Annotated in this window: 83 protein-coding genes and 2 pseudogenes (1 of these 85 cut by a window edge); 67 read left to right on the top strand and 18 right to left on the bottom strand. The window is 43.4% G+C overall.

The genetic code is table 11. The annotated features are described in order from the left end of the window. The 4 genes from BMY78_RS13200 to BMY78_RS13185 all read left to right on the top strand — a co-directional run. Positions 1–255, top strand: the final stretch of a protein-coding gene (locus tag BMY78_RS13200) for a carbohydrate ABC transporter permease (protein WP_090899164.1). The gene continues 699 nt to the left of window position 1, outside the view; 255 of the gene's 954 nt are visible here — the last part of the coding sequence; the start codon falls outside the window, past its left edge; it ends in the stop codon at positions 253–255. Beyond that, positions 256–1,812: a glycoside hydrolase family 43 protein gene (locus tag BMY78_RS13195; RefSeq protein WP_090899161.1), complete on the top strand. Its 1,557-nt coding sequence runs from the start codon at positions 256–258 to the stop codon at positions 1,810–1,812. A 50-nt stretch (positions 1,813–1,862) separates the two neighbouring features. Then, positions 1,863–2,885 (top strand): endo-1,4-beta-xylanase, encoded by a 1,023-nt coding sequence (locus BMY78_RS13190; RefSeq protein ID WP_177185734.1) that lies wholly within the window; start codon positions 1,863–1,865, stop codon positions 2,883–2,885. An 83-nt stretch (positions 2,886–2,968) separates the two neighbouring features. After that, complete coding sequence (locus tag BMY78_RS13185; RefSeq protein ID WP_090899158.1) at positions 2,969–3,955, top strand: glycoside hydrolase family 43 protein; 987 nt, start codon at positions 2,969–2,971, stop codon at positions 3,953–3,955. 172 nt (positions 3,956–4,127) lie between these two features. On the opposite strand, the gene BMY78_RS13180 is transcribed toward BMY78_RS13185, so the two are convergent. Next, complete coding sequence (locus BMY78_RS13180) at positions 4,128–5,438, bottom strand: amidohydrolase family protein (RefSeq protein ID WP_090899155.1); 1,311 nt, start codon at positions 5,436–5,438, stop codon at positions 4,128–4,130. A 157-nt stretch (positions 5,439–5,595) separates the two neighbouring features. On the opposite strand from BMY78_RS13180, the gene BMY78_RS13175 reads away from it, so the two are divergent. Next, positions 5,596–6,024, top strand: a complete 429-nt coding sequence (locus BMY78_RS13175) for a MarR family winged helix-turn-helix transcriptional regulator (protein WP_090899152.1) — start codon at positions 5,596–5,598, stop codon at positions 6,022–6,024. A 243-nt stretch (positions 6,025–6,267) separates the two neighbouring features. On the opposite strand, the gene BMY78_RS13170 is transcribed toward BMY78_RS13175, so the two are convergent. Next, positions 6,268–6,921 carry a GntR family transcriptional regulator gene (locus BMY78_RS13170; RefSeq protein ID WP_090899149.1) on the bottom strand — a complete coding sequence of 218 codons (654 nt, stop codon included), beginning with the start codon at positions 6,919–6,921 and terminating at the stop codon, positions 6,268–6,270. A gap of 212 nt (positions 6,922–7,133) precedes the next feature. Between BMY78_RS13170 and BMY78_RS13165 the strand changes: the two genes are divergently transcribed. From BMY78_RS13165 to BMY78_RS13105, 13 genes are all read left to right on the top strand, one after another. Continuing rightward, entirely contained in the window at positions 7,134–8,057 is a 924-nt protein-coding gene (locus BMY78_RS13165) for a phosphate/phosphite/phosphonate ABC transporter substrate-binding protein (RefSeq protein ID WP_090899147.1), read from the top strand. Between the two features lie 33 nt (positions 8,058–8,090). After that, positions 8,091–8,858 carry a phosphonate ABC transporter ATP-binding protein gene (gene phnC, locus BMY78_RS13160; protein ID WP_090899144.1) on the top strand — a complete coding sequence of 256 codons (768 nt, stop codon included), beginning with the start codon at positions 8,091–8,093 and terminating at the stop codon, positions 8,856–8,858. Between the two features lies 1 nt (position 8,859). After that, positions 8,860–9,651, top strand: coding sequence for a phosphonate ABC transporter, permease protein PhnE (gene phnE, locus BMY78_RS13155; protein ID WP_090899141.1), 792 nt, complete (start codon positions 8,860–8,862; stop codon positions 9,649–9,651). Continuing rightward, positions 9,648–10,487, top strand: coding sequence for a phosphonate ABC transporter, permease protein PhnE (phnE, locus tag BMY78_RS13150; RefSeq protein ID WP_090899138.1), 840 nt, complete (start codon positions 9,648–9,650; stop codon positions 10,485–10,487). The genes phnE (BMY78_RS13155) and phnE (BMY78_RS13150) overlap by 4 nt, the downstream gene beginning before the upstream one ends. Before the next feature lie 44 nt (positions 10,488–10,531). Continuing rightward, a complete protein-coding gene (locus BMY78_RS13145) occupies positions 10,532–11,527 on the top strand; it encodes a tyrosine-protein phosphatase (RefSeq protein ID WP_090899135.1) in 996 nt (331 codons plus the stop codon). A gap of 120 nt (positions 11,528–11,647) precedes the next feature. Then, complete coding sequence (locus tag BMY78_RS13140; RefSeq protein WP_256222093.1) at positions 11,648–13,171, top strand: AcpB/EbpR/MafR family transcriptional regulator; 1,524 nt, start codon at positions 11,648–11,650, stop codon at positions 13,169–13,171. 156 nt (positions 13,172–13,327) lie between these two features. After that, positions 13,328–14,035, top strand: coding sequence for a purine-nucleoside phosphorylase (gene deoD, locus BMY78_RS13135; protein ID WP_090899132.1), 708 nt, complete (start codon positions 13,328–13,330; stop codon positions 14,033–14,035). A 45-nt stretch (positions 14,036–14,080) separates the two neighbouring features. Then, positions 14,081–15,397, top strand: a complete 1,317-nt coding sequence (locus tag BMY78_RS13130; RefSeq protein ID WP_090899130.1) for a purine/pyrimidine permease — start codon at positions 14,081–14,083, stop codon at positions 15,395–15,397. 2 nt (positions 15,398–15,399) lie between these two features. Continuing rightward, entirely contained in the window at positions 15,400–16,581 is a 1,182-nt protein-coding gene (locus BMY78_RS13125) for a NupC/NupG family nucleoside CNT transporter (RefSeq protein WP_090899127.1), read from the top strand. Positions 16,582–17,096: 515 nt separating this feature from the next. Next, entirely contained in the window at positions 17,097–18,134 is a 1,038-nt protein-coding gene (locus tag BMY78_RS13120) for a branched-chain amino acid aminotransferase (protein ID WP_090899125.1), read from the top strand. Between the two features lie 318 nt (positions 18,135–18,452). Next, positions 18,453–19,301, top strand: coding sequence for a BglG family transcription antiterminator LicT (gene licT / locus BMY78_RS13115; protein WP_090899122.1), 849 nt, complete (start codon positions 18,453–18,455; stop codon positions 19,299–19,301). Between the two features lie 136 nt (positions 19,302–19,437). Next, the gene (locus BMY78_RS13110) at positions 19,438–21,360 is read left to right on the top strand and encodes a beta-glucoside-specific PTS transporter subunit IIABC (protein WP_090899119.1); all 1,923 of its coding nucleotides are present in this window, start codon (positions 19,438–19,440) and stop codon (positions 21,358–21,360) included. A 76-nt stretch (positions 21,361–21,436) separates the two neighbouring features. After that, on the top strand, positions 21,437–22,906 hold the full coding sequence (locus BMY78_RS13105; protein ID WP_090899116.1) for a glycoside hydrolase family 1 protein: 1,470 nt from the start codon (positions 21,437–21,439) through the stop codon (positions 22,904–22,906). A 167-nt stretch (positions 22,907–23,073) separates the two neighbouring features. Here BMY78_RS13105 and BMY78_RS13100 read toward each other — a convergent pair whose 3' ends face one another. Next, positions 23,074–24,207: a LuxR C-terminal-related transcriptional regulator gene (locus tag BMY78_RS13100; protein WP_090899113.1), complete on the bottom strand. Its 1,134-nt coding sequence runs from the start codon at positions 24,205–24,207 to the stop codon at positions 23,074–23,076. A gap of 160 nt (positions 24,208–24,367) precedes the next feature. Here BMY78_RS13100 and BMY78_RS13095 point away from each other — a divergent pair, with 160 nt between their 5' ends. Next, a complete protein-coding gene (locus BMY78_RS13095; RefSeq protein ID WP_090902403.1) occupies positions 24,368–25,111 on the top strand; it encodes an SDR family NAD(P)-dependent oxidoreductase in 744 nt (247 codons plus the stop codon). 582 nt (positions 25,112–25,693) lie between these two features. Here BMY78_RS13095 and BMY78_RS13090 read toward each other — a convergent pair. After that, the gene (locus tag BMY78_RS13090) at positions 25,694–26,095 is read right to left on the bottom strand and encodes a VOC family protein (protein ID WP_090899110.1); all 402 of its coding nucleotides are present in this window, start codon (positions 26,093–26,095) and stop codon (positions 25,694–25,696) included. 330 nt (positions 26,096–26,425) lie between these two features. Here BMY78_RS13090 and BMY78_RS13080 point away from each other — a divergent pair, with 330 nt between their 5' ends. Both BMY78_RS13080 and BMY78_RS13075 read left to right on the top strand, forming a co-directional pair. Beyond that, on the top strand, positions 26,426–27,226 hold the full coding sequence (locus BMY78_RS13080; RefSeq protein WP_090899104.1) for a GNAT family N-acetyltransferase: 801 nt from the start codon (positions 26,426–26,428) through the stop codon (positions 27,224–27,226). A 353-nt stretch (positions 27,227–27,579) separates the two neighbouring features. Further along, positions 27,580–28,878 carry an NCS2 family permease gene (locus tag BMY78_RS13075; RefSeq protein ID WP_090899101.1) on the top strand — a complete coding sequence of 433 codons (1,299 nt, stop codon included), beginning with the start codon at positions 27,580–27,582 and terminating at the stop codon, positions 28,876–28,878. 73 nt (positions 28,879–28,951) lie between these two features. On the opposite strand, the gene BMY78_RS13070 is transcribed toward BMY78_RS13075, so the two are convergent. Both BMY78_RS13070 and BMY78_RS13065 read right to left on the bottom strand, forming a co-directional pair. Continuing rightward, on the bottom strand, positions 28,952–29,704 hold the full coding sequence (locus BMY78_RS13070; protein WP_090899098.1) for a MerR family transcriptional regulator: 753 nt from the start codon (positions 29,702–29,704) through the stop codon (positions 28,952–28,954). 22 nt (positions 29,705–29,726) lie between these two features. Next, positions 29,727–30,338, bottom strand: a complete 612-nt coding sequence (locus tag BMY78_RS13065) for a CPBP family intramembrane glutamic endopeptidase (protein ID WP_090899095.1) — start codon at positions 30,336–30,338, stop codon at positions 29,727–29,729. 225 nt (positions 30,339–30,563) lie between these two features. Here BMY78_RS13065 and BMY78_RS13060 point away from each other — a divergent pair, with 225 nt between their 5' ends. From BMY78_RS13060 to BMY78_RS13045, 4 genes are all read left to right on the top strand, one after another. Then, a complete protein-coding gene (locus tag BMY78_RS13060) occupies positions 30,564–31,103 on the top strand; it encodes a cysteine hydrolase family protein (RefSeq protein ID WP_090899092.1) in 540 nt (179 codons plus the stop codon). A gap of 352 nt (positions 31,104–31,455) precedes the next feature. Beyond that, positions 31,456–33,756 (top strand): stalk domain-containing protein, encoded by a 2,301-nt coding sequence (locus BMY78_RS13055; RefSeq protein ID WP_090899089.1) that lies wholly within the window; start codon positions 31,456–31,458, stop codon positions 33,754–33,756. A 184-nt stretch (positions 33,757–33,940) separates the two neighbouring features. After that, entirely contained in the window at positions 33,941–36,226 is a 2,286-nt protein-coding gene (locus BMY78_RS13050; protein WP_090899086.1) for a preprotein translocase subunit SecA, read from the top strand. A gap of 20 nt (positions 36,227–36,246) precedes the next feature. Next, a complete protein-coding gene (locus BMY78_RS13045; protein ID WP_090899083.1) occupies positions 36,247–37,002 on the top strand; it encodes a class I SAM-dependent methyltransferase in 756 nt (251 codons plus the stop codon). A gap of 279 nt (positions 37,003–37,281) precedes the next feature. Here BMY78_RS13045 and BMY78_RS13040 read toward each other — a convergent pair whose 3' ends face one another. Continuing rightward, on the bottom strand, positions 37,282–38,775 hold the full coding sequence (locus BMY78_RS13040; RefSeq protein ID WP_371129166.1) for an arabinosylfuranosidase ArfA: 1,494 nt from the start codon (positions 38,773–38,775) through the stop codon (positions 37,282–37,284). Between the two features lie 164 nt (positions 38,776–38,939). On the opposite strand from BMY78_RS13040, the gene BMY78_RS13035 reads away from it, so the two are divergent. The 3 genes from BMY78_RS13035 (at position 38,940) to BMY78_RS13025 (ending at position 42,864) form a co-directional block, all read left to right on the top strand. After that, positions 38,940–39,857, top strand: a complete 918-nt coding sequence (locus BMY78_RS13035) for an ArsR/SmtB family transcription factor (protein ID WP_090899080.1) — start codon at positions 38,940–38,942, stop codon at positions 39,855–39,857. A gap of 355 nt (positions 39,858–40,212) precedes the next feature. Then, positions 40,213–40,926 (top strand): beta-glucanase, encoded by a 714-nt coding sequence (locus BMY78_RS13030; protein ID WP_090899077.1) that lies wholly within the window; start codon positions 40,213–40,215, stop codon positions 40,924–40,926. A gap of 252 nt (positions 40,927–41,178) precedes the next feature. Beyond that, positions 41,179–42,864 (top strand): extracellular solute-binding protein, encoded by a 1,686-nt coding sequence (locus BMY78_RS13025; RefSeq protein WP_090899074.1) that lies wholly within the window; start codon positions 41,179–41,181, stop codon positions 42,862–42,864. A 157-nt stretch (positions 42,865–43,021) separates the two neighbouring features. On the opposite strand, the gene BMY78_RS13020 is transcribed toward BMY78_RS13025, so the two are convergent. Beyond that, entirely contained in the window at positions 43,022–44,662 is a 1,641-nt protein-coding gene (locus tag BMY78_RS13020) for a response regulator (protein ID WP_090899071.1), read from the bottom strand. 9 nt (positions 44,663–44,671) lie between these two features. Continuing rightward, a complete protein-coding gene (locus BMY78_RS13015; protein WP_090899068.1) occupies positions 44,672–46,381 on the bottom strand; it encodes a sensor histidine kinase in 1,710 nt (569 codons plus the stop codon). A gap of 211 nt (positions 46,382–46,592) precedes the next feature. On the opposite strand from BMY78_RS13015, the gene BMY78_RS13010 reads away from it, so the two are divergent. The 11 genes from BMY78_RS13010 to BMY78_RS12960 all read left to right on the top strand — a co-directional run bounded on the left by BMY78_RS13010 (position 46,593) and on the right by BMY78_RS12960 (position 69,093). Beyond that, positions 46,593–47,477 carry an ABC transporter permease gene (locus tag BMY78_RS13010; protein WP_177185802.1) on the top strand — a complete coding sequence of 295 codons (885 nt, stop codon included), beginning with the start codon at positions 46,593–46,595 and terminating at the stop codon, positions 47,475–47,477. A gap of 15 nt (positions 47,478–47,492) precedes the next feature. Then, positions 47,493–48,371, top strand: a complete 879-nt coding sequence (locus BMY78_RS13005; protein ID WP_090899062.1) for a carbohydrate ABC transporter permease — start codon at positions 47,493–47,495, stop codon at positions 48,369–48,371. A 41-nt stretch (positions 48,372–48,412) separates the two neighbouring features. Then, complete coding sequence (locus BMY78_RS13000; protein WP_090899060.1) at positions 48,413–52,873, top strand: carbohydrate binding domain-containing protein; 4,461 nt, start codon at positions 48,413–48,415, stop codon at positions 52,871–52,873. Positions 52,874–53,278: 405 nt separating this feature from the next. After that, on the top strand, positions 53,279–54,226 hold the full coding sequence (locus BMY78_RS12995; RefSeq protein ID WP_090899057.1) for an ABC transporter permease: 948 nt from the start codon (positions 53,279–53,281) through the stop codon (positions 54,224–54,226). 13 nt (positions 54,227–54,239) lie between these two features. After that, entirely contained in the window at positions 54,240–55,109 is an 870-nt protein-coding gene (locus tag BMY78_RS12990; protein WP_090899054.1) for a carbohydrate ABC transporter permease, read from the top strand. 65 nt (positions 55,110–55,174) lie between these two features. After that, positions 55,175–56,761 (top strand): extracellular solute-binding protein, encoded by a 1,587-nt coding sequence (locus BMY78_RS12985; RefSeq protein WP_090899052.1) that lies wholly within the window; start codon positions 55,175–55,177, stop codon positions 56,759–56,761. Positions 56,762–56,927: 166 nt separating this feature from the next. Further along, complete coding sequence (locus BMY78_RS12980) at positions 56,928–58,595, top strand: sensor histidine kinase (protein WP_256222092.1); 1,668 nt, start codon at positions 56,928–56,930, stop codon at positions 58,593–58,595. Beyond that, positions 58,595–60,217 carry a response regulator transcription factor gene (locus BMY78_RS12975; RefSeq protein ID WP_090899046.1) on the top strand — a complete coding sequence of 541 codons (1,623 nt, stop codon included), beginning with the start codon at positions 58,595–58,597 and terminating at the stop codon, positions 60,215–60,217. The genes BMY78_RS12980 and BMY78_RS12975 overlap by 1 nt, the downstream gene beginning before the upstream one ends. Before the next feature lie 84 nt (positions 60,218–60,301). Further along, on the top strand, positions 60,302–62,533 hold the full coding sequence (locus BMY78_RS12970) for an FAD-dependent oxidoreductase (protein ID WP_090899043.1): 2,232 nt from the start codon (positions 60,302–60,304) through the stop codon (positions 62,531–62,533). A 17-nt stretch (positions 62,534–62,550) separates the two neighbouring features. Beyond that, positions 62,551–63,759, top strand: coding sequence for an SGNH/GDSL hydrolase family protein (locus BMY78_RS12965; protein WP_090899041.1), 1,209 nt, complete (start codon positions 62,551–62,553; stop codon positions 63,757–63,759). Positions 63,760–64,029: 270 nt separating this feature from the next. Then, positions 64,030–69,093, top strand: coding sequence for a golvesin C-terminal-like domain-containing protein (locus BMY78_RS12960; protein WP_090899038.1), 5,064 nt, complete (start codon positions 64,030–64,032; stop codon positions 69,091–69,093). Positions 69,094–69,259: 166 nt separating this feature from the next. Here BMY78_RS12960 and BMY78_RS12955 read toward each other — a convergent pair whose 3' ends face one another. Further along, positions 69,260–69,814 carry a stalk domain-containing protein gene (locus BMY78_RS12955; protein ID WP_090899035.1) on the bottom strand — a complete coding sequence of 185 codons (555 nt, stop codon included), beginning with the start codon at positions 69,812–69,814 and terminating at the stop codon, positions 69,260–69,262. A 290-nt stretch (positions 69,815–70,104) separates the two neighbouring features. Here BMY78_RS12955 and BMY78_RS12950 point away from each other — a divergent pair, with 290 nt between their 5' ends. Beyond that, positions 70,105–71,457 (top strand): glucoamylase family protein, encoded by a 1,353-nt coding sequence (locus BMY78_RS12950; RefSeq protein WP_090899032.1) that lies wholly within the window; start codon positions 70,105–70,107, stop codon positions 71,455–71,457. Positions 71,458–71,699: 242 nt separating this feature from the next. Here BMY78_RS12950 and BMY78_RS12945 read toward each other — a convergent pair whose 3' ends face one another. Continuing rightward, the gene (locus BMY78_RS12945) at positions 71,700–72,338 is read right to left on the bottom strand and encodes a TetR/AcrR family transcriptional regulator (protein ID WP_090899029.1); all 639 of its coding nucleotides are present in this window, start codon (positions 72,336–72,338) and stop codon (positions 71,700–71,702) included. Positions 72,339–72,465: 127 nt separating this feature from the next. Here BMY78_RS12945 and BMY78_RS12940 point away from each other — a divergent pair, with 127 nt between their 5' ends. Continuing rightward, positions 72,466–74,028 (top strand): FAD-dependent monooxygenase, encoded by a 1,563-nt coding sequence (locus BMY78_RS12940; RefSeq protein WP_256222091.1) that lies wholly within the window; start codon positions 72,466–72,468, stop codon positions 74,026–74,028. Further along, a pseudogene (locus BMY78_RS33285) lies at positions 74,029–74,124 on the top strand (FAD-dependent oxidoreductase); the annotation flags it as partial. It abuts the gene before it with no gap. Positions 74,125–74,160: 36 nt separating this feature from the next. Here BMY78_RS33285 and BMY78_RS12935 read toward each other — a convergent pair. Beyond that, positions 74,161–75,027: a LysR family transcriptional regulator gene (locus tag BMY78_RS12935; RefSeq protein WP_090899027.1), complete on the bottom strand. Its 867-nt coding sequence runs from the start codon at positions 75,025–75,027 to the stop codon at positions 74,161–74,163. A gap of 141 nt (positions 75,028–75,168) precedes the next feature. Between BMY78_RS12935 and BMY78_RS12930 the strand changes: the two genes are divergently transcribed. From BMY78_RS12930 to BMY78_RS12865, 14 genes and pseudogenes are all read left to right on the top strand, one after another. Continuing rightward, positions 75,169–75,534, top strand: a complete 366-nt coding sequence (locus BMY78_RS12930; protein ID WP_090899025.1) for a cupin domain-containing protein — start codon at positions 75,169–75,171, stop codon at positions 75,532–75,534. Between the two features lie 844 nt (positions 75,535–76,378). Then, entirely contained in the window at positions 76,379–77,197 is an 819-nt protein-coding gene (locus BMY78_RS12920; RefSeq protein WP_090899019.1) for a MerR family transcriptional regulator, read from the top strand. Between the two features lie 24 nt (positions 77,198–77,221). Then, positions 77,222–78,400, top strand: coding sequence for an MFS transporter (locus tag BMY78_RS12915; RefSeq protein WP_090899016.1), 1,179 nt, complete (start codon positions 77,222–77,224; stop codon positions 78,398–78,400). A 181-nt stretch (positions 78,401–78,581) separates the two neighbouring features. Further along, positions 78,582–79,013, top strand: coding sequence for a hypothetical protein (locus BMY78_RS12910; protein ID WP_143067031.1), 432 nt, complete (start codon positions 78,582–78,584; stop codon positions 79,011–79,013). Between the two features lie 389 nt (positions 79,014–79,402). Continuing rightward, complete coding sequence (locus BMY78_RS12905) at positions 79,403–80,029, top strand: histidine phosphatase family protein (protein WP_256222090.1); 627 nt, start codon at positions 79,403–79,405, stop codon at positions 80,027–80,029. 398 nt (positions 80,030–80,427) lie between these two features. Continuing rightward, positions 80,428–80,640 (top strand): hypothetical protein, encoded by a 213-nt coding sequence (locus BMY78_RS12900; RefSeq protein ID WP_090899010.1) that lies wholly within the window; start codon positions 80,428–80,430, stop codon positions 80,638–80,640. A 754-nt stretch (positions 80,641–81,394) separates the two neighbouring features. Then, positions 81,395–83,353 (top strand): beta-glucoside-specific PTS transporter subunit IIABC, encoded by a 1,959-nt coding sequence (locus BMY78_RS12895; protein ID WP_090899007.1) that lies wholly within the window; start codon positions 81,395–81,397, stop codon positions 83,351–83,353. Between the two features lie 59 nt (positions 83,354–83,412). Continuing rightward, complete coding sequence (locus BMY78_RS12890) at positions 83,413–84,855, top strand: glycoside hydrolase family 1 protein (protein ID WP_090899004.1); 1,443 nt, start codon at positions 83,413–83,415, stop codon at positions 84,853–84,855. A 17-nt stretch (positions 84,856–84,872) separates the two neighbouring features. Continuing rightward, complete coding sequence (locus BMY78_RS12885; RefSeq protein ID WP_090902394.1) at positions 84,873–85,724, top strand: PRD domain-containing protein; 852 nt, start codon at positions 84,873–84,875, stop codon at positions 85,722–85,724. Positions 85,725–86,093: 369 nt separating this feature from the next. Next, positions 86,094–88,766: an endo-1,4-beta-xylanase gene (locus tag BMY78_RS12880; protein ID WP_090899000.1), complete on the top strand. Its 2,673-nt coding sequence runs from the start codon at positions 86,094–86,096 to the stop codon at positions 88,764–88,766. A 41-nt stretch (positions 88,767–88,807) separates the two neighbouring features. After that, positions 88,808–89,035 (top strand): annotated as a pseudogene (locus tag BMY78_RS12875) (ABC transporter permease subunit); the annotation flags it as partial. Between the two features lie 705 nt (positions 89,036–89,740). Continuing rightward, the gene (locus BMY78_RS32835) at positions 89,741–89,914 is read left to right on the top strand and encodes a hypothetical protein (protein ID WP_177185733.1); all 174 of its coding nucleotides are present in this window, start codon (positions 89,741–89,743) and stop codon (positions 89,912–89,914) included. A gap of 313 nt (positions 89,915–90,227) precedes the next feature. Then, positions 90,228–90,638 (top strand): SH3 domain-containing protein, encoded by a 411-nt coding sequence (locus BMY78_RS12870; protein ID WP_177185732.1) that lies wholly within the window; start codon positions 90,228–90,230, stop codon positions 90,636–90,638. Next, positions 90,622–91,512, top strand: coding sequence for a GNAT family N-acetyltransferase (locus BMY78_RS12865; RefSeq protein WP_177185731.1), 891 nt, complete (start codon positions 90,622–90,624; stop codon positions 91,510–91,512). The genes BMY78_RS12870 and BMY78_RS12865 overlap by 17 nt, the downstream gene beginning before the upstream one ends. A gap of 202 nt (positions 91,513–91,714) precedes the next feature. Here BMY78_RS12865 and BMY78_RS12860 read toward each other — a convergent pair whose 3' ends face one another. After that, positions 91,715–92,170, bottom strand: a complete 456-nt coding sequence (locus tag BMY78_RS12860) for a MarR family winged helix-turn-helix transcriptional regulator (protein ID WP_090898990.1) — start codon at positions 92,168–92,170, stop codon at positions 91,715–91,717. Positions 92,171–92,556: 386 nt separating this feature from the next. Here BMY78_RS12860 and BMY78_RS12850 point away from each other — a divergent pair, with 386 nt between their 5' ends. Continuing rightward, entirely contained in the window at positions 92,557–93,528 is a 972-nt protein-coding gene (locus tag BMY78_RS12850; RefSeq protein ID WP_090898987.1) for an aldo/keto reductase, read from the top strand. Between the two features lie 687 nt (positions 93,529–94,215). Here BMY78_RS12850 and BMY78_RS12845 read toward each other — a convergent pair. Further along, complete coding sequence (locus BMY78_RS12845; protein ID WP_090898984.1) at positions 94,216–94,491, bottom strand: hypothetical protein; 276 nt, start codon at positions 94,489–94,491, stop codon at positions 94,216–94,218. Positions 94,492–94,898: 407 nt separating this feature from the next. Between BMY78_RS12845 and BMY78_RS12840 the strand changes: the two genes are divergently transcribed. The 3 genes from BMY78_RS12840 to BMY78_RS12830 all read left to right on the top strand — a co-directional run bounded on the left by BMY78_RS12840 (position 94,899) and on the right by BMY78_RS12830 (position 101,088). Beyond that, positions 94,899–97,358, top strand: a complete 2,460-nt coding sequence (locus BMY78_RS12840; protein ID WP_090898981.1) for a GH39 family glycosyl hydrolase — start codon at positions 94,899–94,901, stop codon at positions 97,356–97,358. Between the two features lie 210 nt (positions 97,359–97,568). Then, on the top strand, positions 97,569–98,801 hold the full coding sequence (locus BMY78_RS12835) for a PTS sugar transporter subunit IIC (RefSeq protein WP_090898979.1): 1,233 nt from the start codon (positions 97,569–97,571) through the stop codon (positions 98,799–98,801). Between the two features lie 19 nt (positions 98,802–98,820). Next, the gene (locus tag BMY78_RS12830; protein WP_090898976.1) at positions 98,821–101,088 is read left to right on the top strand and encodes a beta-glucosidase family protein; all 2,268 of its coding nucleotides are present in this window, start codon (positions 98,821–98,823) and stop codon (positions 101,086–101,088) included. Positions 101,089–101,149: 61 nt separating this feature from the next. On the opposite strand, the gene BMY78_RS12825 is transcribed toward BMY78_RS12830, so the two are convergent. After that, positions 101,150–101,746: a class I SAM-dependent methyltransferase gene (locus BMY78_RS12825; RefSeq protein WP_090898973.1), complete on the bottom strand. Its 597-nt coding sequence runs from the start codon at positions 101,744–101,746 to the stop codon at positions 101,150–101,152. A 299-nt stretch (positions 101,747–102,045) separates the two neighbouring features. On the opposite strand from BMY78_RS12825, the gene BMY78_RS12820 reads away from it, so the two are divergent. After that, a complete protein-coding gene (locus BMY78_RS12820) occupies positions 102,046–102,519 on the top strand; it encodes an HIT family protein (protein WP_090898971.1) in 474 nt (157 codons plus the stop codon). A gap of 240 nt (positions 102,520–102,759) precedes the next feature. Here the strand turns inward: BMY78_RS12820 and BMY78_RS12815 are convergent, their stop codons facing one another. Together BMY78_RS12815 and BMY78_RS12805 are read right to left on the bottom strand one after the other, a co-directional pair. Next, on the bottom strand, positions 102,760–104,064 hold the full coding sequence (locus BMY78_RS12815; protein WP_090898970.1) for a hypothetical protein: 1,305 nt from the start codon (positions 104,062–104,064) through the stop codon (positions 102,760–102,762). A gap of 1,033 nt (positions 104,065–105,097) precedes the next feature. Further along, positions 105,098–106,861: a methyl-accepting chemotaxis protein gene (locus BMY78_RS12805; RefSeq protein ID WP_090898964.1), complete on the bottom strand. Its 1,764-nt coding sequence runs from the start codon at positions 106,859–106,861 to the stop codon at positions 105,098–105,100. A gap of 384 nt (positions 106,862–107,245) precedes the next feature. Between BMY78_RS12805 and BMY78_RS12800 the strand changes: the two genes are divergently transcribed. The 3 genes from BMY78_RS12800 to BMY78_RS12785 all read left to right on the top strand — a co-directional run bounded on the left by BMY78_RS12800 (position 107,246) and on the right by BMY78_RS12785 (position 110,052). Continuing rightward, positions 107,246–108,985: an ABC-F family ATP-binding cassette domain-containing protein gene (locus tag BMY78_RS12800; RefSeq protein ID WP_090898961.1), complete on the top strand. Its 1,740-nt coding sequence runs from the start codon at positions 107,246–107,248 to the stop codon at positions 108,983–108,985. Positions 108,986–109,130: 145 nt separating this feature from the next. Further along, complete coding sequence (locus BMY78_RS12790) at positions 109,131–109,475, top strand: VOC family protein (RefSeq protein WP_090898955.1); 345 nt, start codon at positions 109,131–109,133, stop codon at positions 109,473–109,475. 367 nt (positions 109,476–109,842) lie between these two features. Beyond that, entirely contained in the window at positions 109,843–110,052 is a 210-nt protein-coding gene (locus BMY78_RS12785) for a hypothetical protein (RefSeq protein WP_090898951.1), read from the top strand. Between the two features lie 608 nt (positions 110,053–110,660). Here BMY78_RS12785 and BMY78_RS12780 read toward each other — a convergent pair. Next, a complete protein-coding gene (locus BMY78_RS12780) occupies positions 110,661–112,523 on the bottom strand; it encodes an ABC transporter substrate-binding protein (RefSeq protein ID WP_177185730.1) in 1,863 nt (620 codons plus the stop codon). A 213-nt stretch (positions 112,524–112,736) separates the two neighbouring features. Here BMY78_RS12780 and BMY78_RS12775 point away from each other — a divergent pair, with 213 nt between their 5' ends. The 3 genes from BMY78_RS12775 to BMY78_RS12765 all read left to right on the top strand — a co-directional run bounded on the left by BMY78_RS12775 (position 112,737) and on the right by BMY78_RS12765 (position 115,258). After that, positions 112,737–113,702 carry a DMT family transporter gene (locus BMY78_RS12775; RefSeq protein WP_256222087.1) on the top strand — a complete coding sequence of 322 codons (966 nt, stop codon included), beginning with the start codon at positions 112,737–112,739 and terminating at the stop codon, positions 113,700–113,702. Positions 113,703–113,836: 134 nt separating this feature from the next. Next, positions 113,837–114,121: a zinc-binding dehydrogenase gene (locus tag BMY78_RS33745; protein WP_090898945.1), complete on the top strand. Its 285-nt coding sequence runs from the start codon at positions 113,837–113,839 to the stop codon at positions 114,119–114,121. A gap of 588 nt (positions 114,122–114,709) precedes the next feature. Then, entirely contained in the window at positions 114,710–115,258 is a 549-nt protein-coding gene (locus BMY78_RS12765) for a hypothetical protein (RefSeq protein WP_090898942.1), read from the top strand. Positions 115,259–115,343 lie beyond the last annotated feature (85 nt).

Below are 115,343 nucleotides of genomic sequence, written 5' to 3'. Positions count from 1 at the left end.
TTTCTGTACACGTCATCACGTCAAGAGCTCAGCACATTGCAATACGAACTGATGAAGCTGTTGTCTTCCAGTATGAACGCCAACAGTAATCCTTCCGTTGCCAACGGTGTGGGGGTGGAGCATTCAACACAGGTAACGCCAATTTCCATTCGTGCTGCTGTTACAATTGTCGCTTCTGTTCCGATCTTGCTGGTGTATCCGTTTATGCAAAAATACTTTGTCGTTGGACTAAATGTAGGGAGTGTGAAGGAATAGATGTCACAGATTCAATCACAACTGATCCGTTATGCCAATCCGATTCTTCCCGGATTCTATCCGGATCCCAGCATCGTGAAGGCGGAAGAATATTTTTACCTCATTTGCAGTTCATTTGAGTACTTTCCCGGAGTGCCGATCTTTCGGAGCCGGGATCTGATTCACTGGGAGCAGATTGGTAATGTATTGGACCGGGTCAGCCAGCTGGATTTGACCGGACAGAAAAGCTCGGACGGGATTTATGCTCCTGCACTGCGTTACCATAAAGGTACATTTTATATGATTACGACAGATGTGAGAGGCATCGGCAATTTCTACGTGACGGCAACCGACCCTGCAGGCCCCTGGTCCGATCCAATTCGCATTCCATTTGGTGGAATCGACCCTTCTCTGTTTTTTGACGACGACGGCAAAGTATACGTGACCGCTCAACAAGGCGCCGATTACGATTCTCATGCCATCCAGTACGAGATTGACATCACCACAGGTGAGGCGCTCTCTGAACCACAAGTTGTCTGGCATGGGGATGGAGGGCCATGGACCGAAGGACCGCATCTATACAAAATCAATGGGTTGTATTATATGATGTCTGCTTCAGGCGGGACGGCGAAGGAGCATCGTGAGATCATCGGTCGAAGCGATCGACCTTATGGTCCGTTCGAACGCTATCCTGAGCCCATCCTGACCCATCGCCATCTGGATCATCCCATTCAGTATTTGGGTCATGCCGATCTGGTGGAGGATCATCAAGGAGACTGGTGGGCCGTTTTCCTTGGCGTGCGTTTGACGGAGGACGGGTATAGCGTGCTTGGACGTGAAACCTTTCTCGCACCGGTCGTCTGGAACGATGGGTGGCCCCACATTGATAACAATGAAGGAATAGTGAGTCTGGATATGAAGGTCCAGCGTTTGCCAATGGCATCACCTTCTTTGTCCCAGAGTCATACAGCCATCGTTGTCGGAAGGGACGAATTCGACGGAGAACTTGGGCCGCAATGGATGTTTGTGCGCAACCCTTCAGAAGGGACATGCTCGCTTACGGAAAAACCAGGTTTCCTAACGCTGTATGGTCAGGCAGGAGGGCTTGGGGACGTAGGTCAGATTACGTTTGTTGGCCGCAGGCAGCAGCATATTCATGCCAGCTTTACGACCTGTCTGACATTCATGCCGGTTGCGGATGGAGAAGAAGCGGGACTGTGCGTTCGACGGGATGAGGATGCACACTATGAGCTTGGCATAAGCAGGTTGGATGGGCGAAACGTACTCTTTGCTCGCTTAACGGTGCGAGGAGAGTCGAACATGGTGCATGAGCGCGAGATTGGGACGGAGCAGTTATGGCTTCGAATTGAATCGACAGAGAAGGAATACAGATTGATATATTCTGAGGATGGACAGGACTGGACATTCTTGTGTGCAGGCTCGGCACGTGCCATATCTCCGGAGGATTTTGTACACAAAATGTGCTTTACCGGATCGGTGGTCGGACTATATGCTACCGGCAATGGTCAGGCAAGCAGCACACCTGCGTATTTTGATTGGTTCGAGTACTCAGTCTGATTCAGTCGCTAATAAACGATGCGAAAAAGGGAATTCAGAGGAGGGAAATCATGAGTTCGTTTCGAGAAGAGGCACCACTGAAGGAATTGTACAAGGATGCGTTCCACATTGGAGCAGCGGTGAATCCGAAGACGATTGAAAGCCAGCGTTCATTGCTTGCCTATCACTTCAACAGCCTGACGGCAGAAAATGAAATGAAATTCTCCAGTGTGCATCCACAGCAGGAACGGTATACGTTTGAGGATGCGGATATCATCGCTTCTTTTGCCAGAGAGCAGGGCATGGCGCTGCGCGGTCACACGCTGGTCTGGCACAACCAGACTCCGGATTGGCTGTTCGAGAATGAAACTGGGGGACAGGTGGAGCGAAGTGTATTGCTGGAGCGATTGAAGGCTCACATTCAAACCGTCGTTGGCAGATATAAGGACGTTATCTATGCTTGGGATGTTGTAAACGAGGTTATATCCGATGATGCGGATGACGAAAACGCATTCCTGCGCCCATCCAAATGGCTGGATATCGCCGGAGAGGATTTTATTGCCAAAGCGTTCGAATTCGCCCATGAAGCAGATCCGCAGGCGCTGTTATTCTATAACGATTATAACGAATCTGATCCGCATAAGCGGGAACGCATCTATCGGCTTGTTCGTTCATTACTCGATCAAGGCGTGCCGATTCATGGCGTTGGTCTGCAGGCACACTGGAATCTGTATGATCCGTCCCTGGAAGATATGCGCGCCGCGATTGAGCGGTATGCGCAGCTTGGCCTGCAGCTTCAACTCACCGAACTGGATGTGTCGGTATTTCGCTTTGAAGACAGGCGTACAGATCTCGTTCAGCCATCGCAAGAAATGCTGGAATTGCAAGCTGAGCGATACGAATCTATCTTCCGCCTTCTCCACGAATATAAGGAACATATTAGCGCTGTGACCTTCTGGGGGGCTGCCGATGATTACACCTGGCTCGATAATTTCCCTGTCCGAGGGCGTAAAAACTGGCCATTCCTGTTCGATGAGCTTCATCGTCCGAAGGAAGCCTATCAGCGCGTTGCGCGAATCGCTGTACCCAAGTGAGGTGAACGGATTAATATCGTTTAACCCCTAGCAGTCTCGAAGAACTGTCCGAGGCTGCATATCTTTTGGAAGGAGCTATTTGTATGAGCGAATTGCCTAAACCGCATCAACCTTTAGTTACGCATATATTCACTGCTGATCCTTCAGCGCATGTGTTCGAGGATCGCATTTATATTTATCCATCCCATGATCTGGATCACGACGGTCCGGTGAATGACAACGGAGATCAGTACAAGATGGAGGATTATCATGTGCTGTCTATGGCGGATATAGATTCACCCGTGACGGATCATGGCGAAGCACTGCATGTGAAGGATGTCCCTTGGGCGTCCAGTCAGATGTGGGCCCCGGATGCTGCGTATAGAAAAGGCACCTATTATTTGTTTTTCCCGGCTCGGGATCATGATGGCATTTTCCGCATTGGCGTGGCTACGTCTTCTTCTCCGGCAGGACCATTCAAGCCGGAAGAGCAATATATTCAGGGAAGTTTCAGCATTGATCCCGCTGTGTTCGTGGACGATGATGAGCAGGCTTATATGTTCTTTGGCGGGTTGTGGGGTGGACAGTTGGAGAAATATCAGACTGGAAGCTACATCGAACATGCGGAAGGACCTGCTCCAGATGCTCCGGCGATCGGACCAAGAGTTGCGAAGTTGAGTGAAGATATGCTCTCAATGGCGTCGGAGGCGTTGGAGATATCCATCGTGGATCAGGAAGGAAAGCCGCTGACGGCTGGGGACGAGGATCGCAGATATTTTGAAGGACCATGGATGCACAAGTATAACGGGAAATATTATCTGTCTTACTCCACAGGAACGACGCACAAGCTGGTGTACGCCATCGGTGACAATCCCATGGGGCCGTTTACGTTCCAAGGCACGATTTTGCCTCCGGTCATGGGCTGGACAACGCATCATTCGATTGTACAATTCCGGGAGAAGTGGTATTTGTTTTATCACGACTGCTCCCTTTCCGGCGGCATCGATTACAAGCGCTGCGTAAAATTTGCCGAGTTGACGTACAACCCGGATGGCACCATTCGCATGATTGAACCATACCCAGAGAAGTGAAATGGGACCCCGTGTCTTTCACTTAACCGTGGATCCGTGCTGAAACAGCAGTGATATTGTATCGTACCTTACAGTTGTAATCGGGAAAGATTCTATAAAGCAATTAAATTAACTAAAACTCCGTGCCAAAGCACGGAGTTTTAGTTTTATTATGCAAGTAGGTTGAATCAGATTAACCTGGTTGCTGCGAACCGTTAAACCACACGGATTTGATCGACAAGGTATCCGAGATATCAGTGGTTGGATCACCATCTACGAGAATAAGATCAGCACGCGCACCTTCGGTAATACGGCCGCGATCGTGAAGTCCAAAGCAACGGGCCGGTTTCGAAGTGGCCGACTGAAGAGCTTCGATCGGAGTGAACCCAGCCTTGACCAGCAGCTGCATTTCATGGTGGACACTTGCCCCATGAGCAAGGCCGCCAAGGTTTGGAACGGGAACTGGCGCGACATCCGTCCCTACCAGAATATCAACACCGGCTCGGTGAAGGTCCATCACATTCTGAAAGCTGTTCTCCATATTGCCCTGAGGGAACGTATTGAAGCTTGAGTTCAAAATATCGATCCAGTCTGGGCTTAATTTGGAATGAACACGGGGATCATTGGCCAAGTCGGATGCCGGATTTCCGATAATCGATGAATTCAACACCAAGCACGGTGTAACAAAAGCGCCTGAACCAGCTATGGATTTCACTAACTCGGAGGTGTACTCCGGTCTGTCGATAAACAAGTGGCCCAAACCGTCGACCCCAAAATCAATGGCTTGTTGCGATGAAAGGGCCGTCAAGACGTGGGCGATGACCAGCTTCTCGAACTTGTGGGCTTCGGTCACGGCTGTTTTTAGAATCTCATCGGTTAATACAGGCAGGCCAGGTGCACCCATGACTGTTCCTTCTTCAATCATGATCTTAATATAGTCGGCCCCATTCTCTACTTGGGTATGGACATGTTTAATCGCTTCTTCGACTGTTGTCACTTGCGGTATTTCATCGTGATCGTGAGCGTATGCAGCTAACATTGCTTCGCGATCTTCTTCCGATAACTTCTCTAGTTCCTTTAATACAAATTCAGGTATTTCATCTCCATCCGGAAGTAATTCATCCGGATGTCCGCCCGGAGCGGTGATCGCTGTGCCAGCAGAACGGACATCTGCGATGTCATTCACGTTTTTCAATTGAATTTCGCGCCCTCGTTTAGTAAAATCACCGTTCATTTCGAGTTCAGTGGTAACGCCGAATTTTAGAGCATCTCGTAAACCGCCGATGGAAGTGTGGACATGCGCATCAATCAGACCAGGCATTAAAGTCGCATTTTCTCCATCGATAATCGTTGCATCATCCGGAAGGTCTCCACCGACTGAAACGATAGACTCCCCTTTAATGACGACATGTCTGGGCGCAATGATTTGCTCTCCATCAAAGATACGTACATTTGTAATCGCCGTAACTTGTTCTAACGCAGCATTTTGAGTTACCTTCTCCATTTGAAATCCTCCCAAGTGTTTGTTTGTGAACAATTCGAATCATAACTGTTAGTTTTCTAACTGTCAACAAGCTAATGTTTTTTTGACAAGCCAATAGGATCGCTGTATAGTTTATTTACTTACAATTAGATTCCTAACAATCACTGGGGGGACGATTATGAAATCCCGAAAGGAAACACCTTATCTGGATTTATTTCAGATTATCGGTCTTAAGTTAAAGAAAAGAGCGGACGAGAGTATAAAAGAGCTGGGCTTAAACGCTCAACAAGGGAAAGTAATCGATTATATTTACGAAAACCAAAATAGTCATATTATTCAAATGGATCTCGCAGATCGGTTTCATCTAAGTCGGCCCAGCATTACAAGTATGCTTCAAGCTCTAGAGCAAAAAGGGTTAATCGAGCGTAAAATCCCTGCCAATAATGAACGACAAAAAAACATATACGTACTGCCAAAAGCGGTTGAACTGATTGAAGACTTCCAAGACTCTTTCCAAAAGGTGGAGGAAGAAATCGTTCAAGTCCTTACCGACGAAGAGAGGCAAGTATTAAAGAAATTATTGATCAAAATTAATGAGACGATATAAAGAAGGCGATATTTAATTCGCTTGTATTGCGCTCCAACAACCGTCTCTGGTTATCGTCAATGAAATGATTATCCGCCTATTGATCCCACGACCGGCAAAGTGACCCCAGATAGAACGGGTCGGACTAAACTCAGCCTTAGTGAAAGCTCGTTACTGCATGCAAAAAATGAAAAGGGGCCGAGATGACATTATGGTTTACCATAAAATGTCATCTCGGCCCCTTTTACACGTCTCCCACAGTTATTAAAAATGACCAGATGTGAGCATTCGTTCTCTGGAAAGACGTGTGAGCGATAGCACAACTTCCTGTGCGGAGTCATAATCCTGATTCGACAATGCCTTCAGCGTATCCCTATTAATCCCAATGGCACTATAATGTTTGATATGAGGAGTAAGCTTGAAACGTACGATGGCATACATACACAGCTTATCTTTAAAGGAATCAAATGTACTGAGCATTACGCCGTTTCCGAGTGATGCTAGAATTTCTCGCATAAATAAAAAATGATGCTCTATATAAGAGGCATAGTCATTATTTTGTTCTGCGACCCGTTGTAATTCCACATGGACAGAAAGTGATTCGAGATTGACATTAATGTCTCTTTTCTCATCTTTCATTGCCTGAAAACAGTAAAAGAGCATCGATTGAATTTGTTCATTGAGATCAAGAAATTCAATTACGCTCACTTCCTTGACGAGCACTCCACGATTTTTGAGCGCAACAATATATCCTTCCGATTCAAGACGGGCTATAGCATGACGGACGGGTGTTCGGCTCATTTGAAATTCTTCTGCCAGTTCATTCTCTGAAAGCAATGTTCCCGGCATTAGCTCGCCGCTAACCATTCGTTCACGAAGAAGCAGATAAGCTGTATCTGCCAGCGAGTTTGTTTTCATATATGTATTTCCCTTCTATCCTGACGTAGATTCACTTTACCAGTCTTCTTAAAACTAATCTGTGCTATTCCATAGTAACAGTACATGAAGAGGGGCTGCAACCTATCTGAACATTTTACAAATTTCCTGATATTGTGACACATTCTTCTTACATTCAACTTGTATCCTACTTGTGTACCGATAAGTCAAAACATCGATTTTAGGAGGCTCACATGTTGGAAACGAATAAACGCAAAGGTCATCTAGGTTTGATTTTTTCTCTTGTGCTCGTGCTTGTCATCCTGTCTGGTTGTGGAACCACCGCAAATTCAAGCGAAGGTGAGGCTGGAATGCCGGAAGTGATTCGAATCGGAATTATGCCAAGCGAAGAAGGCGAGATGAACCGTTCACAGGAACAACTTGCAAAAGATATTACCGAAGCAACCGGTATCCCTGCTGAAATATTTGTAGCTGAAGATTATAACATGGTTATTGAAGCCCTGCGTGCAGGCAAGATCGAAATCGGACTAATCGGACCATTCGGGTACATCATCGCTACGGAACGCGCCAATGCGAAACTGCTCGTTCGGTCTGAGAGTGATCAACAATCCAATACGGTAATCCTTGTCCGTAATGACTCCCCTTATCAAAGCGTAAAAGATCTTAAAGGAAAGGATTTCTTATTTGCAGATCCGGCATCAACCTCGGGAAATTTGTATCCACGTGCCACACTGATGAAAGAGCTTGGTTTATCGAATAAAGAATTGGATTCCTTTTTTGGCAGTGTAGCGTTCTCAGGTGGACATGACAAATCGCTGCTTGCATTGGCTAACGGCAGTACTGACGCGATCGGTACATCGAGTCTCATGCTGCCAATGATGGCAGAGTCGGGACTGGTAAAAGAGGAAGATTTCCGCGTCATTGCTGAATCCGACCCTATCGTTGGAGGAGCACCATTGCTATATCGTCAAGACTTGCCAGAGGAATTAGTTAAACAACTGCGTGAGCTTATGCTGGAATATCACACGAAAAATCCTGGTTTCTTGGAAAGTGTTGGGGCCGCCCGTTTTGTAGAAGGAAGTGATAGTGACTTTGATCCGATTCGACAGGTTGCCAAAGATCTCGATATGTCTCCTGAGGAGCTGCTGAGAAAGTAGATTTCAGAAATGAGAGATAAGGAGGATTTTATTATGACACTTTTACAAGTGGAAGGGTTATCTAAAGTATATCCCGACAGAACAAAAGCGCTCGATAACATAAACCTGCAGATCAACCAAGGTGAGTTCGTCGTTGTTATTGGACCAAGCGGTGCGGGGAAGAGTACACTGCTGCGCAGCCTGAACCGCATGATCGAACCAACCAACGGAAAGATCCAGTTTAAAGGCCGTGAAACCGTAGGAATCAAAGGCAAAAAGCTGCGTGAACTGCGTCGCCACATGGGCATGATTTTTCAGGGATACAATCTTGTTACTCGTGTGTCTGTTCTTAAAAACGTACTTCATGGCCGATTAGGATACATGAATGCATTTAAGGGAGCCCTGGGCTTATACTCCAAAGCAGATACGGAAGCCGCGAAGGGGATGCTGCAGCGTGTCGGCCTATTTGAGCAGATGTACAAGCGGGCAGATGAGCTTAGTGGTGGTCAGCAGCAGAGGGTGGGCATAGCCCGGGCTCTCTCCCAAAAACCGGATTTGATTCTGGCGGATGAACCCATAGCGAGTCTGGACCCTGCTTCCTCGGAGACGATTATGCATTATTTGTATACGATCTGCAAAGAGGAAGGGATTGCCTGCCTATGCAATTTGCATCAGGTGGATATCGCCAAGAAATACGCTACTCGTATTATTGGTATCCATAAGGGGACGAAGGTATTTGACGGAACACCCGAAGAGCTTACGGACGATATGATCCGGCTAATCTACAACCAGACCAGTCCTAAAGTGAAGGAGACAGCCTGACATGAATGCGGTACAGATACAATCCGCCCGAAAAATGAAACGTGCTCAGACGATATTGTTTTTTATTGTGTTACTGGGTCTCATTATTTGGTCATCAATAGGTGCAGAATTTTCGTTTGGTGCCCTGTTCTCGGGGATAGGTGAAAGCTTCCGTTTTATATTTTTCGATTTTCTTCCACCTGATTTTTCATCGCTTTCCCAGCTTATTGAACCTGCCTTGCAGACCCTTTATATGAGTGTGGTTGCGATGGTAATTGGATCGGTTATCGCGGGGATGTTGTCTTTTCTTGCAGCGGCAACAACAAGTCCTCATCCTTACCTGCAAATAGGTGTTCGAGCAGCTACCTCGCTGTTTCGGAATATTCCGGTACTCATCTGGACCATTTTGCTGGTGGCAGCATTCGGATTGGGTGCAGTTGTTGGCACGATGTCCCTGATTCTAATCTCGATCGGTATGCTGACTCGTTCCTTTGCCGAGGTGCTTGAAGAGATTGACATGGGGCAGGTGGAAGCCGTTCGGGCGGCTGGTGGGAGTTATTTTCAAGTGTTGTCTCAAGCTGTAGTTCCTCAATTCTTACCCGGATTTATCGGCTGGAGCCTGTACAACTTTGAAATCAACGTACGCGCCTCTACGATTGTCGGAATGGTTGGAGGCGGAGGTCTTGGATTTATTTTGCAATCGAAATTGAAATTGTTCCAGTACCAAGAAGCAAGCATGGCGGTTCTACTCGTGCTCGTTATCGTCCTCATCGTTGAAATGATCACCAATCGCGTAAGGGAGCGAATTATATGAGTATGCAAATGAATGATTTTAAACCATCCTTTACTGTGCTCACTTCAATGGCAGAACCGCCTAAGCCGAAAAAAAACAAGCTGGTTACGATGGGGCTGCCGCTTATCGCCGTTCTGTTTGTGTTCAGTCTTGTTCAGCTTCATTTCGACTATTCCAAAATCGCACAAGGCTTTACGAAGCTTGGCGGTTACATGGGTACCATGTTTCCTCCTGATGTCTCGGCTTGGCGCCATGTTTTGCTTGCTGCCATAGAATCGTTGCAAGTCGCCATTATCGGATCGGTGCTGGGGATTGTCGTCGCTTTCTTCCTGTCCTTTTTAGCTGCGAGCAATTTGACGCCACATCCAATGATCGCCTGGATCATCCTAAGCGCTGCATCTCTGCTTCGGGCGATTCCTACAATCGTGTGGGCTCTTATATTTATCGTGTCCGTCGGTCTTGGACCGCTTCCCGGTGTTCTTGCAATTGCCGTTTCTGCATCAGGCATGCTTGTTAAGGTGTTTGCCCAGTCCCTTGAAGAAATGGACAAAGGCGTGCTCGAAGCTATGCAGTCTACCGGTGCCAGCTGGCTGCAAATTGTCATGCAAGGCATTTTGCCAACCGTAAAAACAGCCTTCATTGCCTGGTGTGTGCTGCAACTGGAAGGAGGTATCGCTGAATCTACTATTCTCGGCGCAGTTGGTGCGGGCGGTATCGGATATGAAATGACTCATGCGATGAAATCATACAATTTCGCAGCCGCTTTGTTTGTGGGCTTGGTCGTTTTTGTTATGGTATTCAGTGTTGAATTCGTGGCAAACCGCTATAAAATGAAACTCAAAATACGACAGAACTAAGTTGAAATATCATCACAGAAGCGAAAGCTCTATGAGGAGGAAATATGATGTCAACATTTAAACCACTTTTACAAGGTCCACTAGTACAGGCAAAATACAGCGACAATAACGTAATTACCCTTGTTTGGAATGCTGCAGAGAATGTAGAAGCAGAGGCGATCTACCATTCCAATCAGCCGGAATTCGATGAACTCAGCAGTACACTGCTCGAGGTACATATCGAGCCTATTGGAGCAACTTTTACAAGAACACTGTCGCCTGGCCGCAGCTATTATCAAGTGAAGTTCAAGGACGGTTCTGTGTCTACGATACAAGATCGTATGATTTATACGGATGGCATTATTAATTTCCGTGATATGGGCGGATATCACACAGAAGATGGACGAACTACCCGATGGGGCATGCTGCTGCGTTCTGCTGATCTGTATGAGCTCAGTGACCAGGATCTTCAGACTACTGAAGCTCTCGGCATAGATTGGGTTTGTGATCTGCGTAGCGAATTCGAAGTGGCGAGTCGTCCAAGCCCTGTAATCGGAAGAGCAATGAACTCGAACATTCCTTTTATGGCAGAAGCAAACCCGGAAGAAATGCAGAAGATTGCGTTTGACTTAAACGTAGGCTATAAAGCTATGATTTTAAATACGGAAAAATGTTCGCTTATCCTTCAGGAGCTATTAAAAGAAGGTCGCAGCACCTCCTTGTTCCACTGCGCCGCAGGTAAAGATCGGACAGGTGTAGTATGTGCAGTTATCCTTCTTACCTTGGGCGTACCTCGGGAGGTAGTTATTGAAGACTACGAGCTAACGAATCTAGCGGTGGACGGGCTTATGCAGCGATTCCTGTCGGATACTAACAAAGTGTATATGGACCAGATGCCTGAATTAGAGGGCAATATTCCGGATATGATGAAAGCAGCCTTTATACAGGCTGCGCTTGAGGCCATTGATGAGAACTATGGTTCTTTCGAAAAATATCTTCACGAGGGACTTGGCATTACGGAGCAAGAAAGAAATTCGCTTCAAAATAGATATTTAGTTTGATAGTAGATTTAACGCTATGCATACCAGTAGATTGAACTAATGAGTGGGATAGTTTAAGCTTATTCACACTGGTTTATTATAGATCGTATTTAAACACATTAAAAAGCCGATTCTTTCCTTATGGAGGAATCGACTTTTCTTTATCAAAAAAACTCTTTATCAAAAAAACATGATGACAATCCAATTAAATTGAAACAGGGTGGGGAAATGGATAAGGGATTTACATTAGCCAGTCAACTATTAACGCTGCTTGATACAGAACAAAGATGGTTTACTTTGGCCGAAGTTGAAAAGAGTCTAGGTATCTCAGATAAAACCATACGTAAGATGGTTGAAGAAATCAGCAAGCAATTACCCCCTACGGTTACCATAGAAGTTTCTAGAGGAAAGGGAATCGTTCTTCGGCGTGATGGACGAAGTGAGACGATGAGTGAAGTCATTTCTACGATGTTCAGACAAACCATTTTTTATCGACTGATGAATGTATTGTTCACGAATATGGATCGACTGTCCGTGGAGGAGCTAGCCGGAGTTATGTTTATGAGTACCTCATCGTTGAAGAAACTGATTGTACAATTAAATAATAATGACCTAAAAGCGTATAAGTTACGCATTACGTATTCAACCCCGACAATTAAAGGGAATGAAATGAATATTCGATATTTCTATTGGAAGTTATATTGTGATGCGTATGAGTTCACAGGATGGCCTTTTGCGAATGTCGATTTTGCATATATCAATCAATTAATTACGAATACAGAGAATGAGAAAAATATTGTGTATTTTATCAATTCCAAACGGAGATTGTCTTTTTTGTTGGCCATTGTTGTGGAAAGAGTAGCTAAAGGGAAATGCTTAAAAATCGACGAAAGTGCTTACCCCTGGGAAAAGGGAATGTTTTATATGCCCGTGAAGACCCTTGCAAAGATTCTAGAAGAGAAGTTTTCCATTCATTTTCCCCATAGTGAAATCTGCTTTGTGCAATCCCAGGTTAGTCTCAGCCAATATCATTATTATGAAGGATCTGAAATTACGCCGATGAAAGAAGTCGAATTGCATAAAGACAAAGAAGAATATCAAATGGGGAATCTGCTTCTAAAGCTACTGGCCAACGTATACCCCAACTTGGAGATGGAAGAACGATTTCTATTGGAGATATACGCATTCTTTGACAAGTTATTAATCGATAATGCAATTCCTGAATGGATGATGATATCGAAAAGTAATTTAACGGCGTACGTTCAAAAGGAATGCCAGCAGCTTTATCAAGAACTGCAAACTTGTATGCAAACGTGGAGTAAAGCTTATCCAGCCGTTTTGTATAATCATTTTCATTTAACCAAGCTAACCTTAATTGTTCGTTCCAGTTTACGTTATAAAAGGAAAAGGGCCTTCTTGGTGATTGGAGAAGAATTTTCAATTCGTCATTACATAGCGGATTTGATCAAGAAGGAAATTGGGGATCAGCTGATCATCAATACTTCCATAATGAAAGGGCTCTCCGACGAAATGATGCAGAAACATCAGATTGATTTTGTCATTAGTAATATCCCGGTAACATTGCAGACCGTGCCTGTTGTTATTATTTCTACGATCCCGTCTAAAAGAGATCTGGACAATATTCGTAAAGAACTGCTTTTATAATTTGATCAATTATTTCCCGTATCCTCCGTAAGATTTTGGTCTAGTTTGTTATGCTGAAAAATCTTATGCTCAATGTACTTTCCGAACTGATTTTCTGAAGACAACGGAAGAGATTTCGGTAAGACGGGTTCAACATTGAAAGTAGGAGGCAGAAATATGAGTAGGCATTTAGGCGCAAAAAAAGGAGATATAGCGGACATCGTTTTGCTTCCGGGAGATCCTTTGCGTGCAAAATTTGTAGCAGAACACTTTCTAGATGAGGCCAATTGTTATAACGAAGTAAGAGGAATGTACGGGTACACCGGATTATACGAGGGGAAACGCGTATCGGTTCAAGGGACAGGGATGGGAAATCCATCGATGAGTATCTATGCAACAGAATTAATCGTCGATTATGAAGTGAAGAAATTGATTCGTATTGGTACATGTGGCGCGATGCAGAAAAACATTAATATCCGCGATATTATAATAGCCCAATCCGTGTCTTCGGATAGTAATATGACGGATAAGATCTTCCATGGCTGTAATTATGCACCTACAGCAGATTTCTCATTGTTAATGAAAGCGTATCAACAAGCACAAGCTAAACAAGTAAATGTCTTTGTCGGCAATATCTATAACTCCGATGAATTCTACCGTGAGAGCTTAGATCGACTTCACAAGTTTATGGATTTTGGTGTATTAGGAGTTGAAATGGAAAGCACAGCCTTATATACGTTAGCCGCTAAATATGGTGTGAGAGCGCTATCCATTTTGACAGTAGGCAGTCAACTGTTAACACAGGAGCACTTAACTCATCAAGAAAGTGAACAATCATTTTATGAAATGGTCGAAATCGCTCTTAACACAGCCATTGAGAGCTAATCTATCAATACGAGTACGGGTGCAAGAAAAGAGAGTGAGTAAGAAATGAAGGAAATACTATCTGGATTGCAGTGGATGATGTTTATGATCGCAGGTGCAATTGCTGCGCCAATTGCTATCGCAGATTTATATAACCTAACACCTTTGGAGGCTTCTGGACTCATCCAGAGCACACTGATTACTTTAGGAATAGCTGGATTTTTACAAGGCGTCATCGGCCATAAATTCCCTATTCATGAAGGTCCAGCAGGATTATGGTGGAGCATTTTCACCATTTACGCAAGTTTAGTGGGGGGATTGTATTCTTCGAGTATTGCTGCCCTGCAAGCTTTAAGTGCGGGAATGATCTGTAGTGGAGTTTTATTTATCCTAATCTCAGCATTTAAGCTAATGGATAAAATCGCTCGTCTATTTACGCCAACGGTCACTTTTATATATTTGCTCTTATTGATCTTTCAATTAAGCGGTTCTTTTATGAAAGGTATGATGGGGATCACGTCAAGCCACACCTTGTTAGATGTTAAAGTGTTCGTGCTGAGTGTGATTGTGATTTGCATTACCTTTGGGTTAGGGAACAGTCGCTTTGTTTTGCTGCGCCAATTTTCAGTAATAATCAGTATATCGATAGGCTGCTTATTGTTTATCATATGCGACAAGATGCCGGTGATTTCACCGGCGGATACGCTATTTAAACTGCCCCAAATATTTCCTTTTGGAAGTCCAAAATTTGATAGCGGGACAGCCACAACTGCCTTTCTATTAACACTATTATTAATAACCAATGCGCTTGCGTCTATTCGGTTGATGGAGACCGTTATGAAACAAAAGAAATTGGATTATAACCGTTATTTGCGTGCCGGATTTGCTTCTGGCATTACCCATTTTATTGGTGGCAGTTTCGGAGCGATTGGTTCAGTGCCTATTTCAGGAGCGGCGGGATATGTTGAACAAACAGGAATGAGGGAACAGAAATCGTTTTTAATTGGATGCATCTTAGTCATCTCTGTATCCTTGTTTCCGCCAATAATGAACGTAATATCCGGTATCCCAGCGCCTATAGGTTATGCCGTTACATTCGTCATCTTTGTGAAGATGGTTGGATTATCGCTGAAGGAATTGAAGAAGGTTCTGCATGAAGAACGAACATGTATTGTTAGCGGAGTTTCTCTTCTAGTTGGTGTGGGTTTAATGTTTATTCCTACATCCGCTACGAGCCATTTATCTCCGATTGTAATAGCCATTTTGAATAATGGGTTAATTTGCGGAAGTCTATTGGCGATTATTTTGGAACAAGCGTTAATGTGGAAAGATGCAAATCGATATGAGGATTGCAAAAAAAGTATCGATAATTTGGAGGGTTAATTATGCATTATCTAATTTCTGTTGTTGGTCTGGTTATTGTTCTATTATTGGCCTGGCTTGCGAGTAATAATAAGCGGAAAATCAAATATCGTCCAATCATCATAATGATTGTTATTCAGTTAGCTTTGGGATTAATTATACTAAAAACGAGTATAGGCGAATTCTTAATCAAAGGGTTTGCCGATAGTTTTTCGAAATTACTCGGATATGCCAACGAAGGAACGAACTTTGTTTTTGGTGGGATTGCCAATGAAGGAGCTCATACCTTTTTCCTGTTTGTGTTGATGCCAATTGTCTTCATGTCAGCATTAATAGGAATCCTGCAACATTACAAAATATTGCCGTTCATTATCAAGTATATTGGTTTGGTGCTAAGTAAAGTAAATGGCATGGGAAAATTGGAATCTTATAATGCGGTTGCAGCCGCAATTGTAGGACAAAATGAAGTATTTATTTCAGTAAAAAATCAACTTGGATTATTGCCAAAGCATCGCTTGTATACATTATGTGCATCTGCAATGTCGACGGTATCCATGTCCATTGTTGGTTCATATATGACCATGCTGGAACCTAAATATGTAGTAGCTGCATTAATTTTAAACCTATTTGGCGGCTTTATCATTGCATCCATTATTAATCCCTATGAAGTTACAGCTAAAGAAGATATTGTTGAAGTTCAGGAAGAGGGCAAACAAACGTTTTTTGAAATGCTAGGCGAATATATTATGGATGGCTTTAAAGTTGCCATTGTAGTGGGAGTAATGTTAGTTGGTTTTGTTGGAATCATTGCTTTAATTAACGGGGTCTTCAGCGGCATATTTGGTATCTCGTTTCAAGGAGTTCTAGGGTATGTCTTTGCACCAATTGCCTTTATGATCGGTGTGCCATGGCATGAAGCGGTTCATGCGGGGAGTATCATGGCAACGAAGCTGGTTGCGAATGAATTTGTTGCCATGTTAGACTTTGTTAAGATTCAAGACGGTTTAAGTGGCCGTACTACAGCTATTGTTTCCGTTTTTCTAATCTCATTTGCTAACTTTGGGTCCATTGGTACTATCGTGGGTGCAGTAAAAGGGCTGAATGAAAAACAGGGGAATATTGTTGCTCGTTTTGGATTGAAGCTGTTATATGGGGCCACACTTGTAAGCGTTTTATCTGCTATAATTATCGGAATTATATTTTAAGGTAAATCATTTTTCTTTTGAATACAAGTGAACTCGAAATAAGATTGTTCCAAAAGGACGGTTGATGTCGAGGGACACAAAAATTATCACATTACTTAAAAGCCGCGTAACTGCGGCTTTTTTATATATTGATGTTAAACCGTAGGACAAGAACATGAATCGTTAGCCGGGGGGATTATAGAATATGACTCTGGGTTTCGAGACAGGGCATGAAAGAAATGAAACGTGATATTCTCTTCATGGAGCATGATTTGCGAGAAGAGGCAATGGTTTAGAAATTTGATGGAGTAAGCTAAGTGTACAACATTTTACTCGTTGGAGTATAAATTAACAATTATGTAAAATAGCTAGAAAAACTGTTTTATCTATGAATGTTCGAATAAGGACATCTGGTGAGCAAACAGTAATTTTTATTTCGATTTTTATAAAACTGCTCTATACTTAATATTATTTTGAATTTATTATGAATGGAGAAGAGATTACATTATTCGATAAAATAAAGGTATGGTGACAAAATGGAAAAGCAAAACTTGGACTGGAGTAACCTCGGATTCAATTACAGAAAGACTGAGAAACGATATGTGTCAAATTTTATAGACGGAAAATGGGATGATGGAATTTTAACAGAGGATACCAATGTAGTCCTCAACGAATCGGCAGGCGTTCTTCAATATGCGCAGACATGTTTTGAAGGTTTAAAAGCCTACACCACCCAAGACGGACAAATTGCAATTTTTCGTCCCGATTTAAATGCACAGCGCATGGAGGATTCCGCCACAAGACTTCATATGCAGCCCTTTCCAAAGGATAGGTTTATAGATGCTATTGTCGAGACCGTAAAAGCAAATGCATCATATGTACCACCGTATGGCTCTGGTGCCACACTATATATACGGCCTTCTCTATTCGGAAGTGGCCCTGTAATTGGGATTAAACCTTCTGAAGAGTATCAGTTTAGAGTGTTTACTACACCAGTAGGTCCTTATTTTAAAGGAGGAGCTAAGCCCCTTACCCTCTGTGTTAGTGATTATGATCGTGCTGCGCCATATGGTACAGGACATATCAAAGCAGGATTGAATTATGCCATGAGTCTTCATGCGCTAAGAACAGCCCAACAAAATGGCTTTGATGAAAATATGTATTTGGATGCTGCAACCAGAACCAAGGTTGAAGAAACAGGTGGTGCCAATTTTATCTTTATAACCAAAGACAATAAAGTTGTTACACCTAAGTCGGAAAGTATTCTTCCGTCCATCACCAGACGTTCTTTGATGGTAGTTGCTGAGAAATATCTTGGCCTTGAAGTGGAGGAAAGGGAAGTTCTTTTCGAAGAGGTAAAAGATTTTGCAGAATGTGGTTTGTGTGGAACAGCAGCTGTTATTTCTCCTGTCGGTAAAATAGATGACCATGGTAAAGAAATTTATTTCCCAAGTGGGATGTCCGAAATGGGGCCTATTTCAAAGAAACTGCTTGAAACTCTTACTGGTATCCAGATGGGAGTTCTCCCGGCACCAGAAGGCTGGATTAAAAACATTACTATTGGCGGGGCTTGATGCCCTGCTTTTTTCCATTTAAAGGTAGGGGGCGTAGAAGAATTGCTAAGTGCTGCACATGACGTGAAAACTGTACATGTACACATTGAAGCAAAATCGTGTAAAAGGATGTAAACCAGTGGGATTGTCATGTATTCAATACTTATTTTGAGTTACACGTATTATTTATTTGACAACGATTACATGATTCGTTACAATACAGCTAAATAAGGAGTGTCACTGATTCGATCAGGCACCACCTCAGTCTCCATTTCACAAGTGTATACTTGTGTTTGAAGACGATGGTGGTGCTTTTCTCATATAGGGGGTGAAGGCAGCATGAAATTCAAAAAGTCACTGAACAACAATATCGCCCTTGCAGAAGATGACGAAGGTTGCGAAGTCATTGTAATAGGTACTGGCATTGGTTTCAAAAAAGCGAAAGGGCAACCCCTTGATCGCGACAAGATCCAAAAAATGTTCAGAATTGGAGCCAATGACAAATACCAGCGGATCGAGCAGTTTTTTAACGACATTCCTCTGCAAGTCATTGATATAACCGATCAGATTATAGAAATGGGTCAAGAGAAGATTGGGAAAAAGCTTAACGATTCATTGCTGTTGACCCTTGCGGATCATATACATTTTGCACTGGAACGCCATAAAAGCGGGATGGATGTTCAGAATCCCCTTCACTGGGACATTCGGCATCTGTATCCTGTGGAATATCTTGTAGGTGAACAAGCCGTTAACCGGATAAACGAAGCTTTTTGCGTGACGATGTCCCATAGCGAAGCAAGTTCCATTGCATTGCACTTCGTGAATTCGCAGATCGATTCAGGCGGCATGAACCAAACGATCAAGATTACTAAAATGATTAATGACAGCCTGGAGATTATGTCCCATCATTTCGGCATCGCGCTGGATCAGAAATCTGTGAACTATTCCAGATTCATCACTCATTTGCGCTACTTCATCGTCCGCCAAATGAATCGGGAGGTACTTTCGTTCAAAGATCAGCATTTCTTGTATGCCGTGCTATCGGAAAGGTACCCTTCAAGCTTCCAATGTGCGCAAAAAATAAAGGAGTTTATGGAACGGCAGCATGAGTTCACGATTACTCCTGATGAGATGGTTTACCTAATGATTCACATCGAGAGAGTGACGTCGCATTCCGATGCGGACTGAACATCACGTTTGAATAAATAGAATATGGAGTGTTACTGATTCGATCAGGCACCACCAAATGTTACCGACTCTGCACATGCAGAGGACAGGTTTAGCATTTGGTTTTTTTTTCGCCAAAAACAGAGGAGGAATCAGCATGAACCACAGGGAGTTGTCCGCGGAGATCATCCAGTTAACAGGAGGAGAAGAAAACATCATACAGGCCTGGCACTGCATCACCAGACTCCGCTTCAATGTTAAGGATGAGAAGAAGGTTCAACTGGAGCAGATTAAAAAACTGAATGGTGTCCTGGGTGCCCAGTTTCAGAACGATCAATTCCAGGTCGTCATCGGAAATAACGTCGCTGCGGTATATGCGGAATTGGAGGGTCAACTGAAGCAGGACACCTCTACCGAGAAGGACAAACAGGCTCCGCGCTCCAGAGGCATCAACGCCGTTCTGGATACCATCTCGGGCATATTCACACCGATTCTGCCGGCTATTGTAGGCACTGGTATGCTCAAAGGAATTCTGGCATTGCTGGTGACCTTGGGACTGTTGCACGAAACCAGTGGCGAATATCAGATCTTGTCCTCCATTGGCAATGCTGCTTTTTATTTCTTGCCTTTCCTGCTAGCGGTGTCATCCGCACGCAAATTCAAGGTGAACGAGTATATCGCTCTGACGCTTGCAGGGACGCTGTTATATCCGACCATTCTGGATGCTTTCAATGCCAATCATCTTGAACCGATTCGTTTCCTTTCGCTCCCGGTTTCGATCGTGAATTATACGCAGTCCGTCATACCGATTATTCTGGGTGTGTGGTTGCTTAGCTACGTGTATCGCTGGGTGGACAAGGTTATTCCAGGGCCGGTAAAAGTTATTTTTACATCGATGATTGTTCTGGTCATTACGGTGCCGGTTCTGTTGATTGCCATCGGCCCGTTAGGTACTTACATCGGTACTTATTTGGAAATGGGTACATCGTGGCTCTTCGCCCATTCCGGTCCTTTGACGGGAATTATCCTTGGCGGTTTGATGCCATTAATCGTCATGACAGGCATGCACTATGCATTTTTTCCGAGCACACTGCAAAATTTGAGCAAACTTGGTTATGACGTGCTTTTGTTGCCCATCAACCTCGTCACCAACATGAGTCAGGCTGGCGCGGTAATGGCGGTGTTTCTCAAAACGAAAAATCCAAACATGAAGTCGATTGCACTGTCGAGTGGCATTTCCGCTTTACTGGGCATTACGGAACCTGCGTTGTACGGAGTTACGCTAAAGTTGAAAAAACCGTTCTACGCATCACTCGTTGGTGGAGCCGCAGGCGGTGGGTTTATAACAGCAGTTGGCCTGAAATGTTTTGGATTTGCTGTTCCGGGATTGCTGTCACTGCCGTTATACATCGACCCGAAGGGTGGGATGTCCAACTTGTGGTATGCGTTAATTGGAGTCGCTATCAGTTTCGTCATTTCGTTTATCTTGACTCTGATGCTGAAATGGGATGATTCTGAGCCACAGCCTTCGGTATCGTTAGACCCCCCATCGATGGAAGTGAAACCTGAAACCTCGCCGAAGGAAAACAAATTGCCTGTCACGGTTCACTCCATTGAAGAGAAGAAAGGTGAGGTACAGAGTCCGCTGACCGGGGAACTTGTCCCACTTGCAGAGCTTCCAGACAAAACATTTGCAGATGAGTTGACAGGTAAAGGAATTGCGATCAGACCGACAGAAGGCAAAGTGACCGCACCTTTTGACGGAATAGTCACGATGGTAGCCAAAAGCAAACATGCGATTATGCTTCAATCCATGGATGGGATTGATATACTCATCCACGTTGGACTAAACACGGTCTCGCTCAAAGGCAAGTTCTTTGATGTCAAAGTAGAAGCTGGACAAGAAGTCCGCTTGGGCGATCCGCTTATTGAATTCGATCTGGAGAGCATCAAAGCAGCGGGACTGGACATTGTTTCACCAGTTATTGTGACGAATACGCCGGATTATCTGGATGTTGTGCCAGTGCATGTGAAGGGGGTGATTTCAATGAATGAATTGCTTCTAGTCACTGTTCGCTAAATGTTTTATCACATTTATCATATGAAGTCATCTTAATTTCAAACTCAAACTATTATATCAAAGGAGCACAACCATCATGACAAAACAAGAAACTAAACAAGCATTCCCAGCAGGCTTTTTGTGGGGAGGCGCTACAGCAGCCAATCAGTTGGAGGGAGCATTTGATGCTGATGGGAAAGGGCTGTCCACTTCGGACATGGCTCCATTCGTACCCAAGGAACTTCGCAATGGCAAGGATTTTACCTTTGATGTCAATTCTGTTGAGCTTGAAGAGTTCCTGGGAGGAAACACAGATGTGTATTTCCCGAAGCGCAACGGGGTAGATTTCTATCATCGTTATAAAGAAGACATTGCCATGTTCGCCGAGATGGGATTCAAGGTATTACGGATCTCTATGGCATGGACACGCATTTTCCCTACAGGGGAGGAAGAGGTTCCTAATGAAGCAGGTCTGGCGTTCTATGACAATGTGCTGGATGAACTCTTGAAGCATAATATCGAACCGCTCGTGACCATCTCCCATTACGAAATGCCTGTACATCTCACTCAGAAATACAATGGTTGGGAAGACCGCAGACTCATTGACCTGTATCTGAAATTCGCCAACACCCTGTTTGACCGTTATAAAGACAAAGTAAAATATTGGATTACGTTTAATGAAATGAACATGATCCTTACAAGCCTGTATACGGGTGGCGGTATCCTTGAGGATAAAATCAAAGGGAGCAAAGAGCAGGTTGCCTATCAAGCGACGCATCACCAGTTTGTAGCGAGCGCACTCGCTGTAAAAAGCGGTAAAGAGAAGATGCCAAACGCCCAAATCGGCTGCATGATTTGCCGTCTGGAAACGTACGCTGCATCAAGCAAACCGGAGGACGTTCTGCAAACGCTGAAGGAAGATCAGATGAATCTGTTCTATCCAGAGGTTCAGGCACGGGGCGAATACCCATCTTACATGAATCGATATTTTGAGGAGAACGGGATTAAGCTGGTGAAGGAACCTGAGGATGATGCGATTATTAAAGATAACACGGTCGATTTCATTGCATTCAGCTATTATATGACTTATATCGGAAAATACGATCCGAATGACAACAGCAATTCCGGCATGCTGGTTAGTCAAGTGAAAAACCCTCACCTGGAAGTGACTGAATGGGGTTGGCCAATCGATCCAATCGGTCTTCGTGTTGCACTGAACCGTTTGTACGACCGTTATCGGATGCCTTTATTTATCGTTGAGAATGGCCTTGGTGCTACCGACAAACTGGAGGAAGACGGCTCCATTCATGACACATACCGGATTGACTATCTGCGTCGCCACATCGAGCAAATGAGAGAAGCGGTAGCAGATGGTGTAGATTTGATGGGCTTCACAAGCTGGGGACCCATCGACATTATTAGCTGTTCCACATCTGAAATGGGTAAACGTTATGGCTTCATTTATGTAGATCAAGACAATGCCGGGAATGGTACGCTGCAAAGATACCGCAAAGACTCGTTTGACTGGTATAAACAAGTTATTGAAAGTAATGGACAAATCTTATAACAAGCATAAAACATCTGTGCAAGACAGCCGATCCATGGACCGGCTGTCTTTGGTTTAAGGGCTATTATTTTTTCTGAAACGAATGAATAATTAATATCATATGTGTAAGTTTAGTAAATTTCTTGATCAAATCGGTTGATTCGTTGACCGAGGCATGACCAAATGTACTAACTCAATAACCCCCAACGAAAAGCATAAGCAACGACCTGTGTCCGATTTTTTGCACGCAGCTTGGACATCAAGCTGCTTACATAATCTCTCACAGTATATTCGCTGAGGAACAACAAGGAAGCGATTTTTTTGTTGTCGTATCCTTCCGCCAGAAGTTCGAGAACGGTGGACTCCCTTTCTGTTAAGGCGATGGCCATCGTTTTGGCGGTGTTTTCCTTCTCTTTTCTGGATAAAAACAAACCAATTCTCTTTCCCACTTGTTCAAGCAAATCGAGTTCGCCCTTCGTACAATCAAATGAATCCCCCATTTGGTCAAAAGTGACCCAGCCATACAATTGCTGCTCGTGGGCAATCGGTATAAATATGATCGAAGACAACTGAAATAACTGGATATGCTCGTCCCTTAGATAAGGTTTTGGATTTTTCAAGTAGATCGGTCTCTTGGAGTTAAAGATTAGATTTTGCTCGGTCAATTGTCCTTTCATACTCTGAATTTTCGGAAGTTCTTCACCAATGACCCCATAGAACTGGTTGGACCAAGGTACATAGGCATAGAAGACACAACGTTTATAATTGAAATACTTCTCACATTTTTTCAGGATAAAGGCTAAATCTGAAGCTCCGGAAGAACTGACTAGGAGTTGGTTTAACTGATCCAGCAAGCGCAGGTTCCTTAATTCGTCATTTTCCTCCGTTCCTTGATTAACAGACTCCGTATCAGCCCACTTATGAAAGCTATGCATCAGATAAGAAAAGACAGATAACAGGAACATTAGAGGGTCCAACATCCGTTGATGTTTCAGTTGTATTAATAGTGTTAGTAAAGCTTTTTCCAATATAATTTGAAGCCATTGTAAGCTTGCCATATTTAAAATAGTTAGCTGGGATTGAACCCAGGTATCCAAATAAGAAGAATAATGATTATCCAAATGATCCAAGTCTGAATAAGTAAACATTTGAAAAAAGGATCTCATCAGTACTTCCGTTTCGTTCCGATGTATTTCAGGGATGTTAGCTTCCGAAATCAAGTAAATGTTTGTATTTTCTTCGAGCTGTTTGCTGTGCGTTTTGAAAAATAATACAAATTCCTGAAAAGTCATTTCACCATATGGATGAAAATGTTGGGTCATAATAAGCCGTTCCCTTCCAATGAAATACCCTACAAATGGAGGGTATACAATCCATTATTACACAGAACCTTATAGGATAGTATTTCAAAATTAAAGGAGTAAGATTGAAGAGTACTGATTATTGAATCTTACTAATGATGAAACGGAGCGGTTGAATCTTATGAAATTACATGCAAAAGTAGCTATTGTTACAGGCGGTGCCAGTGGAATTGGTGAGGCCACGGTTCGCCTTTTCGCAAAAGAAGGAGCAAAAGTGGTCATTGCTGACTATTCTGAACATGGTAAAGAGCTAGCTGCCGAACTTAATGGAGAAGGTCATGATACGTTATTTGTCAAAACAGATGTGACTAAAGAAGAAGATATTAAACACATGATTAAGGAAACTGTTGAGAAATATGGCAAGCTGGATATTATGTATGCAAATGCAGGGGTTGCCGATGACGAAATCGCTGATGTATTGTCTTATGATAAATGGAAACGCACAATCGATATTAACTTGTCGGGTGTATTTCTTTCCGATAAATATGCTATTGAGCAGTTCCTTAAGCAGGGAAATGGCGGAATTATTGTTAATGCTGGCTCGATCCACAGCTTTGTTGCATTGCCTAAAACGACAGCTTATGCTTCAGCAAAAGGAGGCGTTAAACTGTTAACTCAGAATTTATGTACTGCTTATGCAAGCGAGGGAATTCGTGTCAACGCGGTATGTCCTGGATACATTGAAACGCCTTTGTTGAAAAACGTAGATGCAAAGAGCAAAGAATATTTAACTTCACTTCATCCACAGGGCAGACTTGGAAGACCAGAAGAAGTAGCTAAAGCTGTGTTGTTCCTAGCCAGCGATGATGCTAGCTTCGTGAATGGTACGACCTTGCTTGTTGATGGCGGCTATACCGCGCATTAATTTAGTTGAGATGTAGGATGAATTTATCTGAAAACAGATGATCAAATCGAAATAAACCTCTAATCATTGAAAAATTCATTCATGATTAGAGGTTTTCTTTTACATACGGCGGAGGCTATAGAAGCTTCCTAAATTACCCTTTGACAGAGCATTAAGGTTTGCTGCATACTGACTTTATAAAGTTATTTTATAAAGAGGGTTACAAAACGCACTGGATACATTTAGAAAGGATCAATGGAGATACAGGAGGTGAGCGTTATGGTATATATAATTTTAGCAGCTATCATTTGGATTGGAGCATATGCGGCTTTGAAATTGTCGAGTCAGCCTATAGAAGTGAAGCCCATTCGATCCATTAATGATTTCTTTGAATAACTTGAGGAATTGCCATAGACACTTAATAAGTATACTTTATAAAGAAAAGTGAATGGACCCTGTGATGTGGCTAAGAGCAGGCAGAATCCCTAAAACAATACTTCATTTGGGGGATTTGTTCTTTTGAATTCTGGTTCGAACATGATTTCATTCAGAAGCACCCTATGAATAAACGCCGGCGACCTTAACAGGAAACCGGCGCTTCACTTATTTTTTCGGCATTTTACTCTCATCCATGTATAGCAGGTTCCAGCGGTGACCGTCCAGGTCGGCAAATCCTGCGCCGTACATCCAGCCGTCGCTTTCACTCGGTTTGCCAAAGATGCTTCCTCCGGCAAACTCCACTTTTTGAATAAAGGTATCTATTTCTTCTCTGCTTTCAGCGCCAATGGAGAATATTACTTCTGCGCTATGGGAAGTATCTGCTGTTTTTGAACCTGTAAATTTCTCAAACGCTGACTCCGGGAACAATAGAATCGCTGTTTGACCTATGGAAAGCTTGGCTCTTTCGTTCCCAACGCTCACCGCTTGGAATCCAATTTCATTGAAAAAGGCAGTTGACCTCTCAACATCTTTGACCGGCAGGTTAATCCAGATCTCTTGTGGCATGGTTATAGCCTCCTAAAATAAAATTAACTAAGCTTAATATACTCTACTTCTGGTAGCAGATGCGAATCTTATCAAAGAAATAAATGAATGTTATTATTATGAATATTGAACAAATGGAGGGATGGACATAGATAAGAAGAAGTACTTTATCCTGATGCCACCGATGTTAATCATTGGACTGTTTATAATTTACTTTCTTACAGCAAATCAGAGAGCTTATGTATTCTTAGTTCCTATTGTATTTTGGTTGACATACTATATCTGGGTATTTGTTGAAAGAAAACAAGATAAAAAAATAGAATAAGAAATTATAGGTTGAGAGGTGTTAAAATGTTTTCGCATCGCTTGCTTACTCACGATACAATTATTGAATTATTGCCCAACATTAATACAGAACAGAATCTGCTTTTTTATAGTTATTTAACGCAACGTAAGGATAAGGCTCAATATGTTGGTCAATTTATGAATAGCCAACTTACAGCTGTATTAGCTTATTTTAGCGAACTATCTTTTCCTGCATTTTCTTTCTTCCGAGTGGAAGATCAGGACATCTTTTTGCCAGAACTAATTGCTTTTACAAGAGAAACTATCCAACTTGACGAAAGTGCTGTATGTGGCACGATACTCTGTCAACGAGACCTTGAACTTTTTCAATCCTGCGGACTCATCAAAGGAATTCCTCAGCGTTTTTTAACTATGAAACATCAGGATGAATCGAAACTCCTTGAAGCTCACATTGCAAAAAAGATAAATGAAAATGAATATTCTAAGGTAATTGATTTTTTACATAGTGGGGAAATGAGGTTTTTTACAAGGAGTGAGTTAGAGAATTACCCTTTTCTTGGAATTAAGGAAGGGGAGGATTTCATCGCTGTGGGCGGCTACCATTTTTATGACTCTCAGCTAGTAGAGCTTGGGAACATTGTTACCAGGTTAGATTACAGAGGCAGAGGATTAGCTAAACTCCTAACAAGTGAATTGACACACCTCGGTAAAAAACGGTCACCAGATGTTTATCTGGGCGTTTTAGCAAATAACGTGCCTGCTGTTCGCTTATATAAAGGCTTGGGGTATCAAACAACAATGGAACTTTATATTGTCAATTTTACTTTATCCACAACAAAAATATAATTCGATGTATAGTCGCTACTTTAGCGGCTTTTTTTGTTTGATTGGTACAAGAACTAAATTCATTGTAACTTACTCTAAAAAACGAATGAATATTCCCTATCATCTCTATATAGTTCGTAAATAACTGTGAACAATACGTTAATTCATTGACAATGAGTGATATATTTATTAAAATTCGAAAGGGCATCAGGGTAAAGCAGATATGAGTATCCTTATCATTGGTTTAGAATCTTAGCTTTTTAATCCTAATGACGAATATAGGAGCGGTAATATTACAATCCTATGACGATGATTAGGATTTTTTTATTTTTAGCTTTGGTGAATAATTTGAAAGTTGGAGGCTGGCTTTAATCATGGACAATTGGTTCAAACTAAAAGAAAGAGGCACGACCGTTTCAACAGAGATCATCGCAGGGATTACAACATTTTTCACGATGGTATACATCGTAATCGTAAACCCAGGAATACTCAGCAGCACGGGCATGGACTTTAACGGAGTATTCATTGCTACAGTGTTGGCGAGTATTGTGGCGACGTTGATCATGGGAATCGGGTCCAATTATCCGATCGTTATAGCGCCCGGTATGGGTCTGAATGCATTCTTTGCTTATAGTGTAGTTGCTGGATATGGCGTGTCTTGGCAGGTTGCACTGGGAGCGGTATTTATAACAGGGCTTTTGTTTATTATTTTATCGCTTACTTCATTTCGTTACATGCTGCTTGATGCCATTCCTGCGAGCCTTAAGCACGCGATAACAGCAGGGATTGGATTGTTTATTACAACGGTAGGCCTGCAAAATTCCGGGATTATTGCTGATTCCGAATCCAATTTGATTACGATCGGGAACTTGGCAGAACCTATGACTTACTTGACCATAATCGGATTAATTATCACTGTTGTGCTTATGGCTTACAATGTAAAAGGTTATCTGTTCATCGGAATGGTGGTAACAGCGATTCTTGCCTGGATCATGGGGCTGTTTCAAATGCCGGAGTCGATTGTATCCTTGCCACAAGGCCTCACGTCAACGGCTTTCCAATTGGATTTGGCAGGCGTATTCTCTAATGGTTTGTATACCATCATATTTACGTTCCTGTTGATTACGCTGTTTGATACGACGGGGACGATGCTCGGCGTTGCTGAACAAGCAGGGCTGCTGAAGGAAGGTAAATTTCCGCGCTCACGCGGCGCCCTATTGGCAGATGCCGTTGGGACTACCACTGGCGCTTTGCTTGGAACGAGCCCAACATCGGCTTATATCGAGTCCAGCACAGGGGTGGCTGCAGGAGGAAGAACAGGACTGACGGCGGTAACGGTAAGTGTACTACTTGCTCTTACTTTGTTCTTTACACCAATCGTAAGTGTCATATCAGGTATCCCGGCGATCACTTCTCCGGCACTGATTATTGTTGGTTACTTTATGATTAGCGTAATCAGCAAAATCAATTGGAAGGATCTCGAAGAAACATTTCCTGCCTTTTTGATTATCATCCTTACTCCGTTGACGCACAGTATTGCGACAGGCATCGGTGTTGGCTTCATTTTCTATCCGGTACTCAAGCTGCTTCGCGGAAAGGGCAAGGATGTTCATCCGATATTCTACATTTTTGCGGTATTGTTCTTCATCCAGCTTGTATTCCTGGACCACTAAGAAACGGTTTAATCTCAAAAAGGAGAACTGCTTATATAAAGGCAGCTCTCCTTTTTTATATGAAACCCTCTTTTCAATCCTGTAGAGAAGAATTATTCTTCGTATTTAATACCTCAAATGCTTCCTTTAAAAAATCCATGGTATGCTTAGGCACCAACGCCTCATAGGGTTTTACGCTTTTATTCAGTTCTTCGTTATTTACCTCGTCATTGAACATGAGATTACGTAATGGAGTATCTGCACATATGCCATGCAACTGCTGCTGTATGATAGGATGATCTGGTGTAAGATCATTTACGATAGCCCGATGGACAAGCAATAACAAATTGTAAAATCGTCCATCCATATGGGTTTGCTTAGAGATATCCTCTGGAAACACCTGATCAATAATATCTATAGAGACATACTTTTGAAGCAGCTTTTTTTGAGCCTCCTCAACACGCATGGAATTCATAAGTAACATGAGTATTTCAGAGTTTGATTCATTGAGTTGATCTTGCTCGGTTAACAATTGGACTCGTTCAATGAGTGCTAAAGAACAATCAATGGCTTCCCTCCGCTGTCGAAGTAATTGTTCTTGAACTCTAATGATTTCATGGAAAGAATATTTCGGATTTTCCAAACAGACTTTAATCTCGTTTAAGGAAAGACCTAGACTTTGCAATAGTTGGATTTCATGAAGCCTTTTAAAGTCCGCATCCACATATATATAATGATCTTTTTCATTTTTCTGTGAGGGGACTAATATTCCAAGTTGTCGATAATGTCGTAAGGTACGAACCGTCGTATCTGCCAGCTTTGCAAATTTACTTGCCGTTAATCTCATCTAAAATTCCTCTTTTCCAAAATCATTTCTTGTATTTTTTCGCCAGAATCATTCCAATACAGGTATTATAAATCCCATGGGCAAGCATTGACGGGATTAACGAGCCGGTAAAATAAAAGAGTAGTGCAAAAATCAAACCATTTACAAATACACCTGTGAGGATACCAGTGGCTCCTTTATATTGGGGAACATGTATTACCCAAAATAGAAAAGTGCTTATTAGGATAACGAGCCAATCCACAATTATAGAGTATCCAATACATAATCCGATCAGGACACCTCTAAAAAAGAATTCTTCAAACACCCCACCACCTATTGCAGATAAAGCTATACCACTTGGTTGGATCATTATTTTTTTGATCAGATCTGATCCCTCGGTTTTGGGGAGTTCTGTTCTGGTTTTGATGAATGCAACTAGAACAATAGTTGTTATAACCAAACTAGAAATAAGACCAATGAGTACTGCGGATAAAATACTAATCTCGTTTGGTATAAATAGGTCAGCTATAAATGGTAACATATCTCCCCGTTTGAATATCCAAATAAAAACCAATCCGATAAAAAGAAATGATGTTAGCGTTAGTGATGCTCTCAACAGTATTTTGTACTGTTCCTTTGCCGTGGTGTCAGTCATAATTAAACTCCTTTTATCTGTTTTTTTTCATTATAGATTGTGACGTAGCGTCCCCCGCAACATTTGCTTTTTGTTTAAAAAAACAAAGTTCCTGTCCCAAATGGAGGGCAAAACTTGGGGTCATAACTGATTAGGTGTAAAAAATAATGAATATAATTATGCTTACGGGCAATTCTAACCTCTAGAAATGAATGAAGAAGTATCCAGGATGAGGAGGGGATAGTTATGACCTACACGCCAGCTTTATTGATCATAGATATACAGATCGGATCATTTATGGATCCTCTCTTTATACATAACAGTGAAAAATTATTAGATAATATCAAACAACTTATTACGTGGGCCCACATAAGTAAGATTCCAGTCATACTTACGCAGCATAATGGGAAATTAGGGACGCTTACCTCAAAAAATTCCTCAGGGTGGAGTCTTCATCCCGCCTTACCCTTGATCGCTCAAGATGTGAAAATTGAAAAGAACTTTCCAGATTCATTTCAAGATACCACCCTTGAATCCCATTTAACTCATCTAGGGGTTAATCAACTGGTTGTCGCGGGAATTCAGACTGAGATATGTGTTGATGCGACATGTCGTAGAGCATTTAGCTTGGGATATGACGTTATTTTAGCAAAAGATGCTCACAGTACCGCGGACTCTTCCGTTTTAATTGCAGATCAAATCATTACACATCATAATATTCTTCTACAAAACTGGTTTGTTTCTTTAAGCGATACCCAGGATATCATAATGTCGGTTTCAAGATAAACAAGGAATCAACCCGGTCTCTGGATGTCCAATTAAATAAAAGTGACTTGAAAAGAATTGAAGCCGAAATTCCGGAGAATGAAAAAGCAGGTGGGAGTTTTCCGTAGATAAATTTTAAAAATGGTGTTGTGGTCCGTCCATAAGTTAATAGATAATTCAAGACCTTGAGGGTGCTAAACTCTCAAGGTCTTTCTTATTTTCTCTCTCCCAGCATCGAATAAATAAAAACCACGCTGAAATCGATCCATAATTTACAAGTTTACTAGAAACTTTTTCCTGAATCTAGCGTCTATACTATGACTTTTTGAGAGTATAACAATTACTTGGGAGCAGAAGGAGATAAAGACAACGCATGAATATGAAAAAGAAATTATCCATTTTTACCGCTTTAGCCGTTTTACAAGCATTTGCAGTCGGTTCAGTGAATGCGCAGTCAGCACCGCAGGATGACACATCGTCAGTAAATACGGCCAAAGTAGAATCGGTTGAGGTATTAAAGCAGGAGCAGCCGATTGCTGAGCGTGAAGTAAAGACAGGGAGCAGTAATGCATCTGCCATTACACCGTCTTCTGAAGGGAAGAAAACTGAAAATCCAACAGACACTGAGGCAACACGTACAACAGATATCGAGAAACCCGCTATAGATGGGGGAGAGACGACTACAAACGAAACAAGCACGAAACCTGTAACTCAAGAGGGAACTCCTGAGGATGCTGAAACGCCAGCTACGCCTGCTCAAATAGAGCAGCCATCCATTGATGGAAATTCTGCTGTAGCAGCAGGCGGCAATCTGACGTTGTACATGAATAGTAACAAGATGGAGCAGGATGGGAAAACGTATCTGGCTGGCCAGCCAATGACTGTAAAAAACGGCGTATCCTATGTTGCGATCCGTGCACTGGTGGACCGTGTGGGATACGGGGTCAAATACGATAACAAGACCAAAGAAACGATCATCATTAGTGGTGATAATGAGCTCCGATTCAAAACCAACAGCACGGTCTATACCGTAAATGGAGAGTCCAGAACGATGAAAGGCCCTGCTTATCAGCAAAAAAATACGTTCATGGTGCCGTTAACTTCCATTACTCAAGCTCTGAACATCACCTATAAAGTGAATCAGTCGGCTAAAACGGTTGTGCTGAATCTCAATACTAAACCCGTTGCAAGCTTTGTGATTACACAAAAGGAAATTTTTGCTGGCGATAAGGTGGACTATGTGACTTCTTCCAGTTCTCCAAATGGCTTGGATATCCTAGACGAACGCTGGACAGGTCGTCAGGATTCGTTTGATCAAGCGGGTACATATACGATTTCATATCAAGTACAGGATTCAAACGGCCAATGGAGCGATCCCTATTCGATGACGATTCAAGTTTTGAGTCCTAATCTTCCTCCTGTAGCCATGTTCACCACAGACAAGGAACAGTATAAAATGGGTGAGAAAATAACATACATCGACCAAAGTACAGATGATGAAAACAGTATTGATAAAACGGTATGGGAGAATAATTCGCTGGCTTTCTTTGAACCCGGTCCAAAAACGGTGACACTCACCGTTACTGACAATCACGGCGCGACGAACACGTACTCCAAAGTTATAACTATAACCAATGAGACATTATATTCATTTTCCGATTTCAATTTACTCTTCACGCCGGTAGGACAGAAATTTACCTTTAACGGTGGCGAAGTAACTTCCATGGAAAAAGTGTCTTATACGTACACGGATGAGCCAAGTTTGTTGATCCGCAGCAACAGTCCGGAAACGGTTAATACGGAAGGAATCGTGTATAAAGAATCATCTTCAGGGCAGACCCGTTTCATGATTCACCACGTGAACAATACGGGAAAAAGAGTGAAGATGTATGTAATTGCAACAAATAACAACCTAAATCCGGCAGTATTCGAACAACAAAATATGGGCTTTGCTGGGCCTACACCGTATGCTACCGTAGCTGGGAAATTGTCGATTGATAAATGGTTCAAGTCAATTCAGACCCGGGCGGATCAAAAGAAAGAAGTTATTCAACCTGGAGAAAGCAAACTGATTTTGACCGAACTAAATAAAACTCCAATCAAAGAAGGACAAGTGATCTCACTCTATTCGGATGCTTATAGTGATTATACCCTTGACTATAACGTTATCCTGGTCGAAGAAAATAAAGATCCGTTCGAGACTTTACCAAAGCTGCCTGTGCTTGATCGTGACGGTGTGCACAACCGTGGAACGTATCCGAATGCGACTCGTATCATTACGTATGATCAGCTAGTGGGAGCCGAACCTGCTCGTCTGCCACTGGGTGATAACGCAAGCGATCCCAATCTGGTTGGAACAGATCCAATGGCTTACACAGACGCATCCAACGCGGGTAATTTTGGCGTATTGTACAAAATCACGCTGAATAATGTGGCTCCGCGTACGTTAATCTCATTTAACCCTCGTGGAGGGAAGTACTCAGGAGTGGCTCTAGTAAACAATCAGGTTGTATCCATTGCCGATGGTAACGTTGCTGTTAGCAATTCAAGTGAACAAAGCGTTCTTTACCGCACAGGGGCATATGGAGAGAGCGTAACGATTCTTTTCTCTGCCGCGCCAGGAAGCAACCTGCCGGTTAATCTACTCTTTACACCGCTCCCATCGGAGAAGTGATGAAGTTGTTTCACATAAGCTAGAGCGGGAACGAATGATTTGGCTGGTGTGTTAATGATCGAAAGAAGGGACTCCATATGGAGTCCCTTCTTATCACGGGGCAATAAGAGGACATACGGAATGGATACCGCTTAAAAAGTTACGATAGAACCGCTTATTTCTACTGAGGAGGAATCAAATTCCGATGAATGTAGTCGTCAAGTTGATACGTGAATTCAAAGAGCGCGATACCCGGCGTTTGTTGAAAGATTATCGAGACAAAGTGGAGCTTATCAGGAAACGGAGTTTGGAAGCTTGGGACAATCAGCGGCTGCAAGCGGAATCCCTTCGGCTGCAAAATGAGGCAAAATCAGGCACGTCTTTGGATGAGCTGCTTGTTGATGCTTATGCGCTAGTCTGCGAGGCTGCGAAGAGAACACTCAGATTACAGCCTTACGATGTCCAGATTATGGCTGCTATCGCTTTGCACGAGAGATTTTTGATCGAACAGCATACCGGTGAAGGAAAAACACTCTCTGCTGTTATGCCTGCTTATCTAAACGCATTGACCGGCAAAGGCGTTCATGTGCTCACATTTAACGACTACTTGGCAAATCGAGATGCAGAGTGGATGGGCCCAATCTACCGCTTCCTTGGGTTAACGGTAAGCTCGGTTCAAGCGGGCATGAGTTTGCTCGAAAAACGGGAAGCTTACGCCAAGGATATAACCTATGTTACGGCTAAAGAAGCAGGGTTTGATTATTTGCGCGACACAATCGCATTCAATGAAGCTGATACCGTACACCGTCCTTTCCACTACGTCATCGTCGACGAAGCGGATTCACTGCTTCTTGATGAAGCGCGGGTGCCGCTAGTCATTAGTGGCGATTCGAGTGCTTCCAAGAATGACGGCATTCTTTTCGCAGAAGTGGCCCGGCAGCTGCAGCCAGCAGAGCATTACGATTTTGACGAGTTCAAGCGGAACGTTTACTTGAATGATGCGGGTGCTGCAAAAGCGGAGTTGCTGCTGGGATGCGGTAATTTGTACGATAGCCATAATAGTCATTTGTTAACGTCATTGAATTGTGCGCTGCATGTGGAATCGTTATTAAAAAAAGACGTCGATTACATCGTCCGGCACGGTGAAATTGAGCTAATCGAAGAACATACCGGCCGTGTGGCCGAGAACAGGTATTTGCCGGACGGGCTTCAAGCTGCACTGGTGGCGAAAGAAGGGTTGCAGTGGAAGGCTGGTGGTAGAATCCTCGGTACGATCACCATTCAACACTTCATTAGCCTGTATTCGGGAATTTGCGGAATGACGGCTACGGCGCACGCTTCAGCAATGGAATTCGAGGATATCTATGCACTGCAGGTCGTGCAAATTCCGCCGAACCAGCCAAACATACGGATCGACCACAAACATCGGATTTACACCCATAAAGAAGCCAAATATAAGGCGCTTGTACAAGAAATATCTTCCGTCCATAGGGTGGGACGCCCCATTCTTATTGGTACGTCAAGCGTCGAGGAATCTGACATGCTGGCGGAGGCACTTGCGGTTGCCGGAGTACCTTGCCAGGTTCTGAATGCAAAAAACGATGCAAAAGAAGCCGAAATCATCGCTAAAGCGGGAGAAATCGGGGCCGTAACGGTATCTACGAATATGGCAGGGCGCGGCGTCGACATTCGTCTCGGCGGCGGTAATCCTGCTCAGGCAGAAGTGGTTGCCAAGCTGGGCGGATTATACGTAATAGGTACACATGTGAACGAAAGCATGCGGATTGATAACCAGCTGCGCGGGCGTTCCGGCCGCCAAGGCGACCCGGGAGCTTCCGTATTTTATATAAGCCTGGAAGACGAGTTGATGCTTCGCTTTGGCATTCATAGACTGTTTCGCGCTCCCAGGCAGGACGAGGTTCTTGATGATCCGGCGCTCCGCAGCAAAATCGAGCATATTCAGCGCGTTATTATAGGTCAAAACTTCGATATTCAGCGGGAATTGAACTGTTATTCGGATATGGTGGAGGATCAGAGGCGAATTCTATACGAGGAGCGGCTCGGAATTTTGAAAGGCGAGAGACCGATGAGCTCATCGGAGCAGCGGGTACGGCTTTTTTATATCGACGAGTTATGGGCTGACCATCTGGCATACGTTTCTTACATTCGCGAAAGCATCCATCTCCAGAGCATTACCAGTCGCAACCCGATCGACGAGTTTCATACGCAAATCACCCAAGCATTCGAGCAAATTCCGGCTAAAATAGATCATGAGTCGGCGAATATGCTTAGAAAACTTGGAGGTTCGAATGATCCGGCGAAATGGGAAGAGTTCGGTCTGAAGAGTCCTATTTCGACTCGAACCTATATGATCAACGATCAATACAGCCAAGATAAGCGCAGCTCATGGACCGGAACGACGGTATTTGCTTTTTGGGGCAGTAAGATTTTGAAGCTGTTACTGAGGCCAGTATATAGGATGTCAAAATAGTGATGGGAGTGTGACGATCGATGAACAATAGAGAACGGTTTACGAGCCGGGTCGATTCGTATTTAAAATACCGCCCGAGTTACCCAAAAGAGGCTATTGACCATTTGTATGAGGTCGTCGGTTTACGTGCGAGCAGTAATATAGCAGACATCGGTTCAGGTACTGGCATCATCTCAAAGTTGCTTCTGGAACGCGGAAGCTATGTAATCGCGGTCGAGCCAAATCAGGCAATGCGTGAGGCCGCCGAGCAAATGTTAGAAAGTAATCCGAAATTTCAGAGTACATCAGGTTCTGCAGAATCTACTGGATTACCTGATCAGTCGGTTGAGTTTATTGTCTGCGCACAGGCATTTCACTGGTTTGATCGTTCCGCAGCCCAAATCGAGTTCCGCAGAATTCTACAGCCAGGTGGGAGAGTAATACTCATCTGGAACTCACGTCTTACAGACGGTACTCCGTTTCGTGAAGAGTACAATCAACTGCTTCATACTTACGGAACCGACTACGAAAAAGTCAATCATAAAAATATTTCTCAGACGATGCTGCTCTCTTTTTTCAAGGAAGGTTCAATGCATGAAATGCGAGTCAGAATGAGTCAGCAGTTCGATTTTGAGGGCTTGAAAGGCCGATTGCTGTCCTCTTCCTACAGCCCTGCACCCGGGCATGCAAATTATGATCCCATGATGAAAGAACTGCGGAATCTATTCAATAGGAATAATCAAGATGGTATTGTTGAATTCGATTATGAGACTGAGATTTTTTGGGGAGAAGTATAGTTCTTCAAAATGATACCCAGCTATGCATAGCTATGCCTGAGCTGAGTAGTGATGAAATCGATTCATGTAAATGCCATTCAGCTTCTGATCTCGGGAATAGAGCATATGATTACCGGATCAGAAAAATGCCGCTTATCTTTGAATGGATAAGCGGCCTTTTCATTATTTATTCAAATCTTGAGGGCTTAAATAGACTTCTACAGCGTCCCGCTATCCAGATATTCGGCATATCAAGGCAGCTCCCCGGAACAAAAAAAAATCCCTTTAAACCTATTTCCATTATGCCTGCTTCGTTTTCAGACGAATTACGTTCCACGACGCTTTGTTCAGCACAGCTTGTACGTTACCCTGATCAACCTTGGTATGTCCTCCGTTGTGCGGAACAACGTTATGCGGGTTCGCTTTGGTATTGATGGCCTTTAGATCGTCGTTCTCCAGCACGATGTGCTCAATGAATGTAGTTTCCCCGAAAGAACGAAGATCCACTTGAAGCTCCATCTGTTCTTCCAGATGTCTGTTCACCGCAAAGATGGTGATCATGCCGTTTTCTTCATCATGCACGCTGATCGCTTCAAGGTAAGGTACGTCCGTAAAGTCTTTGGAATCATACTTCGGCGAAGATACGACAGACTGAAGCACAGTACCGCGACCGAAGTTGGATGCATGCATGAACGGGAAATAAGTCGTCTGGAACCAGATCGCTCCGTTGTTCTCTGTCATGATTGGCGCAATGACATTGATTAACTGTGCAAGGCAGGCCATCTTCACACGGTCTGCATGTTTGAGGAGTGTAATCAGGTAACAGCCTACCGCCAGGGCATCTTCATGTGTGTATACATCTTCGAATTCAGGCGGTGCAATCTGCCAGCGCTCTTCAGCTCGGCTTGTGCCAATGGACTTCCAGACATTCCATTCGTCAAGGGACAGCATCAATTTCTTTTTGCTGCGTTTCTTGGCTTGCACATAGTCGCAGATCGATGCCACACTGTCAATGAATTGGTCCAGATCCAGCGATGTAGCCAGGAAATTATATGTGTTGTCATTGTTATTGTTGTAGTAAGCATGCAAGGACAAGTAATCCACATTTTCATAGGACAGATCGAGAACAGTCGCTTCCCACTCTGCAAACGTGCTCATGCCCCGGCTGGAACTGCCGCACGCTACAAGTTCAATATTCGGATCAACCCATTTCATCGCCTTCGCCGTTTCATTCGCAATGCGGCCGTATTCATGTGCGGTCATTGCACCAATCTGCCAAGGTCCGTCCATTTCGTTACCAAGGCACCATGTTTTGAATTTGTGAGGCTCTTTATACCCGTGGGAAATTCGCAAATCACTCCAATAGGTGCCCGAAGGATGGTTGCAGTATTCCACCAGGTTTCTTGCGGCATCAATGCCTCGGGTACCGAGATTGACCGCCATCATGACCTCGGTTCCGACCAGCTTGGCCCAATCCGCGAATTCGTTGGTGCCAACCGCATTGGTTTCAATGGTCCACCAGGCCAGCTCAAGTCTGCGTTTCCGCTCTGCTACCGGTCCAACACCATCTTCCCAATTGTAACCGGATACGAAATTTCCACCTGGATAACGGATAATGGGCACATTCAGCGCTTTGATGGCTTCGATAGCGTCTTGGCGGAAACCTTGTTCATTCGCCGTGGGATGACCAGGGTCATAAATACCGCCATAGACAGCACGTCCCAAATGTTCAACGAAGGAGCCATACAGACGTGGATCGACTTCGGCTACCTGAAAATCTTTATCAATAAGCATTTTGGATGTAAGCAAAATGAAAACCTCCATAGGATTGAATTCGCCAAATAGCAAAATCAATTCATTGATTTGTTAGTTAATATGTATCATAATGCAACTATAGGAGCAAGTTTGTTTTGCAGAGTTCGCAAAATAGCGAATTCAATATAAGGAGAGTGAGATTGATGATGCTTGGCACAGATGCATCTTCGCTAGTCATTTATGAGGCGCTGGCAAGCGAAGCGCGGTTAAATATTGTTCGGTTATTGCTGTTGAACAGAGAAATGCACATTAATGCGCTCTCCAAGGAGCTTTATTTGAGTAAAGCCATCGTAAGTACCCATGTGAGCAAGCTGCAAAAGGCCGGAATTGTAGGCAGCCGAATGAAGCGGGAGAACGGTGGCACATATAAATATTGTTTTATTCAGCAAGAGTTCATGCTCATCAATCTGTCACCCGAACCGCTCGATGTCCCATACCATGAGGTATCCATTCCGGTTGGACAATATACGGATTACGAAGCGTGGCCGACATGCGGGATTGCAACGACGACCCAAATGATTGGACAATATGACACACCCGCATGCTTCATGGACCCGGACCGGGTGAATGCAGGCATACTCTGGTTGGCACGAGGTTTTCTCGAATATAAGATACCTAATTATCTGTACAAAGATCAGGTACTGCGTGAAATTGAAATTTCACTGGAGCTTGGATCGGAGGCTCCGCAAGTCAATGAGAACTGGCCTTCGGACATCCGTTTTGTCCTTAATGGCCATCACCTCGGAACGTGGACAAGCCCTGGTGATTTTGGCGACCGCAAGGGTAAACTGACACCGCAATGGTGGCATTCCGACGTGAACCAGTACGGCGTACTGAAAGTGCTTCGTATCAATGCAGAAGGTACCTTTATCGACGGTCAGCGCATCTCGGATGTCCGCATTCACGATCTGGATCTCCAAGCCGCAACGTATTGGACCATTCAATTAAGTCCTGAAGAAGGGGTACCCGGCAGGGGTGGACTTACGCTGTTTGGAAAGGGATTCGGGAACTACGACCAGGACATTTTGATTCGGTACTATTACGAGGGTGCTCTGTTATAAATCAGATCGAAAAATGTATAGCTGGAGGGTAGACCTTCTTCAATTGCTTTTGATACAAAGGTGTATAACTTTAATAATTCCTGTTTTGGCTGGTACATGTATGAGTATTTCCAAACCGTGCTCTCCGGAATACGGTTATGGACAATTTCAGTTGTTCTTTTGGTAAGAATAAAGGATTGGCATGATTGCTCAAGAAGGTGCTCAGCCTTATACGAATGAAACTAACATATCTTTAAAAATGAATATACATTCTTTAAAGTTTGCTATAGTTCACTTCAGGTGGAATATATAAAATGGAAACAACACCCATGTAAGCGTTTTATATTAGGTGGGTGAATTTGAATGGAGGTGTATGATGAAAAGGAAGACATGGTGGACGTTAACGATTTCGGGAGTGGTTTCATTATTTCTTTCGGTAAGCGCTTTCGCAGGGTATGTATTTTGGGAGCCGCTAACGTACCACAACCCGAGCACCTGGCAAAAGGCGGATGGTTATTCCAACGGTTCAATGTTTAATTGCACCTGGCGAGCGAACAATGCAAACTTTACGAGTGATGGTAAGCTGAGACTGAGCTTGACCAGCCCGTCCAACAACAAATTTGATTGTGGTGAATATCGATCAACCAATTCTCAAGGATATGGTCTGTATGAGGTAAGTATGAAACCTGCCAAAAACACAGGCATTGTCTCTTCATTTTCCACGTATACCGGACCTGCTCACGGAACGCAATGGGATGAGATTGATATTGAATTCTTGGGAAAAGACACTACCAAAGTACAGTTCAATTATTACACCAATGGTGTCGGCAATCATGAGAAGATCGTTAATTTGGGATTTGATGCATCTCAGGGCTTCCACACCTACGCGTTTGATTGGCAACCAGGCCATATCAAGTGGTACGTGGATGGCGTTCTGAAACATACGGCCACAACGAACATTCCAACGACGCCTGGTAAAATTATGATGAATCTGTGGAACGGAACGGGCGTGGACAGCTGGCTGGGGTCTTACAACGGAGCTAACCCGCTGTATGCTGAATATGACTGGGTGAAATATACAAGTAATTAGAGTGATCCATTTGCAAGAAGGCGATAAACGAAGAGGATAAGAGGAGAGGGGCGTATGTCGCTGTCCTCTTTTTTGCATGTTATTTTAGACATTTCATAAGGACCATTGCACTAATGCAACATCCATATCCATTTTCCAATATCCTAAATTAATGCAATAAATGTTGTAATATTAGTATGGGCATGCACCTGGATCATTCATTATGATGGATTCTGTAGACAACACCATTACATAGACAGGGGGAAACATAAGTTGGTAACAAGCAAAAAGAAAAAGATCGGTGGTTTGGCTTTGGCAGGAATGTTCGCGCTTTCAGCAGTGCTGAGCGGCTGTAACAGTGGAGCAAGTAAAGAGGCTGCACCGAGCACACCGAGTGCTACACTGGAATTGAAGGACGGTAAGTATGATCCACCCGTAAAACTTACTTATTTGCGTCCTTGGGGACCTGAAATCAAATTCAAATCTGGTGAAGATCAGGACAATAACGTGCACACGAAATGGGCGAAAGACAAGCTCGGCATTGAATTGAAAAATCAATGGGTCTCACCATCCACAAACAACGCGTTTGAAACGAAGCTTCGTCTGTCGCTGGCTTCCAATGCAGAAATGCCGGACATTATCTCGTATCGCGGCGACTTCAATCTGGCACGTGAGTTGATTGAAACGGGCAAGTTCGTTGATGCTGGTGAATTGTTTGATCAATATGCAAGTGATACCTGGAAAGCCGCAGTGAATGAAGATCCTTCCGTATGGTATCCGTACATGCAGGATGGTAAACGGATTGGTATTCCGATTCTGGATTACTCCTATAACAGTGATCCAGTGATGTGGATTCGCGAGGATTGGATGAAGAAGTTTAATTTGAAAGCACCTGAAACGCTGGCTGATCTTGAAGTAATTATGGAAACGTTTACGAATAAAGACCCGGATGGCAATGGTAAAAAAGACACATACGGTCTCACCATCGGATTCAAAAACTGGTTGAGCACATGGATGTCTGATGCTGGCTGGATCTTCGGAGCCTTCGGCACGATGCCAAATCAGTGGAATCTGAACGCAGAAGGAAAACTGGAGTACGGCTCTGTAAACCCTGGAGCAAAACAAGCTTTGGCAACACTGGCTGACTGGATGAGCAAAGGATACATTCCAGAAGAAGCAGGGGTATATGATGAAACCAAAGCAGCAGAAGAGTTTACAGCAGGTAAAGCGGGGATTGTTGTCGGGCCTCACTGGATGCCGTCATGGCCGCTCGAAGATGTGAAGAAAAACAATCCGGAAGCGGAGTACAAAGCTTACCCGATTCCATCTGGACCTGATGGCAAGGCAGGCAGACGCGGTACCGCGAACGACAACGGTGTAATTCTGATTAACAAAGATATGAAGAACCCAGAAGTCTTTTTCACATATCAAAACTATCTATTTGATCACTATGCCAATCCAAAAGCAGGTGATGAATTTGAAAATGGCTTTGCTGAAGGATATGACTGGGCAATGAAAGACGGCAAAGTAACAACGGATGCTAGTGTGACAGGCGGTTATGCACCTGAGAAATACACATTAACGTTTGATGGTGCACGTATCCCGAGTCTGAATATGGCTACGCTTGCGAAGTTTGCTAACGGTGAAGAAGCAACAACACCTTTCGACAAAAAACTCAAATCTGGCGTACCGGCACCAATGGTGGAAGCGGCCAAGATTGTTCAGGATCAAAAAGATATTGCATTAAAACAGATGTTCACAGGTGCGCCAACGATGTCGATGCAAATGAATAACGACATCTTAACCAAAATGGAAAAAGATACGTTCTCTCAGATCATTTATGGTAAAGCTCCAATCGACGCATTCGATACGTTCGTAGAGAAATGGAATTCTTCAGGTGGAGTTCAAAATACGAAGGAAGTTAATGAGTGGTATCAATCCGTAACTAGCGGCAAGTAAGCTGGAGAAAAACAGAGCAATAGAGAAAAGGCCTTGCTGGAGTAAGATCCGGCAAGGCCTTTTGATGTGTTAATCTAATCTTTTACGAGAATTGACGAAATTTATTCGTGATGCTTAAATCAGGCAGGCAGCTAAGTAGGGTTTCGAAAACATCATATCAAACAGGCAGGTTCTCTCTGTATTCCTGTGGAGTCAAATCGTAAAACTTCTTGAACACCCGAATGAAATAAGCGGTGTTGTTGTACCCGACAAGCTCGGCAATTTCAAATACTTTGGCGCTGGACGAGCGCAAATAATATGCTGCTTTTTCCATCCGCAATCGATATACATAAGCTGTTAACGCCTCGCCGGTCTCGGTTTTATACACTTTGGACAAATATACCGGGTGCAGGTGAACATGCTCGGCAATTGCCGGGAGTGAGACATCTGATGCGAGATGCTGATCCACAAAGCTTTTGACACTTCGAACGATGGTGCTGTGATTGTCCTTCAGCTCTTGTTCAGCATCCTCACTGATCGAATACAGTGTTCGTATGGACCAGTCCTTCAGCTGCTGTGCTGTGGCATATACAGGAGCTTGGAAGTACTTATAGGATTCAGCAGGCAGAACAGAAGAAATCTGTTTGCCATTCTTATGAATGATATAAGCAAAAGCTCCGGCCAACGCGTGATAGACCTCAATGGTTGTTTCGGCAATATCGTGATGCTGTCCTGACTCCAGTAATTCTTCAAAAATAACTTCAATTTTCTGCTCTACCGCATCAAACCGTCCCGCTTCCAGCAGACTGATCAATGTCGGTGGATTGTAAAGGGATCGAATGGCAGGCAGGGGATGTACATCCTTGTCATCAGATGCGGTGATAAACAGCCCCTGTGCCTGACCCATACGCTTCCGCATGGACCGAACCGCACTTTCATAGATTGCTCCGATCTCATAAGGGAACTTGCCCCAATGGGAGACGGAGATCGAGATGGCCCCTTTGAGGTACAACTGAACATTGGTCTGAATCTGCGCCGCATAATGCTCCAGCAATGTCTGGGGTTTCTCCTCTTTGTTCATGCTCTGCACTGCGCCCCTCTTCACACTGACCAGAACCACCAGATAATCATGCACGTCCCGTGTGTGCCAGATGTGAAAATGATGCTGCATCACTTCACTGATGATATTGCTAATGGCGTACTGCATCAGTGACAGATCGTGATCTCCCATCTCGGACAGATGCTCCTCCATGCGAATGACCAGCATGCCGAGCTCCTCGCCGATGGAGTAGGGCAGTTCAAGCAGTTCCAGCTTGTCCGCCAGCGCAGAAGGAGAGTAGGTTTTGCCTGTAAGTAATTCGTGAAGCATGGTGGACTGCAGCAGTGGCAGATTATCCTGAAACGCATGCAAAGCCCGTTGATAGGATGCGGCGGTTTCCCACTTTTGTTTGATCCGATCGACCAGTCGTTGCACGGTTTCAATCAGGTCCTCATCACTCACGGGTTTCAGCAAATAATCAAAGCTCTCCTGAGCCATCGCTTGCTTGGCATATTCAAAGTCGGCAAAACCCGACAGTAAAATTGTTTGCACATGAGGCCACTTCTCGTGAATGGTCGTAATCAAATCAATGCCGGATATCTCTGGCATACGAATGTCGGTGATCACAATATCGATATCATGGTTTTCCATAATTTCAAGTGCGACAGCACCGGATAATGCCTCGTGCACCGTACTGATTCCGCAGCTTTCCCAAGAGATCGTTTCAGCCAGTGTTTCTACGACGGATCGTTCATCGTCTACTAATAAAATTTGTAACATGTACTTCACCTACTCGTTGATATTGTTGTACCATGTGATGCTCACTTTGACTCCGCCGCGTGACCCATGTTCATAACTCAGACCCGCTCGTTCACCATACAAAAAAGACAAACGCTGATGAACATTCCAGGTCCCGCATCCTATGCTGCTGTCAAGCGGTTTGTGCAAATTATTTGTTAACTCTTGCATCTGATTTTCTGTCATACCCCGTCCGCTGTCCTCCACAGTTATCGTGCTCAATTCATCCGTATGATGGCCTGTAATCGTAATATGCCCATCTTCTGTACGAGGTTCGATGCCGTGAATGATAGCGTTCTCAACGATCGGCTGCAGGGTTAATCGGGGTAATGTTTTATGCAGCATATCATCTGGCACATCCATCGTAAAATGCATTCGTTCCAGCCTGAGCGCCTGTATTTCCAGGTAATTTTTCACCATCGTAAGCTCTTCCTTGATCGTTGCCTGATCATTCTCCGATCTGGTTATGTAACGGTAATACTCACCCAAATTAAGCGCCATGGCCACAACGGCCTTTTCATTTTTCATTCTTGCCATATTTTTAATATAGAAGAGACAGTTGTACAGAAAATGCGGATTAATCTGTGATTGCAACTGCTTCAGCGTAGCTTCACGTCTTCTAAGCTGCTCCTCATATACGTTCTCTATCAGCTCTTGAATCCGCTGGGCCATGATGTTAAATCGTGCAAACAACAAACTGAACTCATTACGAGAAGTATAGTGCAAACGAACGGAAAAATCTCCAGTCGATAATCGATTCGTTCCCTTAACAAGCTGAAGCAGTGGGAGCTGAACACTGCGATACAGTACATATAACACCACCACACTCATGGCAATCAGAACGGCGATGGAAGCATAAAAGAGATTACGGCTGTTTGTAATGGGCCCTAAAATCTGCTGCATCGGTACATAATCCACGTAGTACCATCCAAGACTGCCCGATTGAATATACGAGACATAGTACTCCGTGTGGTCAAGGGTCGCGGTAAATCCGCCTTTACCCGAAAGTTCCGTCGCTTTGAGCTTGGACTGAATCGCATTCAAGGTGTCATTTGCGCTGCTGTTGCTTATTAAGCCCAGGTCGGGATGGAACATAAAGGGGTCACCTTTGTTATTCAGCTTGTTCTGATCGAGCATAGCGATTAAATGATGTACCGGGAAACTGATCTTGGTGATAAGTCTGGATTTTCCCGGAGTATCCATAGCCGTTGTGGGGTCCGTTGTGTACCACTCAAACTGCTCATGTGTATAAGCCCAGGATTTTGAAAGCGGCTTGGAAAATTCATCCTTCCTGTATGGGATATAAGCATAATAATCCGTGGAAATGACTTTTTGCAACCTTGGAAAATACAGTGTAATCGTCGAATGCCATTTGCTGGCGGCGTTATACAAATTTATTTTTTCGAGAATAGCGCTTCCAACCTTGACACGTTCATATGGGATATCTTTATAGTCCGGACGCTGGTACTCCTGAATGCTGGAATCCTGTCCAATGGATATGCCATATAGAGATAGTTGGTAAATATTGGATTCTACAGAATCAGCAAAAGTGGATAGGTGGTTCATCGTATTATTCTGGATTTCGTGCTCAATCACACGCACACTTTCTCTGTTCGAGTAAGTGTAGAGGAATAACACCAGGATGAGCAACATGACAAACAGCAATGTGATTTTGGTAAAGACATTCAAACGGGCGAACAACGCTCAACCTCCTCAACTCATTAAAATATTGTTATCGTTGTTGCAATATTAGGATATAGATCGCAAATGGGCGTTGCTATAATTTTAATATACAAGTTCACGCGCACTTGTAAAATACAAAATTGATAACATGGGGGATGTTGGGGTGAAGGAACATACGTTAGAAACGCCGCGCAAACGGCGGGCCATCAAGGTAAAACAGCGCTGGAATATGCAACGAAACTGGTCCTTGCATTTGATGCTTGTTCCAGCGGTTTTGCTGGCAATCATTTTTCAGTACATACCAATGGGAGGCATTGTCATTGCTTTTCAGGATTTCAAACCTTATCTGGGATTTACCGAATCCAAATGGGTAGGTTGGGATAATTTCAAATATTTGTTCCTGTATCCAGATGTGGGGCAAGTGATCTGGAACACGCTGGTAATTGCATTTTTTAAAATTATTGCCGGGTTAATCGCTCCGTTCCTGTTCGCCGTTCTGTTAAACGAAGTTCGTCTGGTCGCTTTTAAAAGGGTCAGTCAAACACTCGTTTATCTGCCGCACTTTCTCTCATGGGTTATCCTCGGCGGGATTTTGCTGGATATCCTTTCTCCGCAAGGAGGCATGGTGAACAAGCTTGTTGTTGCCTTGGGTGGAGACCCGATATTTTTCCTGGGAGATGGAACGTGGTTTCGGATAACACTGATTGTCAGTGATGTGTGGAAGGAATTTGGTTTTGGCACAATTGTATTTTTGGCTTCTCTCTCGGGCATCAACCCGGCATTATACGAAGCTGCTGAGGTGGATGGAGCGAACCGGTTCAAGCAGACCCTGCATATTACGTTTCCTGCGTTGATGCCGATCACCATCGTACTGATGACCCTTTCCATCGGAAATATTCTGAATGCGGGATTCGATCAGGTGTTCAACCTGTACAATCCGCTTGTGTATGACAAAGGCGACATCATTGATACGTTCGTATATCGACTCGGTATCCTGAACGGCAAGATGAGCTTTGCCACAGCTGTAGGATTGTTCAAATCGGTGGTGGCGACAATTCTGATCGTTATTTCATATCGACTCGCTTACAAACTGGCTAACTATCGCGTGTTCTAGAGAGGAGAAAAGGGCTTGTATTACAAAACAAAAGGCTATCGATTATTCAGCATATTCAATTATATCTTTCTCGGCGTATTATCGTTGCTGTGCATATTGCCCATTATTCATATTTTGGCCGTCTCGTTCAGCAGCATGGCGCCAGCCTCATCCAATCTCGTCAGCTTCTGGCCGATTGGATTCACCACCGACGCTTATGTGAAGACATTTGGCAATTCCAATTTTATTAACTCCTTGCTGGTCTCGGTGAAACGAACGGTGATTGCGACCATCATTGGCATGGTTATTATGCTGCTTACGGCATTTCCGCTCTCGAAGGAAGATATCAGCTTCAAGGGTCGTTCGATCTACACATGGTTTTTCGTTTTTACCATTTTGTTCAGTGGGGGCCTGATCCCCAGTTACATTCTGATTCAGAAGCTGGGACTTATGGATACGATCTGGGCACTGATTCTGCCAGGAGCACTGTCCGTATGGAATGTTATTCTCATGATGAATTTCTTCCGCGGTCTGCCCAAGGAACTGGAGGAAGCAGCCTATCTAGATGGGGCGGGTCATATCAAGACTCTGGCGCTGGTCTACGTGCCGCTGTCTCTTCCGGCCATTGCTACGTTGTCCCTTTTCACTATGGTAGGTCAGTGGAATTCCTGGTTTGACGGTATGATCTATATGTCGGACGTGAAAAATTATCCACTGGCTTCCTTACTGCAGACGATTATCGTGCAGCAGGATCTTAGTAAAATCAACGTAGACCCGTCCATGCTGGAGAACGTCTCCCAGCGCACGGTCCGCGCAGCTCAAATCTTTATAGGGGCTCTGCCTATTTTGCTGGTGTATCCATTTTTACAACGCTTTTTCGTTAAAGGCATCGTTATCGGGGCAGTGAAAGAATAGCATGGCCCTGCAAGGAACAACACATAAGGGGAGGAATACGGGTGAAAAAAGGATTGGCTTGTCTCTTGGCAGGAAGCATGATGGTTTCACTACTATATCCGGCAATGGCCGGAGCAGACAGCGCAACAAAGCAAGCGAAGGGAATGGAGCAGGTGCAGGCGAACAGCCTGCATTCCACACCCTATAGGGACATGACGGCCCACTGGGCTGAACAAGCCGTGACACGGATGCAGGAGCTTGCTGTGATTCAAGGTTATACGGACGGCACGTTCAAACCGAATGAACGCATCAGCCGCGCCGAGTTTATTGTGATGCTGGACCGGATAATGGGCTTTGCTCGCGGGCAAGAATCAGCGTCTGTATCTTTTACCGACCTGAATGAAAACGATTGGTATTATGAAGCACTGGTTAGAGCAAATAGGGCAGGGATCATACTGGGTACTGTTGCTGGACAGCTGTCACCCAATCAACCCGTCACCAGACAGGATGCCGCAGTTATGGCTGATCGAGCGTTCCAACTATCAACAGGCCAGGAAGATGAGCACGTACTGACTCGTTTTACAGATGCGAAACAGGTAGCAGATTACGCCAAAAAAGCGTTCAGTTATTTCATTCAGGAGAAAATTGTAAACGGATACAATAACCAATTGGCTCCGAACGCCGATATTACCAGAGCAGAGGCAGCAACGCTGATATCCAACATGATTAAGGATGTGAAAAGCAGCCCGGGCACGTATGAGTCGAGCGTTGATGGCAACCTGGTCGTTCGATCAGCTGATGTCACCCTCCAAAACATGACCGTTGGCGGCAATCTATTGCTGGCCGAAGGGATTGGCGAAGGTACAGTGACGCTTGATGGGGTGACGGTTACGGGAAGTGTCATCATCAAAGGTGGAGGAAGCCATTCCATTAATATTCGTAATACCCAACTGAAACGAGTGGTAGTGGACAACGCTTCGGGACCGGTACATGTGAATATCACGGGTAACAGCCTGATTGAAGAAATGATTATTCTGCGCAAAGCGACGGTTGAATTGTCTGACGAGAGCGTCATTGCTGCATTAAGCGTGAACAGCAAAGCTCGGCATACCCGGATTGATGCAAAAGGAAAAATAAAACTACTCAATGTGGAAGCGGAAAACGTGCTTGTTAACGGGAAAGAGGTCACAACAGGCCAGCACAGTGTTAATATGACGCTGGGTAATGATCAGCCAGCAGCATCAAGACCTCCTACACCTGGAAACGGTAACGGTTCAAATGGTTCCACGCCTTCGAATCCGGGTGGACAGAGCCCTTCTGTTCCTGGTAATCCTGTGGGAGAGAAGCCCATTCCGGCAACGATGATCCCGAACGAGGATTGGGAAATGATCTGGAATGACGAATTTAGCAGTTCAGCTATCGATGCATCCAAGTGGACTGTTCAGGATACAGGACTTGTCTACAACAATGAATTGCAATATTACAGCCCTGACAATACACGCATCGTCAAGGACGGGGATCGCAATGTACTGCAAATTGAGGCCAAACGGGAGCAAAAAAGCGGCAAGTCGTTTACCTCAGGCAAACTGATGACGATGGGAAAAGGGGACTGGACCTACGGTAAAGTTGTCGTTCGGGCAAAGCTGCCGGTGCAGCAGGGCATGTGGCCAGCTATCTGGATGATGCCTACGGATGAAGCGCATTATGGCGGATGGCCAGCTTCAGGTGAGATCGATATTATGGAACTGATCGGTGGCAAAAATAAAGACCATGAAGTGTACAGCACCATCCACTATGATGCCGTCAAGTCTGACGGTTCGCATGGGCATGATCAAGGCAAGTTTACTCTTCCTGCTGGCGAGTCCTTTGCAGATGATTACCATGATTTTCAGGTGGAATGGCTGCCTGGCATGATTCGTTTCTATGTGGATGGCAAGCTTCATCATCAGGTGAATGATTGGCAGACGACTGCTGCAGGTCAGCCGGAGAGCTATACCTTCCCTGCACCCTTCGACAGACCGTTCTATTTGATCCTCAATCTCGCGGTGGGCGGAGACTGGCCGGGATCACCTGAGAACGAATTTGTCTCCGAGAAGATGAATGTTGACTTTGTTCGGGTGTACTCTTATAAAAAAATAAACGACTGGCCGGACGTGACTTCAAGTCCAATGGAGCCTGAACGGCAACGTGCTCCGCAAGCAGACGGCAACGAAATCTATAATGAACGCTTCACTGAAGGCTCCGATGCAACCGGGGTGCCCAACGAATGGAAGTTTATTACAAATGCAGGCGGAGCTGGTGCAGTTGAAATCGTTGACGATGAACAGAAGGGCAAGGCCGCGAAAGTGACCATCTCCCAGGCGGGCACCGAGAGTTATTCCGTACAATTGACGCAAATGCCGATGTATATGAAGAAAAATAAAAAGTATAGAGTAGAGTTTGATGCCAAAGCATCCGTTAACCGTGATATTCGCTCCAAAGTAACACAATTTGAGAAAAGCTGGACGAATTACTCCGGTGAAAAAACCTTCTCATTGACCACCGAATGGCAGCCGTTCGAATACACATTTAATATGCGGGATGGCGCAGACAATAACGCTCGATTCGAATTCAATCTGGGCCTGGATGAAGGGACAGTCCTGTTGTCCAATGTCAGACTGACGGAGATGGGAGAGGCAGATCCAGTCCCTGTGGAGCGGAAAGCACTGCCGGATGGCAATTATGTTTATAACGGTACGTTTGATCAAGGCAAGGAGCGACTGGGCTTCTGGTCCAAGCAGATTCAACCTGATGCTGAAGCTCAGATTTCCGTTAACAATTTCCTGAAGTTCCCGATCATGGAGCGGCAGCTCGTGGTTGATGTGAAACAAACGAATGGGGAGCCTGATCAAGTGGCTGTCGTTCAGCCTGATATGAAACTGGAAGGCGGCACAACCTACGGATTCTCTTTTGATGCCAAGGCCGATGTATCTCGTACGATGGATGTGGAGTTGTCTACCGCTGAGGGTCATGACGTACAGATACATCAAGGACAACTCATTCAGATTAGTCAAGAAATGAAGAATTATACGGGTGAGATTGTGATTGGAGAGGGCCCGGCTGCAGCAACGTCTGAACTGAAATTATTATTTGGCAGTTCTGCAGGAAAGGTCTACGTCGATAACGTTCGCCTGACGAAACGGGGAAAGCCTGTATCGATCCAGAAGTATGCACATATTCCTGCAACAGAAGCGTGGCTCATGCAAGGCTTGCAACTCGAAAACTCCGATGAAGGCGGCAAACATGTCAGCTACATGGACGAAGGTGATCTGCTGCAATTCAAAATAGACGGGGCGAACGATGGAGTGTACGTCTTCTCCACACGGATGGCAAGTGCCAAAGCTGATTCAAAAGTTCGATTCAGTGTCAAGGATGAACAAGGTACAACGGTGGCCACCTCACAGCTGGTGCTTGGAGATACAGGTGGTTGGCAGACCTATAAAACCATATATTTCCCAGCGGTTTCCCTGAAAGCCGGGGCAGTGTACTACGTTAATTTTGAAGGGAATGAATACAATACACGCTGGCTGGACGTCTCGCAGAACATACTTCAGAACGGGGAGCTGACTTCAGATCGAAGTGGTTGGGAATTGATCCCCCCTGATCTCGAGGTATCCCATGGAGAAGATGGAGGTATTAGCATCACTTTGCCGGGAACAAGTGAGAACTGGTGGGAAGTGTTATTGCAGCAGGGGAAACTTGTGCTGGAGGGAAGAAAAACGTATCGTTTAAGCTTTGAGGCATCAGCAACCGCTCCAAAATCCATGCAAGTGGTAGTGTCGCAGGGGAACGGCGAAGACACAAAGTATATGGATGAAACGGTAAACCTGACAGAAACCAAACAATCATATGTATATACCTTTGGGATGGGGGAACAAGGGGATTCAGCTGCCTTGTTGAACTTTGGTCTCGGCACCGCTTCGGCAGGAGAGCATAACGTATCCATTCAAAATGTAATGTTGTACGAAGTGAATCCTGGTGCGGATCAAGGGGGACAGCCGGTACATGTCAATCTGATTCCGAATGGCGACTTTGCAAAAGGCAGCGAAGGATGGTTTAAACATTCTGACGGGAATAGCGAAGAACTGGTATTCCAAGTTGCGAATCAGAAGCTGCAAGCTCAAATCGGTCAGGCGGGAACTAATCCGTGGGATCGACAGATTATTAATGAAGGTTTTGCAATGCAACAGGGATATAAATACAAACTGACGTTCAAAGCCAAAGCGGATAAACCGCGTAAAATGGGCCTAGGCATCGGTTGGGTTGACGTTCCCGCAGGATATGCATGGCACGGATTTTTTGGTGAACAAGTGGACTTGTCTACCACGGAGCGGGAGTATACCTTCATATTTGATACTACCGAGCCGAGCTATGCGAACAGCCGCATCGTGTTTGATATGGGCAACATTAGTGGTGTCGAAGACGGGAATACAGCGATTATGTTATCGGATGTGAGTCTCATCCTGATGGGGCCAACACAATAAAATGGCATAATTTTTAATAATGAGTTTGTTACACTAAAGAATGCATTGCAAGTCAAGGGAAAATAATATAGCCCTCCATCAAGTGCATGAAAGAGATCCATTTAACATTTTCACTATCATAACGATGAGATTTTTAGCAAACAAGCACGTTTATCCTTTGGGGATGAACAGTGCTTGTTTGTATTTTGGGAAGATAAGCTGAGTATAAAAGAATATGAAGATCCATTCATGATTTGTCGGTATAAGTTCCGGTACTCATCGCTTGTTCAGTTTAGTCTCATTGCTTGTTTATTAGGCTAGTACGGCCTACATACATAAAATCTTATAAGAAATTCTTGAAATTTCAGAAATTTATCCGTTAGGCGGGTGCTAATATACAAATACAAACAAAGACGAGGTGATGATATGCAAGTGAAATTGGCAGCGGACGCCATTCCTCTCTCCAAAAAGCGGAAGTCATGGATAAGGACGATCCAAAAATATAAAGTGATGTATGCTCTCTTATTACCAGCATTAATTTACTTTGCCGTATTCAAATACATCCCTATGGCGGGAATATTGATTGCTTTTAAAAACTACAACCTGGCTTTGGGAGTATGGGATAGCCCATGGGTGGGATTCAAAAATTTTACGGATTTTATGAACGGCGTTTATTTCTGGGACATCATGAAAAATACGATTGTTATATCGCTGTATAAGCTATTGTTCGGTTTCTCCGCTCCCATCGTACTTGCTTTATTGCTCAATGAAGTTCATACCCAATGGTTTAAGAAAATCGTACAAACCATTACTTATTTACCCCACTTTTTGTCTTGGGTCATTGTATATGGATTGATGGTAGCATTATTAGCCCCAGGCGATGGCCTTTTTAATATGATTTTGAAGGAAAGTGGTTTTCAGCCCATTTCATTTCTAACGGAGCCTGCTTGGGGAAGACTGCTGGTCATCACATCTGAAATATGGAAGGACATTGGATGGGGAGCGATACTGTACCTCGCCGCATTAGCAGGTATTGATCCAAGCTTATATGAAGCGGCTCGAATGGATGGTGCTTCCAAATGGAGACAGCTCTGGCATATCACTTTACCCGGCATTCGAGGAGTCATTATTCTGATGCTGATCCTTAAATTAAGCCATATTCTGGATGCTGGCTTTGACCAAATATTCATGTTTGCCAACACCTTTAACCAGGAGAAGATCGACATTATCGACACATGGGTATACCGTGAGGGGTTGGAGCGTCTTAAGATTGGCTTGGCTACTGCTGTAGGATTGTTTAAAGCTGTCATTGGATTTGCTTTAGTGTTGGCGGCCAATAAGCTCGCCAAAAAATTCGATGGGCAAATTTGGTGAGGTGGTTTTTAATATGATCAATTTGACAATCGGGGAAAAAGTCTGGCAATCCGTCGTTTATGTTATTCTTATTTTTCTATCCCTACTTTGCTTACTGCCCTTTCTATATGTAATTGCTGTCTCAGTGACGCCAGAATCGGAAGTATTAAGGAGAGGGATTGTGATTATACCAGAATCTTTTACCTTTCTGGCTTATAAAGAAGTCTTCATCTCTCATGGGATCTGGCAGGCGTATAAAATTACGTTGTTTCGAACAATTGTAGGCACTGCGTTAAATGTGTTTTTTACGGTCTTAGCAGCTTATCCGTTATCCAAAAAATATTTGCCGGGACGCAGTCCGTTTTTACTATTCATTGTGTTTACCATGATGTTTAGTGGGGGGTTAATTCCGACTTATCTACTAATTCGCTCTCTCGGGTTGCTAAACAGTCCGTGGGTATTGATTATTCCAAATCTCATTAGTGCATTTAATCTGGTGATCATTAAAGGCTTTTTTGAGCAATTGCCTGGTGAAATCGAGGAATCAGCGAGGGTTGACGGTGCAAGTGAACTTCAATCGTTATGGCGGATCATTTTACCTCTGTCTTTGCCCGTCATTTCCACCATTTCTTTATTTTACGCAGTGGGGCATTGGAACAGTTATTTTGATGCTATTGTTTATATCAATGATTCCAACCTCATGCCGCTTCAAGTCGTCTTGCGCAACATCCTGCTTAACGTTGCAACACAAAGCGCTGAGTCGCTCGCCAATTCCGGAGCTGTAAGTACGTTCGCTGTACAGATGGCTACCGTTGTTGTGACTACGATTCCGATTTTAATCGTTTACCCATTTTTACAAAAGCATTTTACCAAAGGTGTGCTCTTGGGATCCGTTAAAGGTTAAAAGGTGTTCCAACCTAACTTATTACGGTGAAACCGTGATAATATACAAGCAAAGGAGAGGTCAATATGCAGCGTAAGAAGATTTCATTTGCTATTCTGTCGGCAATCTTAGGATTGGGTACGCTACTGTCAGGATGTGGGGGAAATGAAGAAGTTACATCGACAGCTTCGGGTAATTCGCAAGGGCAATCTGGCCAGTTTGCAACCAAAATGAAAATCTCAATGTTTAACCAAGGCACTTTCAATGCTGCTGCTCCGGTACCTCCACGTGATGAAGATGTTCAACGTCAAATGTTGGAAAAAGAGATGAACATCGACTTGGATATGATGATTCCTCAAGCTGGGCAAGCAACAACCAAACTGAATACACTCATTGCAGGCGGAGATATTCCAGATTTGATCTTCTTGAAGAGTCGGGCTGATCTTGCGCAATATTACGACCAAGGCGTTCTTGCGGATTTGACACCGTATCTGGATCAATTCCCTGAATTAAAGAAACGGTTTGGCAACGACTCCTGGGAAGCAATGTCCTATCAAGGAAAAACGATTGGAGTTCCAGGCTATGATAATGTAAACGGTATCAGTCGAAGCTTCTTTATCCGCAATGATTGGCTGAAAAAGCTGAATATGGAGGTACCAACGACACCGGATGAGTTGTTCGAAGTTATGAAAGCCTTTACAGAGAAAGATCCGGACGGGAATGGTAAAAACGATACGTACGGATTCATCGGCGGTATGAATAAAGAAGGTAATCTGCAAACCTACGGCTTCGATAGCTTGATGTGGATGTTTGGTGTCAATCCTCCTTCGGCCGTTGAGATAAAAGATAATGAACCGATATTCCTGTTTATTGATCCAAAAATGAAAGAGGCGCTTGCTTACATTAACAAAATGATGGCAGCCAAAGTGGTAGACCCAGACTGGGTGACGATGAATTCGCCTGATCTGTTGGATCAAAAGATGTTTAAGGGTAAAGTTGGCTTCATGATCAGAGATGCCCGCAGGCTGGAGCCGGATTATCAGCAGAAAATGAAAGAAATTAGTGGCGAGGTGCCGGAATGGATTGTTATTCCTCCGATGAAAGGTCCTTACGGTGATCAAATTGTAGAGAGAAAATCGTTCCAAGGCAATTCATGGGCCATTTCCGCGAAAGCGGATAAGGACAAAATCATTCGGATCTTGTCCATGCTGAATTATCTCTTTACGGACGAAGAAGCTTATCCGAACTTTGCATACGGAATTAAAGGGATTCATTGGGACGTGGTGGACGGCAAGATCAAAAATAAAACCTCCGAGTTATCGAAGGAAATGAAAGAGAAGTACCTGTGGGTCGATCATTATAGAATGCCGCGCCGTGGTGATGATGCGGAGTACTTCAGCTTCCAGAATCCGAAGACGGCGGAAGCTTTCAAGGATAATCAGCAATATGTGGGGCCAACGCTGCCCGGAAATTTATTGACCCCTGACCCCAGCGATACCTTGGATGCTGACCGCACACGTTTCATTAATGAAAGTTTAGTTAAATTTATGACGGGCAAAGAGCCTCTTTCTAACTGGGACAATTTCCTCCAAACGTTGGATACCAAGTTTGACATGCAGAAATATAAGGAAACAGCAATCAAACAATTTAAAGAAGCCGGCCTTATCAAGTAAAATAAATAAACGAAGAGAGTGGCTATTCGTAGCCCCTCTCTTTATTAGCATATGCTATTCTTAGTTTAAAACGGAACTAAAAGGAAGATGATCGATGCGAAGAAGAATCAGCTTGCCTTTAAAATTATTTTTTATCGTGTTTGCCTTTGTATTAGGGTGCATCATCTTGATAAGCCAATTGTCTTATCGCTATGTCCAAAAGGAAATAAGAACCAATGACATTTTTTACACCAATCAAATCCTTGACAAGGTAGACCAGTACTTCACTGTTAATTTTTCCTCCTTCCAAACGATGCTCTTCTCAGTCGAAACATCAGTGAAAGCCAATATTGACAATACGGAAGTGATTAAAAAGCAATTAAGAGAACTGTATGAACTCAATAGTAATTACGTCAGTAATATTTATTTGATCAAAAGCGATTTATCCATTCTAGGCGGAAGTACAGCTACTCGAATATTCGATGAACCTTTAACTGAGAGAGAACCTTTGTTTGATGCGGCTGATAAGAACAGAAGGACTACCTTCATTAGTGAACCATACAAATCGAAGTATTCTGGCTGGACCGTTACGATGGTTCGATATCTGAACGGTGCTCCGTTTCCAATGGCCATTGCGGTTGACTTGGATCTAAATGCCATTGAGGAAACCTTGTTCAAGATTAATAAACAAGAACAAATGAATCTGGCTCTGATCACCGCGACAGGTAAAATCATTGCCGGATTTTCTGAAAATAAAGGACTACTGAATATTCAAGATCATACGTTTTCGATCGGAGAAACGTCAGCGGAACAAATTCTTGATACGACAGAAACAAGTCTTCAACTGCATACCAAGGATGGCATTCCGGTCTCCCTTCTGAAAAAACCGACGGAGAAATTCAACTGGACCATAATCTCGATCAATGATGAATCACGCTTGAAAGCAGCTTTGTCCAGATTGGAAACCTATTATATTGAGCTTCTAGCTGCAGGTCTTCTCTTAAGTTTGTTCATTTCTTTTTTGGTTGCCAAATATATAAGAAAACCACTTTATACGCTCAAAACAAAAATGAAGCAGGTGGAACAAGGCATCCTCACAACGACAATAACAATTAATCGAAACGATGAGTTTGGCGATCTTTCACGAGCATTCGATCGTATGCTGCAACAAATTGTGGAACTGATTCGGGGGGCTGAGCTTCATAATGAACTTGAGCGGAAGCTGGAAATCCAGGTGTTACAGTCTCAAATTAACCCTCATTTTCTGTATAACACACTTGGTTCGATCAGCAATGTCATACGTCTCGGACAAATAGAGAAAGTAGATGTGGTGATCGGGTCGCTCATTTCATTATTGGAATACGGGATAGACGATGCTTCAGAGAAGGTTTCCCTACGCCAGGAATTACGCAATGTAGCGGACTATATCGAGATCCAGAACATTCGGTATAACCGAAACTTCCACTTGATTGAAAATATCGAAGCAGGGTTAATGGATTTCCCTGTTTTTCGAATGCTGCTGCAGCCTCTTGTGGAGAATAGTATCTTCCATGGTTATAACGGAGGGGGAATTGAGGGGCCTATTACGATTCATGCGTACAGGGAGGACGGCATCGTCATCATCGAAGTTGTTGATCAAGGTGAGGGAATTCCAGCTGATAAAATAAAGCATATTTTAATCTCTGAACCGAGTGAAGAGGAAGTAAAAAGAAAACGAATCGGGCTGAACAATATTCATGGCCGAATAAGACTTCACTACGGCGATCAATTCGGACTGCAAATCATTAGCATACCTAAGGAAATAACCCGTGTACGCGCTGTATTCCCGGCAGAATTGCAAAAAGGAGATGCATAATGATGAGAGACTATACCTGCTTCATTGTTGACGATGAAGACCTGATCATTCAACGATTGGAATTGTTTTTTAATGAACTCTCTCATAGGGATAAGCGATTTGTTCTAGTGGGCAAAGCGAATAATGGGCTGAATGGGGTCGAGGAGATCATAAAACTGAAGCCGGACATCGTCATATCCGATATCGTTATGCCGCGAATGGACGGAATCTCCATGATTGAGCAGCTCAAGAGGGAGCTCCCCCATACGCAATACATACTTTTGACCGCCTATTCATCCTTTGAATACGCCCAGCGAGCGATTCAAGCCAACGTATTGGAGTACATTGTAAAGGTTCCCTTGCGGGAAGCGGATTTGAATCGAGCTTTGGATAAGGCAGCCGGAATTTTAAATGAGTTTAAGAAAAAAGAAGCGGAATTTCAATCGTTAAATGTATCCGTCCTTGAAAATAAATATAGAGTGCGCAAGCAATTTTTTAACGAACTGATCAGAGGCGAAATTCCTTCTCATCGGGCATCGGATTTTGCTAATCGCATGCAGTTTCATTTCTTTCAAGCCAACTATTGCTGCTTCATCGTTGAAATGAATACGTATGAAAGTTTTCGAAACGAATACGCTGCCTCAGATCAAAACATCTTGAAATATGCGATTACGAATATCATCGAAGAAACGGTGATGAATGGTGGCAGTGGGGTAGCTGCGGATCTGTCCGATAATCGTTTTATTGGCTTTCTATCCTGGGAAAATAACCGCAGTGATATGGAAACGGAATATGCTTGCCTATCCTTGGGAGGGCAGATCGTATCTCATTTGCATCAATATTTGAATCAAAGGGTATCTGTCGCTTTTGGTGGTCCACACCGAGGCTGGGAATCGATCAAACAGGCGTACACGGAAGCTAAAAATGTGAGTGAGGATTTCTATTATCATACCGAAAAAGTAGTCAAAACACCGATGCATCGGTTCCAATACCATAATGACAAAAAAGCAGACTTTCAGCAGAAACTGGCTGATTTTCTTATCCGGCTGAAACGAAAGATTTCCAAGGAAGAGCTGGACAATGCACTTGCCGAGCTGTTGCACTTTGTTTCGGACCATAAAATCCACAAGTCCATCATGGCGCCCATGATTAGAGACTTGTACAGAGAAATTACCGTAAAGTTTAAATTGGGGAACAAGCTGACTACGGAAGCAGCTGAATTCCCTATGGAATATATGGCATTTCAAGAACAACTCGCTTATATTGGCGACTTCACATTTGAATACGTGCACTCGGGCCAACGATTACATCGTGCAGAAATCATGAGTGCTATGCATTTTATAGAGAAAAACTTGAAACAACGCTTAACGTTGGAGGCAATTGCGGAGGAAGTGAATCTAGCGCCATCGTATTTTAGCAGCTTATTCAAAAAAACAATGAACGAAGGCGTGATCAGCTACATCAACCGTAAAAAAATCCATCTCGCTCTCGAGTTGTTAAACGTCCGGGATTATTCTTTATTGGAATTGTGCGAGGAAGTAGGTATCGTCAATGAAGGTTATTTCTGCAAACTGTTTAAAGAATATACGGGTGATACACCTAAGCAATATCGGATAAAAATGACACGGTACGAGTCCAAATAAGGATGCAAAAAATGTATGATTTTTTCGCGAAATCCTGTAAAAAAAAAGGCGCCAAAACCATTACCATGATAGGAGCATCTAATCATGGAGGTTATCAAAATGGAGCTTATGAAAGCAGATGTAACCGTCATAGGTGGAGGTATTGCAGGGATATGCGCTGCCATTGCAGCTGCACGCCAAGGTCTGCAGGTTTCACTTATTAATGATCGGCCGGTGCTTGGGGGAAATGCGAGCAGCGAGGTCAGAGTTCATATCAACGGGTCGGCATATCTCGGAAATAGTCCATCCTATTATGCCCGCGAGGGCGGGTTGGTAGAAGAACTCAAGCTGAAGATCTTTCATTATAATCCGTTATACAACAAGAAGCTTATGCTTTCGCTTTCGGATACGGTCTTGCTCGACATGGTTTATGATGAGCCTAACATTTCTCTGTTTCTGAATACATGTGTACATGAAACGGGCATCGAGAACGGCAGAATCAAGTGGGTGGAGGGCCTTCAATTAGCTTCCGAAAGAAAATTTCGTTTTGAAAGCCCAACCTATATCGATTGCTCTGGTGATGGAATTGTTGGATACCAAGCAGGTGCTGACTTCCGATGGGGAAGAGAGGCGAAGCATGAATACAAGGAGGAGCTTGCTCCAGAAGTGGCGGATCATTACACGATGGGTGATACGATTCTGTTTCAAGCCCGTGACGTAAACTATTCCGTTCCTTACAAAAGGCCTGGCTTTGCGTATGATATCACGAAGCTGGAGTTTTTCGAGAGTATCAAAAAAGGAATAAACCATCGGTCTTTTCCAAGGAAAATCAATGGACTTGGCGGATTGTGGTGGCTGGAATACGGCGGACATATGGATATTATCAAGAATAATGAAGACATCGCATTGGAACTGCGGAAATTGGTGTATGGAATCTGGGATTATATCAAAAATAGCGGTGAGTTTGATGATGTAGACAATCTCATCTTGGATTATGTATGCCCGATTCCGGGAAAGCGGGAGTCGAGACGTTTTATCGGGGAACACATGCTGTCTCAGAACGATCTTACAGAAAAGACTCATTTCGAAGATGCTGTATCCGTCGGAGGCTGGTATATGGATTTGCATGCGAATAAAGGCATCTACGATGAGGGGCCGGCTACAGCGTGGAATTTCGTGCCGGGATTGTATAATATCCCTTTCCGCAGCTTATTTTCACGCAATATTCCCAATCTCATGTTCGCTGGCCGCAATATAAGCGCTACCCATGTAGCTTTTGGGTCTACAAGGGTGATGGCGACCTGTGGTTGTATGGGGCAGGCGGTAGGAACAGCTGCTGCGTTATGCGTAAAATATGATACAGACCCCGCGGACATCGTCAAAGCGCATATGGGTGAGCTTCAGACGCAGCTGCTTCGAGACGGGCAAACGATTGTAGGGCTTCAAGAGCCGTTGGACCCTTATTTCGCTGACGGATTAACGATTCGTGCCTCGTCTCAGCGAAGCTATGAACATCTTCATCCTACCGAAGAGATCTCCTTGGACAAAGCGTTATGTTTGGTCTTGCCGATCCAGACATCCGTGGCTGAAAGTGTGCAGATCAAAATTAAAAATAGATCCGAGCATTCGGAAACGTTGCAAGTGAAGCTGTTTGGCGGGGAACGGAAGGAAAACTATATTCCAGCCAGCGAGCTGAAAGGCTACAACTTGATGATTTCAGCGGGGCACGATGACTGGATTACACTGGATTTGGGCTGTCAGAAGCCTGCTGACGATAAAATCTACATCGTATTGGAAGGTACAGCGAGCCTTGACGTATATGGTAATGAAGAAAAAATGACAGGAGCGGTGAGCTTCTATTATAGACCGGAAGAGCCATCCAGACTGAAGAAATTCAACAGAAGCATTTGCTTCAAGGATCTGATGCCATCCCAGGATATGTATAATCCCGCGAATGTCGTCAACGGCTTCTCCAGACCTTATGGTCTGCCGAACGGCTGGATTTCTGAACGTTCGGAAGGACAGGAGTGGTTGGAATTTGGTTTTGCAAGCCCCAAGAATCTGGATGAAATCCATCTTGTTTTCAATTCGCAGCTGAATTTGGAGCATTTCGACGATCCGATCGAGCCGTTGATTCAAGATTATGATGTGATCTTAACCTTAGAAGACGGAACCGAGAGTGAAATGAATATCCGTGGTAATTATCTTTCGTTGAATAAACATCAGGTGCATGCAAAAGGTGTAACCCGAGTCCGATTTGATTTCTGTGCAACGTATGGTTCGCCTTATTATGAAGTGTTTGCTGTCAAATTTTTTGCTCCTAAAAACGCTAAGTGAGGGCGGGTGAAGTCACGATGAAGGAATTTTTCCCTCGAAGAGGGCTGCCTAATGTCATTCAAAAGTTGGAAAATGGGGAGACAGTAACAATTGTCTATTTTGGCGGCAGTAATACGCGTTCTGAAGGATACAGGGTCATGACGGCGGATTGGCTGCGAGGGCAATATCCCCATGCAGATATCCGCTCTGTGAACGCAGGCATTGATGGGACAGGATCGGACCTCGGCTGCGCCCGTTTGGAGACAGATGTACTGCGTCATCAGCCTGATCTCGTGTTTGTTGAATTTGTTGGAAACGATGGGGGAGTTCCCGAATCCAAAGCACGGATCGAAGGTATTGTCCGACAGATTCGCAAGCACAGCCGTTTTACGGATGTCCTGTTTGTGTATACGGTTAAGGAACGGGATTTGACCTCATTTCAATCCGGCCAATACCAGAAGGGCGCTCGTATGCAAGAGGAAGTCGCCGACTATTACGGCATTCCTTCGATTCATCTGGGCGTAGCAGTCAGTCAATTGGTTTTGGATGGAAAGCTCATTTTCACCTTAAGAGCAGACGTATCTATTCCCGGAGCCGTTATTTTTACGCATGATTCGATCCATCCAACGATTCCCGAAGGACATCAGATTTACACAGATACAATCAACCGGTCGTTTGAGAAAATCAGAGAGCTTCGAGATCACGTAGGAAAAGTCGAACATCACTTGCCGGAGGAGCCTTTGGTCCCGGCCAACCCTTGGGAGTATGCAACCATGCTGCCACTGGATCGTCTTACTCATTTTTCCGCGGGGTGGTCTTACATGACCCCTGATGATTTTGCATTAGTGCGCGAGTATGATTGGTTGTTCCCCGGTCTATGGCGAGCAGTCGATCCCGGAGAGACGATCACAGTGGAGTTTGAGGGAACCCACATCGGATTATTCGATATTGGGGGGCCGGATTCCGGCAGATTGAAGGTGACGGTGGATGGAGGGGAACCCTTTCTTATCGATCGATTCACATCATATAACGATCATAATCGAAATCAATATGTTTTCTTACCGGAGCTACCAAATGGGAAACATAAAGTTCGCTTCGAAATTGATCACGAGAAGACTGACAAAGCGGCCGTATTTGAGGCTAGCGGCAATGAACGAAGTATGGAGCACGTGCGGCAGCATCCAGCTTGGTATGATCAAACGGTCATTCAGCTTGGTAAGTTACTATTGGTGCAGCCGCCATTATAATTGATTAGTCCTTTTGGAACACTTGGAAGACCTATATTCTATCTGACTGCAACTGAGCAATCAATTAGGATGTAGGTTTCTTTTTTTACTTAAAATCATATAAGAAATTCTTAAAATGAAAGAAATTTCACCGTGATGTAACATGCTAAGATAAAAACGACAGAGCGGGATTAGCCAGAAGACTAGGTTAATTGCTTTTTTACGATCATTCGAGCAAGAGGCAATGCATTTATGGAAGCGTTATCATTAATAGGAGAGGCTGTGAGTTGTATGGTCAAAAGGAAGCTTTTTTTCTTCATCGTTTTCATGTTGACGATAGTAGTTCCTTCCAGCCTGATCGGAATAAGGGCCGCTTATGCGGAGACCTTACCTTATCAGACCATTATCATCGATGACGGGAGCATTAAGATTAATGATGTTGTGACACCTGATGCGGGTAACGAGAACAATGGATATTCGGCTCCAAATTGGACCACAAGCACAGGGGTGAAGGGGTATGATCTTTCAAGCACCCAATATACGAGTACAGCAGGCAGAACGATCGCATGGAATCCACGCTTGGAAGCAGGAACCGCGAAAATATCTTTCTATAAGCTGGATTGGGCGGATAAGGCTGATAGCAATGTGAAAATCGAAATTGTTCATAATGGAACGACGGATGTAGTCTTTATGGATCTAAGACCCTCATCTGGCGCTCCAGCAGGTTGGGTTGATTTGGGAGAGTACTATTTTTCCGGAGTTGGTGAAGAATTCGTTAAATTGACTCGGTCTACCGGCACCACGAACACGATCCTTACGCGTGCGGATGCGGTCAAGTTCGAAGGGAATATAAGGCAGAAAGAACCACATAAGACGATCATCATTGATGATGGAAGCCTCACAATTGATAATGTCGTCACTGTTGATTCAGGCAATGTCAATAACGGGTTCTCCGCTCCTTATTGGACCACAAGCGCAGGAGTGAAGGGATACAATAATTCCAGTTCCAAATACACAGACGCTGTAGGTAGAACGATCACATGGAATCCGCGCTTGGAAGCAGGGACGGCGAGAATATCGTTCTATAAGCTGGATTGGGCGGATAAAGCAGACAGTAATGTGAAAATTGAGATTGTTCATAACGGGATAACGGATGTCAAGTTTATGGATCTAAGACCTTCGTCAGGTCCATCGGTTGGATGGGTGGATCTCGGGGAGTATGAGTTTAGTGGTAATGATAGCGAATTTGTCAGGCTGACTCGAACGCAACCTACGACGGGGACAATTATTACACGGGCCGATGCAGTCAAGTTCGAAGGAAATATCCGACAGCAAGCACCACCGTTGCCCCCGCTGCGGAGCCGCACATTAGCGAATCTCAGTTACACGGAAAAAGGCAGCATCGAAAATGCTAACTATAAGGCGACCTTCTATGAGGCAGCATGGGATGGGGGCAAATCCATCGTTCGTGACATGTTCTACAAGAACACGGACACGGGAAACTGGATGCCGATTAATAATATATCGGAAAGACTTGAGGAGCAATGGGTTTTATTGGATGGGAATGCGGGCAGCCGAACCAATTACTACGATACGATGAACAAACGCTGGATTACATTCGACGAGGTCCATTTTCCAGACAGCCACACGGCGGTATTAACCGATTCTACGCATGGCAGTGATTACGATTTTGAAGTGAACTGGTCCATGGCAGGGGATAAACCAGATGTTTCCTTTGCTTTTACACCTCGCCGCGACGGCAATTATGTTATAGGATATCAGTCCTTCACAACAGAGGCAGTCTCGGGCATCAATGAAGTGTTAAATGGATTCAGGTCCCATGCCAAAATGGTAGGTACGGTGGAATCAACAAGCTTGAGAGAGCTGAGCGCTCCGATGAGCCTGGTTGAGAAAAATGATGGTTCGGGAAATCCATTGACGTATGGTGTTTTTGTACCTTCGGCAGAGCTTCCGATTGAATTTGAACCGACGGGAGGCGTTACGAAACAACGGCTTGGCATGAGCCTAGTCAACAACGAAGGCAGCGTGCAGCCCATCCTGTATGCGCCTCAATTAGGGACTTATTCGCAAATGACCGCAGAAAGCACTTATCAATTTCATATGGGGCTAATCGCTCAAAAAAGCAATCTGTATGAGTCCTACGCGGATATTCTTCGCAATGAGTACGGTTATTCAGCATACCGGGAAAATGTGTCAGATCAATCGCTCACTGACGCGATGTTCAATATGATCGATTTGCTTAAGATTGAGCCGCAAGGGGACGACTCTGTCAATTATGTCCCGTCACCCAGCGGGTGGTGGAGCCGTGCCAAGGGCTTTATTGATATCGAAAACGAGGATAGCGTCCGAACAAGCTCGAATGCGGTTCTTTTGGGGGCTTACTATTTGACTGGGGATGACCAGCTATACGATACGAGAGCACTGCCGTCCGTCCAGTATGGCGTATCGCGAAACGGTATCGGTTGGTCGCCGACCCAGAAGAAAGTTTACGGTGTGCCTTCCTTATGGAAAATGGCTACTCTGCCGTTCGATGTTTCAAGCGTAGCCGCCGTCAATCAGATGATGGGCACTTCGGCAGGAATTGGGGCGCTGGCACAGGAAGAGTACCTCATGCGTGATCCTGACCAGAAAGACCGGGGGCCTGTCATTCAACCCCTGATGATGTATCGTATGACAGGAGAGGCCCAGTATTTGCAGGCTGCCAAGGATGCAGCCGATAGTTATATCTTGCAATATATCGATACGCCTGCAACCGTGGATGTGAGTAAAAATGAGTTCATTTATTATTATAGCAAGCTGTGGATGGAGATCTTGGAGCTATATGAGGAAACTCAAGATCCCAAATATTTGAATGCCGCTTATAAGGAAGCCAAACGGTATGCAACCATGTTCGTTGCTCGTCCAGTTCCTGAAGGAAACGTTACGATTCCGCAGCCAGAGACGTATAATTACGCGGAGTCGTTCCATTGGCCGGAAAGTGGTAAATTTCAATATCCTAGGCTCAAGCTTCCAGAAGATATAGCTGGAGGCGTTCAAGCTGCGAGTTGGCTGGTTTCACCGAGCGGATTGACGTTTGAAGCAGGAAGTACAACCGGCTATTATCGGATGAATGCTCAGGAAGCTCCATTCATGCTGAGATTGTCGCTTTATACAGGGGATAAACTGCTGCAGGATATTGCTCATAATGCGGTTATTGGCCGATATTCCAGTTATCCAGGTTATTACTATAAGGGTTTCGCCGTTAGTCAACTTGAATCAGACTTTCCGCTGGAAGGCCCCAGCGGGGCTACATCCATCTATTACCACCATATTCCGGGGCAGCTTGGGCAAACGATGGATTATTTGATCAGCGAACAATCATTAAAATCGAACGGGAGTATTACATTTCCTTCCGTATTTGAAACGAATTTTTTATGGTTCAAATATCACCTCTATGGGAATAAACCAGGTCAATTTTATGGCAATTCCGACGTTTGGCTTTGGATGCCCAAGGGGATTATTAAGACCAACCATCCTCAATTGAATTGGATAACGGGTGAGAGCGGTGATAAATTCTACATCGGGCTAAGCAATGCATCGTCAGAAGAAATTCAGACTCCGATTGAATTGAATGAACAAATCATTGGATTCAACCCAACACAGGATTATACCGTAACGATCATCCGCGACAATGGTACACCAGAGCAAGCAGTTATGAGTGGCGGAATCATTCAAGCCACGGTTTCAGGCAAGGGCATCACCGCTATCATTGTAGAAGGACTTAACATTGATGTGCCGCTGCATCAGGTTAGAACGGCTGAACCATCGGATGCAAGCTATTTCTTTGATACCCACAGTCCAATTGATGCGGTTAAAGGCATGCTGATGGTTAAACCCGACGAAACGGTCTATGATGCATATGTGCAGGCCAAAACGACGAAACCAGCGACAATCCATTATTCCTTGGATGGCGGGGCTACGTATACAACCGTCCCAGATACGATATACCCGATGGAATGGTCGATACGGGTGAATGATTTATCCCAAACCTTCACGTATTACGTGGAATCAGAGGGGAAACAGACCCGCAAGCGGACACTTTATCTGCCTGATCAGGTTACGGAAACTCCAGTCCAACCCGATGGGCAGGAGAGTTCATCTATCATAGTGGATAATACGGAGGCGGAGACAGAAGGCGTCTGGATAAGGGATACGACGGCTGACAACTATTACTATGATAACTATGTGTATGCCAAATCTACGGCTGGCACAGCGACAAGCAAAATGAGATGGCGGCCTGAGCTGCCGGAAAGTGTCACTTACAGTGTGTATTACAAGATTCCGCAAATCACCGCTGCGAGTGAAAATTGGACAACGAATGCCTCATTTACCGTGTATTACAGCGGAGGCTCCGAGACGGTTACTGTTGATGAGACAGCAGCGAATGGTACTTGGGTTCACCTAGGGGATTATCCTTTTGCTGCAGGCGATAGCGGGTACGTGGAACTAACCAACAAGGCCAACAAGTCTCGGGTCGTTGCCGATGCGATCATGTGGGTGGACGCGAACCAGATACCGCAATTGGAGTCTGCTGTGATCCTGTCTGATCGGAACGAGCTGCAGATGACTCAAACCGCACAGCTGAGCGTAACCGGCTATTTGGATAACGGTTTGATCGGTGATCTAACACAGGCCAATGTACAGTATTTCGTTGATCGTACGGATCTGGCCGAAGTGGATAGCAGTGGCTTGTTGACCCTTCTAAATCTCGATGGGGATACGAATCACATTGAGGTATGGGCCACAGTAACGATTGATGGTGTGACCTTAACCACACCACCTTTGAACATCACGATTAAGGACCTAACGGTTATCGTGGACAGTACAAATACAACTGGGTTGTACACGACAGAAGGGTCTTGGAGTCAAAGCAATTTAGCCGGATACAAAATTGGGGTTAAATCCCGTTACTCAACAGTTGAAGGATCATCCGCAACTTGGAAAGGCCAGTTTCCAGAGGGGAAATATACGGTCTCGATCTACAAGCTCGTCCATACGACGGGTAACGATAATCATGTCAAAGTGGAAGTGAAGCATAAGACGGGTACCGAGGTCACCTATATCGATGCAACGGTCGGCTCATCGGGTTGGGTTAATCTAGGAACGTTCGACTTTACGGGTGACGGCAGCGAGTATGTCCGGTTAACCAGGGTTACGCCTACAACGGTAGACCCGCCAACGCTTCCTGCAGATATGATCTATACGAGGGCTGATGCAGTTATGTTCGAACGGCATTCCGATGATTCGGAGCTGCTTGCAAATGAAGCTCAAGGTGAACCGACACTTTCTGAATAATGGCAGTGAATTGCGAATGGAAGTGGAACTAAGGTAAGTGATGTTAAACAAATGATTGTAAAATAACATAAGAGCCGAGTGGATGAGAACGATCCATTCGGCTTTTTTGTTGAGTAATGGCGTATATCAGTATCTTCAGAAAGGATTCAGTTACAAGAACTCTAGGTTAATCATTAAATTCAACAAATACATGCATATTTCGATCTACTCCTGCGATCCCGGTTGTTTGTTTAATATCCAAAAATTCAAGTCGTTCTTCCCATTCAACTCTTTCATGATCCGATTCATCTGCGTAATATTCAAAAATATACGTTAAGACAAATGCATTAATGGTGGAGACTCCGTTCTTCAATTGTACCCACTCTTGAGGGATAACAACTTGATTCTGCTCAGCTAAGACCGTATTCCCCGAGAAATTGAGAATTAGCTCTTGTCCTTGATTTTTAATTGTCGTTATTTTTTTCTTACCATCCCATGTAATTATTGCTGCGGTTGATTTAAATATATCCTTCACTGGAATATATATCGATTGATACGTCGTTGTAGTTAGCTTGTTGTCATGCGTTACATTTAAGATGGATTTTTTTAGTAAAGGGCTGTACATATTCGCCGCACGTTCATCAAAGGGTAGTTCCCTTGCAGATTGGTCCTTGGCAGATGCAATGGACGCTGAACTGACAACAAAAGTTAATATTAACAATAAAGAAATAGCTCGCTTCATTTCGATGCCCCCTAAAGTAATATGGTTTACATGACATTAACGCTACAAAGCGGATGAATGTTTCTTTTAAATCCAGTTTTTGCAGATTTTACGAGTTGTCTTCAGAGTCGGCTACTTTGCCTGACAGATGGGTTTATTGCACATATAATGAAACGTTTCGAATTTATATTTATAAATAAACCTTGTTAAAATCAACATTTGTAAGCGTTTTATTTTTTTATTTACCGAAATGGTAAATTTATGATAACATATACACGAAACGTTTCGAGTTCATTTGAAGGGAGAAAATCATGAAAAAAATAAAAGTTTTTAGTTTTATTTTAACTTGCTGTCTGTTGGCTAATTTAACTTTAACTTCTATGGTTTCAGCGAAAGACTCAAGCAATCTAAATGGATTTCGAGCAGAATTGAAAGCGATTGCAAATAAGACTTATACGTTTTTTGAGGACTATACAGATCAGAACACCGGCTTGACTTACGATGAAGTACGGCTCACTGAAAACGAGACAGAAGAAGCTAAACGGACTTCGCCCACAAATATCGCAATGTATATGATGAGTACCGTTTCAGCCCAACAATTGGGTATTATTTCAAAGAAAGAAGCTGTACATCGCCTGCAAACGACTTTAAATTCGCTTGAAAAGTTAGAAAAGTGGAACGGACTATTCTATAACTGGTATAACACGGATGACGGTTCAGTGAAGAAAGATTGGGGACAATTTATTTCCCAAGTCGATAATGGCTGGTTATCCGCAGGTTTAATGGTCGTTGGGCAAGCCTATGAAGAACTTCATGGGCAAACAAGCAAGTTGGTTGAAAATATGAATTATACACCGCTATATGATCCTGAAGTCGGTCAATTTCGCGGAGGTTATGATGTGGCTAAAGGCGCGCTGACAGAGCACCATTATGGGATGTTTTATACGGAACCACGCTTAGCCAGCTATATTGCGATTGGGAAAGGTGACGTTCCCCAAGATCATTGGTGGAAGATGTATCGCACCTTGCCTCAAGAATGGGATTGGCAAGCTCAGATTCCCCAAGGCAAATCCGTTAAGTACGATGGAGTGGATGTGTTTGAAGGAAGTTATGTATACAAGGATAAAAAGTTCGTGCCAAGCTGGGGAGGCAGTATGTTTGAGGCTCTTATGCCTGGTATGGTCATAAAGGAAAAAGAACTGGGTACTCAAGCTTTGGGCTTGAACAACCAACGTCATGTCGAATTGCAAATCGAATATGCCAAAGAAAAAGGGTATGCCGCATGGGGCTTTTCACCTTCTGCAACTCCGACAGGTTACAGTGAGTTTGCAGCAACGCCGTTAGGTACCTCAGGTTACAAAGATGGAGCAACGGTAACAGCACACGCAACATTCCTTGCCCTGGATTATGCTCCTGAAGCTGTTCGAAAGAACATCAAAGCTTTAAAGAACTTCAAAATGGTTGGCAAATACGGGTTCTATGACTCCGTTAATGTTGAAACTGGTGAAATTGCCAAGGCCTATTTGGCACTGGATCAAGGGATGATTATGGTGTCGATCGCTAACTATCTTCAAGATGGCGTTATACGCGATTATTTTCACAGTGATGTGATAGGGCAGACGCCAGAAGAATTATTGAAAAAAGAAGTTTTTTCCATTCAATAAAGGGTTGCTTTAGATTAGAGCAAGTTCACTCAACGGAATGGGACGAAGATAAAAGGATGGGCGGAACGAAGCAGGGTATCGGCATGCTTCGTTCCGTTTTTGCGTTTACCATTGATAATGAAGTCGTAGATCGATTGGATTATGAAATTTACGTTGCAGGTGCTGGCGAAGACAGGGTGATCCCCCGATCACCGATGAAAATATCGTATCCGGAAAAAGAAAAGGTATTCACAACGGCGATTTTAAGACTTACGTTGTGGTGCATAAGCGCAAAGAAAGACGCGTACGCCTTCAGTGATAATACGTTGAGTTTGTTCCTCCTCTAATATTCCGATTTTTCCCGGTTGATTGAATACCAATAAAAACGTTAATGCAGCGAAGTGCTTTGCAGCCATTTTAGGGTCAATCACATCGAGCAATCCGTTTTGTCCAAAAGCTGTAAACCTCCTGATAATCCCCTCTTCAGTTGCGTTATCCAGCCTTTCAAAAAACGAGTCTGGCAGGTTGGCAGCTTCCACCATAACCAGACGAATCAAAGCCTTGTAATCGGACGAACCATTCGCACAAGCTACGATTTGTTCACAAAATAAGATGAGCGCCTGCTCAAGATCCTCGAATTCCAGGAGGTGGTCTGAAATCCCTTGCTCAATCATATCCAGAACCGCCGAACTGGATTCTTCAACAACGGCAAGCAGTAGGTTCTGTTTGTCGCCATAATAATCATAAACTGTCCGTTTGGAAACTCCCGCTTTAGTTGCGACCGCATCGACGCTGGAACGATCAAACCCTTCTGAAAGAAACAGCTCTCGTGCCGCCGCAATTATTTTAGCTCGTTTTTCTGAAGAGCCTTTGCGGATTTTCTTATTTTCCGTATTATCCATTCTTACGTTTCCCCCTGTATAGGTATACTTTCAGAAATTGATTAGAGCCCTGCTTTACAAATTACACTGTACGGTGTAGTGTAACAAATGTAGCATATCAAATCAATGATCAAGGAGGTTTTTATCCATGAATACCATACCGTCTGTTGTTGATGTTCTCATTGTCGGGGCCGGACCCACAGGGCTTACACTTGCCTGCGAACTTGCCCGTCGAAACGTCAACCATCGTATTATTGATCGAAGCACCGTGTATAACGTTGCATCTCGCGCCAAAGGAATCCAGCCTCGCTCGCTTGAAGTCGTCGATGATTTGGAAGCCGTTCACTACATTGTTGATACAGGTGTTGTGGACTTACCTGTTCGTTATTATACCGCAGATGGCAGAAGTGTGGAGAAGCCGACTATTACCGTTGCAGCCAGCGCCGAACTTGAGACACCCTATCGTGATCCGGTCTGGATTGCTCAATTTGATGTGGAAAAAGCGTTGCGCGACCGATATGCAGTATTTGGCGGTCAAATTGAGTTGGGCATGGAAGCTGTAGGGCTTGTTCAGGATGTGGATGGTGTATCGGTAACCGTGAATACACCACAAGGAGAAGAGCAAATTCGTGCTCTTTATGTAGTCGGCGCTGACGGGGGCAAAAGCAATATCCGCAAATTTATTCACTTACCGTTGGTTGGGGAAACACATGATCATGAGCGATGGTATCTTGGCGATGTACGATTGGAAGGGTTAGATCGTGACCATATTCATATCTGGACTTCTTCGGAGGGGATGGTCGGGGTGACACCGCTGCCGAAATCCGATATTTGGCAGCTGCAGGCTACAATTCCGGCAGACATTGAAGAACCAGAACAGCCGTCGTTAGAGGTGTATCAGGCTATGTTTGACCGTCGCGCCGGGGCCGGACGTGTTCAGCTCACGGATGCTTCCTGGCTGTCCATCTACCGCGTCAACGTTCGTATGGTTGAATGTTACCGCAATGGCCGGGTCTTCCTTGCCGGTGATGCTGCTCATGTTCATTCTCCGGCCGGCGGTCAAGGCATGAATACGGGGATTCAGGACGCATACAACCTCGGCTGGAAGCTGGCGGCTGTCATACGCGGAGCGGACACCGCCTTGCTCGACACGTACGATGAAGAGCGCCGCCCAGTGGCTCAAGCCGTGCTCAAAGACAGCACAAAGAAGATGGGAGGCGTCATAGGAACGGCGACAGAAGGCGGAGGGTTGTCCCAATCCTTGAGCACCATATCCGACGATCTGACGAGCGGGCTTCTCATTTCCTATCGGTCTAGTTCGCTTACCCGTCCGTCTGCTCGAACAAATGCTACCCGTTCACTTCCTGGAGATCGTGCTCCTAATGCTACGGGACTGCAAGGCACCGGGTTTGCAGGAAATGTCTTTGACCTCTTGCGCGGCCCACACTGGACGCTTTTGGCTTTTACAAACTACATCGATCCTTCTCTGAAGAACTTTACCAACGACGAACTCCATTTGCATTATATCCTGCCATCGAAGGTGGAGGCGTTGGAAGGCATAATAGACACAGCAGGCAATGCCTATCGAATTTACGATGTCGCAAGTAAAGAACTTGTATTGATTCGTCCTGACGGTTATATCGCACTGCGCACCTCCCTTGATGATATCGCATCGATCCTGAATTACTTGATTTTGTGTGGCATATCATAGGATCGAACGACCCAAGGCTCTGCCAGAGTCATGCCGAATTGCTTTGCGATGGGCGAGGCCGCAGGTGCGGCTGCGGCAATTCTGGCGGAGAAAGGCTCACGCCAAACACGCTAGTGACCATCTGGAAATAAATCAAAAATTAGTGATGCCCACCAGCTCCATAAATTGTGAGAGAGCACTTGTCATGTACGAGTCACGTCGTCTTATAAACACCGTGGGCACTTTTCCATACGATTCCGGTAATGGATGACAGCTGATTTTCCCCTGCTCTATGCGTGATTCAACCATAGACACGGGTAAAACAGTGACTCCTAGCCCGTTCTCGACACATTTAAGAACACCCTCTAGTGTGCCGTATTCCATGACCTTCATAGAAGCATAACCATTATCCTCTAGCCATCGCTGCCAGCGTCCCAAATAGATGCAATGCGCGAATGACGAAAGCAGTGGTTCATGTAAAATCGATTCTAATTGAAAGGGCTCGGGAGAGAAACTCGTAATCAAAACTAGAGATTCTTCAAACACAGGGTATTCAACAATCTCCGGATGAAGAATGGGTCCATCCACAAATGCACCGTCTACCTTATATTCGAGAATGGTACTTACTTGATCTACGGTAGGTGCCATATATAAGCTTAATTCTACTTGTGGAAATTTCTTGTGATATTGTGTGAAGATCAATGGCAATCGTGTAGAAGCAGTTGACTCCATAGCTCCAATGCGCAAGGTTCCCCGCGGGGCAGAAGAAAGTTTAACTGCCTCAATCGCTTCCTCGAAATCATAGAGCAACTTGTTTACATGCGGCAACAGCTCACGTCCTGCAGGCGTTAAGGATACCTTTTTATGATATCGATATAACAGAGGAACGCCCAATTCTTGCTCAAGACGTTGTATTCGTGCAGTAACGTTGGACTGTACATAATTCAATTTCTCAGCAGCCTTGGTGATGCTTTGTTCAATGGCTACTGCCTTAAACACTTCCAAAGACCTAATATCCAAAACAGCCCTCTCCTTTTGCATCACATATTATGATGATCTATATACTTTTATTTGATTTTACGTGATGCATCATAGCATGTAAACTTAATGAATCAGAGGGATTAACACCATTGCCAATGGGTTGAAAAAGGAGTGTTTAATATGAGTTACCAACCTATTAATTTTGAAGAGAAATTATCTAAGTTCAATGAACATTGGTCTCCGAAAGTTATTGGTGAAATGAATGATTATCAGTTTAAATTGGTTAAAATCAAAGGAGATTTTGTATGGCACGATCATCAAGATACCGATGAGGTATTTATCGTGATCAAAGGGGAGATGTTTATCTATTTCCGCGATGGCCAAGTAAAGATTTCCCAAGGGGAGATGTTTATTGTACCAAGAGGAGTCGAACACAAAACGTTTGCTCAACAGGAATGTCATATCATGATGGTTGAGCCTAGGGGCGTAGTAAACACTGGCGAGACAGAGTCAGAATTAACAGCAGTCAATGATATTTGGATCTAATGAAGTTGATGAAACAACACAAACATACTGTCAGGATACAAGAATAATGTTCCATTGAAAGTCGCTAATGCAGCGGCTTTTTTTATGGAATTAAGAGCTTGTTGCGAGGTGAAGAAAGTATAACCGAAATGAACGATTACATAGCCATTATATATGGAAGGATTTGAATATATCCATTGCGAAAAGGATTGGCTATAATGCAATACGTTACGGAAAACACTATTCTAAATCCTTCTGTGTGGAAAATGGTTACCGTGACAGCTCTTCTGTGGGATATATCATTCACAATGCTTCTAAAAGATTACGAAGGTGAAGCAATCCTGGAGGAATTACCGATTGTAACGAGAAGAATTTGGATGTTGATAACATTCGTTATTTTGATGGGGCCACTTTACTATGGGCTGTTCAGATATTCTTTTTCATAAATGGTGCCCGTAACCTCCACAATTTTATTTGTCCATCCAAGAAAGCTTGCTTAGAAATATCTGGAAACCCCTTTTCAATAATATCTGTAGAACCGATAATCGCATCTAACTTTCCTCTTTTCAAAAAATCATTTCTTGTATTTTCTCACCAGTATGATTCCAATAGACAAGATTTTAAATTACATAGGTAAGATTGACGGAATTAGACCCATGATCATTGCGTTAGTAATGCTATCAACAGTATTTTATACTGTTCCTTTACATGGGTTTCAGGCATAATTAGAACTCCTTTTATCTATTTTTTTCATCATAGAATGTGACGTAGCGTCCCCCGCAAAATGAAAAGCCTCTACACCCTTGACTTTCCCCTGCACGGGAAACTGTATACTCGCATTATGTTATAGATTGGAGATGATATTTTGTTCAAAATCAGTGTGTTTTCCAGGCTAAGCAAGGTCTCTTTAAAAACACTGCGCTATTATGACCAGATTGGCATACTTAAGCCGAGAAAAGTGGATCACGATACGGGTTATCGTTACTATTCCGCAGATCAGCTTCTTGAGCTCAACCGAATCTTGATCTATAAGGAATTGGGTTTCACCTTGCCCCAAATTACACAGTTGCTCCAGGAAGAAATTACATTGGAGAATATTCAAGGCATGTTTAGGTTGAAAAGAAGCGAAATCCAACAAATCATCGATACAGAACAAGCCAAACTTGTCAGGATTGAGGAGCGTATGAAGCTTATAGAAGAAGAGGGACAGGTCGAAACAGGTCAAGAGATCCGAATCAAAGCAGAAGGTGCTCAGCCGTTTCTTTTTCAGAAAGCATGCGGCAGAGAAGAGGACATTCCGACTTTGTTTCGTAAGTTTGATCAGTTCGTAACAAAGGAAATTCGCCAATGGATTCAAGGTCCTCAGGTTGTGTTGTGGAGAGACATTGACGGAAAAGAGGATGAGTTTGAGTTCGAAGTTGGTTATTTTTTAACCTGTGAGCTGCAATCATTCCCGGAGCCGTTTCAACTGCGGACTCTTCCTCCTGAACCGATGATGGCTACGATGGCTTTTCATTCAAATTCCAAGTTTGATGGGGCGGCCTGTGTTCATCTGGCGAAATGGATTGAGAAAAACAACTATCAGATCAAGGAAGATGAATCGGGTAGGGAACTATATTTGCCGTTATCTCCAGAACAAGAGGCACAATTTATCGAAATCCAAATTCCAATACGAAATAGATAACTGAAGAAGGTGGAGTGGAATACATTGAAAAATAAAGGAATCATCTATGTCCTGGCACTGGCTGTTTTTCTGATTGGAACCATTGAATACATTATTACTGGAGTCATTGAAATGATCGCTGCGGACTTGCAAGTATCTACTTCCGAAGCAGGGTTGCTGGTGACCGTGTTTGCTCTCGCAGCGGCCATAATTGCTCCGATATTGATTGCATTAACCATAAATATGGATCGCAAGAAGTTGCTGATGGCTACCCTCAGTGTATTTATTGCCAGCAACGGACTAATGCTCGTCGATCTTACCTATGAAACGATACTTTGGGTACGAATGATTCAAGGGGCTAGTGGTGGAATGGCTACCGTTGTAGCTATGGCAGTAGCGACACGACTCGTGGAAAAAGAAAAACGTGGCAATGCCATTGGTATCATTTTGATGGGGCTTAGCAGCTCGCTAGTGCTCGGTGTTCCCATAGGCACATTTTTTAGTGAGATGTTTGGATGGAGAGCTCTATTTGTTTTCATCGGTTTGTTAAGTGTTCTTCCGTTACTGATCATCTATAAAAAGATTCCGGCAATCAAAGAAGAAGAAAAGGTTACCCTCACCATGCAGCTTACCATTTTAAAAAATCCAACCATTCTGACTGCCTTGGTTATTACGTTATTGTATGTTGGCGGTTATGCTACACTGTTTACCTATATTACGCCTTTCTTGCAAGCTACATCCTCTCTGTCCATGGCCGAAATAAGCGGTGTTCTGTTTCTGGCGGGGATTTGCAGCTTTGTCGGATCAAAAGTGGGCGGGCAATTGGCAGATGCAAAGGGGTCAAAGTTTACCATTGGCCTCGGACTGATGTTACAGGGCGTGACTCTTCTTTTATTCGCTCTAGCGGGTGTGCATCTGGTGGTTCTACTCTTGGTGTTAATGATTTTTATGTTAGCCACGTGGAGCATTTCCCCTGCCCAGCAACTATATCTGGTTACTCTAGCACCACGAAATCCGGATATTGCCCTTAGCGTAAATACGTCGTTTATCCAATTTGGTTTTGCACTGGGATCTGGATTAGGAGGGCTCGTCATCCGTCATACATCTGTTCTGTATTTGAATTGGCTGGGTTTTGCCGCTGTAAGCATAGCTTTTCTTTTTGCCATCGTATTATTCAAAAAAATGAGCAGTTCTAATCTCAACTCTAAAGGGGTTTCTTTATAGTCAGGGGCTGGAGCGGAACAGTTTCGAACCAGGAATTGAATAACGTTTGGCAACATTATGTATTTGTAGCGCGTCCATATAAGTAAGCACTTTAAAGGGGAGGATTATAATCAAAGTAAAATATTTGCATTGTATTCTCAGCATTATACTGATTTTTCTAACATCAGCTTGCTACAGCAAAGTGACTAGCACAGGTTCACAGGATGATCTTATTGAAGCCTATCGTGTAGCGTTGGATGAATTGATTTCATATGATACAGTTCTTAATACCAATATGGAGTACATTTCCCTGGTTTGGAATGAGGGAGTTACTTTAAAAAGCTCTGATAAGCAAGTCATTGAGGAATCCCTGCAAAAAGAATATAACGTAACGATGTACAACTACACTTATGAACAATTAATAGAGGAGAAGTTATATGCCCAGCAGAAAACTACGCTAAGAGGCATTCTTTTAACGATTGAAAAGCAGCAGCAATCTAACAACCCAGATGAGATGACGATTGAGGTCAGTAAGTATCGTGCAAACGAAGGAGCAGTCGCTTTAGACATGAAACTAGCTTGTCAGGAAGGGCAATGGAAGGTCGTTGAATATGGAATGATCAGAGAAAGTTAGGGAACAACTAATTTCCCCATTCAATAGTGGGTAACCAACACAAAGAACACTTCGAACTGCATTAGCTGCTTATGACAAATAATAAAGAGCATGTGTGTATGAATACGAAGGTAAAATCGCTACTTTAGCGGCTTTTTTATTTGAATCAAGTCAGCAATCAGGCACTATGATTTTATTCCTTTATATATAGGTAAAGCAGATAAAAAAGAGGGGAAGCATGCAATCATAAGTTGTACAAAATACTCCCCATTTGCAAGGAACCGTTATGGTGTCGAATTTGCATTGTAGTACAATACCAGATTGCCATCATGTATAGTTATATCCACTTTAGACGTTGTATAAAGTGTTTTCTGAATGGAGACAGTATGAAAACGGAAGGTGGATGAGAAATGTACCGTTTGTTCATGTTGTTACCCTTTATTTTTTTATTGATTACACCATTACATTCTTATGCTTCCCCTGTTTCTGAAGATCCTCTTATAAATGATCTCCGTAAAGGAGGGTATATCCTTTATGTTCGTCATGGGGAAGCAACTTTAGGAGAGGATCAACAAGATCTTAGTCTAACGGATTGTTCCACTCAAAGGAATTTAAGTGCTAGAGGTATGGATCAAGCAAAGAAGTATGGTGAAGCCATTCGAAAGCTCCATATACCCGTTACTTTTCCAGTTGAATCGAGTCCACTTTGTAGAACTGTGCAAACTGCGGAAGCTGCTTTTGGCAAACCCAATGTAACTGTAAATGAATTTTGGATGAACATATACGAACTAAGCAAGAACATCAATACAGAGGATGCACAGAATATCATTCAAGCCTTTACAAATGAAGTTGAACGTATAACTCCTAATACATCCAATAGGGTTATCATAGCTCACTCTTTTCCACAGGATATGGGTTTAGGGGACATTCCATATATGGGGACAGTAATATTAAATCCGCTGGGAAATCATATGGGGTATGAGATCGTTAAAAGGTTGACTCTGGAGGATGTACTACGTCTAGCTGAGATGCAGTAGTTTAAACTGTTGGATACAGCACAATCTGTTCAGGACAAAATGATACCGTGAAAGTTTCACATTACCTAAATCATATGAGATTCAAAGGAATTTACTGAGGCATTCAAATCTTACAGGAAGCATATGATTGATTACAAACTGCGGTGCCGAATAAGGTACCGTAGTTTCTTTGTTTTGCGATTCGAGCGTAACATGGTTGGGCTGATAATGGAAATTAACTTCCAGTAGCACTGATCAAATTGGAATATAGCTATAGATGATCTCGTTTTAATCGGATAATATAATCTTAAAAGGGGGGGGGGAGAAGTCGATAATGATAAGTTCATTGATAAATTCATTGAGTTTATTGAAGCTAATGGCCTTAACGCTTTCCACTCGAATTTGAAAGGATCTTTATTTTGAGAAAAACAATTAATTATGTTCTTTTGTTAATGATTATCTGGGTAGCATTACTGTATCCTTTTCGTTCTGCTTGGTTTGTAGGTGCAAATCAGATTGCTGAAGATCTTCATGGAGTATATTTACTTTTCTTGTTCTTTGGATATCTTATTTGTTCATCTGGTATGGGACTTATTCTTGGCAAGATGTTTTTTAAACGAAAAGAACAGTAATAACAAAAAATATCGTTCGATAGAAAGCGTGACTTTTGTCCGTCGCAAAGTCATTTACGTGTCACTACCCTTTAGCCGTATTGCAAAGCTAGTAATTCCGTACATAAGATCTTCTGCAAGGAAAGTAATTGTCTTCGAGAAACGCTAAAATATAATACTGGGCAGACGGACGCATCGTAGAGGCGCTCGAGGAGGTGGCTGACATTATAAATAACCATTGGAAATTAGCGATGCAGAGGACGTTTTTGCATAATGTTGAACCTCTTTAGAATTATTCGTTGAATACAGGTTATAGCTTTTAACATCCGAAAAGCAAAAAACAAGACGCTAATATGACAAGGTTACTATGCACCATAAATATTTAGCAGGTATAAAACCAATTGATTTTTCATTTTAATAAGCATGGCCCGTTCTGAAATTTGTTGGTAATGATACATGTTGATGGATAAATCTCCATTCGCCATGTTCGCTTATATAGCCATCGGTTTGACGAGTAAGAAAGCTGGCAGATGGAGAACCATTCTCATATCAAAATGCAGAAAAATGTCGAATAAAGTGATTGCTAACTAATTTGTTGTGTGATATTATGATCCAGTAAACGTTTACATCAAAAGCGAATTGAATATTAGCAGTGTTTGGCTGTTACTGGTAAAGCAGGCATGACCAAAATGATTTTGCATTTTCCTTATGTGAGTAGGGGAAGGCATATCGTTTTGGTCTTTTTTATATCCAAATTCAGAAATGGGGCAAAGGTATGGATTATCGCAAGTTGGGACAAGAGATTACGGAATTGGTTGGAACGAAGGATAATATCGCTCGGCTTACGCACTGCGCAACCCGACTGCGGTTCGAACTTCACGATATCTCCAAAGCGGAGACAGAAAAACTTAAAGCACTCCCAGGAGTCATTACCGTTGTGAACAATGGTGGACAATACCAGGTTGTCGTGGGCAATGAGGTACAGCAGGTCTACCGAGTTATCACTCAACAGATGGGTTCAGCAACTCGAAGTGCGGACACCACATCAGCTTCTGGCAAAAATAACGGACCAAAACAAAAACAGAGCTGGATCTCCAGATTCATCAGCGTGATCTCAACGACATTTACTCCGGTCATTCCGGCAATCATTGGCGCGGGTATGATCAAAGCGATATTAGCCGTACTTGTGCTGACAGGCCTCGTAACGACGGAAAGCCAAAACTACTATATCCTTAATACCATTGCAGACGCGGCGTTTTATTTCATGCCTATTCTGCTGGCTTATGGAGCTTCCATTAAGTTTGAAACAAGTCCAATTCTGGCGATGACCGTTGCCGGCGTGTTATTACACCCGGGATGGAGCGCCCTGATGGCGGAAGGAAAAGACGTGTTTTTCATCGGTGTGCCAGTTCGACTAACCGACTATGCAGGCTCCGTCCTGCCGATTATTATTGTTGTTTGGCTCATGTCTTACATTGAACGTTTCGCGGATCGAGTATCACCTTCCATGATCAAATTTTTCACGAAACCGATGATTGTGCTGTTGATTACAGCACCACTTGCATTAGTGGCCATCGGCCCTTTCGGAACATACCTGAATGATCTGGTGGCGATGGGTGCAGAAGCAATTAATGCCAGAGCCAGTTGGCTGATTCCTTTGTTAATGGGCACTTTGCAACCGTTCCTGATCGTGACAGGCACTGCATGGGCGATGACGCCGATTGCAACTAGCCAACTGACCAAAAATGGATATGAAATGATCAACGGTCCGGGAATGCTTGCGTCCAATATTGCTCAAGGTGGGGCCACGCTTGCTGTAGCATTAAAAACAAAAAACAAAAAACTGAAACAGCTCGCTGCTTCATCCGGTTTCACCGCTGTGCTGGGCATCACGGAACCATCCTTGTACGGCGTAACGCTGAAACTGAAGAAACCCTTAATTGCCGCAATGATCGGTGGTGGTGTAGCAGGGATATATGCTGGTCTGACTGGATTAGTACGTTATGCCTTCGTGTCTCCAGGGCTTGCCGCGTTACCTGCCTTCATTGGCAGCAATCCGATGAACATCGTTCATGCCATTGTGACTTGTCTAATCGCTTTTGTCGTTACCTTTGCTCTGACATGGATCATTGGTTTTGAAGATCCAGTGGACGATGAAGAAGAAGGCAACACCAACGTTAACGATGACAAGCCACTTTCCGGGCAGCCTGTTCAAGACAACAGCCCAAGCACAAAGTCTTCTACAATAACAAATGCAAATGTACCGAGCCAAAATGAATTACTCCCACTTACGATCGCCAGCCCGATGCAAGGGGAATTAGTCCATCTAGACCGTGTACCAGACGATGTCTTCTCTTTGGGATTACTGGGTAAAGGCGCTGCCATTATTCCTGCCAAAGGAGAACTGTATGCACCAATCGCAGGTGAAGTAACGGCTTTCATGGACTCCAAACATGCGGTCAAATTAAATGGTTATGATGGAGAAGAGGTGCTCATTCATATTGGAGTGGATACCGTCAACCTGAAGGGGCGACATTTTGACTCTTCCATAAAAGTAGGGGATCACGTACAACGGGGGGACTTATTGATCCGCTTTGATATCGATGCCATCAAGACGGAAGGCTACGAAGTCATAACCCCGATCATTATCGCCAATTCGGATCATTTCTCGGACATTAAGCTGGAGAAGCAGAGTCCTGTGGAGGTTGGAGCGACGATTATCCACCTTACCTAACAACCGTAATACGGTCCTATATATATGTAGATCAACATTAAGATGAAGGAGTGCTTGAGATGTTATATCAACACATCAAACCATTCCCCAATGATTTTCTGTGGGGAGGCTCTACCTCGGCCTATCAAGTGGAGGGAGCCTGGAACGAAGATGGCAAAGGTCTGTCCGTGATTGATATGTGTGATCATCCGGCCGGAACCGCCGATTTCACAGTAGCGAGCGATCACTATCACCGATTCAGAGAAGACGTGAAGCTTTTTGCAGAGATGGGTCTCAAAGCGTATCGTTTTTCCATTGCATGGACTCGAATCTTGCCTTCAGGCGTAGGGGCTATTAATGAGAAAGGCCTCGATTTTTATCACCAATTGATTGACGAGTTGCTGTTACATGGCATTGAACCCATTGTCACCATGTACCATTTCGACCTCCCCTACGAGCTTGAGAAAACCGGAGGATGGAACAACCGGGGGACGATCGATGCCTTTGTCGAGTACGGGCGTATCTTGTTTGAGCAATACGGGCATAAAGTGAAATATTGGTTGACCATTAATGAGCAAAATACGATGATTCTTCATCCAGGTGCTATTGGTACACCGAAGGGCGGACGTTTGCCTTCCAGTAAGGAACTGTATCAGCAAAATCATCACATGTTTGTGGCTCAAGGCAGAACAATGCGACTATTTCATGATATGCTCCCGCACGGCAAGATCGGTCCTGCATTAAACATGACTTCCATGTACCAGGCAACCTCCAGGCCAGCAGATGCAATCGCTGCACATAACTGGGAGACCATTCGTGGATGGGGGTTTCTCGACTTATCGGTGTGGGGACGGTATAATCCATTATTCTGGAGTTATTTGCAGGAACGTGGCATCGAGCCGATTATTGAGCAGGACGACATGGAAGACATCCAGTCAGGCCATCCCGATCTTGTAGCGATCAATTATTACTCAACAGCAACCATTGCCGCCAGTACGGGCGATGCGTCGGATGTTACAGCTCGTGCGGGTGATCAGCAAATTATGCTTGGCGAGCAGGGAGTGTACCGTGCCGCAGAGAATCCTTATACGAAAAAAACAAAATATGGCTGGGTCATTGACCCGGTTGGCCTAAGGCTGACATTGCGTAAGGTAAGTGAACGATATGATCTCCCGATTTTAATTACGGAAAATGGCATAGGAGCTCCAGATGTACTGGAAGCAGATCACACTGTCAACGACACGTACCGAATTGATTTTATCGAGAAACACCTGGAACAGATCAGACTCGCTCTAACGGATGGGGTGGATGTGATTGGTTATTGCCCTTGGTCCGTTATTGATGTAGTAAGCACCCATCAGGGTTATGGGAAACGCTACGGCATGATTTATGTAAACCGTGGTGAACAGGATCTGAAAGACTTGAAACGTTTGAAGAAGAAAAGCTTCTCGTGGTATCAAGAGGTCATTAAACAAAATGGTAGATGTATCGGAAATTCGGATCAGGCGGTCACGAAAGAATAAAGGATCGTGATGAAAGCATGAGAGTAATCAAAATATTGAATAACAGCTTGCTACTGACCAAAGATGAACAGGGGCAAGAAGTGATTGTCATGGGCAAAGGTTTGGCATTCAAAGGTAAAGTCGGTGAGTGTCTCGAAGAGGAGCATATCCAGAAACGATTCATTCTGCAAAATAATCCGTCTGCTCAGGCTTACGTACGAACCATCGAAAACATGCCAGAAAAACATGTGAATGTCATAAACAAACTGATTTCCAATGCAAAAGAAAAGCTGTCTCTTGACGATCAAATCTTCTTTACGCTTATGGATCACTTGTCTTTTGCCATTGAACGATGGAAAAAAGGTGTATCATTACAGAATCGCATGTTGTGGGAGATCCAGAGGTTTCATCCCGTCGAATTCGAACTGGGCATGGAAGCCGTCCACATGTTGAATCAAGAACTTGGCATTGAGCTTACGGAAGAGGAAGCAGGGAATATCGCGTTTCATTTTGTGAATGCCCAAACACATGAGCAGAATATGGAGCGCACCATGCAATCCGTTAAGATGTTAAAAGATATTTTTAACCTGATTCAATATAGCTTTGATATGCAATTGAACAAAAACTCCATCCATTATGTGAGACTCGTCACACACCTACAATTTTTCATCCAGCGTTTACAAGAGGGTCGGCTGGGCAATTCGCCGAAAGATTTCATCTTTCAGCACATGGTGAAGGAGCATCCGCTTGAATACAAATGCGCGGAGATGATCAAAACCTATGTGCAAAACATGCTGGATATCTCCATATCAAACGAGGAATTATTATATTTGATGATTCACATTGCTCGAATTGTGCAGGAGGAACAGGGTCACGAGGAACGATTATAAAACAAAAGTTATATTGATTTACTTATGGCACGCGATTCTTTGAATATCTGATGCCCTTGATTTCTAGTATGTTTATATGCCTGTTAGCAGACAGGAAAAAATGATTCTTTCTAACGATGACCGTTTTCTCGTATTCTATCGGGAAACGGTCTTTTTTTTGCAAAAATCTATTCGTATGGTACCTTACTCATCGAACCTTTGCGAACGGACTCCAGCTTCCTCAACTCATATGACATTGACAAATGATAACATTTTATTATCATAATTGGGAATTTTCTATATGTAAGCGCTATCTTTAAAATTATAATTTATGTATCTGGATGTTAATCCGTTCAGAAATACTTAGACCAAATCAAGAGGAGGAATTGTATGAAACGGTTACGTCAATGGAATATTGCAGCCTTGGTTCTTGTGCTCGTACTCGGTATGTTTCCATTTTCGAATGTCTCACATGCAGCCCAGGCAGTTACGGAAGTGGAGGAAAGTCATTTGAGCACAAACTTTGAAGACGGTACACTTCAGGGATGGACTCCACGTATAGGTAACGAAAGACTGACAGTGACACAGCAGGAAGCACACGAAGGTCAGTCCAGTATGTTGGTTGCCAACCGTGAGCGTTCCTATCAAGGAGCGATGTTATCCATGAAAGATCTGCTTGAGCGTAACCAAGAGTACGAAATTACGGCATATGTAAGACTTACCCAGGAGCCCACCACGGATCAAACGCTACAGCTCACCACATATAAAAAAACAACTGCCGAAAGCTGGAACCCGATCGGCAGCGTGAAGATTGCCAAGGCGGAATGGAATACATGGCACAAGATCACCGGAAAATTTCAGTATAGCGATGATCCCGCTGAATTGAATTTGTTCATCGAAACACCCTACATCTCTGATGATAGCGTAGATACGTTATCGTTCTATGTGGATGATGTATCATTTACTATGGCAGAGCAACTGGAGATTGAAGAAGATATTCTGTCTCTGAATGATCTGTATCAAGATGATTTCCCCATTGGTGCGGCAGTGTATCGCTGGCAGTTGGAAGGCGCATACGGACAACTGCTCACAAAGCACTTTAACAGCTTGACCGCAACCTATGAGATGAAACCAAAGTACATGTCTCCTTCCGAAGGTGTTTATGAGTTCGAGGCAGCCGATCAATATGTTCAGTTCGCCGAGAAGCATGGTATGGGTGTACGCGGACATGCGTTGTTGTGGCATATTGATGCCGCAGAGTGGATGCTAAAGGATCGTCAGGGTAACCCTGCAAGTAGAGAATTACTGCTTGCCCGGATTCAGGATTACGTTGAAACCGTCATGACCCGATACAAAGGCAAGATCTATGCCTGGGATGTGGTAAACGAGGCGATTGCGGATAGCAATGGTGATGCCAACGGTTTACGTAAAAGTCCCTTTTATGAACTAATTGGTCCGGATTACATTGAAAAGACCTATGAATTCGCTCGTGCAGCCGATCCGGATGCCAAATTACACTACAACGAATACTTCACGGAAATCCCTGAGAAAAGAGAACATATGTATAAGTTGGTCAAACGACTGAAAGAGAAAGGGCTCATCGATGGTGTGGGTTTGCAATCGCACTATAACCTGGAATCCCCGCCCATCGAGGAAATTGAAAAAACGATCAACATGTTCGCCGAACTTGGATTGGATATTCAGATCACGGAACTGGATGTGGATAGCGGAATTCCATTTGGTGAAGAGATGTCGGATGAAGTTTTGGTAAAACAGGCGTATCGTTATAAGGAATTGTTGGATTTGTACAAAAAACACAAAGATCACATTTCTTCCGTTACCTTATGGGGGTTGCAGGATGAGAAGTCTTACAACAACCAGGCTATGCTGTTTGATTCAGCCTTGAAGGCCAAAAAAGCATACTGGGGACTCGTCGATGAATCCAGCTTGCCTGTGTTGACGCAGAGAGCCGTATCACTTTCAGGTAAACCAGATATTAAAAAACAGTCACAAGATCCGCTCTGGAACAAAGCGGTGTCTACTACATTGAAGGGCAACTTTTCGGGATCAGCCAGTTTTCGCACCTTATGGGATCAAAGCAACTTGTATATCCTTGTGGATGTTCGGGATGCGAAGGCAGATGTGAATGACAGAGTAGATATCTTCGTCGATCACAATAATGGCAAGACCACTTCCTATGAAGCAGATGACCGACACGTAATCATTAAGCGTTTGGGCAAAGCTGAGGGCGCGGAGCCACGTTCATATCGTGTACGCGAGACAAAAAACGGATATTCGGTTGAATTGTCCATTCCATGGGGTGGTATCCAAGTCGGATCAGAATATGAAGCCGGCTTGGATATCCGTGTGACTGATGGCGGTGCAAGTGGGACACAGCCTTATAATCCACTGTACTGGAATGATCGAACACAATCACAGGAACAAGATACAAGCAAATACGGCGTGATTCAACTCGCCCCTATGCCCAAATCTGCACAAGCTGTGCAAGGGATTGTTCAGATTGATGGGAAGAAAGACGCCCTATGGAATAAGGCTGTACCCTTTGAGGTAAAACGGTTGAATCAGACTGAAGGTGCAGAAGCAGTGGCTCGCGCAATATGGTCAGGTGAGTATCTATATCTGCTGGTCGACGTCACTGATCCAAATATCATAACAGATAGTATTAACCCATGGGACCAGGATTCGGTTGAGATTTTCCTGGACGAAAATCACCAGCGCACACCGTATTTTCAATATGATGATGCCCAGTTCAGAATCAGTGCAGACAATGTAGGAACCTTTGCAGGCAGTGCCTCACCCGGACGTCTTGTAAGCGCTGTGAAGAAAACGAATAAAGGATATCTCGTAGAAGCCAGAATCAAGTTACATTCACTAACACCCAAAGCAGGAAATGTTCTTGGTTTGGATCTTCAAATTAACGACAACCAGGGCGGAGGCAAGCAGAACGTAGCCAAATGGAATGATAAGACCAATGAAAGCTGGAGAAACACTTCCCAGTACGGAATACTCACTTTTGTTGGAAAAAACAAACACGGGGATTAAATCTTTTGCCGTAGTAGCAAGAATGAAAACCATCATAACAGTTGTTCAGTGGCGGATTGATTCCATTTTATATTCTGATTCAGAAGCTGAATTTGTTGAACACGATGTGGGTGATGATTCTCCCTGAAGCGGTATCCATCTGGAACATGATCCTGTTGTTGAATTTTTTTCGCAACGTCCCCAAAGAGCTGGAAGAGGTCGCCTTCGTTGATGGAGCTGGTTACTTTCGAACTTTGATTCTTGTGTTATTACCTGTGTCGATGGCAGCCTACAAAGGATTCCGTAGCTGTTTCCGGTATTGAAGAACTTGGTAAAAACTCAAATCCATCCGTTTCGAAAGCAGGGATGACTGTGTATAGCCTTGTATCTGGAACTCTGACAATTATGTATCAGTAATTGGGGTGGCGGCACAAAATATTTCTGTGGGTAGTCCAGTAATTACAATAAAAGTGTAGAGGCAACTCCTTATATTCCTTAACTTAATGAAAAGGATTATCAAGCCCGCTTGTATAGCGGGCTATTGTCGATGGATAATAATATTATTCCATTCAAAGTCGTTATATAGCAATCTAGTTGACGGCAGGTACGATTTCGTTATGCACGCCGATTTCACATATGGCTGAATTGCTTTACAATAAGCTTAGAACCTGGTTCTACCCGAAGGCAAGCCGTCTTAAAAAAGCTCAAGGAGGGTTTCTCGTACATACGGTCAAAGAGCTGCCAAGATAATGCGACTCACCGAGTACGCCGTGATATCATTGGTGTCTTTTGTGGAAGTAACCACGGCTATGCGCTCATCTCTAAGACATTGAATTGAAAGTAATCTTTGAATGTTTTGACCAGCAGGATTGTTATTTGAATCCAGAGAGATCAACTGGTATACCTTTTTGTTACCGGACATTACCTCATCGAAGTAGTAGACGTTACCGATCTGACTTATTTAAGTAAATAAGCGTTTAATTGGAGGGTTTGTTATGTATAAATTGGTGAAAATAGCAGCTTATATATTGATGGCTTGTGGAGCCTTATATCCTATGGGGATTTTCTCTAAAGAAAGTTTGTATTTTACATTGTATCCGGGGTTGTTACTATTATTATCCACGAATGTATTTTCAGTTGTCATGAAACCCAAAACTGAAAGCAAGTAAAAGAAAGACTAAACGTAGAAAACAGATCTTTAAGCTAACGGTAGGTTATTGTAACTCCAGAAATAATAAAAGGGAACAAGTGTTCTTTACATATGTTATATATGAGTGATATACTCGAAACGAAACGGAAACAAGTGAAATTTAAATAAATCTATTTTTTAGAGGCAGACCTGAGGTTGGGAGTCTGTTTCTTTTTCTTTGAGCTAACATGCAGGTAAGTAGGTTGAATGAATATGGCGTGAAGGAACCAATCATTACGGTGTTGGACGTAACTTGGTTAATAACAGTTGAATTTAAAATTTGGAGGCATATTATGAAGCAATATAAAGTGGTATACCCACATCTTTCAAATTATCCTGATCCAATTGTTTTAGCTATAGGAGATGTCGTTATATACGGCAGAGAAGATACTGAATTTCCAAACTGGATTTTTTGTGAAGCAATCCATTCGAAAAAGAGAGGCTGGGTACCAAAACAAATATTAAGTAAACCAACTGAGGAAAACAAAGCGACTGTGTTAGCACACTATTCCGCATACGAATTGACTGTTACTCCTGGTATGTTAGTTGAAAAAGAATTTGAACTTAATGAATGGAGTTTTGTTCATACCACACATGGTGAGAAGGGGTGGGTACCTAATAGGGTATTAGTTATTAGATTGGGCGAAAATGATCACATTAAACGAAGTAAAAGAGAGGTTCGTACTTATGACAATAACGTTTAGGAAACTAAGTGAGCTATCGATCGAGGAAAATGTACGTATTTGGAATCTAGGATTCGAGGGTTATTTTATACAGATTGTTATGACGATTGAGGCTTTGATGACTAGGATTGTTAACGAAGGACTTTCTTTGGAGAATTCACTCGCTATTTATGTGGATGGTGAACCTGCAGGGTTTGTCATGAATGGATTTCGTGACGTAGATGGAAAGAAAGTGGCATGGAACGGTGGCACAGGTATTGCGCCTACATTTAGAGGACAGGGCATTGGCAGAGCGCTCATGTTAAGAAATCTAGAGTTGTACCGAGAACAAGGCGTGGAGATTGCGATACTTGAAGCACTCACCCAGAATGAGAGTGCGATCAAGCTATATCAGTATGTGGGGTATGAAATTACGGATCGATTAATGATTTTACAACATACGGGTACAATAGATCCCCAACTACTGAAGCGATCTGTTGCGCATCCCTTTTCTATCACCAAAGGATTGCCCCGTGATGTATACGCGCTAGACTTTTATCGAGGTTTATCTGCTTGGCAGACACAATGGCCTAGCATGAAGGAGGGTGAATCTATAATCATTAGACAAGATAGCGAGCCTGTATGCTATGCATTGTATAAGCGAACATTTGATCAAGAGGGTAAATTGGTAACCATTTCGCTCTATCAATGTGAGGTCCTTCCTGGACGGGACGATGCAGAGGAGATTTATAAGCTTGCTCTCAGTGAATTGTTCGCCCCGTTAGACTATGTATGCAGGCGAGGGACAGCTAATTTGCGTAAATCCAATCAACTTTTGAACGATCTATTGATAAAATTAGGTTTCACAACAAATGTTGAGCAAGTGCTCATGATGCGAAATATGGATCTTAGATGAAATCATTTTTTTAGTTTCGTTGTCGATAAAATGGCCTGGATTTATTTTGTAACGCAAGGATTTATTGTCTGGGGTTAGGGTACATTTTTATGCGCTTACTTATGGAGCAGATCATTTGGGAGGATTATGAAAATTAGTTAATGCAAGAAAAATTTTAAATGAAGAAAGCAACCCCTCCGCTATTTTCAGCGTGAGGGGCCCGTTAATTGTCAATTGCAGTACTTTTTTTGGTTCGTTCCGCCAATTCAGTTATTGACTTAATGTCTTGATCAGTTAATAGATCTAGAAAATACTTGCGTATTGCCTTTGAGACAATGGGAAGGGCTTCATCCAAGGCGGACTTTCCGGCGGAAGTAATAATGACTTGCACACCACGTTCTGTGTCTAGTGGTTTCCTCAGAACTAGACCTCTTTTTTCCATACGCGTTAGATGATGAGATAATCGGCTCTTATCCCAGTCCATCGAGTCAGCTAGTTCCTGTTGGCGAAGTTTACCATCTCCAAATTGGACTAAACGGTCTAATACTCCAAAATCACCTTCTGATAGTCCTGTATATTCAGACATTTCCTTTACAACGCGACCGAAGACTCGTTTAAAGGAGCCTTTCCACGTATTCCATATTCGCATTTCGTCTTCGTTTAGTTCGTTAATATCCATGCGAATATAATACCATGGTTGACACGTCAACCACAAGATGTTACAGTTTGTTTTGTGAGTTGACATATCAACCAAAGAGATGAAATTATCTTTAGGTTGATATGTCAACCTACGAAGATTATAAAGATTTGCAAAGAAGCAAAGGAAGGAGAAAAAACGGATGAAAAAGCGGCTCGAGTTCGTTGACTTTAAACGCAGACCCTGCCAATTCGCATCGTGAAATGTTCGGCGCCGTTTATAGTCCGTCTAAAACCGCTCTCAATGCGATTACACTTGCTTTCGCAATCAGAACTTGAGTCCACAAGCATTAAGGTCAACGCTGTATGCCCGGGCTTCATCGATAAGGCGTAACGCCTGCCCTACAAATATAAGGAGTGTGTTATTAAATGGAATATGTGAAACTGGGACAAAGCGGTTTGGATGTTTCGAAATTAAGTCTTGGAACCATGAGCTTCGGCGTACCTGAACGCGGCAATACTCCATGGTCATTGAATGAAGAGGACAGTAGACCGATCATTAAAGAAGCAATCGAAATGGGCATTAATTTTTTTAGTACTGCTAATATGTATTCTGACGGAACAAGTGAAGAAATTCTTGGACGTGCATTAAAGGATTTCGCCAGTCGTGATGAAACCGTCATCGCTACAAAGGTATTTGTTCCGATGCGCAAAGGTCCGAATGCAATGGGGCTTTCCCGTAAAGCCATCATGAATGAAATTGATAACAGTCTAAAACGGCTTGGAACAGACTACGTCGATTTGTACCAGATCCATAGGTGGGATCCTAATACACCAATTGAGGAGACAATGGAGGCTCTTCACGATTTAGTTAAGTCGGGAAAGGTTAGATATATCGGAGCATCTTCCATGTTGGCATGGCAATTTGCCAAAGCGCAGCATGTCGCGGAGCGCAATGGCTGGACACGTTTCGTTTCCATGGAAAATAGACTTAACTTGCTTTATCGTGAAGAAGAAAGAGAAATGCTCCCCCTTTGCAAAGATGAGGGGGTTGGTATCACTCCTTACCTACCTTTGGCGGCAGGACGGTTAACCCGGGAGTGGAATGAGCAGACCTCGCGATCCGAGAATGACCAAATAGCAAAAGCGTTGTTTATTAAAACGGAAGAAGCTGATCGCAAAGTTGCAGAAAGAGTTGCGGAAGTTGCAGCTAACCGAGGGATCCCGCGCGCACAAGTTGCTCTTGCATGGTTGCTGCAAAAGGAAGAGGTCACAGCACCAATAATCGGTTCGACCAAAATCAGCCATCTCGAAGATGCGGTTTCAGCGTTATCGGTTAAATTAACGCCTGAAGAAATTACCCGTTTAGAAGAACTTTATATACCACATGCATTAGTATAAATTGGACACATATCTTTTACTAAGATACCGTTCTGTATCGACATCCTCACGAACATCGATTCTATAAGCTAAAACTTTTGTAATAAACTCTTCTTGGGTGCGATCCTTGAAGAGTTTATTCGCTTTTTCGATGTGACAAGCAGTTGAAAACATTTGAGAGCCGACTAAAAAAAGGTAAACCTGGTTTCAGGCATACCTTATAGGCAAAATGGCGGGGAACTTTCTGGAATAACCCCTAATCTATTGAACTTAGATTGAATGATCGATAGCGCAAAAAATACGGCTTTATCCAACGCAAAAAGCGAAAGATTTCGAACCTGTGCTGAAACGGATTTTGGATGAGTTCAGCCTTCAGATGACGAATTGTTTGTCCGAAAGCGATAAACAGCAGTTTGCGGACCTGCTGAAAAAAATTTACGACAGCAAACAGGGTTAGATGATCAAGGTCATAGCTACTGACACGGATATTGCCGGAAAAGAATGGCTCATAACCACGATCGGGTACCTGGAACTTGCCGGGCAATCGGGATCAGGTTCTCGGCTATGTTACTCGCAGCCGCGATTTGCCTGACCGTACCTGCTTGTCGGCATGTTTCCGGCTTGCTTGAACGGGTCTGTATAAAAACTGGGTTCGATCCGTTATACCAGATTGGGTTTGTAGGTATACTCCGCTTCTTTTAATTCCCTTTACATAGCAGCAGTTGATTCAGCTACATTGTTTTTCTTTGTAAGTGGCTTTTTCCTCAATGTTCGATCATATAAATAAGGTTTTCCGTGATATTCCCATGCATTCTTTTGCTTCTCCTTTTTATGTACATCAACTTTTATCTCCAAATTAGCAACATTACTCTGGAATTCAGAAGCAATTCGTTTACACCATTTTAATCCACTTTCTTCAGAGGCACTAAAATGAACGCGTAAAAGAAACCCATTAACCGTTAATTCAAACTTATATAAATTCATATTATGTAATCCTTTCTAAGTGGGAATATAATCTAGAACAAAACACTATAACTACATAATAACAGGAACATACGTTCTGTAAAAGTGGTATTTATATTAGCACTTAATTATTGAAGGTAGGAGCATTACTATTTTTCATACTTATAAACACTTTGGAGGTCGATGGGTTGGGTTGATGGTCAGACGAGAAGTGGACTAGATTGTGTGAGGGAATAACGGGTTTTTGCTTTTGAAAAATCATTATGTATTTATCATGCGTTTATATTGATTCTATAGCACAGATGCTTACGATTAGGTGTAGTCTTTTGTTTTATTGTAAACGCTATGTCTATAATAATTTAATACGAGGGGAGGAGAAGTCGATTCGGTATCTATACGAGTTTATACAGCATCAGGACGACCTACCCATGAAGCTCTTTGTAAACAGCGTGAAACATGTTGATTTTCATTGGCATAAGGAAGTTGAAATTGTGTATGTCCTTCAAGGCTCAATCATCATGTATTTGGATCAAAAGCAGTACACGCTTCATGAAGATGATGTAATCGTGGTCAATAGCATGTCTGTCCATAAGATTGAACGGACCAATCAAGACAATGTACTTCTGACATTGCAGTTCGGTCCAGAATTGCTGAACACTAATGCGTCTATCTCCTGTAATTCTGCTCTGAATAATGATGGGGATAAATTACGTTTAACTAGCATCAAACAAAACCTCGCTCAAATGGTATGGGAGATCAACAAAAAAACGAAGGGTTATCGAAGCTACACGATAGGCAGACTGCAGATGTTATGTGGATGCCTTTTGCGATATTTTTCCGATGGGACAAATCTGGATGCAGAGGAGAGCAGCAAGGAGTACGATTATAAAAGACTGAACAGGGTCCTTGCGTACATTGACAGCCACTACAGTGAGAAGATTACGCTACAAGACATGGCTGCTTATGAGCATTTGAGCTTGCATTATTTCTCCCATTTTTTTACCGATAAAATCGGAATCCCCTTCCAAAAATACTTAACGCTCATTCGCTTGGAGAAATCCCAGGCACAACTGGCAGGGAGTGAGAAAAAAATTTCGGAAATCGCGCTGGATTGTGGTTTCGCCAATGTAAAGCTGTTCAACAAATACTTCAAAGAAAAGTACGGCTGCACGCCCGGCTCCTACCGCGAAGCTTCGCTCGCGCCAGAATCACCCAATACGAACCAGAACCGAAAGCCCAAAACATACGAGGAATCTTCAAGCGGGGATTATTATGAGATGGACACGTTAAACGCGATGGGATCATTGTATCGGTATCTGGACGAGAAATCGGAAACGCAGCAGGTGCCGCTTCCACCAACGAAAGCCTTGATGGAAGAGCAACATCATATCGAGATACGGAAAGACCACACTACAGTTCTTTATGAGAAACACTGGAATATTACCATGACTGCCGGCAGAGCAGCAGAAGGTTTGCGCGAAGATTGGCGGAGGCAGTTGGCCGAATTGAGGGCGCGAATTCCGTTTCGTTACATCCGGTTTCATGGCATATTCAATGATGAGATGATGGTGTACAGCGAGAATGAGGATGGAACACCAGTCTACAACTGGTCTTACGTGGACAAGCTCTATGATTTCCTTCTGGATCAGGGGATCCGGCCATTTGTGGAGTTAAGTTTCATGCCGAGTCTACTTGCGAGGTCCAATGAAACGATATTTCAGTGGAAAGGGAATATCAGTCCTCCGTCCGATCCCGCCCGATGGGAAGCACTTGTCAGTGAATTTATTCGCCATTGTTTGAATCGATATGGAGCGCAAGAAGTGAAGAAGTGGTATTTCGAAGTGTGGAACGAGCCTGACCTGGCAGGAGTCTGTTGGGCAGGGAGCAAGGAAGAATACTTTGCTTTTTATGAATCCACCGTTTGTGCGATCAAATCGGTGTTGATCGAACTGAAAGCAGGAGGCCCTGCCATGGGTTACGGCTCCCTCTGGAACGATACTTGGACTGAAGAGTTTTTGGCATATTGCCAAAAACGTGAAGTGCCCCTAGACTTCTTTTCGTTCCATATTTATTCGGAGTATCCGAAACTTAAAATTGATGAAGATCGTCTGACGAAGATTATGCCGCCTTCTTTTTATAAGGAAAGCATTGAACGTTTACGGGAAAAAATGAATGCGTCATCGTATGGCCATGTTGAGCTTCATGTGACGGAGTGGAATTTTTCACTGTATGACCGAAACTTGCTGCACGATACGATGTTTATGGCTCCTTTTGTTATCTACCAAACCATGAATACGCTCGGCGACGTAAAGGCGATGGCTTTCTGGTCCTTTACTGACGTATTCGAAGAAAGCATCGTTCCTGCTTCTCCGTTCTATGGAGGTTTTGGTCTGATCAATCGTGACGGGCTGAAAAAGCCGGCGTATTATGCGTTTGAGCTAATGCAAAAGCTGGGGGACGAGATGCTTGTAAAGGGAAACGGTTATGTCGGAACTCGAAAAAGTGACGGAAGCATACAGTTCCTGTTCTATCACTACGTACATGTAGATCAGCTGTTTGCGAGTGGAGATTGGTCGGAATTATCTAGTTCATCGCGTTATGACGTGTTTGAGGAAAAAGGAATCAAGGCATTTGAACTTTCGTTACATATGCTTTCAGGAACGTATAAATGCACCAGTTATCGACTGGATCGGGAGCACGGATCTGTATTTGACGAGTGGATCCGTATGGGTTCACCAGATTCTTTAACAGCCGAAGAGATCTCCTATTTAAACGGCAGAAGCGGTCCGGTAATCCGGTCAGAAATCGTGCAGGGTGAACATTGGTACAAAGAAATTTTGCTCCCGCCGCATGGTATAACGCTGCTTACCCTCGATCGGCAGTACTAAATGATTGTGTAATCTTCAACTGAAGGCATCCTTTCCGAAAGGGAGGGGTGTTTTTTGTTGTTTAATTCCAGCTGAAGCAGACAAGATAGAACTAAAGGCATGAAGAGGACAAAAAACGAACCAAGATGCGGCAAGTTACAACAAGAAAGCGTTAACATAAAACTTTATACTATGGTTATAGCAGCTAAGAGGAAAGTAGGGGGAGTTTGGATGAAGCGTTTTATGAAATGGATGACAGAATCGTTTGCGCCCAGATTGGAGGCGTTTACGAACAATATTTGGGTTTCGTCGATTCAAGAAGCGATCATGGTCGCTATTCCGATGATTTTTATCGGTTCGATCATTACATTAATTTCGATTTTGCAGGATTTCATTCCGGGAATGCCGGACCTGACACCCATAACGACATTCAGTTTTGGTTTGTTGGGTCTGTTTATTGCTTTTTTGACGCCGTATGTAGTCATGGAAAAAAAGGATCGCCACAAAATTAAGCTGCTTGCGGGGATGTCAGGGGTCTCCCTGTTCGTTATGCTTCTTAATCCGAGCGTGAATGAAGATGGAACCATTCAGTTCATCCTTGAACGATTTGGTCCTTCCGGTATGATCACGGCGCTTTTGGTGGGGGTATTTGTTGCACTTGTCATGAATGTATGCAATAAATTCTCGTTTTTCAAAAAAGGATCATCTCTTCCCGAGTTCATCATGGATTGGTTCGACTTTCTCGTCCCTATTGCTTTGGTGTTAACTTCTGGATGGCTGCTCGTATACCAGCTTCATTTCGATATCTTTGCACTGATCGTAAGCGTGTTCGAACCCATCAATGCGATGGGGCAAAGCCTGACTGGGTTTGTATTGTTTAACTTCATCGGTGTTGTGCTCTATTCCTTCGGCGTAAGTCCATGGGTCATGACACCGATCTGGTACGCCATATGGATACCCGCAATCGAAGAGAATGCCGCTCTCGTCGCAGCTGGACAAGATCCGGTCAATATTAATACCTTCGAAACCTTCTTCTCCGGCTGGCTTGGTATTGGGGGAATGGGTGCGACCTTGCCACTCGTCGTCTGGTTCCTGCTGGCAAGATCGAAAAAATTAAAGTCTGTCGGCAAGGCGACCATTATCCCTTCCTTGTTCAATATTAACGAGCCAGTCGTGTACGGAGCACCGATTGCTTTCAATCCGCTTCTCATGGTACCGATGTGGATCAACGGACTGATCACGCCGATTATTGTGTATTTGGCATTAGATATGGGTTTTGCAAGAATTCCGAGCCAGATCTTTCAATTGTGGTATACGCCAATCGGACTTTCAACCTACATTATGTCCGGCGTCAACGGACTCATTTTGCTTGCGGTAATCCTGCTGATTGTATTCGTTGTCTGGTTCCCGTTTTTCAAACTATATGACGCTCAAGAACTGAAAAAGGAACAGGAACAAAACTGATTAAAAAGGATGGATTGACATGAACAAATCGATTAATGAATTGCTGACGGAAATGACTCTTAGCGAAAAAGCCTCAATCTGCGCGGGATTAAATATGTGGATGACCAAAGGAATTGAGCGGTTAAATATCCCGCCCGTTCATATGTATGACGGAACTAACGGGATTCGTAAAACGAACAGTGACGAAGAAATGGGAATTACGACAGAGAATGTTCCCGCGACCTGTTACCCAACGGGTTCTGCGATAGGCTCCTCTTGGAATACGGATTTGTTGTATGAGGTTGGAGTCGCGCTAGGTCGTGAATCGAAGGCCATGGATGTCGAGTTACTGCTCGGACCGGGAGTCAACATGAAAAGAACACCGCTTGGCGGAAGAAATTTTGAGTACTATTCGGAAGATCCATGTTTGACAGGTGAACTTGGTGCATCATTCATTAACGGTATCCAAAGCGAGGGGGTAGGAGCTTCCCTCAAGCACTTTGCTGGTAACAACCAGGAGTTTGAGAAAATGGTAACCAGTTCGGAAATAGACGAGCGGACACTGCGCGAAATTTACCTTAGTGCTTTTGAACGTATCATCAAAAAATCTGATCCCTGGACGGTTATGTGTTCTTATAACTTGTTAAATGGAACGTATACAAGCGAGAATGAACATCTGCTGAATGACATTTTGAGAGAAGAATGGGGTTACGAAGGTGTTGTTCTGTCCGACTGGACTGCCGTTAATGACCGGATTCGCGGCCTGAAGGCTGGACTTGATCTTGAAATGCCGGGTCCTGCTCATTACAATACCAAAGCGATCGTTGAAGCCATTCAGAACGGGACTCTTTCCGAAGAACAGCTGAATCGGAGTGTTGCCCGCATTTTGAAGCTGGTCGAGCGGGTGACGAGCAACCAAGCCACAGACTCTTCCGGAGATCAAAACTATCATGCCCTTGCACGTAAAGCGGCAGCCGAAAGTATTGTCCTTCTGAAAAATGAAAACGCGATTCTTCCGCTGCAGCCGGATTCGATCTCGTCGATTGCTGTAATTGGACGGTTTGCCAAGAAACCTAGGATTCAGGGGGCGGGCAGTGCAAAGGTAACCCCTACTAGAGTCGACATTCCTTGGGATGAAATAAAGGAGCTGGCCGGAGGCTCGGTAACATTGGGTTACGCTGAAGGTTACCCGGAGGATGACTCCATTCAGGAAGACTTGATTAAGGAAAGTGTATCTTTGGCCATGAATTCCGACGTGGCAGTCCTGTTCGTTGGCCAACCGGAATATGCCGAATCGGAGATGCGCGATCTGAAGAGCATCGATCTTCCGGAGCATCAAGTGAAGTTAATTCAGGCGGTTGCAGCGGTTCAGCCTAAGTGCATCGTGGTAACAAGCAGTGGCTCCGCTCTTGTCATGCGTCCATGGGTTCAGCTTGTACCTGGTGTTGTTCATTCTTGGTTGTCGGGCCAAGGGATGGGGAGAGCCATCGCAGAAGTATTGTTTGGACAGGAGAACCCTTCAGGCAAATTATCCGAGACCTTCCCAGTGAAGTTGTCGGATAACCCGTCCCATATGCGGATTCGGGGAGAAAACGGCAAACTGTATTATCGCGAAGGTCTGTTTGTAGGCTACCGATATTACGACCGTAAAGAACTTGCACCACAATTCCCGTTCGGTCATGGTTTGTCCTACACTTCGTTTTCATATACGGACCTCGAAGTAGTTCAAGTGGAGAAAGGGGTTACGGTGTCCTTTCAACTGAAAAACACAGGCAAGCGAAAAGGGAAAGAAGTTGTTCAATTGTACGTGCACGATGAGGAATGCAATTGGACCCGTCCAGAGAAGGAATTAAAAGCTTTTGCCAAAATCGAGCTTGAGCCGGGCGAAAAACGCAGAATCGTCTTCGAGCTTGAAGAGAGAGACTTCTCATACTACAACACCAAGTATAACCGTTGGGTTGCAGAGAGTGGATTTTTCCAAATCGCACTGGGTAGCTCATCCCGAGACATTCGGATCACCGAACGTTTGCATTGCAACTTCGGAAAGGAAGAAGTCACGTTCCACAAGTTCAGCTTGCTCAGCGAATGGTTGAGCGATTCCGTGGCAAAAAAAGTGTTAGAAGAGTGCCTGGATGAAATGAACGAGCATGTAACGGACAAGGTGTATCTAAACGAAGAATTCGTTGGATTCTGGGAGGACTTCCCTGTGGTGAAATTGTTCCAGATGTTTGGGCAAAATTGGATGATTGATCGGTCGCCTGACGAGGTGATTCAAGAACTTATTGATCGTGTTGAGAAGGCACGGTAATCTTACTTCCTTTAAAAACCATCTTTTTATAGATGGTTTTTTTCTTTAACACTTCGTATGGTTAGTAAACTGCTTCTCTCGTTTCACTGTGTCCTTCATCTTTCTTTTTGCGACAAGTATACACAAAAACAGGAGGGAAGCTGAAGGGCACAAATTGAATTTTCTCAATATCGAATAAGTCAGCTAATCGTTTCTTCATATGAAGTGAGTACTGGTACAAAACTAGTGTGCCTCCAGGTCGGAGCGCTGTATGAATCTGTGACAGGATGTTTTGTCTCATTTCTCTGGAAAAATTAAAAAAGGGCAGTCCGCAAATGATGCTATCCAACTGATGGATATGTTCTTGATTGATCCTTTTCAAAAGATAGGATGCATTCGAATGGAACATGAATTCAGGATATGTTTTCTTCAGATTACTTCTCATTTTGGGGTCTCTTTCAAATAAAAACACGGATGCGGATTTCGGTAATTCTGCTTTCATTAGACGTGTGACGGCACCTGTTCCTGGCCCCAGCTCAGCAATGATTCTAACCTCATCCCATCGTACACACTGGACGATTTTACGGGCTAGAAATTTGGAACTGGGCAGGAGACTGCCTACTCGTTTGGGGTTCCTCAGAAATCCTTGCAGGAAAAGAAACGGTTCGGATGTTTTCATCGCGGTAACCTCCATGGTTGCATTCAATGATATTCTCTTGTTGATATAGATATCATAATGAAAAAAACTAAGGAATTAATAAGCATAATTCTGAAGAAAATCTAAAGATTACATTAGCAAAGCGATACTACTACGTTCAAGACAAAAAGCCTTGCCAATTTATCATGGGAAGAGAGCCGTGCATGCCGGTGTGAAGGAGAGCTCTAATTGATTACCAATATTGAGGATAACGCAACGAACAGAAACGGCCTGCGTCTAATAGGTGGTTGGAAAAATATGAAAGGAGTGGAATGCGAAAGATGACAGCATTATTTTCACATAAGCCCGAAGGATACGAATGTCCATTTTGTTGTGTTTGGGGGATCGAACGCCCCAATCAGGGAACAAAAGAAAGGGATATCATCTATCAGAATGAAAAGGTAACGGCATTTATAGCGAGCAAATGGTGGCCAAAAAATAAAGGACATGTTCTTGTTATTCCGAATCAACATTTCGAGAACATCTTTGACCTTCCTGCGGATTACGCTGTTGAAATTCACCGCGCGGCTCAGCTTACAGCATTTGCAATGAAAAGTACATATGGATGTGAAGGGATTTCTACGCGGCAACATAATGAGCCTGCTGGCAATCAAGACGTGTGGCATTATCATCTCCATGTTTACCCTAGATATATGAATGATCAACTTTATCTGTCAAAGGGTTCTCCATCTGATCTAGATGAACGCGCTTTTTATGCAGATAAGCTGCGTTCTTGGATAAAGGAAAACATTTAAGATCTAGCAGGCGAATGATAACTCTAGTCGGAAATGAATCTGAGATTACGTGGGCCCTACAAGAGAAAAATAAGGTTCTTTCATTAAGCTAACAGGAAACGATATCTCAATAAAACTAATGAGTAGTCTGCAATTCTGCAGGCTGCTCATTTGATAAAAAAAAACGATGTATGACTTCGCTCCTGGAGAGGGGCTAGGCATACATCGTTAAAATGGGGGGGGAACTCCAGCCTGCATATGCTACTCTAGAATGTATTTGGCAATGGTTTCACTCATCTGGATATAGAATGTATTTGCATCGTGAAAACGAACATCGGCTTGGTGAAAAAGTGCGTCATCGATTACAAAAGAGTTTTTTATTTTTAGTGTGTCTGAGTCCAGAATATAGTAGGCGGCTTTCTTAGGCTCCGGTTTAGATGAATCATACCAAGCTTGTGTTTTGTCGACGGCTCCGAAGACAATGCTCTGATCATTTAGTCGTTGTAACAGTCCTTGTGCAGGTAAATCAGTAAACGTCTTGGTCGCAATCAATTGATTGTTAGTATTGTACAGACTAAGCTTATTTTTCTCTTGAATCAGATAATTATTTCCTAAGGATACGTACAAAGAATCGTACATATTATGCGCATACGTTGTACCGAAAACGGCATCCTGTGCTGGCTTAGGCAATGGTCTGATCCATTTGTGTTCCCCGTTAGGCTTATAGCCGTGCAAGGTTTCCACTTCCATCTTTGCATCGTAGATGGGAACAATCACAGTTCCGCCACTTAGAACTTCAAAGTCAGCATGCACAATATTGACGTGATCCTGCGGTTGGACAGCGGAAATAATCTTCTTTCCTGTAGGAATGGAGTAAATATCAATTGTCGTCGTGTTTCTCGGAGCATCAGAATTTAACAAACCAACGTAGTTCCCCTGAATATGTCTTACGTGGCCAGGAAACTCCCTTTTGATAAGCGGCTTGCCTTCCTTTGTATAAAGAGTAATCACACTGGTGTCTTTTGTGAAAGTAATCACGGCTATGCGCCCATCTTCTAGGATATTGAATTGAAAGTGCTCTTTGAATGTTTTGACCCATCGTGGCTTGTTATTTGAATCCAGAGAGATCAACTGGTATACCTTCTTGTTACCGGAATTTACCTCATCGAAGTAGTAGACGTTACCGCTCTGATCTATTTCAAACGAATTGTAGGGCATAGGCGATTTATGAATCCACTTCTGTTTTCCAGTTTTGTCGTCTATCGCTAGTAAGGAGTGTACGGATTTAGTTTTGCCGGTAGAGCGATCTGACTGATACAAGAATGTATATGCAGTTTGAGAGTTAGTCTGTTCTGATACGATCGGGTAGAAGATATTTCCTGTGAAATAATAGTTCTTACTATGTATTTGGGTTGTCGTATCGGTAGGTACGTCATAGGTCCACTCTGGCTTTGGAAGTTGCTTGTAATCAGAAGCAGATACTGAAGTGGCGATGGGGACTAAGGAAATAGTAATGAACGTTGTTAGAGTAGTGATTAGAAAAGTACGTTTGGTGATCCTTTTCATGATATGAGTTCCTCCTAGTCTCGATGTAATGGTCGATATTCTTCTAAAAATGGGATGATCTTGTCTGGTTTATAGCTTGTCGCCACATCAATGGGAGATGTACCTCTTAAATTTGTGACATGGATATTTGTTCCGCGATCTATGAAGTACCCAATACCTACTGGTTCTTTGCCTGGCACCACCTGTTTGGAATGGTTCCATAATAAAGCTAAAATCTTAAGCGAAAACTATAAACTCAACAATGTTTTTTTTACATTCCTCCTTTCTTTTGGTAAAATCAACCTTTCAATTATAACATATAATGTACATGCTTCCCCAATCCGGAACAAAAAGTAGTGATGATTAAAAAGAGGAGGGCAATGCAAAATGGAGTTCAAATTTGGGAACGTTTCTATTCTTCTCCCCCCTTTACACATTACAATTATCGGAATCATTATTTTTTTCTTTTTAGTAAGGTGGAGCAAACACTTAGAAACAAGACGTTTTACAGTTTTCTTTTACTTTTTGATCAGTACTTCCATTATTCCAATTTATTCTCGTTATACAACAGAAGGTGTCTTTCAGCTGTTGATTCCCTTAGGATTTATAGTGATCTTTCTGTACTTGTTTCGCAGCAAAAGATATCATCCATCTAAAATGAAAGCGAGTATTTTAGGGCTTTCCGTAGCAATATACCAGTTAATTCTTCAATATGTCGGATAGATTTTGATATTTCTCCTCCACTATTAAGGCTCAAAAAGCGATTCTGTAGCAATAATTCATACATTTTAATGGAATGGAGTGGTTGGTTGGATAATTTCCGAATTGTGTATATATGCACTGAAGAGAAAAGGCATGCACTATTCTGTGTATGCTTGTCGCAGGACAAGAACATTATTACATTCAAAGTCCCTATTTTAGGGGCTTTTTTTGATTTGAGGAACTAAGTTCATATCCAAAGATGAGCACAGTTACAAGGTAGAATTAGAAAATTGTAAGGTAGATTAAAGCAAAACCCCGCAGTCTGAATCGACAGGTAACGGGGTTTTTATTATTATGAATCTGATTTACGGACTTCGATCTGAAATTGATCAGAATATGATTTGAGGTTCCCTGCAAGGCTGGCGAGCTGGCCGGATATGTTCGACAATTCGTTGGCCGATCGCTGCTGCTCCACAGCACTTGCAGTGACTTCTTCGGCCATGGCTGAAGTTTCCTCGGTTGCGGAAGCAATATAGCTCAAGTGCTGCTCCACTTCCTGACGAATAGAGTGCATATCCACCGTACGGCTTTCCAAACGTTGAGCCAGCTCATGCACTTCGTTCGATAAACGGCTAACCTGTCTGAACGTCTGGAGGCAATCAGCGATCTGTTCTTCCTGCTCCTTGACCGCCACCATATTCGCATCAAAATGACTGCCCATACGATGTATCTCTTGAACAAATGAACTCAGGATTTCATCAATCTCCTGAATCGAACGTTCGGATTGCTGAGCGAGCTGTCCCATTTCACCAGCAACGACCGCAAAGCCTTTTCCCGCTTCGCCAGCGCGGGCTGCCTCGATTGAAGCATTCAGCGATAGAATTTGAGTTTGTTTTAAAATGTTGTGTATTTGTCCGCTAATGGAGGAAGCGAGTTCCGATTGAGTCGTCAGTGAACTGGAAATTTCCTGCTGATGCTCAACACGCTTCGCATTCTCGCGGCTCTTTTCAAGCAGAACCTCATGTTCATGTGTAACTTGTACTTGCACGGCAGATAACTGCTCTGAAGTATGGGTAAACTGTTGCACATATGAACCTACTTCATCCATTATTTTGCCGAGACTCTCTGAGTGCTGGACGGATTGTTCTGTCTCTTCGGCCTGTTTCGTAGACCCTATGGCAATTTCTTCGATCGCTCTGGAAAGTTCTTCGGTCTGACGCAGGTTCGTTTGAGCCGTTTCCGCAATATTTTTCGAGGAATGCTGCAAGGTATTGGATCCTTGCTGTATTCCCAACAGAATGTTCGTCAATTGGGCAACCATGACATTAATCAAATCACTGATGTCACCGAGCTGATCGTTTGTCATATGTTTGGACACGACTTTGAGATTCCCATCAGCAACCTGTTCGAGGCTTGACTTAATATCGCGCACTTGTCCGAGAATGCCCCTTACTACGAATAGCATCATAACCAAAGATAGAACGAGTACAACCACAAAAATCGGGATAATGGTCCGATAAGCATTATTCAAGGATGTCTCGGAGACTTGGTTCACTGCTGCAGCAGAAATATCAATGCCCAGATAGCCAATAATAGTACCTTGCGAATCCTTGATTGGTGTAAAGGAGGACAATAGCTGTCCCCAGGTTGGATCATCTACAATGCCCGTTGTGACGACTTCACCACTTAACAAGCGTTCCTGAATCTGGGGTTTGAATTCCATTGCAGTCCCGTAAGGGCTGTATTCCTTATCGTCCCAATCTGCTCCATCCACGGTGTAGATCCACCCGTCTGAAGTTTTGTTATACATATAAACGTATAAGGCTCCCGATTGAAGCCTAACTTTAACGAGTTCGTCTCTAAGACTTTTGTATTCGTTGCTCTCCTCTGAAGCAGTAGAGGATAAAGTCGTGATTAATTCCGATTCCTGACCTAGTTGAGAGGCAGTATTCACTGCCAGCTGCTGATTGTTATGCTGCATGGTCATTAATGATGCATTTTCACTAGAGTCGATAGTGGTCCACATGATTAGACCGCCCATGGCCAGCAGCGGAACCAGAATGATCAAATACAGTTTGAACCTTAAATCCATCTTTTTTTTGCGAGTCTGTCTCACGTTCTGTTCCCCCTTGGAAGTAATAAATAATATGGTTATTGTATAACCCCATACTATTTATCGTAATATTGAAGGGGTAAATGAAGACTAATCCTAAATTTGTATATACATATAGGTTGAAGTGCAGAAAACTCTTGGGATTGGATAAACGTCCAGGCTGCTTTTTCGTCCATGTTTTAGATGAATCTTCATTATCGTACGCAGTGGTTGATTCTGAAAATTGTCCAACAAGCCACCATTCTATAGAAAGTATTTGAATTTCGAAGTGGGGGTGAGGGCAACAAATGGATTGTACTTGGTGGTAAACAGTGTTACTCTAAAAGTCTGTGTTTAACAATACATTTAATATTAGCCACCATTTTAGTTATAAAGAAAGGTAACACTATGATAAAAGTTGATAACTTATCCTTCTCGTTTCCACAAAAAGAACTATATAATAACATTTCATTTACGCTTGAAGAGGCACAACATTGCGCTTTTATCGGAACAAGCGGCAGTGGGAAAAGTACACTGATCGATATCCTGATGGATCCTGAACGATATTTGTTCGAGGGCAAGTTAGAGATAGACCCCGATTGCAGAATTGGGTATGTGAGTCAGTTCTCGCAAGTCGAGAAAACGAAAGAAATGACCGTTTTTGAATATATCGGAGAAGAATTCATCAAGTTACAAGATGAAATCACAGCTATGTATGCGGAGATGGCCACCACGTCGGATATGGATGCGCTGCTTGAAAAGGTTCAATTGGCTTTGGATGCCTTCGAGGCGATGGATGGGGATAATTACGAAAACACCATTAATAAGCAGCTAAACCTTGCCAACCTCATGAAGCTAAAAGACCTTGATGTATCCGAATTAAGCGGCGGGGAATTCAAACTTATTCAAGTAATGAAGGAAATGCTGAATCGTCCAGACTTAATGATCATGGACGAACCCGATGTATTTCTAGACTTTGAAAACCTGAATGCACTTAAAAAATTGATTAATTCCCACAAGGGAATGCTTCTCGTTGTTACGCACAATCGCTATCTTTTGAATCATTGTTTCAATAAAATAATACACCTTGAAAACACGGAGATCCAAGAGTTTGACGGGCGATACATCGACTATAACTTCTCGTTGCTTCAGACGAAGATCGAGCTGCAAGAAATTGCGGTAGCTGAAGCTGAAGAAATTGAGAGGTACGATCATATCATCGACAATCTTAGAGAGATCGCCACGTATAATTCGGAAGCCTCCAGAGGCAGAGCGTTAAAAGCCAGAGTCAAGTTTCAAGAGAGATTGGAAGCGCGTCGAATAAAAGAACCATTTGTTGATATCAAGCAGCCGAATATCCGTTTTGGCATCGAAAAGGAAATGGAAGACACCGTTGTGGTTAACGTCAATAACTATAGCGTTTCCTTTGACGAATTACTTTTGGAAAATGTGAACTTTGAGATCAAATCGACAGATAAAATAGCCCTAATCGGTCCAAACGGTACCGGGAAAACGACGTTACTCCGCGAAATCTTCCAAAATAATCAGGATTCTATTGAAATAAATGCTGATGCTACAGTGGCTTATTTATCTCAGTTTCAAGGCGAAATGCTCAAGGATTCGAATACCATACTAAACGACTTTATTGATGCTGGGTTTCAAACTTATGATGAGATTAGATTGCATCTTTTGGACTATGGCTTTGAAGGAGAAATCCTTGATCAAAAGATAGAGTCTTTATCTGGTGGAGAAAAAAACATGCTTCAATTGGCTAAAGTTTCTGCCAGTCAAGCCAACGTATTGCTGCTTGATGAACCAACAAGCCATTTAGACATCTATTCACAAATCGCATTGGAGAAAGCTATTGAGGACTACAAAGGTGCGATTCTCATGATTTCTCATGATTTCTATTCTGTTGTAAATGGTATGGATTATGTTTTAATTATTGAGGACAAAACGATTAACAAGATGAGTATACAAGAATTTAGAGAGATGATTTATGCGAGTCATTTTGATGAAAACTATCTAGAAACGGAACAAAAGAAAAAGTCTGTTGAAATGAAAATCGAATTGGCTTTAAAAGATACTAATTTTGAACTTGCCAAAGTTTTGGTTGATGAGCTAGAAGAGCTAATTAAGTTCCTTTAAAGTGAATTAGTCTGAGTTCAACGATGAATATGATATTCCCATTTGAAGTCGCTATTATAGCGGCTTTTTATATTGACGGAATGGACAAGAATATAGGGCGATTACCGATTAGATATGGGGCAGATGTCGTAGTCTCTGAACTTGAATCTTTCAAAAATCCAGTAAGCTTGAAATCTCTGCAGAATTCTATCAAAACTATCTTGGACTGGTTCGTTCACAGGCTGGGCCACCTCATGCTGTAGTCTTCGAAACAAAGCCTATTGCATTTGCTCTTCGTGACCTGTTGCCTGAAACAGAACTCGGTTCAGGTACTCAGCCTGGACTTGGTGTCGCTCTGTGGCTTCATGCCCCCAATACGCAAGAAATCCACAACAAGCTTATTGCAGCAGGCGTAAAGATTACGTCTTCACCAATAGATGGACCATTCGGACGAACTTTTACATTTGCCGACCCAGACGGTTACCTAGTTACCCTTCACAGTAAAGCCTAATACGAAAGTGTATCTGGCTTAACAATAGTGATAACTTTTTCTGTCACAGTGAGCCAAATGTTATTACAACATTAAGACCTTATTACTAAAAGTTGTTTTCTCCCCATACGGTGGACAGGTGAAATGATAAATCCTGTTACTGTGAGGGGAGTTTTTTCATGTTGAAGAATTAACAGCTATGTTGGGTACGAAAGGGGATCTAAAGATATGAGACGGAGGCCTGGGTTCACAGAATCTAATATTTTTACAATCGATACTATAGAGTATTTAATAGGTGATATAGATTATTCCAAATATGGGTTATGATATTCTTAAGTGGAAGATATAATGCTTTGAATTTCTGTGTACAAGAGGTGGAAAAACAACTATGAAAAATAGAAATATAACAGGTATTGCAGTGGCCATAATTTATTGTGTTGTTCTTTATGTTTATTTAACTGATGCCCCTCCTGGTGAAGCTCCAAATAATCCGCTATGGGTATATTCCTTGTTTCCACTTGGAGTTGTTGTAATTACCTCTCTTTTTGATTATGTGATCAAGTTCGATTTCTTCAGAAAAAGAAAAAAGAAGAAGTAGTAGAAAAGAGTAAAAAATGAATGGTGTCGCGGAACAAGAACATTCTTCCATTCAAAGTCGCTATTATAGCGGCTTTTTTGTTTTAAGGAACCAAGTTCATGTCCCAAGATGAGGACATGAATATGTACCATTGTGATTTGTTGTGTCTCTGTATTAGTCCTCGGAGAAGAAGATATATATGTAAAGCATACAAGTCGCGCTTAACAATGAAGTAACATTTTACAGGTACAATATTTTAGAGTACATAAAGTCTAGTTATTATGCGGACAGAGGAGAGGTTCGATTGGAATTCACAGTAAGTAGCTCTGAATTATTGGATAGTATTTTCAAAGCTGCACCGTTTTTTGCCCAGCTTTGCCAGAAAGAAGATATTGCGCTAGCTATCGCCGACAAAGAGAAATTGATATTTTATTCGCCAGACCGCAGCAATCCGCTGGACGTAAAACCCGGTTCACTGATCTCGAAAGGTCAAGGTATTGAAATAGCGATGACGACCAGACAGATGGTCATCAAGTCTATAGGGCAGTTCCTAGTCCTGAGACTATTTTCTTTAATTGAACAAGCTCCTATCGCGAATGCGAGAGAACTTGTTCAGATTAAAAGTTTTCTCAATCAAAGGACGGTCGTAACGCAAGTCTATAAAAATCTGCCCAGCCATAAGCGTTTGTCTGCATTCCTATTAAACGTTTATCGTAGTAAGTGGACTGGTTTAGATGGTACAAAAAGAATACAGCCCGTTTATCTCTAAGCCATTGTTCTGTTTCTTGGGTCATTAGAATTCGTTTGTTTGCTTCTGGCTCGTTTTCGATCTTATGCAATCTAATGTTTAGATGCTCATAAACCTCCGGGGATAGGTGCCTACGTACGACGTGACGATCGTCAAACATAAGACGTAAAAAAGAAATAACCGAATTATCATCAACAACAGCGTTAGCTAATACAAGATCGGCAGCATCGATAATCTCTGGACGAATAAACTCTTCGTAATCTCGAACTTCTACGTTAATTTTCACTCCATATATAGCGCATTGCTCGCTAAACCAGCGAGCGTTTCGTTCCAAGGAATCACCCAATATATGATAGGTCAGAATTGATAGTGTTTGTTGTGGATGAACGGGTGGTCCTTCTAGAAAATTTGGTTCTGATTTTAAGTAGCTGGGACCATAATTCAGATAGTCATGCTTTAACATTTGTTCAGAGATGATGCTCCAATCAGGAAAAAAACTATAAGCAGGGCTATAGGTATGATTATTGAGATCTGCATTCATGCGATGTGGATTGGCTACAAGACTAAGCCAATGTCGAAAATCGTCAGATTCTAGAGGTCCTGGCTTGTTTAGTTGAAATGTCATATAAGTGCATCCTGTTTCTATTCTTTCAATGTCAGGAGGTTGATTGTTTCGTGGGTGAAGTTGAAATGGATGAATATAGGGAAGCGTGTCCCCAGCTAATTCCCTTAGCGGCAATGAACGATAACGGGTTTCCGGTAAGATCCACAGTTCAACCCGATCCAGCTGAGCTCGTCCCGAAAAATAAGCAGGAAAGGCTTCAAGAACAATTTGGGAGTCATCGTTTTCTACCACTCGGAACGGGCCACTTCCAATGGGAAGACGTGCAAATTCCCCAGGTGAACGTTTGGCCGAAGAGAGGGGGAGGATTGAAGCACGTGGAGAAGCAAGCAGTTGTGGAAGAAGGTGATAAGGTCGTCTTAGACTAATTTTAACACAGTATGGGCCTATGGCCCTGATTTTATCTATTGGAAGCTCAGTCCATTCTGTTCGCCCAAATTTTGTTGAAGTTAATCGTTCAAGAGTATAGACAACATCCTTCGCATGGAGTTCGGTATTATCATGAAAGAGTATCCCTTTACGTATGTAAAAAGTCCATGTACTCTCAGTATTATCGGTTTCCCAGTAATAAGCCAAATGAGGAAGGATTTCGTTATTGTCATCATTCTTGATAAGAAGCGTATCAAAGAGTTGCCGGGCCATATGCCACTCCGTACGCCGAAGTGTAAAAGCCGGATCTAAATTAGTCATACTTCGATAAAAGGGAAGACGCAGCGTGTCTAATTGATAATGTTCATTCTTATCTACGCGGTAACCATACTGTCCCTCTAGCCACTGTACAAATCTGCCACGTATTACATCGTCCACGTGGTGGTTCTCAAGTAATCGTATTCCATCGTGAAACCTTCCTTTAATCGTTGCCTCCTGGGCAAGTGCGAGCACTACTTCCGCTTCCGAAGTTAATATAGTCAGCGTTGAGCGATTACCTCGTCCTCGTCCTGGAGACCATGCAATCCACCCAGCCGTACATAAACGACGGATGATCCACTTTACATTACGTGGTGTGCAGTTCCATACTGTGCCCAACTCCTGTAATGTCGTCTTGTGTGAAATCTGTGCTTCGAGCGTGCTAAACAATTTTTTGAGATTGAAGAAATGTTCAGATAACTGCAGAAGATTCACCTCCAAATAAAAGGGGAAGTTTAAAATTTAAAACTATACTCTTTTTATTTCCCTTATTTTAACTACAATCATAACATACGAACCATAAGTGCAGCCAAATAGGGAGGAGAATGTTATGGAAATGAAGCCATGATCATCATCGGCCAGCTTTAATAAAGGCAAAGGAGTGTATCAGAGAATGGTTCACTGTTCACGAAGAAAGAGGTGGCTGTGTTGACTAACGAAGACTCAGGTCGTATAGGTGCAGTTAAAGATCATTATTTTCTCGCTATTGGTGCGGCCGTTTTGGTCACCTTGCTGTGGTCGACATCCTACATCTTAAATAAGATAGCGTTTCAACATACTATTGGACCTTTTACTTTAGCTGGATTACGATACGTCGTTTCTACAATCACTTTGGTACTCATTAGGTTGATTTTGGTAAATCGAAAAAATATAGCACCAGAAGTGGATCTTCAAAAGAAAAGAGGCCGTATCAAATTACAACCATATTATATCGTTGTTCTTGGAGTAACTGGATATATGATGGCACAGGGACTGCAATACGCGGGGCAAATGCTGGTCACCCCAACACAAACGAGCATGGTACTTTCAGTTGGTAACACTGCCGCTTTAATTATACTAGATGTTTTTTGGCTCAGAGAGTTACGTGGTCGCTCATCTTTTTTAGGCATATTGGTAGCAATGACTGGAGTTGTCGTTTTCTATTTCCCTTGGGATTTTGGGGGAAGCCACTTTAGTGGAATTGTTCTAATACTCGCTTCTTGTGCTGGATATGCTATCCATCTGGCATTAACGAGGCACTTACTTAAAAACGAAAAAGCGAATCTGGGTGATCTAGTTCTCATGCCCATGGCGATTGGTGCCTTTGGGATGTTAATAATCGGACTCATTTTTGAAGGTTTACCAAGCATCTCTTGGCCACTTGTTGGTATCATACTTTGGCTGGGGATTATTAATGGTTCATTTGCATTCTCCTTATGGACTTGGACTCAAAAGCACTTGCGAGCCTATGAAAATAGTCTAATCAACAATTTGATGTTATTGGAGGTAGCTGTATTGGATGTTCTCATCTTACATCGTAATTTATCGGTTATTGAGGTCTTGGGACTACTAATGGTAGGATTGGCTGTAGTATTCGTGCAAATATACTCTCATTTAAAAAGACCTACTCAGTAATTTTCTTAGGTTTTAAACAGTTAAAAAGTTCGAATCTTAAATATATATAAAAACAGGATTGCAAATCTTATGGTTTACCTGATGTTCTGGAGATAAGGGATATAAAACTGCCATCCATTAAGAAAGACGATAGGATGATGCTTAAGGTACGAAATGCTTTGATTAATACATTTAACTATAAGGTTGGTGATCATGTTATTGGAAGTTGTTTCGGATCTCATGCGGAATACGTTTGTCCTCGTCAGAATGTACTAACTTTTATGCCGAAAAATGTAGACATAGACTTTTTAAGTCAACTGATGGAGGATTACAAAATAAAATCTTTTATTGAGAAGTGCTATCCTTTAGAGCAGATCATAGAGACTCATAGACATATGGAAAGCGGACGAACAAAGGGGAAGATTGTACTTAAACTGTAGTTGTGTTTGTTCAACTAACAGTATATTAACGCAACGTGCCTACGATGCCTGGACCCAGATTTTCTGGAGATGAGCGGGGAGAATCAGGAGCTCGAGAAGTGGTATTTGTGGGGCGCGGGGAAATTTCGACTTCATGAATGACTACCCCCATTAAATAAGTGTCGAGAGACATAAAAAGGCTCCCATTAAAGTTGCTATTTTAGCGGTACAAGTGATTTACTGAAACTCTGAAGGCTGGTTTATGGTCAAAATTGATCGGAAGTATATCAACTAGAACTATGAACCCATCAATAAACACTTTAGCAAAGAAATGGAGAGGATAGTGAATATGATTTTTGGATCAAAGGGCGAGGAAACGCCGAGATCATAGATTGTGCTGATTTGTTTAGGGAGTTCTTTATTAGCAACATTGCTCCTGTTATTTATTCTAATCGATATTTTGTGATAAAGGTTTTCTTTTTTTATGGCAGGAAAAAGGTAATCTGAGCACGAAATATGTTGATGATTATGCTAAAAAAGTTGCTTTGTGCACAATGATGTACCCAAAGCTGGATGTGCTTGAGCAAAGAGAAAGGTGTGCCACTAATCATGAAAGAACCGTCTGAACACCTCATTGCCATGCTGGGTCAGCCTTACGATTCCAGGCGTGTTCAACAAGTATTGCAATCCTTCGGTGTCAAACGTATACCGAAGGCGAGCGGTTATTTTAGTGACGACATTATTTGGTCTGTAAAGTCATCTATCCGCCTTGACGTTTATCGCTCCCCGAAACTTCATGAACTGACTGGACGTGACGATCTGAACACGGATGAATGGATGATCGGGGCCGTCCATTTTCTAGCTCCTGGCTCGGATGACCGAATCCATACCCCGTTTCCGGGACAGCTTCCTGCAGGAATGACAATGAATTCAACGCCAGATGAGTTGATTCGTGAATACGGTCAACCTGCATTGTATGAAGAAGGGGATTGGCTCGGGGGCACCGGTCCGTTTCTGGCATGGCGCGAATCCGGTATCAATGTCGCCATTGAGTATGAAACGAACGAGGACGGCAGTGCAATGACTTGTTATACTGCCTGTTTAGTTGGATGCATCGGCGCTTGGCGAAAGGATTACCCGGAGGTTTTTGTTCCCTGAAGACATCAAAAAAAGAAGCAGCGACGCTGGACTGCACCCCCATGGTATGACAGAGACCAACCATGGGGGTGCAGTCCATGCACTC

The organism is Paenibacillus sp. OK076 (genome assembly GCF_900110055.1).
Lineage (GTDB): Bacteria > Bacillota > Bacilli > Paenibacillales > Paenibacillaceae > Paenibacillus.
Note: the sequence above shows the minus strand (reverse complement) of the source record. Positions and strands in the feature narration are given on the sequence as shown.

Excerpts from the sequence above, each read along its gene's own strand:
- BMY78_RS13065 (WP_090899095.1), bottom strand. The coding sequence starts at position 30,338 with ATGACTGACACCACGGCAAAGGAACAGTACAAAATACTGTTGAGAGCA.
- BMY78_RS13190 (WP_177185734.1), top strand. The coding sequence starts at position 1,863 with ATGAGTTCGTTTCGAGAAGAGGCACCACTGAAGGAATTGTACAAGGAT.
- BMY78_RS32835 (WP_177185733.1), top strand. The coding sequence starts at position 89,741 with ATGTATAAATTGGTGAAAATAGCAGCTTATATATTGATGGCTTGTGGA.
- BMY78_RS33745 (WP_090898945.1), top strand. The coding sequence starts at position 113,837 with ATGATGCTTAAGGTACGAAATGCTTTGATTAATACATTTAACTATAAG.
- BMY78_RS12860 (WP_090898990.1), bottom strand. The coding sequence starts at position 92,170 with ATGGATATTAACGAACTAAACGAAGACGAAATGCGAATATGGAATACG.
- BMY78_RS12950 (WP_090899032.1), top strand. The coding sequence starts at position 70,105 with ATGAAAAAAATAAAAGTTTTTAGTTTTATTTTAACTTGCTGTCTGTTG.
- phnE (WP_090899138.1), top strand. The coding sequence starts at position 9,648 with ATGAGTATGCAAATGAATGATTTTAAACCATCCTTTACTGTGCTCACT.
- BMY78_RS13185 (WP_090899158.1), top strand. The coding sequence starts at position 2,969 with ATGAGCGAATTGCCTAAACCGCATCAACCTTTAGTTACGCATATATTC.
- BMY78_RS12835 (WP_090898979.1), top strand. The coding sequence starts at position 97,569 with ATGAAGCGTTTTATGAAATGGATGACAGAATCGTTTGCGCCCAGATTG.
- BMY78_RS13010 (WP_177185802.1), top strand. The coding sequence starts at position 46,593 with ATGCAACGAAACTGGTCCTTGCATTTGATGCTTGTTCCAGCGGTTTTG.
- BMY78_RS12785 (WP_090898951.1), top strand. The coding sequence starts at position 109,843 with ATGAAAAATAGAAATATAACAGGTATTGCAGTGGCCATAATTTATTGT.
- BMY78_RS12930 (WP_090899025.1), top strand. The coding sequence starts at position 75,169 with ATGAGTTACCAACCTATTAATTTTGAAGAGAAATTATCTAAGTTCAAT.
- BMY78_RS12990 (WP_090899054.1), top strand. The coding sequence starts at position 54,240 with ATGATCAATTTGACAATCGGGGAAAAAGTCTGGCAATCCGTCGTTTAT.
- BMY78_RS13080 (WP_090899104.1), top strand. The coding sequence starts at position 26,426 with ATGTTTTCGCATCGCTTGCTTACTCACGATACAATTATTGAATTATTG.
- BMY78_RS12890 (WP_090899004.1), top strand. The coding sequence starts at position 83,413 with ATGTTATATCAACACATCAAACCATTCCCCAATGATTTTCTGTGGGGA.
- BMY78_RS12895 (WP_090899007.1), top strand. The coding sequence starts at position 81,395 with ATGGATTATCGCAAGTTGGGACAAGAGATTACGGAATTGGTTGGAACG.
- BMY78_RS13175 (WP_090899152.1), top strand. The coding sequence starts at position 5,596 with ATGAAATCCCGAAAGGAAACACCTTATCTGGATTTATTTCAGATTATC.
- BMY78_RS12870 (WP_177185732.1), top strand. The coding sequence starts at position 90,228 with ATGAAGCAATATAAAGTGGTATACCCACATCTTTCAAATTATCCTGAT.
- BMY78_RS13055 (WP_090899089.1), top strand. The coding sequence starts at position 31,456 with ATGAATATGAAAAAGAAATTATCCATTTTTACCGCTTTAGCCGTTTTA.
- BMY78_RS12820 (WP_090898971.1), top strand. The coding sequence starts at position 102,046 with ATGACAGCATTATTTTCACATAAGCCCGAAGGATACGAATGTCCATTT.
- BMY78_RS12840 (WP_090898981.1), top strand. The coding sequence starts at position 94,899 with ATGAAGCTCTTTGTAAACAGCGTGAAACATGTTGATTTTCATTGGCAT.
- BMY78_RS12865 (WP_177185731.1), top strand. The coding sequence starts at position 90,622 with ATGACAATAACGTTTAGGAAACTAAGTGAGCTATCGATCGAGGAAAAT.
- BMY78_RS12800 (WP_090898961.1), top strand. The coding sequence starts at position 107,246 with ATGATAAAAGTTGATAACTTATCCTTCTCGTTTCCACAAAAAGAACTA.
- BMY78_RS12825 (WP_090898973.1), bottom strand. The coding sequence starts at position 101,746 with ATGAAAACATCCGAACCGTTTCTTTTCCTGCAAGGATTTCTGAGGAAC.
- BMY78_RS12970 (WP_090899043.1), top strand. The coding sequence starts at position 60,302 with ATGGAGGTTATCAAAATGGAGCTTATGAAAGCAGATGTAACCGTCATA.
- BMY78_RS12850 (WP_090898987.1), top strand. The coding sequence starts at position 92,557 with ATGGAATATGTGAAACTGGGACAAAGCGGTTTGGATGTTTCGAAATTA.
- phnE (WP_090899141.1), top strand. The coding sequence starts at position 8,860 with ATGAATGCGGTACAGATACAATCCGCCCGAAAAATGAAACGTGCTCAG.
- BMY78_RS13090 (WP_090899110.1), bottom strand. The coding sequence starts at position 26,095 with ATGCCACAAGAGATCTGGATTAACCTGCCGGTCAAAGATGTTGAGAGG.
- BMY78_RS13170 (WP_090899149.1), bottom strand. The coding sequence starts at position 6,921 with ATGAAAACAAACTCGCTGGCAGATACAGCTTATCTGCTTCTTCGTGAA.
- BMY78_RS13060 (WP_090899092.1), top strand. The coding sequence starts at position 30,564 with ATGACCTACACGCCAGCTTTATTGATCATAGATATACAGATCGGATCA.
- BMY78_RS13075 (WP_090899101.1), top strand. The coding sequence starts at position 27,580 with ATGGACAATTGGTTCAAACTAAAAGAAAGAGGCACGACCGTTTCAACA.
- BMY78_RS13180 (WP_090899155.1), bottom strand. The coding sequence starts at position 5,438 with ATGGAGAAGGTAACTCAAAATGCTGCGTTAGAACAAGTTACGGCGATT.
- BMY78_RS13105 (WP_090899116.1), top strand. The coding sequence starts at position 21,437 with ATGACAAAACAAGAAACTAAACAAGCATTCCCAGCAGGCTTTTTGTGG.
- BMY78_RS13125 (WP_090899127.1), top strand. The coding sequence starts at position 15,400 with ATGCATTATCTAATTTCTGTTGTTGGTCTGGTTATTGTTCTATTATTG.
- licT (WP_090899122.1), top strand. The coding sequence starts at position 18,453 with ATGAAATTCAAAAAGTCACTGAACAACAATATCGCCCTTGCAGAAGAT.
- BMY78_RS13040 (WP_371129166.1), bottom strand. The coding sequence starts at position 38,775 with ATGCTTATTGATAAAGATTTTCAGGTAGCCGAAGTCGATCCACGTCTG.
- BMY78_RS12955 (WP_090899035.1), bottom strand. The coding sequence starts at position 69,814 with ATGAAGCGAGCTATTTCTTTATTGTTAATATTAACTTTTGTTGTCAGT.
- BMY78_RS13070 (WP_090899098.1), bottom strand. The coding sequence starts at position 29,704 with ATGAGATTAACGGCAAGTAAATTTGCAAAGCTGGCAGATACGACGGTT.
- BMY78_RS12975 (WP_090899046.1), top strand. The coding sequence starts at position 58,595 with ATGATGAGAGACTATACCTGCTTCATTGTTGACGATGAAGACCTGATC.
- BMY78_RS12965 (WP_090899041.1), top strand. The coding sequence starts at position 62,551 with ATGAAGGAATTTTTCCCTCGAAGAGGGCTGCCTAATGTCATTCAAAAG.
- phnC (WP_090899144.1), top strand. The coding sequence starts at position 8,091 with ATGACACTTTTACAAGTGGAAGGGTTATCTAAAGTATATCCCGACAGA.
- BMY78_RS13020 (WP_090899071.1), bottom strand. The coding sequence starts at position 44,662 with ATGTTACAAATTTTATTAGTAGACGATGAACGATCCGTCGTAGAAACA.
- BMY78_RS12845 (WP_090898984.1), bottom strand. The coding sequence starts at position 94,491 with ATGAATTTATATAAGTTTGAATTAACGGTTAATGGGTTTCTTTTACGC.
- BMY78_RS13095 (WP_090902403.1), top strand. The coding sequence starts at position 24,368 with ATGAAATTACATGCAAAAGTAGCTATTGTTACAGGCGGTGCCAGTGGA.
- BMY78_RS13110 (WP_090899119.1), top strand. The coding sequence starts at position 19,438 with ATGAACCACAGGGAGTTGTCCGCGGAGATCATCCAGTTAACAGGAGGA.
- BMY78_RS12985 (WP_090899052.1), top strand. The coding sequence starts at position 55,175 with ATGCAGCGTAAGAAGATTTCATTTGCTATTCTGTCGGCAATCTTAGGA.
- BMY78_RS13195 (WP_090899161.1), top strand. The coding sequence starts at position 256 with ATGTCACAGATTCAATCACAACTGATCCGTTATGCCAATCCGATTCTT.
- BMY78_RS12880 (WP_090899000.1), top strand. The coding sequence starts at position 86,094 with ATGAAACGGTTACGTCAATGGAATATTGCAGCCTTGGTTCTTGTGCTC.
- BMY78_RS13120 (WP_090899125.1), top strand. The coding sequence starts at position 17,097 with ATGGAAAAGCAAAACTTGGACTGGAGTAACCTCGGATTCAATTACAGA.
- BMY78_RS12945 (WP_090899029.1), bottom strand. The coding sequence starts at position 72,338 with ATGGATAATACGGAAAATAAGAAAATCCGCAAAGGCTCTTCAGAAAAA.
- BMY78_RS13100 (WP_090899113.1), bottom strand. The coding sequence starts at position 24,207 with ATGACCCAACATTTTCATCCATATGGTGAAATGACTTTTCAGGAATTT.
- BMY78_RS12940 (WP_256222091.1), top strand. The coding sequence starts at position 72,466 with ATGAATACCATACCGTCTGTTGTTGATGTTCTCATTGTCGGGGCCGGA.
- BMY78_RS12765 (WP_090898942.1), top strand. The coding sequence starts at position 114,710 with ATGAAAGAACCGTCTGAACACCTCATTGCCATGCTGGGTCAGCCTTAC.
- BMY78_RS12960 (WP_090899038.1), top strand. The coding sequence starts at position 64,030 with ATGGTCAAAAGGAAGCTTTTTTTCTTCATCGTTTTCATGTTGACGATA.
- BMY78_RS13050 (WP_090899086.1), top strand. The coding sequence starts at position 33,941 with ATGAATGTAGTCGTCAAGTTGATACGTGAATTCAAAGAGCGCGATACC.
- BMY78_RS13130 (WP_090899130.1), top strand. The coding sequence starts at position 14,081 with ATGAAGGAAATACTATCTGGATTGCAGTGGATGATGTTTATGATCGCA.
- BMY78_RS13035 (WP_090899080.1), top strand. The coding sequence starts at position 38,940 with ATGATGCTTGGCACAGATGCATCTTCGCTAGTCATTTATGAGGCGCTG.
- BMY78_RS12905 (WP_256222090.1), top strand. The coding sequence starts at position 79,403 with ATGTACCGTTTGTTCATGTTGTTACCCTTTATTTTTTTATTGATTACA.
- BMY78_RS13045 (WP_090899083.1), top strand. The coding sequence starts at position 36,247 with ATGAACAATAGAGAACGGTTTACGAGCCGGGTCGATTCGTATTTAAAA.
- BMY78_RS13145 (WP_090899135.1), top strand. The coding sequence starts at position 10,532 with ATGATGTCAACATTTAAACCACTTTTACAAGGTCCACTAGTACAGGCA.
- BMY78_RS13165 (WP_090899147.1), top strand. The coding sequence starts at position 7,134 with ATGTTGGAAACGAATAAACGCAAAGGTCATCTAGGTTTGATTTTTTCT.
- BMY78_RS12995 (WP_090899057.1), top strand. The coding sequence starts at position 53,279 with ATGCAAGTGAAATTGGCAGCGGACGCCATTCCTCTCTCCAAAAAGCGG.
- deoD (WP_090899132.1), top strand. The coding sequence starts at position 13,328 with ATGAGTAGGCATTTAGGCGCAAAAAAAGGAGATATAGCGGACATCGTT.
- BMY78_RS13140 (WP_256222093.1), top strand. The coding sequence starts at position 11,648 with ATGGAGGAATCGACTTTTCTTTATCAAAAAAACTCTTTATCAAAAAAA.
- BMY78_RS12815 (WP_090898970.1), bottom strand. The coding sequence starts at position 104,064 with ATGAAAAGGATCACCAAACGTACTTTTCTAATCACTACTCTAACAACG.
- BMY78_RS13030 (WP_090899077.1), top strand. The coding sequence starts at position 40,213 with ATGAAAAGGAAGACATGGTGGACGTTAACGATTTCGGGAGTGGTTTCA.
- BMY78_RS12885 (WP_090902394.1), top strand. The coding sequence starts at position 84,873 with ATGAGAGTAATCAAAATATTGAATAACAGCTTGCTACTGACCAAAGAT.
- BMY78_RS12830 (WP_090898976.1), top strand. The coding sequence starts at position 98,821 with ATGAACAAATCGATTAATGAATTGCTGACGGAAATGACTCTTAGCGAA.